Origin of the sequence: Rossellomorea sp. NRS-1567, assembly GCF_050467885.1 — a bacterium.
In the GTDB taxonomy this organism is placed as follows: domain Bacteria; phylum Bacillota; class Bacilli; order Bacillales; family Bacillaceae_B; genus Rossellomorea; species Rossellomorea aquimaris_C.
Window position 1 is genome coordinate 1 of the sequence record NZ_JBITPL010000030.1, and the last position, 114924, is coordinate 114924.

A 114924-nucleotide genomic window follows, 5' to 3' on the forward strand; every position below is an offset into this window, starting at 1 on the left:
ATAAGGACGAACAATAGAAGTGTAGGTTCTTAATACCGCTAATGATTTCCGTGCAAGACTACGCTTTCCGCGGGTAGCTCGTGAGCCTCCTCGGCAAGCCTGCGGGGTCTCACATAAGCTACTTCTCCCGCAGGAGTCTTCGTCTTGCACTCCAATCAACCGCTGGAAAGAGCTGAAATCAAATGTACCGTAAATAAATAAAAAACCCGAACAAATCTGCCTCCTAGAAAGCAGATTTGTTCGGGTTTTACTTAGACTAAAACAATTTTGTCACAGCCTGTTTATTGGGTTATTCAAACTGGTCCGTGATATAGAAGTTTGCTTTCTTCCGGGACGGACTGTTCTATCCTAATGGATACACCAACCCAACAAAGTGGAGGCAATCCTCATTGCATTGATCAATCCTTTTCTCTCTCAAATGATTCCCCGGTCATCACATTCATAAATCTTGCGAAAAACATCTCATACTCGAACGAAAAGGCAATCCGATGCTTTTTTGCTGTTTCTTCAAACTGAATATACGGTCTGATATCAGCAATGCTTTGTCCACGGTGGATGCCAGTGCTGGAAGTCACTACATGAACGGGTAGATTTCGAAACGTGAACATGTCATCATTGACTGCTGACATGAGGGTGATAGCATCATGTACCGGGCTACCTTTAATCAATGGATTTCTCTTCTTATAAAAACCATAGTAATAGTCCAACAGGGGCTTAACAAGCTTCGATCGACCTTTATACTCGATGTAATCAACCATTTCAGGGGTTACAATGGCATGGTCAGTTACGTTTAAAGGGATGATGGTAAGATTTTTCGCATATGTCAAAACAATCTTAACTGCAATCGGATCGGAATGAAAGTTTGCTTCAGATACCGCCGTTACATTTCCGGGTACCCAGAACGCTCCGCCCATAAGATAGATCTTTTTTACTTTGTTCATAAGAGTCTGGTATAAGATGAACATATTCGCAAGGGATGTCAACCTTCCGACATTTACAATGATCAGTTCATCCCCATATTTCTCTATCAATCTTATAATCTCAAAGAAATTTTCAATAATTCCTTCATAAAGACCAGGCTTAATTGGTCCAAGTCCATATTCTCCATGTATTTCAGGATAGAATTTAGGCTGTTCTGCAGTCATCGGAACCTCTGCTCCGCCAATAATCGGAATCTGATCTATAAGGTTCAACTGTTTCATAAGGTAGTGAACACTTGCCACAGCACGGGATCTTGGGACATTTCCATAATCAGCAACAACCCCGACCAGTTCAATCTCTTCGCTCAGATAAGAATAGATCAAGGCGATGGTATCGTCGATTCCTATATCCGCAAATAACAATACCTTCTGCATGATTCATCCACCACCTCTTCAATATGTATTACTAGTATATGGAAAACAGTATTCTGATTATGTGTAAAGGGACCCCTACAAAAGAACCAAAAACATTTATAAAAATAGGTTGAACTTTACGTTAACGTCAATGGTAAACTTAAAATATCAAAATTTTCTAATAAAGAGATGATCACTGTGACATACACGATAACTCAGCTGGCTAAGGAATTTAACGTAACGACACGCACGATAAGGTACTATGAGGAGCTCAATCTATTGCATCCGGCAAGGAGCGAGTCAGGAAGGAGAATCTATTTCAAGAGTGATATCACGAAACTGAAATTGATTTTCAGGGGAAAACGCTTCGGCTTCTCTTTGGATGAAATCAAAGAAATGGTCCTCTTATTTGATCAAGACAGAACCGGAAGGAAGCAGTTAGAACGCACGATTGAATATGGAACCAAACGAATCGAGGAGGTGACAACCTTTATTGAAGAGCTTGAATCCATGAGAACGGAAATGGAAGAACTGAGGAATGAGTTTATCAAAAAATTAAATGAGACAGGGGAGACATCAGATTGAATATTTCACGTTTATTGTCACGAAATGCCCGTAAATATCCAACATATCAAGCCATAGTAACAGAGGGAGAAGTGTTGACCTACCAAGAACTTAATGAAGCAGTTAATCAATTTGCTTCTAGTTTACATCATCGCGGTATCGGTCTTGGAGATAAAGTGGTGTTATTTATGCCAAACACGAAGGAATTTGTGATCAGCTATTTTGCCGTTCTCCGGCTAGGCGCGATCATTGTCCCTGTCAATGCAAAACTGACACTGGAAGAACTGGGGTATATAGTGGATCACAGCGATGCGAAAGCCATTCTCGTTCACGAATGGTTATGGGAGACCTGTAGGGATCTAAAAACCGATGAGCTATTGTGCGTGAAATCAGGAAATGCCCAAGACTCTTGGAAATCCTTTGAAACCTTATTAAAAGAAGGAAGAACAGATGAAATCGATTGTCGATTAACCGAAGATGATGAAGCGACAATCCTTTATACATCCGGCACTACGGGTCAGCCCAAAGGCATCCTGTTCACGTATCGAAACATACTTACTGTATCCACTATGATGTGTGTTGAATTTGAAATGAAGCCAGAGAGTAGAATACTTCATATGATGCCTCTCAGTCACTCTGCACCACTTCACCTTTTCCTAGTTGCAGGCACATATGTGGGAAGTACCCATATCCTATCACCAACCTTCACACCAGAGAGCTTGCTCAAGCTTGTCGATCAAGAGCGGATTACCCACTTCTTCGGAGCACCGGTTGCCTACCTATTCACTGCCAAAATGCCAAACATCAACACCCATAACCTCACTTCAATGAAATACTGGGTCTACGGAGGAGCACCCGTATCAGCCGAAGAGATAAATATTATTAAAGAAAAATTAGGGACGGACCTCCTCCATTGTGTATACGGACTAACAGAAGCTGGCCCAAGCGGGACTTTATTAACCGCGGATGAACACCTTGAAAAAGGGGGAAGCATCGGCAAGAGAGGAGCCCTGGGGACCGACATCATCATCGCCAATGAAGAGGGAGAATCTGTCGGGGTCAATGAGGTAGGTGAAATACTCCTTTATGGAGAAGGAAATATGAAAGAATATTACAAAGACCCGGAAAAGACAAAAGAGACTTACATGAACGGTTGGCTGAAAACGGGCGACCTCGCCAGGGTGGACGAAGACGGATACATCTGGGTGGTCGACCGGAAGAAGGACATGATTATTTCAGGTGGCGTTAATGTCTATCCTAAAGAAATTGAAGAGCAATTGGTTCAGCATCCAGCTATTTCTGAGGTGGCAGTAGTCGGTGTCCCTCATCCAGAGTGGGGGGAGACCGTAAAAGCATATGTTGTAAGTTCCCTGGATGGAGAAAAACTTGTCCAGGAATGTAAAGCTTATCTAGCTGGAAAACTGGCAAGCTACAAAATTCCTAAACTGTATGAAGGAATTACGGCACTACCGCGTAATGCAACAGGTAAGATTTTGAAACAAGTATTGCGCGATGAAATACAGGAGGTGAAATCATGAAAAAAATTGAAAACTTCTATCGTGAAGACCCTCATTTCAACGAACTCATGAAGCAATATCTGGACAAAGATTTTTTCGGCTGGGCTGACCAAGAGCTGGACGCTTTTGGTGAATTGTGTGCAGGGGAAATTGACGATCGAGCCGTACACACTGATCGTGAAGGACAGCCAAGGCTCATCAAATACAACCGATTAGGAGAAGAAATCTCTGAAATCTGGGTGAATGAAGGCTATAAGAAAACGGTTGAACAAACATATAACAGGGGGATTGTCGGATATATCCATAAAGACATTCCTGCACTCGGTCACAAAGGGAACTATGTGTATTCCTATGCACAAGGCTATCTCTTATCTCAAACAGAGCCTGGATTTTATTGTCCGGTCACTTTATCCATGGCTACTGCTTTGCTTCTTGAAAAGTATGGTTCGGATCAGGTAAAAAAAAGATTTCTGCCCCATGTTCTCTCAACAGGAGAAGTGGAATTATATGAGGGAGCTACATTCTTAACGGAAAGGCAAGGAGGATCAGATGTTGGCGCCAATGATACAAAAGCGATTAAAAATGGTGATTCTTATCAGCTTTGGGGTGAAAAGTACTTTGCTTCTAACTCAGGAATGTGCGGAGTGACCATGGTGCTTGCCCGAATAGAAGGGGCTGGCAACGGAACAAAAGGACTCAGCTTATTTGCGGTTCCATGGCGAAAAAATAATGGCTCACTGAACGGAATTCGTATTCGAAGATTGAAAGATAAATTAGGTGTCCGTGCGGTGCCGTCAGCTGAAGTAGAATTTGAAGGAGCAGACGCTTATCTTGTAGGAGAACCGAACCGGGGCATCTACTATATGATGGAAGCCCTCAATTTATCCCGTGTCTGTAATGCGATTGCATCGATTGGCATTATGAGGAGAGCCTACATGGAAGCTCGGAATTATGCCTTCTATCGGGAAGCATTTGGGCAGCCGTTGACTCAATATCCGATGATCAAAGAGACACTGTCTCGTCTCGCAGCCAAGCAAGAGGTAGAAACAAGTGCAGTTTTTCATCTCGTCCACCTGTTCGATCGTGTCGTTTCAGACGATACCCCGACGTCAGAAGAAGAAATGGTCCTAAACAGATTACTCATTGCAATTTTGAAAAAGGAATCAGCAGAACAAGCGATTCATTTCTCCCACGAAGCCATTGAAATGCACGGAGGAAATGGTTATATCGAGGATTTTGTTTTGCCTCGCTTACTTAGGGATGCCCAGGTATTGACGGTGTGGGAAGGAACAGCAAATATTCTAGGACTTGAAGTACTAAGATTAATGAATAAGCATCGGGCTCATGAGTACTTTTTGGTCAAAATGAAAGAAGAGTTATCCAATTTGCCAGAAGAGCTCCTGTTGTTTAGCACCCCAGTTACAGAAGGTATCGTAAAACTAGAACAATTATTGGAAAAAGTAGCAGTAGGGGACATCGACACGCAAACGTATCATTCAAAACGAATCGCTGTGTTAATGGCCAATATTTTCGAAAGTGTCATCGCACTTAAGGATGCCCATACAATGGGTGGAGGTAGGAAGCGAATGATCGCTGAAGTGTTTATCGAGCATACATGGAAACAAACCGAATGGATTGATGAAGAGATGAAATCAATTCAATACTTCGACGATATTGTTAGTGTAAATGTACGAGTGTAAAAATAATTGGCCCCTAAGCTCTGATGGAGTTTAGGGGCTTATATCATTTTTCACAACAGCAGGGACAATCACATTCTTTTTTCGTCTTGCATGTGCAGCGTTCACATGAACACTCTTTTTTCACCAAGAAAAGCACCCCCCAAATATGACTTTTGTTAATAATCATCGTAACCAAAACTTTAACTTTAATACATTCAGGTTGGGGTTAGAGGATGTTTTAATAAATTTTTAGGAAAACAATAAAATCGCGATTTCTTGTTAAATATGAGTATTTAAATATATTTGTGATTTCTGATATGGATTGAATAACACGGAAAGGGTAAAATCGACCATAACCATATTATAATATTGTTATGGTAACTAACCACTCCTACAGAAATTGAGTTATTTACAAATAATACAAAATAATATCCATTTGTTTACATATATAATTCAATAAGGTAATATATGTAATTGCAGGAACTCATTAAAAGGGGAGGAAATGATGATGAAAAAATTATTGGTACCATTTATCTTGTTATCTATGAGTTTATTTATTGCTGCATGCAACATTGAAGGCAGTACCGAAGAAAAAGACACTGAAAAGAACACTGAAGCAACAGAGGAAGAAGCAAAGTCAGATGAGATGGAAATGAAAAGCGCTCTATTAGACTATCAAATGGAGATAATAAACACGGTTAATGCGAATGATTCGGCTATCTATGCATTTGAAGCAGCTAAAACAAAGGAAGAAGACAAACCATCTGATGAAGAAATCGCAAAACTGAAAACTGATGCAGAAGCTGCAGCAAAAACCGTGGCAGAAGATGTTCATGCTCTTGAGGTTCCTGCCGCACTTGATTCTAAAAAAGAGGAAATCCAAGGAGCGTTAGATGACCTTGCAAAATCGTACGAAACTCGAGCTGCCAATCTTTCAGATGAGGCGAACGCCGAATACACAGAATCAGATGAACAATTCGCAGCGTTTGAAGAAAAAATGGCCGCCGTTTATGAAGAAGCAGGCTTGACCAAACCTAGTTTTACAGCGGATATTGTAGATTAATAACGAAAGATTCATAGGGAGCAACAATTCCAAGATAAATAGGACAGCACTCGCTGTCCTATTTTTTATGCCTTCATAAAAGTTTACTCAACAAAACATTTTTAACCTCTTCATAATAAGATAGCTCAACTAAAGAAGGTTGCTATAGACCCACATGAATGCGGATTGATATGATAAACACAATTAAAGTGTGGAGGATTTAACCAGTGGATCAAGAAAAATATAAACAGTTAAAATTAGGTGAACGCGGAGCTATCATCAGTATCCTTGCATACATCGTATTATCAATAATTAAGTTTATCATTGGCACCACGGCCAATTCAGAAGCATTGCAGGCAGACGGCTTGAACAACGCTACAGACATCGTGGCTTCTGTCGCTGTACTCATTGGACTGAAATATTCCAGAAAGCCTGCAGATCAGGATCATCCATATGGTCATTGGAAAGCAGAAAGCGTTGCATCGCTAATTGCCTCTTTCATCATGATGATTGTAGGGCTTCAAGTACTATATAATGCCATACAGTCCGTATTTGATGGAAAAACTCAAAGTCCTGACCTCCTTTCAGCATGGACAGGGGTGGGTGCAGCTGTCGTCATGTACCTGGTTTATCGCTATAACAAAAGTCTGGCTGAAAAAATAAACAGCCAATCCCTTATGGCTGCTGCGAAGGATAATCTTTCTGACGCATGGGTGAGTATCGGAACAGTCGTCGGAATTCTTGGAGCTCAATTCTATCTTCCTTGGTTAGACCCTCTGACGGCCGTTTTTGTAGGCCTCTTAATTTGTAAAACCGCATGGAATATTTTTCGGGAAGCTTCACACTATTTAACAGACGGGTTTGATGAACAATTGATTCAAACTTACGAAGAGACGATCCAAACCATCCCGGGTGTAAAAGGGGTTAAGGATATACGAGCGAGAAACTACGGGAACAACACTGTCGTGGATGTGGTTATTTTAGTAAGATCCACACTTGATATTAAACAGGCACATGATATTTCAAGCGTTGTAGAGAAAGAATTGATGAAGAAGCATGAAGTGTACGATGTGCATGTTCATGTGGAGCCGAATTAAAAGGTAGAAGGATTTATTTTTTCCCAAACAGAAAAAAATTCAATTAATTTGAAAATTAGGTAAAATAACTATTGCATAAAATAACCAATTGATGTTAAAATTCTTTCACACGGTAAAAATAATTTTACCGAGTGAATCCACATAACGGGTGATACAAAATGAAACCAATGTTCATTATTAAAGAATATGATCAACTCAAAGCGCTCAGCGATCCGTTTCGAGTAAAACTTATGATTCGATTAGTTGAAAAGCCCTATACCGGTCAACAGTTATCTGAAATTTTCGATCTATCCAGAGCTCGCATTCATTATCATTTAAAAGAATTAGAGAAACTCGGTTTGATTGAAATTGTTAAAACAGAAGAAAAGAACGGTATCGTCCAAAAATTTTATCAATCTGTTGCCAGTGGTTTTTATCCGGATTCAAGCATGCTTCCCCATAAAGAAGAAATTACCGAAACGAAGAGGCATTTGATGTATGGAATGCTTGACAGGACAATGGCAAGGGTATTATCAGCACCAGCAGAAGCTTTTGAGCAAGCCGGTCCCGAAGATCCGTCTGAATGGAATATTCTTGCTACTTCCTTAGAACTAAAAGTGACAGAAGAACAATTTAAGTCGTTTATTGATGGATATTTAAAGCTAATAAAAGAATATCAAAACATCGCAAAAGATAATAAATCGAATCCGGACGCCAACTACTATTATCTCACAGCCTATGGTTTCCAAGTTGATGAATCTGAGTTTGAAAAAAGAGTAATTAAAGAAGAAAAAGACCGTTAATGGTTTTTTTTGGACTAACGGTAAAATTTATTTTACTGATTAAGAATATTTTTTTAAAAAGACGAAAAAAATTTACAGTCTGAAGGAGAGAATTAGTATGAAAGAATTATTAATGAAAAACCGTAATTTTGCCTCATTGTTCTTTGGTAGATTGGTTACGAATATGGGGGATAGCATCTATTATGTAGCTGCCATGTGGCTTGTATATGAACTGGGAGGAAGTGTCTTTTACACAGGGTTAGCCGGATTCCTTACCTTATTGCCCGGAACATTGCAGTTTCTTGTTGGCCCCCTGGTTGATAAATGGCCGATTCAGAAAATGCTGGTCAGGACCCAAATCATTCAAGCCATCCTGGTAATGTTCATTCCTTTGGCACATTTTATGGGCTTTTTAACTGTCACGTTCATTCTCATCATCATGCCGATCATTTCTGCTCTTAACCAATTCACCTACCCCGGGCAGGCAGCCATCCTTCCAAGAATCGTCAGAAAAGATCAACTTGTCAAAAGTAATTCCCTGTTTTCCTTTGCATTTCAAGGGGTCGATCTCGCTTTCAATGCCCTTGCCGGAATCCTCATCACCTTAGTTGGTGCCATCACCCTCTATATGATTGACGTTGTCACGTTTATTGCAGCAGCAATTTTGTTCAGTCTTCTCAAAATGAAATCCGAAACTAAATCAAAAGAAAAACAAACTGTAGGCGTAGCCTTTGCAGAATACAAGAAAGATCTAATTGAAGGTTTTTCAATCGTATTCAAATCCCATCTCGCTAAATTTTTATTGGGGTCAATCGTAGCAAACTTTGCCATCGGGTCCATCTATGCCATTTTACCGGCTTTTGCCGATGACAGAGGAGGATCAGAATTATATGGGCTTTATTTAGCAGCCATTTCAGGAGGTGCATTAATCGGAGCCATTGGAGCAACGTGGTTTGAGCGGTATCCGTTAGGAAAGCTTACGATTGTATTGTTCTTCTTGGGTGGCACTACTTGGATGATCTCAGGTTTTATCCCTATGAATAGCTTAAGCATATTATTATTCGGCTTATCATGGATTCCGATCGGTGCCACCAATGTCATCATAGGGGCTGCCCTTCAATCCATCGTTCCACAGCATTTGCTGGGAAGAATTTTCTCGGTTACTTCATCTTTAGGGGCTATGGCCATGCCGTTCGGATCCCTTATTGGCGGCTATCTTGCTGAAATATTCAGCAGCACGTCTGTATACGTCGGCAGTGCTGGTGGGATCTTATTTATTTCTCTCGTATGGATCTTCAACAAAACTTTACGTTCCCTTCCTCACACCTCAAAACTTAACCCGGAGGAAGTAGGATTGGCAGATGAGAGTGTAACGGCTTCATCTTAATAAAAGCAACATCCCTTCACAAAGAATTTCCATGAGGAGGGATGTTGCTTTCTGCTAAAATACTTTACTATGACGTGAAAGTATTGGATGATAATGGTAAAATAGAAGAATAGTATATTCTATGCTAATTCCCATGGCAAATAGTTTAATTTTGGCATATTCGTATATTCATTGGATTTCCTGAATGAACCAATTTGGACATTCCAAACATGCGAACATGCGGGTCATCATGCTGAAAGTCAAAAAACAGTAAATAAGGGGATGAACATATTATGAAATTTCGTTCCAAGATTGATCGATTTTTTATTTCTGTGATTTTCATATCATTGCTTCTCATCTCTATTGTATTTTTGATTCCACTTATTTTAACAGGTCGTCCATCCATATTGGACATCATTGTCGTTGTAGGATTATATGCCTTTACAGCAGGCATGATCTTATGGACAGGATTCTTTCAACATTATGAGTTGTGCCAAGATTACCTATATATTAAAGGAGGCCCGTTCAGCAGCCGGATTTTCTATGGTGATCTTACCAGAGTGAGAGCTACCCGGGATATTTCCACTGGATACAGAGTCTTGTCTTCCAGGGATGCCCTTGAGATCTATTACCGAACCGGGTCTTGGGGGAGTGTTAAGATATCACCTCGGGACAAGGAACTTTTTTTATCTGAGCTTGATAAACGCTGTTCCCATTTATTCATTCAAAATTCACCCCAAATCGATTCTAAATAATCTGAAACCTTCTGCAATTCAAAACCGTATACAAATAGCAAGAGGTGATGAACATGACAGGAATATTATTCATTATACTAATCCCAATCGTCTTTACAATAATTGCTTTAAATCTTTCCGATTCATCAAAAAGAGGCTACAGGAGTGGAGATGGGGGCTATTATGGTCCTTATGAAGGAGGGCATGATTCAGCAGGCAGCTGCGACACCGGGTTTGGCGGTGGGGATTGTGGAGGTGGAGGTGGAGGCGAATAACTCGCTTCCTTCTGTTTTATTGCTCGTGACGACATTCGCAACACATAGGAGATGAACACCGTTGAAGCGTTATTTTATTCAGCACCTGATCCTGGACATTCATATTACAGAATGGGGAGCCACTACTGATCCCGTAATCTTTTGCCTGCATGGACTTGGAAGTACCAGTCTCAGTTTTATGGAAGTGGCGGAGGAATTAAAAGAGGATTACAGGATCATTTCAATTGATGCACCTGGCCATGGTAAAACCCCTCCTTTTGATAAAGGTGAAGACTATGAGATGGATAAGATGGCTGATTGGATAAATGAAGTAACTGTTCTTCTTGAAATAGATTCTTTTTACTTCTTATCTCATTCATGGGGGAGCTTTGTCGCTCTTTTCTACGCTGCAAAATACCCCAAAAGGGTGCGCGATAGCATATTAATTGATGGAGGCTACCAGGGGAAACGTCATTCGAACCAATGCGTAGAAGAGGAAGTTGATTTTTATAACAAAGACTTTGAACAGGTTTGGGAATCATGGGAAGACTTCTTGGCCCTCGTCAAAAGTGAAACATTAAACTGGAATTCCATAAAGATGGAAGCTGCGAAGGATCTTTGTCTCTATAAAGATAACCGATATTATTGGCATGCACGTGGTAGTACTGCCGGTCACATCATAAGGGCCATGCACAAGGATGAAACAGAGGATATTTATCACAAGCTGGACGGTTCCATTCTATTATTAAAAGCAACCCTTCCCCGTAGCATGGAGGAAAGCCGTAATAAGACTGCGGGCATTTCCAAGGAGCAAACCAGGGGGGACGTAAAGTCAATACCCGAAACCACTCACCTACTGCATTGAGACCGTCCTGAGACTGTAGTGAGGGAGATCAGAAATCGCTGGAAATAGAAAAAAAGAGGAGGCACTCATTCAATGATTCTATTACAACCAATGAAAGACCACGAATATACTCTTTGGATTCAAGAATCCATTAAAGAGTACGCAGAGGAAAAGACGAAAGCCGGTAACTTCCAAAAGGAAACTTCATTAGAGCAGGCTGAAAACGAATTTAATCAATTACTGCCGGATGGACTTGAGTCAAAGGATCATTATTTGTTTACTTTAATTGATGATGAAAACCAGAAAGACGTAGGGACTTTATGGATTAATGTACAAGAGGACGGTAATGAAGCATTCATTTATGATATTAAGATTCATGAAAGCAAAAGAGGGAGAGGGTATGGAAAAGAAGCCTTAAAGTCCCTGGACTCATTTGCGAGGGAAAAAGATATACCAAAAATATCGTTGCATGTTTTTGGTCATAACAAAGTGGCTCTTTCCTTGTACCAGAATACAGGGTTCGAAGTGACCAATGTCTTGATGTCAAAGACTCTTTAAGTTCGAACAAAGGACACCCCGGTGTCTTTTTCTATGTAAAGGAGGCCATACAACTTGACTGCATCAAGTGAAAAATACAGTAATAATGACAGTTATTTTTTAATAGGAAATACAGGAATACTAATCATTGGAATGGTTGTACTAATCCTGATCATCATATTCCTTTCCATATTTTTAAAGAAAAGAAAGTAGGATCCTTATGAGAATCGTAGGATATGCACTCATAGACGATTTGGAATCTCTTATACAAATTGATTGTCAAGTGATCGGAAACGAAAGCAGATATGATCAAATCCAGGAGGCAATCTTAGAAAAGAGATGTTTAGTCGTTAGAGAGGGAGAGACTAATGCCGGGTTTCTTATATTTAACAACCACTTTTTCGGAAACACTTTCGTCTGTCTCATCATTGTTTCACCAGAGGAAAGAAGGAAGGGCAATGCCTCTTTACTATTGAAACATGTTGAAGAAATATCACCGTCAGATAAAATATTTTCGTCTACTAATCAATCAAACGAGCAAATGCAAAAAACATTTCTAGCGAACGGCTATTCTCAAAGTGGAAAGATCGAAAACCTGGACCCGGGGGATCCGGAGATTGTTTACTATAAACAAAGAAGATAGGAAAGGGAGGTCATGGAGTGGTCATCATTTTAGCCATTTTTCTATTAATCTTTTCATTTGATTTCACCAAATTCAGAAAGCAAAATCAAACCATGATTGAACAAAATGAGAGAATTATTAAGCTTCTCGAGGAAATCAAGAATAAATAATACATAAGGAAGTAGGCTCCCCAATAAGGAGCCTGGCTTCAATCGATTGTAATGTAATCTTCATCCAGGCTTTCTACGCCCTGATCGAACGTCAGCTTCGTTTTAAAGAGGTAGCGAACCCCGTTTTCTTCGGAGTATGGCAGTGATTTAGGAATCCTGTAGGTGAAGGATAATTTGTTTCTTTCTTCAGCTTTAATGCTATCAGATTTTAAAACCGTAGTTGAATCAATGACTTTTTCTTCCTTGCCATTATTATCAAGCATCACCAGGTCACATTCCACCCGCCTCAGCTTTTGTTCGATAATGCCTCCTTCTAAAAAGAAGTATCCTTGTAAAAGTTCTCCTTGCTTGAACGAGTTTTTAGGTAAAACAAGATCTATCTTCGCAGAGCCTATACCAAAGAGAGACATATATTTACGTAAAATCATTAGGCATCCTCCTTTTTTGCTGAAGAATATTTATTATCTATTTTTTCTTCAATTTTGTTCATCTTATTTTTATCGTTTAATATTTCATTTTTGTTTTGTTCTATTAGTTGAGAGAGGTTTGTTTTTAATTTTTTCATTGTCCATTACTTCCTTTCAATATGAAGTGATATAAAAAAAGACCTTTACCGGAATTGGTAAAGGTCTTTTTAGACATATATAAACCTTCACCAACTGGTAAAGGTCTCGCTAACAACATGGTTGTCAATAAAGCCGAGAGTGAAACACTCTGTAATGACGACTTTATTGTTACAGCTACTCCCCTTTAGGAGAATATTAAATTATGAGACTATCATAATCGATGGGTGGAAGGTTGTCAATGAATATGGATGTCGGGGTGAAGTGGCGAGATTTTATGTCCCGTTATTAGTCAATGTTTTTACTCAAATCATCATACCACTCCTTGGTTTCCCCTGGGTTTACACCATTCAAGAAGATATGTTGATCATTCACCCGGATATAAATATACGGAGCTTCCTTGTGTATAAACAGCAAGCTTTTCCCATAACCTTTCACTTTGAATTGTCCTTTAGACATGGTGGAAAGACCGAAGCCGTTGATTTTCCAGGTGACTTCAGGCATATCTTCCATTAACTCGACCTTTTCAACCTCTTCAAGCTTCCACACTTCTCCATACAAACCTATGACCTCAAATTCCTCATCCTCAACAATCAAATCATATTTTTCATACCCGAGATAAGTGAGAACACTAACAAATCCTAAAACAACAACAAACAAAGTAGAACTAATCCAGAAACTTCTTTTCCTTTTGCCTGAAACCTCAAATTTGGATAGATATATGAAACCACCCATTAAAAAGACAAGCATAAAGCCAAATTGAACTTCTATAACAAATGGAAAAGAGGTGAATGCAAGGGGAAGAAGGGTAAGCATTCCGACCGCAGTATAAATCATTAACGATCCGGTCTTTTGAGGATAGCCATTTTTAATCAACTCTTCTTGTTCTGTCATACTCCGCGTCACAAAGCCCGAAATCAGCCAATAATTTTTTTTGGCTCGGATCGCCCAACCTAGGATTGAAAAAAGAACTATAACAACTAGTTGAATACCAATCAGAACACCCATGCACTTTCCTCCACTCAGTTTATAGATAGTATATTTACGATTTTATATTGAAATGGTTTCAATTATTTGGTGTTAACCAATCCCGTGTATATTAAATTCTTAACTTAACGATGGATGCAGGAATCGAGCTGTAAAATAGAGAACTATGTGGGTAGAATAAAATGTGAGAATCAGAAAGGGGCAGTCGGATGTATGAATTGAAAACAAAAGAAAATGACAGCAATGTGATTGAATTTATCGAAGCAGTAGAGAACGAAAAAAAACGCGATGATGCCTATAAACTATTGGATATTTTCACAGAGACGACCGGGTTTGAAGCGAAAATGTGGGGACCGAGCATTATCGGTTTCGGTTCTTATCATTACAAATATAAGACCGGCCACGAAGGGGATGCTCCGTTAGTCGGATTTTCACCGAGAAAAGAGAAAATAAGTCTGTATTTTGCACCAGGGGACCCGGAGAGGGAAAAGGTATTGGATTCATTCGGCAAACACACAACAGGAAAAGCTTGCGTGTACATAAACAAAGTAGCAGATATCGACCAAGACGTTTTGAAACAGTTGATTAATCAATCTATGAGCTTTCTTCAAAAGACATATTCAAATCCATAAACAGGATAATAAGGAGGAATTAGTCTAAATACCATGACTAATTCCTTATTTTATTAGAAAAGAATCTTAAGATTTGAAATCCCAAAGATTATCCTATAATATTAATCTTGAATTAAAACTATTTCAGTTCGAGGTAATAAAGTTGGTTTCATTGAACTGGATGATGAAATTCACAATCAGAAAGGGACGATTCAACATGACAAAGGTTTTATACATTACAGCACATCCGCATGATGATACACAATCCTATAGCATGGCAGTAGGAAATGCATTTATTGACACATATAAAGTGGCAAATCCAACTCACGAAGTGGTGAATGTAGACTTATACAAAGAAAACATTCCACAAATTGACGCTGACGTATTCAGTGGCTGGGGAAAACTACAATCCGGGCAAGGATTTGAAGAGCTTTCACAAGAAGAACAAGCAAAAGTAGGCCGACTTGGTGAATTATCAGATCAATTTGTTGAAGCTGATAAATATATCTTTGTTACTCCATTCTGGAACTTCTCCTTCCCTCCAGTAATGAAGGCATATATTGATTCTGTGTCCGTAGCGGGGAAGGCATTTAAATATACGGAACAGGGACCTGTCGGGCTTTTAACTGACAAAAAAGGTCTTCATATTCAAGCTCGCGGAGGTATTTACTCTGAAGGCCCGGCTGCAGCAATGGAAATGGGTCACCGCTATCTTGACGTCATGATGCAGTTCTACGGAGTTCCTTCGTTCGAAGGTCTATTCGTAGAAGGTCATGCAGCAATGCCTGACAAAGCTGAAGAAATCAAAGCAAATGCGATTGCAAGAGCTAAGGATTTGGCACAAACTTTCTAATAGTGAGAAAGAGTCGACTGCGGTTGGCTCTTTTTTATTTCATCTAAAAATGAAACCATCTTCACTTTAATTTCGTATGAGAACATATAGAAGGAAGTATAGAGGAGGAAAAAGAATGAAAGAACAATTTTTTATCGATATCGAGGTTTCCGATTCATTATCAGAAACATTACAAAATCTTGTTGATACTAAAAGAGCTGAAACAGGATCTCACAACGTTTTTATTCAAAATGTCATTCCATTAGGGGACATACGTTTCACGGTTATTTTAGAAGTCGTTCAGGAAATCTATTAAACTTATCAGAGAGAACTTCATCGTATCAATCTGCTCAAAAGCTGTAAAAAAAGAGAGAGACCCTCATTAACTATCGAGGGTCTCCATACTCTATCTCTTTATAAACATTTGCGTCCAATAATGACCGTACGATCCACCCTTCACATAACCTATTCCGATTTCTGTATATGTCGGAGAGAGGATATTTTTTTTGTGTCCTTCGCTGTTCATCCATGCTTCAACTACTTCGGCAGGTGTTCTTTGCCCAGCCGCAATGTTTTCACCTGCTGCTTGATAGGAAATTCCGAAATCCTTCATCATTTGGAAAGGAGATCCGTATGTCGGGGATGTGTGGCTGAAATAGTTCTTCGCAATCATGTCTTCTGACTTATAACGTGCCACACGTGATAATTCCCAATTTTCCTTCAGTGGTGATAAACCAACTTTTGATCGTACCTGGTTTACCAGCTTCACCACTTCGTATGTATAACTTTCAGCTGTGTGATTTGCTCCTGGTATATTAAGGGTGTGTCCAGGATAAATCATATTCGGGTTGCTGATGTTCGGGTTTGCCGAGATCAACTCGGAAACACCCACCTGATGCTTTACGGCAATCTTCCACATTGTGTCTCCATAACTCACAGTATACGTACCTGCTGCAGAAACCTGAGAAGCTTGACCAAAACCAATGACAAAAGTGACAGACAACAATAAGATAGATAAAAGTTTTAAAGTTTTCATAGTTCTATTGAAATATAATTCTGTTAATTTTGAAACAGGTAGTTGTTACCACTGATCCACTAATCCTATAAAAACAACATCTAGTAAATATTACTAGGATATTTTCAAAGCAAAAGGTGGTGACTCTATATTCAGACCTCGTTAAACACCAAATCACCTTCGTTTTTCTGTATAATGGAAAATAGTTACTATTAGAGGTGCAATCAATCGAAAAAAGATTCTTTGAAGCAAACCAAAATTGTGTCATCCGAAAGAACGAAGTCAAGATTATTGGAAAAATATGAAACTTTATTCTACATATGATCGTAAAATAAAAAAGGGAGAAATCAAAATTCCGATCCTTATTTTTCAACGTTCACTTCAAAGGGGGCCTTCATTATGTGGATCAACTTATTATTCAGCGCTATCTTCATCATCGGAATCGTGTATCTCATACGGTTTCGATTAAACCTAAAATTTTCCGCCGAAAAAGCAGGCAATGCCCTGTATCCAACCAATGAAAAGGATATGAACAGTATTGTGATTCCAAGCGAGTTCAAGGTGATGCAGCCTTTAACAAAGGGAACAAGATCTTACCGGTGGGTGAAATGGGGGACGGTCGGTGTCGTTACCCTGTTAACTGCTCTATTAGCGGTTGTATACTGGACTGATATGCTTCATCAATCTATTTTTAGCATTGTCTACCTCTTTTTCATTTTGATCAGCTCCATTAAACACCGCGGGAATTTTTATTTGTTAGCTGAAGGTCTTATACTGAATGGTCATTATGTCCCATGGGGCAGGGTTAAAGGATATGAAGTCGAAAAGATTATTAAGTGGCACGAGCTGTACGGACTGGATGACAAAATCAATCAAGGCTACAAATTAGGGGTGAAGGTGAAGAACAAATGGATTCAACCACAGTTTGTAGTGATTAGAGATCATGATCAATTGGATCGAATTTTTACACTGCTAGAAAAGCATGGAGTGGAGGACATTACCTCCAGAAAAAATAGAGCCACTTCCTATTAAAAAGTTCTTGTTGGAATCTGTACAGTATATGTTAACAAAATTAATAATTTAGGAGATGACAAGATGAGCTGGTTAAACTGGAATCACTTTTTAGCACCATCCAACCCATACGCTGCAGTGTTCTTTGGTATAATCCTCACCCTCGTGGTTGCATGTAGTATCTGGTATGAAACCAAACAAAAACGAATATTGTTCATTGCCATCGTAACAGGTGGTTTGACAACCGTAATCGGAGTGGGGCTGCTCACAATGATTGGATTCTATTAGAAAGGAAGGCGCATACATATGAAATCACTTTTTTTCGTTATTGTAGGTGCACTTTTAGGATGGGGGATAACCGGCTTTTTCACCAATGGATTTGAAACGGATTATTTATTCATTCTCGTTATTGGTATTGTTATTGGTTACAGTATCGGGCGCAGAAAGGAAAAAGAAGAATTTACAGAATCCGTTAAAGGGAAGTAACTTCAGGGGGATATTATTTATGGATTTGTATTCTTAAGTTTACTGATGATGGCTGGATTTATCTTCTTTGCGATATTTTAAAAAGGAGAATATTTATATGAAACCCTTAAGTCTCGAACACTATGATGTACTTTTATTTGACTTGGATGATACTTTGTTTGGTCACTCGGAAGCTTATGAGGAGGGCGTGTATGATACACTTCAGCATTTTCCTGAATTAAAGGAACTTGATCCGATTATATTTTATAAAACCTTTTTGAAGCATAATCATCTCCTATGGAGCAAGTTTTCATCAAAAGAGTTAAATTTCCATGAATTCTCGTTGAAGAGACTAGATAACACTCTAAAGGAATTTAACATTTCTGTAGAGGAGGAAGTGTCCGACGCCATCGTAAAAGTCTTTCAATGCTCTTATCTTAATCGTATTCATCCTAATAAGGAATTGAATGATTTTTTATTGAAAGTAAGCTGGAGTGTCGGAGTTGGGATTGTTACGAACGGTACCGCATATAACGCTTATGAAAAGGTTCACCGACTTGAACTCTCCACTATCTTTCCAGAAAGCTCAATCATAATCTCAGAAAAAGTCGGCTTCTCGAAACCTGATACTGAGATTTTTCAACATACTCTGAATGCTTTTGAGAGCAGTCCGGGTCGCACACTATTTATAGGAGACAATTATTACACCGATATAGTAGGGGCGAAATCTTTAGGTTTAGATACGTTATGGATAAACAAATTTGGTTATGAGTGTCCCCAAGAACGGCCGGATTTTACGTTAAAGTGCCTTTTAGAAATGAAAGAATTAATATTGAAAGTGTGATATGAATGAAAAGACTGCCTGCAATGGAAGCAGCCAAGAAATTTGTATTAGAAACCTTTCCAACATGTCAAGCTGCACTTCTCGGTGGCAGTGTTGTCAGGGGAGAAGATACAAGTACATCCGATTTAGATATTGTCATCATTGACGAAAGCCTACATTCAGAATACCGGGAATCTTTCAACTTACATGGATGGCCAATTGAAGCCTTCGTCCACAATAGACAAACAATTCAAGTCTATTTCCAAAAAGACTGCCAAAGAGCCCGGCCTTCATTGCCAAGAATGGTCTCAGAAGGAATCCCTATCCTCGATCATCCCATCATTCCACGCCTCAAAGAAGAAGCAAATAAACTTTTGAGGGACGGACCTCCCAAATGGAACAGTCAGACGATTGATATGAAGAGATATTTCCTTACTGATGCATTGGATGATTTTATTGGATCAAAGGAAAGAGGAGAAAGCATCTTTATCGCGAGCTCCCTTGGGGAATCTCTTCATGAGTTTGTACTCAGAACCCAAGGTCATTGGATCGGTGCCTCGAAATGGATAACACGGGCATTGAAGGAATATGATGAAAGCTTTGCAGAAGATTTTGTGGAAGCTTTCGACCAGTTTTATCAAAAAGGGAACAAACAAACCATTGTAAGATTGGTGGACTCTGTATTGGAACCACACGGAGGACGATTGTTCGAAGGATTTTCTTTAGGGAAAAATAAAATATAAAAGCCCTTCATAAAAAAAAAGGGCTTCATTTCAATTCTGACATTATACTACTATCTGAAACTCATCATGATCGACACTGTTTACACCATCGTCGAAGACCAGTCGGGTGACGAACTTATAAGAAACATTGTCACTACTCGGTGGAAAAGAATCTGAAAGTCTGCACGAAAAGTGAATGGTGCGTTGTTCGTTTGCTTTCATCGTTGATGAGCTTAATATAGTATTGTGATGAAGAACAGATGAGCGGTCACTATTTTGATCGTACTGTAAAAGGTCGGTCTCGATCCTTTTTAACTTCTGCTCCACTCGTCCGCCTGTAAGTTCATATTCCCCTTTAATGACGTCTCCTGGGCAAAACTCTTTTTTATTCAAAACCAGATCAATCTTTGTTGCACCAATACCGAACCTGCACATCAATTTACTAAACATAACAGCCATTCAACCTCTCATTCATCTAGTTACCAATTCTACGCAATAAGGAGAGCTTTGGTTTCACTTTTATACACCTTTTCTACGACTATATTCTAAAAGAAAAGAAGCCCTCTTGTCTATAAGCCTTCTTCGACATATTTCGCGAACATTTATTATTCATATGATATTTTCCAATGTCCGACCCCACAGATTTTTCTTTGGATTATGAAACATCCCCCAGATGAGTATATTAATTGGAATTTGTTCCATATAGAGGTAGAAATATAGTCTGAATTTCTATAAAATAGGACTAGAACATTATCATATTTTGGTAAAATACTAGCTTAAGAAGGGGTCATTCAATTGAAGGAAAAGAAGAAAAAGAAAAAAACCCATGTCCCATTGAGAATGAATTTACTTTTTATTTCGGTCTTTTTTCTATTCTCACTTCTGATTCTTCGTCTTGGGATTGTACAAATCGTGCAGGGGAACCATTATGAAGCGGAAGTGGCAAGAACGGAAAATGTCAAATCGCATAATGGAACACCACCTAGGGGAAAAGTCTATGATCGGTATCGGAATGTAATCGTGGACAACGTACCTTTAAACGCAATCACCTATACCAGAACACAAACGACTAAGCCTGAGGATATGCTGAAAGTAGCAAGAAATCTGGCAGAGTTGATCGAAATGAATCCAGACAAAATTACAGATCGGGATCGGCAGGATTTCTGGCTTCTGAGCTATCCTGATAAAGCAGAAAAACTGGTGTCAGAGGATGAATTGAAGGTACTCGAAGATGATGAAGATCTTACAAAAGATGATGTGAACAAAAAGGTTTATGAAATGCAGCTCGAAAGAATCACCGAAAAGGACATCAACTCTTTTAATAAACAAGAAGAGGAAGTTCTGGCGATATTCCGCGAATTTAACACAGGGTACGCCCTTACTCCTCAAATCATCAAAAACAAAGATGTTTCCATGGAAGAAATGGCCAGAGTCAGTGAACGCCTGTCAGAATTGCCTGGTGTGAACGTTACCACGGACTGGGAAAGAAAATATGTGAATGACAGCACGTTGAGAACGATTCTCGGCAGAGTTTCCTCCTCACAGCAAGGTCTGCCAAGTGAGCTTGTCAACGAATTCAAAGCTCAAGGATATGCCCTGAACGACCGCGTTGGAACGAGTTATTTCGAATCCCAGTATGAAAACGTCCTAAAAGGGCAAAAGGAAGAAATCGAATACATCACGAAAAACGGAAGCGTTCTTGATACACAACTCGTCAGCGAGGGTCACAGTGGGAAGGATGTCGTATTAACAATCGACCTACAGCTTCAAAAAGAAATCGAAAAAATCGTTGAAGAAGAGCTAAGCAAACAAGCATCCCAATATTGGGAATCCCCTTTCCTGGATCGTGCTTTTGTTGTCATGATGGATCCCCATACAGGGGAAATACTTTCGATGGTCGGAAAGAAGTATGGGAAGGATGCAGATGGTAAGACGGAGATGCAGGATTATGCTTTAGGGACATTCACTTCTGAGTATGGGGTGGGGTCTGCGGTTAAGGGCGCTACTGTGTTGACGGGGTATATGACTGGGGCGTTGAATGTAGGGGATGTGCTTTATGATGAGCCGATTCGGATAAAGGATACGCCAGTAAAAAAATCTTGGTTTAATGGATCGAGGTATCTTAGCGATATTCAAGCTCTTGAAATATCGTCTAACGTCTATATGTTTAAAACAGCAATAAAAATTGCAGATGGAACTTATCGTCCTAATCAACCTTTGGACATTAACACTGATGCCTTTGATACTATGAGAAATTACTATAGTCAGTTTGGCTTAGGAGTAAAAACAGGAATAGATCTACCAGGAGAAGTAGAAGGGCTTAAAGGGAACGAACGGAAACCAGGTATGTTAATGGATTTTGCCATTGGGCAATATGATTTATACACACCGATGCAACTTGTCCAGTATGCTTCCACCATTGCTAATGGAGGCTATCGCATGAAGCCACATATCATGAAAGAAATTCGTGAACCCAGCCAAGAGAGAGATAAAGTTGGACCTCTCCTATATGAAAACGAATCCCAAGTTTTAAATCGTATTGATGCAACAGAAAGAGAAATACAGCAGGTACAGAGAGGATTTTATCAAGTCGCTCATGGAAGTAATGGTACTGCCAATAACTTTAGAAGTGCACCTTATGATGCTGCAGCAAAATCAGGAACGGCAGAAGCTTTCTATTATAGCCCTGAAGAAAAAAGACAATATGAAACATTCAACACCACTCTAATCGGCTACGCGCCTTACAACAACCCTGAAGTAGCCTTTTCAGTTGTGTTACCATATTCACACCAGAACAAAGATCCTTACATAAACAAAACCATCGCCAAACGTGCAATGGACAAATACTTCGAGTTGAAGAAGCAATACGAAAAAGACGGATACTTTGACTCATCCACAGAAGAAGAGGTCCGTAATGCCGATCAACTTGAAGAGACGGAAGAACAAGGAACTGAAGAGGAATAAACAAATACGCAATCCTTTATATTGAAGGATTGCGTATTTGTTTTGGGTCTTCTTGTACTTACTTTTAATTTTTTGCTAAGTGGATTGAAGTTAACTACCAAGACATTTACTGGAATTCTGAATTTCAAGTAAATGTGAAACTTATCCATTTATTAAACGTACATATATATAGATATCTTCAGTTGATGGGGGTGAATCATATGTTATGGTGGATCATCGGTATTGCCGTCGGATTCGGATTACTAAGTGGGCTTCTAAGAAGAACGTTTTCAAAGAACTCCTTTGAAGCAGGAAATCAAAACCAGAGACAGATCCAGGAAGAAGAACGAGTGAAAGCCGGCAGCTGGTTTACTGGCGGACAGTAAGCAAATGTGTCAGGGGGAGCCTCCTGGCGTTTTTTTATGACTATAAACCCTCAGAAAAGAGAGAGAATAAGACATTTATTTGCTTTTCACTATGGTAAAATTAGTAAGATGCATATCAAAGTTCATAAGAGAGGTCCGTCCCTCTATAAAGAAAGGAGAAATTTCATGTCCATTAAGTATTGGTCTCAGGTGGGTGTTGGTTTTTTGGTCTTTGGATTTACGGCATTGTTTTCCTGGTATGAAGGGAGTGCGTTGTTGGATAATCCCTGGGAATGGAAGTATTCCACTCCGTTCAGTGAGATGATTCACGGCAGCGTCTTAACCCGGGAGCAGATAGTGGAACTTGATTTTTTTGTGTACGCTGCGAAGTATTCACCACTGTTTCCAAGCGTTATGGTGATGAGCGTCAGTTACCTATTAGTTCTACTGGGATACATACTTCTTAAACATCGGGGCTTTCCATTATTTCTAACTCTATTTGGAATGGTATATCTATTGATGAGTGCTTTAATCGCATCATCTCCCACAACTGGTGGGAACATTCTTTTTTGGCTATTTATCTTAATAGGGATTTTTCTAATCATTCTCGCCTCTCTTTTTCACTTTTCTCCATCTCTACGAATGAAGGGGCAATCCAGACAAGCATAATAAAGGTAGGTTCTCTTTATATCTTTTACATAAAACCATAACGTTTAACTGTACGGTTTACCTTAAATAAAGTATACTACTCTAGAGGTGATGTCCTTGGGAAGTTGTATCGAATAGGAGAACTATCGAAGCAAAGTCAAGTGTCCAAAAGGACGATTGATTATTATACAAAAATAGGATTATTGGATTGCGATCGATCACACAATAATTACCGGTACTATCACGAAGATGCGTTAGCTGATTTAAAGATGATCGAACAATGTCAGCAGATGAACATGACGTTACATGAAATCAAAGATCGATTAACAGTAATGAAATCCTTGGAAGTAGATCCCTCGATTTTAGAAAAACAAGTAGACCATATTCGAAATGAAATGGATCATTTGCATAACGAATTACATGAGGTTTTACATGCGATGGAAACGCTCGGGGATGATGAGCGCAAACGAATGTTAAAGCAGGTATCCCCACAGGCTTTGGCCTTATTTCAAACATTAATGGTTTTTTCTGGTTAATCCAGCATAATAGATAAACAACTACAGGAGAGTGACTTTTTTTTGGACGATATACCACTGAATTCATTAGTATTATTAGGAGCATTAATTCTTTTATCTGCCTTTTTTTCATCGGCGGAAACGGCTTACTCAAGCGTGAATAAGATTAGACTTAAGAACTTTGTAAGTGAAGGAAGAAGAGGGAGCATTAAAGCTCATTATATTGCTGAAAACTTCGATAAAGCACTGTCCACGATATTAATTGGAAACAACATTGTGAACATCGCCGCAGCCAGTATTTCAGCAAAGCTTGCGACAGATATTTTCGGAGGAAACACAGGGCTTGTCATCAGTACTTTCGTCATGACATTATTAATTCTGATTTTCGGTGAAATCCTGCCCAAATCATTGGCAAAAGAAAATGCCGAAACCTATTCCTTGACCATATCAGGCGTTCTCTTTGCCTTAATTAAAGTTCTTACACCGATCAACTTCTTTTTTATCAAATTAAAAGAGTTGGTATCGAAGTTCTTCTCGAAAAATCACGAGATGCCGTCTGTCACAGAGGAAGAATTAAAAGTGATGCTTGATATTAGTGAAGAAGAAGGAGTCATTGATAGAGAAGAAAGAGAATTGATTCACCGCTCGATGGACTTTGATGATATCCTTGCAACCGAGGTCCTGACACCACGGATAGATGTCAAGGCAGTTGAGGTGAATCAACCGATTGAAGAAATTAAGGAAATGTTCTTTGAAGAGCGATTTTCACGAATTCCGGTTTACGAGGATTATATTGATAATGTGATTGGAATTCTTTCAGAGAAAGAGTTCTTTACTCATTTGATCAAATTTGGTGAAGTAAACATCCGGGAATTGATTCGTGAACCAATGTTTGTATTTGAATCTGTCAAGATCTCTACTCTTCTTACTAAGCTTCAAAAGAACAATGTGCATATGGCCATTGTAGTGGATGAGTTTGGCGGCACGACCGGAATCATCACCCTTGAAGATATCTTGGAAGAAATTGTAGGGGAAATCTGGGATGAGCAAGATGAAAAAACACATTCCATGAGAAAAATCAGCGATAAAGAATATCGATTCGACTCGCAATATCAATTGGATGAATTTACAGAGTTACTCGATGTACCAGAGCCTGAAAGTTCTTACCATACACTTGGCGGCTGGGTGGTTGAAAGCTTTGAAGATCTTCCATCAGAAGGTGATAGCTTCGACTATGAAAACTTAAAAGTGAGCGTAGAAGAAGTGGATAATCGTCGGGTACGCACGATTAAAGTTGAAATACTAGAAGAAAAAACCGAAGATATTGTTCAATAAGTATGAAATAACAGGCTCTTCATTGCCTGTTATTTTTTTGGTTTATAAATGATGGAAGGAGGGTGCTTTTATATGCACGAATCAGAAACAAGGGAAGCTCTTTTACGGGAACTTGAAGTTGTAAATAAATGGGCAGATGATCAAAAAGGGTTATGGTTTTGGGAGAAGCTCGGCCGTATTCCATTTATGATTCTAGACCGGATCACTCCTCAAATGGTGCATAACAAGATTGGACAAGCACTGGATGAAATAGGGAGCTATATACAAAAGGGTGGAAGCTACCTTACTAGTGAGAAGGAAGTCGTTAAGCGATTTACTAAGAGAACAGACAATCCTCATTTAAATGTAGAGGACATCGCAAAGCTGGCCCTTTCAGATATGGATGAAGTAAGTGAAGGGATCGTGGGTATGAGAAGGAAGGTTGCGATGACCCAGGGGGCGACTACGGGAATCGGTGGGTTCCTGACTCTAAGTATTGATATACCTTTCATTCTGGGCATATCACTTAAGACTCTTCAGGAAATCGCCATAAGTTACGGGTACGATCCAAATGATCAGCAGGAGCGTATTTTCATTATAAAATGTCTACAGTTCGTTTCTTCAGATATTGTCGGGAAGCAAGCAATCCTTCAGGAGCTTTCGGACTTCAACAAAAAGGATATGGAGAAAAGAGAACAAACCCTTTCCCAGCTACAAGGATGGAGGGAAGTGATGGTCAGCTTCCGTGACAACTTCGGCTGGAAAAAACTATTCCAAATGATTCCCATCGCAGGCATCCTGTTCGGCTCCTTCATCAACAAATCCATGATCTCAGACATAGGAGAAACCGGCCGTATGCTCTACCGTAAAAGAAGAATCCTGGAGAAGCTGGAAGAGGGACGGACCTCTGAAATTTAATTTTTCTGGAGAAAAGGCTAAATATCAATCTTTTTAAATGATGAATGCAGATCAGAGGTCCGTCCCTCTGATCTTTTTTATGTAATTAATTTGGAGTATTTAATATCAGATAAGGGGCAAAGTTAATGAAACCAGAACCTGATTTCCTGAAAATCATTAACCAGTAAAACAAAAGGACCTCCAATTGGAAGTCCCTTTCAATTATTCTTCTTCGTTTTTATCTTTATTAAACCAAAGTGGTTCATCATTATCCACTTCGCCATTATAATTAATGAGCAATTCTTCGCCGGCTTGAATGTCTTTATAGGCATAAAAGTCGAAGGTATGGCTATCAAAATTGATTTCATATGTTGTATTAGGAGTATACGAATGGTTAAACAACATTCCATACCCTAATAGAAGTGCTGTATGATTGATTCCGTATTCAAATACATAATCCGCCAGGAACGTTTTTTCAATATGTTCATGTTCCTCATTGGGATAGGGTATGACTGGTGCTTCATGAACCAGCTCTCCTTTGGCTATATCTCTTTTTGCAAAAACGCCGCGATTAAGATCACCGTCACTAAGGGACGATATTTTCACTTCGATCATTATGCCACCTTCTTTCTAAATCCTTAACTTAGTAAGCTTGACACGAACTGGATAGAAAATCAACATCAAATCTTTATTGGAGCCAGCTCAATTAAAACAAATTCCCAAAAAATCCTTGAATGCTTCGTGCACTTCGTACTAGCCAACTGGCCTTCTCTACTGACTCAGCTGCAAAAATATCCACTTTATAGGAAGGTTGTTTTTTATCAAAAATATACTCGTTTTTTTCCGGGGTTTCGATCATCATTTCTCCAATTTTTTCACCCTTTTCAATTGGAGCTTGAAGAGTACCATCGTTGTTAAGCTTATCTTCATCCAATTTGACTGAAGCTTTCACTTTATCCTTCTCTTCTTTTGTTACTCGAATAGATAAAGGCTTGTCTATCTTGATGGCAACCGATTGTTCTTTACCGTCTGGAACGTCTAGCGTGTGTTCCTTTTTCTTTTCAATATCATTTAAGCTGTACTTAACCGTCTCAAACTCATCAAATCCATAATCAAGAAGTTCTGTCGTTTGAATAAAACGCTCTGCACTGCTGGGCTGACCATATTCATCTTTGGCATCTAAAATGACTGAAATATATCGGACTCCATCCCGCTCTGCAGTCCCGGTAAAAGTGGAACCTGCAAAGGGTGTCGTACCTGTCTTTAATCCATCTGCACCTTTATAAAAATAAGATTTATCTTTTAATAGGCCGTTTGTATTCTTCATGAGGAGTTCTTCATCTGTACCCGGTCTGAAAACTTTGGAAGAGAGACCCGAAGTCTCTAATACTTCCGGAAAATCATGAATGAGGTAATATGCTAAAGTAGCCATATCTTCAGCTGATACCATGTTTTCATCATTCACATCGGTTCCTTTTGGAAACATGCCGAGCATATCGTAGTTACTAAGCCCCGAAGAATTAACAAATTGAAAATTCTCAAATCCGAGTTCTTTTGCTTTGGCATTCATCTGCTTTACAAATTCACCTTCAGTACCTGCCACCACTTCTGAAAGAGCAATCGCTGCACCATTTCCTGATTTGATCACCATGGCATCATACAGTTCTCTTACCGTATACTCTTCGTCCGCTCGCAGGGGGACATTGCTCAAGCCGGGAGCATTCGCTAATTGATAGACTTTGTCACTTACTTTATACGTTTGATCCCATTTAATCTTTCCTTCTTCAATGGCTTCTAACACAAGGTATTCAGTCATCATTTTCGTCATGCTGGCAATCCCGAGGAGCTGATCTTCATGTTCTTTATACACAATCTTACCTGTATCTGCTTCCACTAAAATCGCAGCATCTGCTTTTATATCTAATTTCGTCTTACCATGCGCCGTTTGCTGAAAAGGCGTCATGGCCATAAGGGATATCATCAAAACCGACAGGCTTTGCTTCATCACATTCTTATTCAAACCAATACCTCCAAAACCTAGTTTTACACAACCAAATTATTTTACCACACAAACCCCATAAGCGCCCCCAAACCCCAAAACCTTTTCAAATCGTTCATATTATTGTCAAAATGAGGGACGGACCTTACTTTTTTGAGAATCCTTATTTTTATTGGGGGATGTGATAGGATGAGGTCCGTCCCTCTTTTCGTAATTGGAAAATAATTCTTTCTCCAAACCTTCTAATCTGGTAAAATCATTTAAACCGTTTGGAGGGGAAGACTTTGATTACATACCCACTATTAAAAAAAGACTCAACCATAGGTGTGACCGCTCCTTCATCAGGAGTTCCTCAAGAACTACATGATATGGTCAAGCAATCCATTATTAAAATGGAGAGTAAAGGTTACTCCGTAAAATGCGGAGAGACTGTATGGACGCAGCATAAAGCTAAATCTGCCCCTGCCCAAAAGAGGGCCGCAGAATTGAACCAAATGCTGCAGGATGGAAAAATCTCCCTAATCATCCCACCATGGGGCGGTCAATTACTCATAGAAATCCTTGACCTCATTGATTATGAAAATATCAAAACGAAATGGCTGCTGGGTTATTCCGATACGAGTGTGCTATTACTGGCACTAACATTAAAAACCGGAATCGCCACTGCGCATGGAACTAATCTCGTTGATTTAAGAGGTGAGTACTCTGATACAACGACTGCACAGTGGGAAACCGTTCTCTCAACGATAGAAGGATCGTCTGTTACTCAGCATTCTTCCCAACACTATCAAAAATAATGGAATCACGACCAGCCTTCTCCAACAGTCTTTCACTTAACTGAGCCAGCTATTTGGAAAACTGCAGGAAATCATAATGTAAAGATCAATGGCCGTCTGCTCGGAGGCTGCATAGATGTCATCAGGCACTTAATCGGAACGCCTTATGGAAATATAGGAAATTTTAGAGAGAAACATATAAAGAATGAACCCATCCTCTGGTATTTTGAAAACTGTGAATTAAACACCGCTGATCTGCGCCGTTCACTTGTACAGATGAAATTAGCCGGCTGGTTCGACCATTCTTCCGGTATTCTGTTTGGAAGAAGTGCTGGCAACACGCCTGTTGGTGATTATACGATTGAAGATGTCTATCAAGAGCTGTCAGACGAGCTGCAAATTCCGATCGTGTATGATATTGACTGTGGGCATCAGCCTCCTCAAGTTACTTTGATCAATGGAGCACCTCTGCCTACTTCTTCAAAAGTTTATATCGCTTTTCATTCATCATCCACATGATATATCCCCATAGCCATCCACCTGCTACACAGCATACGATCAAAAAGAGAAGGTAGTCTCTAATCACTGCATACAGAATCACTGAAAATAGCAATCCAGTAATCAACGAACCATATACTATGGAAAAGTACCATTTACCCTTTTCTCTAATGGTTTCCCAACGTCTCCAGTAGTCGCCATCCGGCACCCTGCTATTGATAAAGAAAACACAGGCATTCATAAAAAAGATAAGGCTGATGGCTAAATACATGTAGGATGTCGGATCTAACCAAAACACTAGAAAATTAATCACAGATGTGAAGGAGAACATGATATATATTAGTTTATTTTGTTTTATTTTTTCCATTTCAGCGCCCCCAATCTTTTGTATTATATCAAACCATTTCCGACATGGACCAACATAATAAAGGAAAATCCCTCCATCTTCTAGAAGTCTATTGAGGAACAGAATTCAGCTAAGGAGTTTATATTAATGAAAGCAAATGTAATGACCATTCGAAAAAAAGAAATCCATGTCGAAACCCATGGTTCTAAGGAGAATCCCGCCTTACTATACTTGCACGGGGGCCCTGGTGAAAGTTGCTACGATTTCTCGTTTCATCAAAGTGAACGATTAGGGAAACATTTCTTTCTTGTTGCAATCGACCAAAGAGGTGTTTGCCGTTCAGAAGCCATTCAAGAAAATGAAGAGTTTGGTTTTCAATATCTGGTAGAGGATTGTGAAGCACTCAGAAAAGAATTAGGACTCGATAAATGGTCTGTAATAGGGCATTCCTTTGGAGGGTTTCTGGCTCTTGCATACGTCTCCCAGTATCCTGAATCCATCGAGAAAGTCATTTTCGAATGTCCCACCTTCGATTTCACCCTGACATCTAAGGGACTACTAAGAAAAACCGCTCGATTATTCGGAAAATACAATCGGTATGAGTTACAAGGGAAGGCCATGAAATTGGCAGATGAACACCTTTCCCCAAGGGACTTTACAGAAATTTATATGAAGCTTAGTGATGAACTTGGAGAACACCGCATGCAAATTTATACACATAATTTTGATAATCCTACTGACTATTATGCATCTTACACTGAGGAAGAATGGGACACCCTATACGATCGTTCAGATCATCACTATCATCTTCTCCGTGAAGAGGGTGTCATTTTTACCAGTTTGTTAGATAGAATCAAACTAATTGAAACACCGATGCTTCTTCTGACAGGAGAATATGATCCCGTTACATGTGAAAAACATGTAGAAATATTTAAGAGAGATGCAGCAAATGGGGAGATCGTTCATTTTAAACATAGTGGTCATACACCTCATTACGAGGAAGCCGACCACTTTAAACAGGTGATCTTGAATTATCTATTAGTCAAAAGCCATCATTTCTCATGAATACAGCTAAACGAATTCACATCATAGGCTCAGTTGCAAGCGGGAAATCTACATTCGCACGCCAGCTTTCAAACGAAAGAGGGATTCCATGTTATGAACTCGATAACGTGATGTGGAGAAGACATCCCAGTGGAGATATAAGAAATACGGAAGCACAACGAAGAGATATACTTACATCCATACTAAATCGGAAATCATGGATCACTGAAGGCGTGCATTATCAGGAATGGATGCACAGTTGTCTTGAAGAGGCAGAGATTATCATCTTTCTTGATACTCCAAAATGGAAGCGGAACTACCGGATTCTCAAACGCTACATAGAAGAGAAATATGGATTCAAAAAAGGGAACTACAAGCAAACCTTAACGATGCTTAGAAAAATGTATGGATGGAATCGTCACTACGAAAAGAAAGAAAAGCCAATCATCATGCAAATTCTCGAACCATATCAAGACAAAGTCATCATCCAAAAAGGATAAAGGAGCAATCAACATGTTTACCTATAAACTAAACGACGAATTAGAATTAAGACTTCTCGATATACAGGATGCTGAACGAATCCACGAACTGACTGATCAGTCCAGAGCGTATTTGCGTGAGTGGCTCCCATGGGTGGATTACTCAAAAACGGTTGAGGATTCAAAGGAATTTATTAAAAGTACACGTTTAGGCTTCGCGAATAATAAGAGCTTAACTACTGGCATCATTTATCAAAATGAAATAGTAGGGGTAGCGGGATTCAACGTACTTGATTGGTCGAACAAAGTCGCATACATCGGCTATTGGCTAGGTGAAGGCTACCAAGGAAAAGGGATTATGACGACAGTGGCAAAGGGACTCACAACATACGCATTTGAATACTGTAAAATGAATAAAGTCGAAATAACCGCTGCCGAATTCAACCATCGCAGTCGAGCGATACCCGAGCGTCTTGGTTTCAAGGAAGAAGGGAAGCTGAGGCAAAGAGAATGGATTTACGATCATTTTGTGGATCATATTGTATATGGGATGCTCGCAGACGAGTGGAAGAAGTCTTGAAACAGACCGTTCAAGAACCACTAAAGGAATTGATCTCCTGGGTTGAAGACATTAAACATAAAAACGGGAGTTCTGCTGCATCCCTTTATATTATAAAAGATGACCAGGTCGTTTTGGAGCATTATAGCGGCAGGTACTCCCATGAAAAAAATGCAACTCAAATCACAGAAAAGTCTCAATTTAATGTTGCCTCTGCCCGTAAAAGCTATTTAGGCCTTACGGTTGCCTACGCTTTACATGATAAATATATATCGAGTCTGGACGATCCCATCACTCAGTATTTCCCTGAGCTTGATAAGGATTTATTCAAAGGCACAACGATCCGTCATCTTGTAACTCATTCCCACGGACTCGATACCGACGAAAATGGATACATATATCGGGAATTCAAGCCCGGTAGCAGCTGGGCATACCGTAACGTGGGAGTGGACATTATGACAAAATTAATTCACCGACTGTATGGAAAAGGGTTCCCGCAGCTTTTAAACGAGAGGGTTTTTACTCCCCTGGGGTTTAGTGAAACGGGATGGAGAACGGAATCAGATGAAAATCTTGTACCTATCATCGACCACATCGATAAACCTGCGCTACCTGGACTGGGGGCAGCGTCAGATGGAACGGAGAAGAATTTATTTGCATCTCCCAGGGAATTTGCTCTCTGGGGGCAGCTACATGTTCAGAAAGGCATTATGAATGGAAGACAAATCGTTCCCTCTAAAGTAATTGAGACTGCCACTTCCATTCAAAATGTTTCGTATTCTGACTCCACCATTCCTGAGAATGGTCTGTTTTGGTACGTTCAAGACGTTCCAAGGGATAAAAGTGAATTGGGGGAAAGGGTACCTTCAGGATCTTATCAAATATTAGGTGTCACCGGTCCAACGATTCTTGTCATTCCTGCTTATAATGTGGTGGTGTCAAAAATGTATAACAAGCGTTACAACTATGGGGGAGACCAATACCTTTATTATTTACGGGAGTTTAGTAACAAAGTGGCAGATCTATTTTCATGAAGAATGGTGTACCCCAATAGACCCGGGAATGAATTACCAAATATTTGGTAACACTAATGTCTATATTATGAGTCGGGCTATGGGGGGGATCCCATGTTTCATATAGTAGTCATTGTAGTGATTATTCTCAGTTCCTTGAAATGGGGTTCGTGGAATAGATGGAGGGAGTTTCTTCCCACGATCTATTATTTTAGTTTTTTCAATATGTTTTATCAGTATATCAGCTACACCATGAAGGCGGTTTGGGAACTAGATGGCTTTTTCATCAATATGTTTGTGACGGATTCACTTTACACGATGATCGCTTATCCTTGCCTTGTAGTTCTATTTTTGAGCCACTACCCAGAGGAAATCAGAATGAAAATCTTCTATTATTTTAAGTACATAGGTGTTGCCATCTTGATTGAATGGGCAGCGTGGAGAATGGATTCCATTGAATATTTTGAAGGCTGGAATCTTTGGTGGACCCTCCTGTTTTATTTTATTATGTTTCCCATGCTGCGCCTTCACTTCAAAAACCCGTTTCGGGCATTGATGGTTTCAGTCTTTGTCATTGCATTTTTACTTATTAGCTTTGATTATCAGGTACTATAAAAAAAACGGTGAATCCACATCTTGGGACTCACCGTTTTACAATGTGTAAAGAGTTTTATAAGAACAAAACCATCAGTTCTTCATCGAAATATTCATCGTTATATTTCAATGCACGCTTTTCTGTCCCGTATGGCTTGAATCCACAAGAATGATAGAGCCCCTTCGCTGTTTCATTGGTTGTGACAACAGTAATCATGACTTGTTCAATGCCATCCTCCGCTTTTGCTTGAGTGATGGCAGCTTGAAGGAGCCCTCTTGCGAATCCTTTCCCTCGATGGGCAGGGGAAACATACATGGCAAAGATAGAAGCTTTATGCTTCATTTTTAAAGCTCCTTCGCGTACAAGGGTCACCGCTCCGACAAGTTTCCCGTCATCAAAGCAACCAAACGTGTAGCTGCCATTTTGCACAAGTCTATCGGCTGTCACTTCAATTGGGTTGGTACGGGCAATGGCTTCTTCATAGCTGCTGCCGAAACTTGAAGGACTCTGCTGCAGCATTTCCAAACGAAGCTGCCAATAAGCTTCGGCATGTTTTTCATTGAGTAATTGAATTTCCATTATTTTCTGACCTTCTTTCTGTTCCATGATATGATGAGAGGAGCTTTTAATTTAGCTATTCAAACAGAATTCGACATTATTGATGAAATCCCTTTAAATTGGAGGTATATGTATGGAAGATTGTCTCGGCTGCCGCCTTGCAAATGAAAAAGAGAGAGTATTTATCATATACGAAAATGATCACGTGGCCTGCTTTTTGGACCATGTCCCGCATCACCCCGGACATACCTTGATCCTCCCTAAACGACACAAAGTGGAAGTAACGGAATTCAGTGAAGAAGAAAGTCTCTCCATAATGAAGGCTTCACAACTCGTTTCACAAGCCGTTCAGGCTCTATATGAACCCAACGGGATTACCATCTGCCAGAATGGAGGCATCTACAACGAGTTAACGCATTATCATATGCACGTTATTCCGCGAAATGAAGAGGCAGATCGATTCGGCGAACTGTTTTATGGAAAGGCTGAGGTTGAACAACACACTGAATCACTGGAAGAAACTCAAGAAAAGATGATTGCCTACATTAATAGACTACTAGAATAGGAGTTAACAAAATGACAATACATAAAGATTTCGACCAAAAAATAATTCAATACGCAGAGCTCGCGATTAAAGTGGGAGTAAATGTTCAGCCTGATCAGCCCCTGTGGATTTCTGCACCACTCGGAACTGAAAAATTCGTACGCATTGTTGTAAAAGAAGCATATCTTGCTGGTGCAAGAAATGTGCATGTTCAATGGTATGACGAGGAAATCATGAGAACACATTATGAACTGGCCCCGGATGATACTTTCTACGAATTCCCAAGCTGGCTGGCTGCTGCGCATGAATGGGTTGTGGACAATAAAGGAGCCTTTCTTCAAATAGAAGCGAATGATCCGGACCTGTTGAAAGGAATCGACCCAGACCGTATTCTTAATTTTGAAAAAGCAAGTGGAGATGCCCTGGACCGTTTCTATGAAGCGATTGAAAAGGATCAGATCAGCTGGTCTATCGTGGCCATCCCTTCACAAAAATGGGCAGACAAGGTGTTTCCTGACTTACCAGAGAAAGAAAGAATCCCAAGCCTTTGGGACCGTATCTTCACATCCGTCCGTATTAATCATGAAGATCCAGTCCTCGCTTGGCAAACACATATCGAAACCCTGACCAACAAAGCAAGCGAACTCGATCACCTAAAGCTCAAATCCTTGCACTACCAATCGGAAGGGACGGACCTTACCGTTGAACTTCATGTAGATCACTTATGGCTGACAGGAGCAAGTAAAACACCAGATGGAACCCATTTTATTGCCAATATGCCGACAGAAGAAGTGTATACTGTCCCTGTAAAAACCGGAGTCAATGGCACAGTTTCAAGTACCAAACCACTTGCTTATAATGGGAACGTGATCGACGATTTCACCCTTACGTTTGAAGATGGGGAAATTAAGAAAATCTCAGCCAGAGAAGGAGAGGAAATTCTGAAAAAATTGATCCTGACAGACGATGGAGCGGCCTATCTTGGAGAGGTGGCACTTGTCCCGCATCAGTCACCGATCTCTGATTCTGGTGTTCTATTCTTTAACACCTTATTTGATGAAAATGCATCCAACCATTTAGCGATCGGCTCCTCTTATCCCACTTGTATAAAGGATGGAGACATCTTATCCGATGAAGAACGGGAAGAAAAAGGACTCAATGAAAGTGTGGTTCATGAAGATTTTATGATTGGTTCAGAACATATGAATATAGATGGAGTGTGCCGTGATGGAAAAAGGATCCCTATTTTCCGCAATGGCAACTGGGCTATCTGATTTAATAGTTTCAGTCTTGGTCAGATTTCCTGATTAAATAGGGTTGATGTAAAAAATGATTTACAATCCAGACGTCACTTTTGGCATCTCAATATCTAACTGGTATTAAGGATGATGCAAGGTGAGTTAACTGAGAGAATCAAGTCGTTTCATTAGAAAATCCGGCCTAAATCTAGAATAATCCTACTAATAAAAGGAGAGATCCCATGATTTATGAAATGACTGTACAAGTCCGCGTAACTGATATGCAAAAAGGGCAAAAATGGTATGAAACTCTATTGAATCGCACTCCAGATTTCAGTCCCCACGAAGGGTTTGCAGAGTGGGAACTCATTCCCGGCTGTTGGCTCCAGGTAGCAGAAGGCACCCCATCCCTCAATTCCGGTCCTATCCGTTTGAGGGTTGAAGATATTAGCAGAGAAAGGGAAAGACTGTCATCCCTTTTAGGTACAAAGCACTTTGACATCCATGAAAGAGAAGAAGTCCCAGTAAAGTGGGCAACCTTTCAGGATCCATGGGGCAATGGAATCGGATTGTTTCAATATCATAGTAAAACGGAAATGCAAGAGCGTATCCAATCCATCTTCAAAAAAGAGAGATAGGGCCTGCTGAACTGATATTAACTCTCCTTTAACTGAAATCTTAAGGTTGCTAAAATCATCTATCAAAACTAAATCGACCTTCACTCCTGATGAATTTTGTCAGCTACCACAAGATGTAATATTATGGTAAAATTATTGGAATCTCATGAACACTTACAGTAATTTATGATATAATTTCTCCTTGTGAAAAAGGTCTATTAAAAAATAGTAAAGGTGGGGAAAAGAAGGTGAGTTTTGAAGGTCAAAAGATATTGCCTGCCATCCGGTCCATGAAGGACTTTGATAAAATGCTCGAAACCTCTTTTCAGTACGGTGTGTTTCTCGATCTCCATGTTGGAATGCTTAAAAGTGTATTTGATTATGCACGTAAGGAAAATCGGAAAATGTTTCTGCATTTGGACTTAATCCATGGACTATCCAGTGATGAGTACGCGACAGAATATATCTGTCAGGAAATAAAGCCTTATGGCATCATTTCAACCAAAGGGAATGTGATTAAGAAAGCAAGGCAAAAAGGTATTTTTTCCACTCAAAGGATGTTTGTGATCGATTCAAGTGCTATGAATCGCAGCATTGAGCTTATACATAAAACAGATCCTGACTTCATTGAAGTCCTTCCTGGAGTCATCCCTAAAATCATTACCGAAATAAGAGAAAAAACGGGGAAGCCTATTTTTGCAGGAGGGCTTATCGATACTGTTGAAGAGGTGGAATCCGCTCTTGAGGCTGGCGCTACGGCCATCACTACGTCAGATCGTATGCTATGGAAGCATTTTGATCAGAAATAAATCCTGAAAAATGTATTGACAACGTTTTCATAGTGGAGTAACATAGTCCACAAGTTAATACGTTGTGAAAGAGATGAAGAGACTCACGTGAACTGCCTATTTCCAGGAGGCATTCCGTGAGTCTTTTTATTTTATAAAAAATATACGAAATGAGGGAAAAAGCATGACTGCATTTTTAGGAGAAGTGGTTGGAACAGCCTTACTCATCATTTTTGGTGCAGGGGTTTGTGCAAATGTGAATCTTAAGAAATCATTTGCTTATAACGCTGGTTGGATTGTCATCACATTTGGTTGGGGTCTGGGTGTTGCCATGAGTGTATACGCCGTTGGACAGTTTAGTGGGGCTCATTTAAACCCTGCTGTTACCTTGGGACTGGCTTTTAATGGAGACTTCCCGTGGGGTGAGGTTCCTCAGTACATCTTAGCTCAAATGATCGGAGCGATGATTGGGGCAACCATCACCTATCTACACTTTTTACCCCACTGGCATGCAACGAAGGATCCCGGGGTGAAATTGGGGGTATTTGCTACAGGACCTGCCATTCCACACTATTTTTCAAATTTATTAAGTGAAATCATTGGAACTTTTGTGTTAGTAGTAGGATTATTATCTATAGGAGCGAATACATTTACAGATGGCCTGAATCCATTTATCGTTGGTTTCTTGATTATAGCCATCGGAATTTCTCTCGGTGGAACAACAGGCTATGCCATCAATCCTGCCCGTGATTTAGGACCGCGCATTGCTCACTTCCTGCTGCCGATTCCAGGTAAAGGGCCATCCAACTGGGGATATTCCTGGGTTCCTGTCGTCGGGCCTGTCTTGGGAGGATCATTTGGAGGCGTATTTTATAAAGCCATTTTCATTGGACAAGTCACGACAAGCTTTTGGGTAGTCCTACTTGTTACACTGGCAGTACTTGGGCTTGCATATGCGAGTGACAGAAAGATCAGTTTAGCTCAAAAAGTGCATCAATTATCAACCGATAATTAATTTTTTGGAGGGATAACAAAATGGAGAAATACATTTTATCATTAGATCAGGGTACGACAAGTTCAAGAGCGATTTTATTTAATAAAGATGGGGAAATCGTCCATACTGCACAAAAAGAATTTACTCAACATTTTCCGAAGCCGGGTTGGGTTGAACATAGTGCGAACGAAATTTGGGGATCGATTTTAGCCGTTATTGCAAGCGTTTTATCTGAGTCCAATATCAAACCCGATCAGATTGAAGGGATCGGAATCACCAATCAACGTGAAACAACGGTCGTTTGGGATAAAGAAACCGGAGACCCTGTTTACAACGCCATCGTGTGGCAGTCACGTCAAACAGCGGGGATATGTGAAGAACTTAAATCACAGGGACATAACGATACGTTCCGTGACAAAACTGGATTATTGATTGATGCCTACTTCTCTGGTACCAAGGTTAAATGGATTCTTGACAATGTAGAGGGTGCGAGAGAAAAAGCGGAGAATGGCAAGCTTTTATTCGGGACGATCGACACATGGTTGATCTGGAAAATGTCTGGTGGAAAAGCTCACGTAACGGATTATTCCAATGCCTCCCGCACGCTCATGTATAACATTTACGATTTGAAATGGGATCAGGAGCTACTTGACATATTAGGCGTTCCAGAAAGCATGCTTCCAGAGGTCCGTCCCTCCTCGGAAATTTATGCGAAAACGGTGCCTTACCATTTCTTCGGGAAGGAGATTCCGATTGCCGGTGCGGCAGGGGATCAGCAAGCGGCAATGTTTGGACAGGCTTGCTATGAAGAGGGTATGGCTAAGAATACGTATGGAACTGGTTGCTTCATGCTGATGAATACAGGTGATAAAGCTGTAAAGTCTAATAATGGTTTACTCACAACCTTGGCATGGGGAATTGATGGAAAAGTGGAGTATGCATTGGAAGGAAGTATTTTCGTAGCCGGTTCTGCCATTCAGTGGCTTCGCGACGGTCTTCGTATGCTGAAGGACGCGAAGGACAGTCAGGCGTATGCAGAAAAGGTAGACACTACAGACGGCGTTTATGTTGTCCCTGCCTTTGTAGGATTAGGAACTCCTTATTGGGACAGTGATGTTCGCGGAGCTGTGTTCGGTTTAACAAGAGGAACATCTAAAGAGCATTTTGTAAGAGCCACCCTGGAATCCCTTGCTTACCAAACGAAAGATGTGCTTACAGCGATGGAAGCCGACTCCGGAATCTCCCTTAAGAAACTGAGAGTCGATGGCGGTGCTGTTAAAAATGACTTCTTAATGCAATTCCAAAGCGATATTTTATCTGTACCTGTCGAAAGACCAGTGGTAAATGAAACAACGGCATTAGGTGCTGCTTATTTAGCGGGGTTAGCTGTAGGATTCTGGGATAACCGGGATGAAATATCGAAGCAGTGGAATATAGATAAGGAGTTTGAACCGCAAATGCCTGTTGAAACTCAAGGAGAACTATATAACGGATGGAAAAAAGCCGTAAAAGCAGCTATGGCTTTTAAATAAAAGAAACGTATGATATACTGTTTATAAGTTAATAAGTTCGGTTAGAGACCACGAGAGACCAAACCTGCATTATGGAACTATTTCACCATAATGTTCGTTTTGGTCTCTTTTTTTATGGTTAAACAAGAAGAGTGAGAACTTAAACTATTTATATATACCTTAGGAGGAACCCACTATGACCTTTTCAAGTACTGCAAGAAGAGAAGTGAAACAAGTATTAGCCTCAAACCACTTTGATATGATTGTGATCGGGGGGGGAATTACCGGAGCAGGCATTGCCCTTGATGCTTCGAAGCGTGGAATGAAGGTGGCACTAGTCGAGATGCAGGATTTCGCAGCCGGGACTTCCAGTCGTTCTACAAAGCTCGTTCATGGCGGCTTACGCTATTTGAAGCAATTCGAAGTGAAAATGGTAGCGGAAGTTGGAAAAGAACGGGAAATCGTTTATGAAAATGGACCTCATGTAACGACTCCTGAATGGATGTTGCTCCCCCTTCATAAAGGGGGCACATTCGGTAAATTCAGCACGTCGATTGGATTAAAGGTGTATGACTACCTCGCTGGAGTAAAGAGAAGTGAACGACGCTCCATGCTTTCAGTTTCAGAAACATTGAAGAAGGAACCCCTTGTGAAAAAAGATGGCCTTAAAGGCGGCGGTTACTACGTTGAATACCGGACTGATGATGCCAGATTAACGATAGAAGTCATGAAAGAAGCAGTTGCACACGGTGCCTCTGTCATAAACTATATGAAATCCCAGCGATTTCTCTATGAAAATAAGAAAGTAGTCGGAATTGAAGCTGAAGACCTGGTGACGGGGGATACGATTGAAATCCGTGGTTCAAAATTCGTCAATGCCGCAGGTCCTTGGGTAGATGATGTACGCGGAAAAGATTACAGTACGAATAACAAACAGCTTCGCTTAACTAAGGGTGTTCATCTTGTCATTGATCAAAGCAAATTCCCTCTTCAGCAGGCGGTTTACTTTGATACTCCTGATAAAAGAATGGTATTCGCGATTCCTCGAGATGGCAAAGCTTATGTCGGGACAACAGACACATTTTTCGATCAGGAAAAATCATCTCCTCATATGACATCTGAGGACCGGGATTATATCTTGGATGCGATTCATTTTATGTTTCCCGATGTATCTGTAGGGAAAGAGGATGTGGAATCGAGCTGGGCAGGTGTAAGACCATTAATTTTTGAAAAAGGGAAGGACCCTTCTGAAATTTCCCGTAAAGATGAAATTTGGGAAGCAGAAAGTGGACTCATCACCATTGCCGGCGGAAAGCTTACTGGTTACCGTAAAATGGGGGAAACAGTGGTTGACCTTGTATCAAAGAGATTAAAAGAAGAGAATAAGAAGAAGTTCCCCGCTTCTTCTACGAAGCATATGCCGATCTCTGGAGGTCATGTAGGCGGATCGAAAAACTTCCGAGCGTTTATTGATCAAAAAGCAGATGAGGCGCATCAATTTGGATTAACAGAGGAAGAGGGAAGAAAGCTTGCAGCCATGTACGGTTCAAACGTGGATCAGCTCTATAAGCTTGCTCATGCTTATAGTGGAACAAGTGATGAAAGGTCCGTCCCTGCTTATTTATATGCGCAACTGATTTATGCGATTCAGGAGGAGATGGCCGCGACGCCGGTTGATTTCTTTATTAGACGGACTGGTGCTTTATTCTTCGATCGTGAGTGGGTGGAGAAATGGAAGGAGCCTGTAATCGAGATAATGGCGAAGCTTCTGAAGTGGAATTCAGAGCACGAACAGCAATATAGAGCGGAATTAAATAGTGAGCTTAAGAGTGCAGTAGTCCCAGTAGATTTGCAGTCGTAAGCAAGAAACCGGCAGAATGAATTTTCTGCCGGTTTGTTTGTATACACTAGGAATTCCTGTAAGAATCATGATAAAATCAGGATAAATATGTAAATTTCTTCGGAGGGATGCTGGTTGGAAGAAAAAAAGAATACCAGGGGAAGGTTCCTCCTATCACTGTTAGTGTCTTCACTAATTGCCTTTGCAATCACTCTCTATTTTGAAAAAGGTGACTCTATCACAAGAAAAGGTGCATTCAGGCAACACCTTGAACAATTAGAGTTTAAGGGCACTTACCATGATCTGAAAGTTGTTTCAGAAAAAGAAGCCGGGCAGCAATACCTCCTGCTCTATACCTATATGAATAAGGACGGGAAAAATCAGATCGGACTGGCCATTTATAAAAAAATGAATGCCCTTCCCCTTTATGAGCTAAACAGTATTAATGATTCTCCTCAATTATCTGCCGGAACAGACTTTCTTCATACTAATCAGTTTATCGTTTACGGTGACCGCGACAAAATGGGTGCTGACTACATTACATACCGGGAAAATATCCAGTTTAAACGATTAGAGCTTGAAGAGAATGACTATTTCATTCACATCGAACCTTACGAGGGTATGCTCCATGTTCCTCAAGTGAACTTTTATTCTAGTGATGGAAAAATAGTTGGTTCGACGCAGGCAAAATAATGATCCATAAATATGCTTAGAATTATATAAATATATGAATAGTTGATGAAATTGACCATAGATGACTATTCATTTCCCGAGAGAACTGTTCATCCCTTCTTAGAGTTGTTGAATATCATATGGGGTTGCTGTAGATTAAGAATAGAAATTGACACGACTTCCTCGTTAAAAGGGTGGCTTCAATGGGATGAAGCCACCCTTTTTTTGCATTTTTTTGATAAAAAACTCAGTGGATCAGAACCATTATTGCTATACTGATAGAAAGAAAAAATGGGGAGGAAGCTGGGATGAAATATAAAATAGCCGTGGTGACAGGGGCGAATAGCGGGTTTGGTTTTCTCTCGACGCTGGAGCTTGCACAACTTGGATATAAAGTAATCGCCTCCATGAGAGACCCACATAAAGGAAGTGCATTGCTTCAACGGGCTGAGGAACTAAAAGTGAGGGATTTAGTGGAAGTGCATCCATTGGATGTAACGTCTGAAGCATCCATCAAGGAATTCTCTACCGCCCTTAATGATTTGGGCAAGGTGCACATCCTCTTGAATAATGCAGGATATGCCGGTGCGGGATTTGCAGAAGACGTTACAATCGATGAGTTCCGTGAACAATTTGAAACGAATGTTTTTGGTGTCATGAGAATGACTCAAATTGTTCTCCCTTATATGAGAAAGCAAGGAGAAGGGAAGATCATCAATATGAGCAGCATTAGCGGCAGATTCGGCTTTCCTGGACTCAGTCCTTATGTATCTTCCAAGCATGCATTAGAAGGATACACCGAAAGTCTGAGATTGGAGCTTAAACCCTTTGGCATATCCGTGCATCTGATCGAACCCGGTTCTTATCAAACGAATATCTGGACATCAGGTAAGAAAGTCACTCCACTTTCGATGCAAGAAAACTCTCCTTACTTTCGCTACATGGAAGCCATCAACTCTGAAATTCAAGCTGGTGCAGATACACTTGGAGATCCAAGGGAGGTTGCCTGGATCGTACGGGAAATAGCACTAAACAAGAAAAAATCTTTTAGAATTCCCATAGGCAAAGGAGTGCGATTAACCCTATTACTCAAAGCAGTCCTTCCATGAAAACATCATCTTAAAGAAACTCGGAATGAAAGAGACCAAAGAGGGACGGACCTTATAGCAGGATCGGAAAATGTCTGAATATAAAGAATTTTATTATGCAGAAGGAGAATTTTGTCAAAAGAGAGAATATGCTTAAGGAGGAATAACTCATTCATTAAAAAATTGAATGAGTTTGAATTGCACACGAAATGAGGTGATTAATTGAATGAATGGATTGGTGCATCTGCTCTTTGCATGCATGAAGGTCGTTTATTGATGGTATTACAAGGGAAAGAAGAAGAGAAACGGTGGTCTGTTCCTTCAGGGGGGATGGAATCGGGCGAATCTCTTCAGGAATGCTGCAAACGTGAAGTTTGGGAAGAAACAGGCTATGATATTGAAGTAGGAAATCATTTGTATACAAAGTGGGGGAATGAAGGAAGTATTTCTATAAGAATTAATTACTATGAAGTCCAGCTCCTGGGAGGAGAGGCCACCATACAGGACCCTGATCAATTAATACATAATATCGAATGGTTTTCACTTCAAGAGTTAAAGAACCTGCCCCTGGGCTTTACAGAAGATCATTCCATCCTGGAAGCCTACATGAGTAAGAAGCTAAACACGCTATCCTTTTAAAGGAATAGTATCGTTTTAGCACAATATATTATAAAGTATTTATCTATAAAGGAGAGAGTAGAATGGTGAAACGAACAGGAGAAGTAGTGATGGGAGTAATCGGAATTATCTTATCCGCATTATTTTCCATAATCGGAATCGTACTTAATATGGGGATGAGTAATCCTGAGGTCATGTCCCAACTAGAAGAAGGTATGGAGAGTGATCCAAATATACAAAATGCAGAGATGACTGCAGGAGATTTAAGCTCCATTATCAACGCTGCTGAATCAACTGGATCGTACCTTGTTATCTTAGGAATCATTGCGTCCATCCTGGGGATTATTGCTGTACTGACCATTGTGAAAAATAAAAAACCGGTATTGTCCGGAATCATGTTTATCATCGCTGCCCTAGTCATCGGACTTGGCACGATAGGATTTGGTTTCGTACCAGGCCTTCTGTTCCTGATCGCAGGAATCATGGCACTTGTTCGCAAGCCTAAGAAAACAGACCCTGTGTATTAATAAAGCATTTAGAGAATTTCTTCTCCAGGCTATATTTTTTCGTAAAGTTTTGCTTGTACTCATCTTGCTTTCCGACTGGATTTATACTATCTTAAAAGTAGAGCATAATGATAAAACAAGAGACACTGGCGGCAACCAATGTCTCTTGCTACACAGCAAACTGCAAGGAAAGCAGTGGCCCAATAGAGAAAGGAACATAACTCTACCCTTCAAAGTTTAGGCGCTTCATGAGGGTGGGGTTATTTCTTTTTGTCGTTTGAAATAACTACGGCAATGATGGAGACAATTAAAGAGCCAAAGGTAATCATTAGCGTTAACGCCTCATACGTTGTCACTATAAGCACCACCTCCTTCTATAAGGAAGTGGCCACTCCCACCCTACATTCACTGTATGCTTCAAATTATATCACAAACACCCCCCGTACTTTATAGGCAAGAGGTAGGAAAAGCTTACCCCTATCAAAAAAACAAACAACCCCATTGAGTACCTTCCGATTCAATACGATTATTTCAAACTTTCTTCAAAATGTGATAGCATAGATATGCTCATACTAATCGATTACATAACATCACGAAATTCGAGGAGGAACTCACGATGAAACAACGTATAGAAATACTGAAAAATTGGTTAAAAGAAGAAAATATCGATGCCGCATTCATCAATTCAACTGAAAATGTATTTTACTTAACGAATTTCCACACGGATCCACATGAGCGGTTGATGGGACTGTTTGTATTTCCGGATGCCGATCCATTTGTGGTCGTACCTGGCATGGAAGCACGTCAAGTGAAGGATGCCGGTTGGAATAACGAAGTGATCGGCTACTCTGATCACGAAAATCCATGGGAATTCATTCAACAAGCCATTCAAAGACGAGGAATTGATGGCCGCAAAGTGGCTTTCGAAAATGAAGTCGTAACGTATGGCCGCAGTCAGGCATTTATAAACATATTCAACTCACCGAATATAGTGAATGTTGAAGATAAATTAAATGAGATGCGTGTAGTGAAGGATGAGGGTGAAATCGCCATCATGCGCCGTGCAGCTGAAATGGCAGATTTCGGGGTTGAAGTAGGTATAAGTGCACTGCAAGAAGGCATTACGGAGATGGAAGTTCTTGCAAAGATCGAGTATGAATTAAAGAAAAAAGGCATTCGTGAAATGTCTTTCTCTACGATGGTGCTCTTTGGTGAAAAAGCTGGAGATCCGCACGGAAACCCAGGAGACCGGAAGCTGAAGGCAGGAGATTTTGTCTTGTTTGATCTTGGTGTTGTCCTTGAAGGATATACTTCTGACATCACCCGTACATTCGCTTATAAATCGGTTTCAGACAAGCAAAAAGAAATCTACAATACCGTTTTAAAAGCAGAACTGGCATCCCTGGGTGCAAGTAAGCCCGGAAACCGTATTGGTGACCTGGATCAAATCGCAAGGGATATCATTACAGAAGCAGGGTATGGAGACTATTTCCCCCACCGGATCGGTCACGGCCTTGGGATCAACGTACATGAATTCCCATCAATGAGCCATTTAAATAATGGGATATTAAAAGAAGGAATGACCTACACCATCGAGCCAGGGATTTACGTACCGGAAATCGGCGGCGTAAGAATTGAAGATGATGTACTGATAACGAAGGATGGTTACGAAACATTGACCAATTTCCCTAAAGAACTGCAAATCATTAAATAAAACATGGAGAAGGCTAACGGTGTGTTAGCCTTCTTTTTATGAAATGAAATGAAATGAAACCAATACGAAGGTTATTCGTATATATAGGGAGAGAAAGCTAGGGAAGGATGAAATTCAGTGAAAAAATTAATCATATTATTCAGCTTTTTTATGCTGACAGGCTGCGGAATCCTCGAAGAAGCAAATAACAGTTTGACCTATGTTGAGGAAATGACCGATTATTTAAATGAAGCAGAACAATTCGCAAACGATTTTCCTGGATTAGTGGAAAATGCAGCGGCAGATTCATCCAACATACCGGCACTTGAAACAAGATTAAAAGACATGAAAACAGAAATACAAGAGATCAATGATCTGACCCCGCCTCAGCTGGCAGAAAGCATCCACAAAAAAGTGGAAGGATATAATGAACAAGCGCTGGAAGGAATTGATCGTGCCTTAGTCGAAATTGATAAGGGAGAAGTCCACATTTCAGAGTTACAAAACCTTGAGATCGTAAACACCTTTAATCAGCTACAAGAGATTAAAGGGAATCTGGAAAATTTAGGACAATAAGCACTTGGTGTTACAGATATGGCTTCTAATCTGTAACACCATTTCACCATAACATTACATACCCCACGATCACTCTTCGTACATTCATGCCCACCTTTGGTACCACAAAAAAATCAACCCTATTCTATCAAGTAGATTTGTATTAAACTAGTTTCGAATATGACTGATAAAAAAACAAGTATGATTTCTCCACATACATAGAACAAGAGTTCTGAAAAACATGCTATAATGAAGGAATCATAAAGTTGGACAGGAGAATGATATGAAAGTTGTTATTGCCGAAAAACCCGATCAAGGAGCTACCCTCGCTAAACCTTTTCCTCATCGAAAACGCCAAGGATACATTGAAGTACATTCTAATGATGTGTTCCCCACTGGGGCTTATATCACATGGGCTGTAGGTCATCTTTTTCAGCTTCAAGCCCCTGAAAAATATGAAAGCAAATGGAAGAAGTGGACGTTGGAAGACCTCCCCATCATTCCTCAACGATTTCAATATGAGCTTCAACGGGCAAAAGCGAAACAATTCGCAGTCATCAAAGAAATTCTAAAGAAAAGGGAAGTCACAGAAATCATCCATGCAGGGGATGCCGGGCGTGAAGGTGAGTTGATCATCCGGAATATTATTTCAATGTCCCGGGTGCAAAAACCCATGAAAAGATTATGGATATCATCCCTGACAGAGAAAGCCATCATTCAAGGGTTCACCAGTTTAAAAGAAGAAACGGAAATGCGGAGCCTCTATTATGAAGCCTATTCCCGTGCTTGTGCGGACTGGCTTGTGGGAATGAATGCATCGAGAGCGTATAGCATTCTACTACAGCAGCAAGGCATGTCGGATGTTTTCTCTGCAGGCAGGGTACAAACGCCGACTCTTGCTTTGATTGTGAAAAGAGATGAAGAAATAGAGCAATTCAAAAGCGAACCCTTCTGGGAAGTGAAAGCAGCCTTTCAAATGGGAGATCACATGTACGAAGGGGTTTGGCAAAAGGATGGAGAATCTCGAATTCAAACAAGGGATCTGGCAGAGAAGATTGCTTCGTTCTGCCAAGGGAAGCCTGCAACCGTACTAGAGATGAAAACAGAAAGAAAAGAATTTGCTCCTCCATTACTTTTTAATCTCTCAGCTCTTCAGGCAACGATTAACAAAATATATAAATTTTCACCTAAAAAAACATTGGATGTCCTGCAAAAACTTTATCAAAAGGGGATTGTTTCTTACCCAAGGTCAGATTCACAATATGTAACCAAAGGGGAAGCTGAAACCTTCCCGGAAATATTGTCTAAGCTTCAGGAATACAGTCCTTACAATGGCTGGATCCCCACTCCTCATAAGAGCCTGCTGAATAACAAACGTTTTGTAAATGAAGCGAAGGTTTCTGATCACTATGCGATTATTCCAACTGAACAAGTAACCGATCCTCAATCGCTATCAGGGGACGAAAGGAAAATATATGATGTAGTGGTTAAACGTTTTATCGCTGCACATCACGACAAAGCTGTGATCAATTACACTACTATCACTACCGTCGTGGACGAACGGGCTGAATTCATTTCTAAAGGAAAGCAAATTCTCCAAGAAGGATGGAGACAGGTTCTGATGCAGAATGAAAAGGATGACGAACCGCTCCTGCCACCTGTTAAGGAAAGCGACAAGGGCACTGTCAAGAGTGTCCATACCAAGGAAGGAAAAACCCAGCCACCTAAACGTTACACAGAAGGTCAACTGATTACCTTAATGAAGACAGCTGGTAAATACATGGATAATGATGAGCTCGAGAAAGTGTTAAAGCAAACAGAAGGTCTGGGTACCGAGGCAACACGCGCTGGAATCATAACCATGCTTAAAGATCGGAACTACATTGATATCCAAAAGAATATTGTCTATCCAACCGATAAAGCAAAAGTTTTGATTCGGGCAATTGGTGAAAATGTGTTGGCATCAGCTGAAATGACGGCAAAATGGGAGCAGCGACTACAGGAAATAGGAAAAGGGCAAGCGTCCGCACCCGAGTTTATGGAGCAAGTGAAGAAATTAAGCGATAAACTTGTTCAAAACGCTCTTCAAGAGGCAAACACATGGAATTTCGAAGATCTTGATACTGATTCCATCCAACGGTCCAAAGGGAGTAAAGGTAAAAGAACATCGAAAACCAGCGTCGGCACATGCTTGAAGTGTGGCGGAAAAGTGGTTGACAAAGGAAAATTCTACGGATGCTCCAATTATCAAAAAACAAAGTGCAGCTTCACCATTTCAAAGACCATTCTCTCAAAGCGTATGACCCAGGCAATCGTGAAAAAAGTGCTCGCAGATGGGAAATCCGAACGCATCGACGGTTTCAAAAAAGGAGAAAAGGAGTTTTCAGCTTACCTTAGTTGGGATCCTGTTGAAAAGAAAATTCAATTCGTATTTGATATACATTAACCCATCGAAACGACTCTCATAAGGGAGTCGTTTTTTTATACTTACAACCTTGCAAAAGAAAAATAATTGTAATACGGAAGTTTAATTTCAAGATAAGAGGATAAAACAAAAGAGTAGGATAACAGCTATATAAAAATGGAGGGTACACATTGAAAAAGATATTAATGGTTTTAACGAATGAAAGCAAAATTGATGATGAACACGAAACAGGTCTTTGGTTATCTGAGTTCGCTGAACCATATGAAGAATTTAAGAATCAGGGATTCGATGTAGATGTGGCTAGCTTAAAAGGAGGCCGTATTCCTTTAGATCCTAACAGCCTTGATGATGAACAGGTGGAAAAGTGGAAGGGTGTCACCAAAGAATTGGATCAAACGATGGTCCTTTCGCAACTAAACGTTAACGAATACTCAGGGATTTTCTTACCGGGCGGACACGGAACCATGTTTGATCTCCCTGACAGTCCGGAACTTCAACGAGCACTGGCTCACTTTGCTGAAAACAACAAAGCCATTGGATCTGTATGCCACGGTCCTGCTGGATTCGTTGGAACGAAACTGTCAAATGGAAAATGGCTGGTTGAAGGAAAAAGCATGACAGGATTCACTAACGAAGAAGAACAGCAAACGGGCCTCGATTCATTAATGCCTTTCTTATTAGAAACAAAATTAAGAGAGCAAGGAGCTCAATTTGAAAAATCTGAAGCATGGAGTGACCATGTCATCACCGATGGGAAATTCGTGACTGGGCAGAATCCACAATCCAGTCAGTCAACTGCAGAAGCGTTCGTTAAAATAATATAAAATAAATGATTAAATGAAAAGGAGCTCTTTAAGGAGCCAATCCATACTATTCTTTCTAAAAGAGCATGGGGTGAGAACCTCATGCTCTTTTTTTGAGTTCAACACTATTCTCTATTGACCTCCCATTTGTGATAAAATCGTGAGAAGACTATAAAGCGAGGAGAAAATTATGCAGGTTGTTCGGATCATCATTCAAATTGCCATTCTATGCTTATTTTTCGAAATTGGAAAGTGGTGTACAGACTTCTTTCATTTACCCATTCCCGGAAGCATTATCGGGATGCTTTTTTTGTTTCTATTACTATTAACGGGAGTAGTTAAAGAAAGATTATTAATGGACGGCACTGGATTCTTTCTAAGACATTTTTCCTTCTTTTTTCTTCCATTGTCTGTTAGCGCAATGGTTTTGGGGCCATATTTTATAGATTTCGGCTGGAAACTCATTGTCATTCTGGTTATTAGCGGGATAACCGGATTTGTAGCGACCGCCATATCAGCAGAGAGTTTAATAAGATGGAAGGAGAAACGAAACCATGATCCATCTCATTAGTTCACTGGTGGCATTAGCCATTACAGTAATGTATTTTATCTTTGGCGTAAAGATTCACCGACTTTGGCCAAACCCCGTAACCATTCCTATATTTATTAGTACGATAGCTCTCATTGTCACATTATTGATCATCGATATTCCTTATGAACAGTATGCAGACTTCACTTCTTTCATAACGTATTTACTTGGACCTGCTACTGTGGCCCTTGCGTACCCCCTTTATCAGCACCGAAAGTTATTAGTACAGCATGTAGAGCCCATACTTTTCGGTATCCTGTCCGGAAGTGGAATGTCTATGCTTATTTCTTATTTCTTCAGTATGTGGTTGGGGATCCCATCTGAGTGGAGCCGCTCCTTGTTTATTAAAACCATTACAACCCCGGTAGCAGTTGATATAGGGAAGGTGATTGAGGCGAATATAGAAGTCATTCCCACGGTCGTCATTGTGACGGGTATGTTCGGAGCTATGATCATACCATCTATTTTAAAGTGGCTGCATGTAAAGCACCCCATCGCAAAAGGCCTTCCATTTGGAGTGATTTCCCATGGAGTAGGGACGGCACAGGCTATTAAAGAGGGCGAAAGGGAAGGGGCAGTAAGTGGTGCCGCCATGGCATTAACCGCCACGATCATGTCCTTCGTCATCCCCATCCTATTTCTTTTTGTTTGATATAGTAATTGAAGGAAGCGAATCCCATAATAATTAACCACCATACTAAACAACAGCTTTCCCTTTAAAAACAGAGTGTGTTTCGGTATAGTAAGGGAAGGTAAAATTTCAAAAGAGAAGGAAGATAATATGATTGTCAAAACTGATGAAGATTTAAAAGCGTTAAAAGAAATCGGCCGCATTGTGGCAATGATCCGTGATGAATTACGCTCTCTGACAAAGCCTGGTGTAACGACCAAAGAGCTTGATGATATTGCAGGAAGACTGTTTGAAGAAAACGGAGCCATTTCAGGCCCTAAAGGAGAATATGATTTTCCTGGTTTCACATGTATCAGTGTGAATGAAGAAGTGGCTCACGGGATACCCGGTGACCGTGTGATCAAGGAGGGAGACCTTGTCAATATTGACGTATCCGGTTCTAAAGATGGCTACTATGCCGATACTGGAATCTCATTTGTTGTTGGGGAGGGAGACCCGAAGCTTACAGATTTATGCGGGGCGGCATTAAATTCATTCCAAGCAGGACTCCAGAAAGCGAGAGCAGGATCTAAACAAAACGGTATCGGCAAAGCGGTTAATAATGAAGCGCGAAAAAATGGTTATACGGTGATTATGAACTTAACCGGCCACGGTGTAGGACGGTCTCTTCATGAGAAACCTGACCACATCTTAAATTATTTCGATCCATGGGATAATGCACTGTTAAAAGAAGGGATGGTCATCGCATTTGAACCCTTCATCTCAACCAAAGCACAAAACGTAATCGAAAAGGGCGACGGCTGGACCTACATCACACCCGACAACAGCTTCGTTGCCCAAATCGAACACACCATCATCATAACCAAAGACGAACCAATTATTTTAACACAATAAAGCAGTGAGGGACGGACCTTGATTCCTAGGAGTAGCTCCTAGGATCAAAGGTCCGTCCCTCTTTTTGTATATGTTTTGTACAACTAAATTTGACTGCGATACATATGAGGAAAGGGAAGGGGGGAGTGGAAACCTGGACTTTTGGGCATTGTTCGCTTATAGAACCAACAGGGCCATGCTTCATTGAATTATTTAAATTTTACAAACAAAATGATTGTCATAGGAAAAAAGTTGGGGTAAAGTAGATATATTGAAGTTATACAAAAATTATACATATAACACTAAAAATAACATTATTTATCGGAGGGCCCCATGGCTGTTTTGTTTTCAAGAAAACCCAAGACTGAATCTGTAATCGTCCCTACATCTAACGTCATTGTCCTGCAAGACAAGAAACTGAATGAAAGATTGCACTATATGCAATTCCAGGAACACCATTTAATTGAACTTAAAGAAGTTCTCCCCGTCTATGAGCAGTTATCCGATTCCTTGCTTGAAACGGTATTGGATCACCTCTACAAACATCCAAGTTTAGTAGAGATTGCTGTTAATCATTCCAGTCGAGAGCGATTAAAGAAGGTTTTCCATGATTACTTTCGTTCTCTATTCTCTGGTGAATTAAATGAAGAATATTTCTCCATGAGGGAGAGGATGGGGAAGACCCATAACCGGAATGGCGTTACAATTGATTGGTTTATTTCCACATACACAACCATTCAGCATTTATTGATCCCTAAGATTGTAGAACTATATCAAAACGACCCATCTAAACTTGCTTCCGTACTGGTCGCAATTGACCATGGTATTCATTTAGACGCAAGTATTGTATCTGAATACTATATCCAAAGCAGAATGGATGAGCTCGAGAAACTTCATCAGGAAAACCAGGCCCTGCAAGTAGAAATGCTCAACATGAATACAGAACTCGGCTCTTCATTAAGCCAAACAGAAAAAAGTCTAAATGAGACCGCTACGAAAGCGGAACGTATCCGTGCAGAATCTGAAAACACAGAAAAGAGCAGCAAAAATCTCCTTCAGCTTTCCAAAATGAACAAAGATCAAACAGATAATATGATCGACAGCTTTGGCATCATAACTGAGCAAATCAAAACGCTATTAAACGAGATCCAAGGGGTAAAAACAATAGCCGAACAGATTACGCCTCTTTCTAATTCGATTCAGCAAATAGCTGAGCAGACAAATCTTCTTGCACTAAATGCCTCGATTGAAGCAGCTCGGGCCGGTAATGAGGGCAGGGGGTTTGCAGTTGTTGCTTCTGAAGTTCGAAAGCTTGCCGAAGACTCAAAGGAACTGAGCCACTCCATTCATCAGCTCGTGAATGAAAGCAACAAGCAAATCGGAGTTGTTTCAAACCGCGTTCTTAACATGACTGACTTAACGGAGAACTCCCGCAAAGAGATCGGGAATGTACAAAACGGCATTATGACCGTTCAAATGGAAATGGAAAACTATATGGGTATGTTCAAACGAAATCAAACTGAATTAAATCATATTGTGGAAGCCATCAGGCAAATTAATCATACAACTGATGAATTGGTTCAGTTTGCTTCTACGATCATTCATAAAATGAATAAATAGAAATAAGGGAAACCGGCATCAAAATCCGGTTTCCCTTATTTCTATTATACGATTTTCGTTTTACCACACTCTTGACACTTTCGATAAAACTTTCCATCTAATACACGTGATTTAAAAATATTGTTCCCACATTCGCAACGACCACTGTGTTCGTCGGGATCATCTTTATAAAGTACGATATTTTCTTCCTGATTATCCAACCTTGTCATCCTCCAGTTCAACCATTCCTTCTTATAGTATAGTAGGAATCTTCCAGCTTGTTAAGATTAAACTTCCTTCTTTTTTAAGACTAAATCTTGTTTGATTTAAAAATATATAGAGCATTTACTAATTATTCACCTACGAAAAAGACCACTTAATCTCTAAAATCAGAGTCAAAATAGAATAGAACTCTTTAACTATTTTATCCATAAATACCCTTTACACCTATTATTTTCATCTATAATTACCATAGTATTCCTCTACATGATAGTTTATACAGGAAATCGCTTTCTATTACAGTCGTGAAATATTCTTGACGCACGATATTAAAGTTCCTGTTATTGAATTGAGATTTTACTATGTTAGTATTTTCCCTGTTAGCAAAAATAAATAAACCGCTAGCTACATAAGGAGGAATTTTTCTATGAAACTAAAAAAATCGATTATTTCTGTGGCTGCATTTACTACACTTGCAGTGTCTGGTGGAGCTAGCGCTTCAGCACAAGACATCGAAGTTAAAAAAGGTGACACTTTATGGGGAATTGCCCAGGAATACGGTACATCTGTTGATCAACTCATGAAATGGAACAATTTAAATTCACACTTAATCTATCCTGACCAAGAACTCACGGTATCATCCAAAGAGTACTATACAGTTAAAAAAGGTGACACACTCTGGGGAATCTCTTCACAATATGGAGTTTCCGTCGACAGTTTAATAAGCTGGAACGCTCTTGAAAGTGATCTCATTGTCCCTGGACAAGAATTAGTCCTTAATTTAGAAGATAAAAAAGCACCTTCAGCTACTGCAAATACTTCTGAGCAAGCAGCAGCTCCTGCTCAAGAAGAAACAGCAGAAGTAGCTCCAGAAGCTGAAGCGCCTGCAACAGAACCGGCTGAGGCACAGCCTGCAGCAGAAGAACCAGCTGCACAAGAGGAAGCTGTAAAGGAAATCACAGTAGAAGCAACTGCTTACACAGCAAGTTGTGAAGGTTGCTCAGGTACGACAGCCACTGGTGTTAACCTTTTAGAAAATCCAGATGCAAAAGTGATTGCAGTAGACCCGAATGTAATTCCACTGGGATCTAAAGTATATGTTGAAGGATACGGCTATGCAACGGCTGAAGATACAGGTGGGGCGATTAAAGGTAATCGAATCGATGTATTCATCCCATCAAAAGACCAAGCAGTTGATTGGGGCAGAAAATCAGTTAACGTAAAAATTCTTGAAAGTAAATAATAGATTGGAACCACTGGGATGTCATTCTCAGTGGTTTTTTATTCTTCCATACATTTTTAATAGATTAGATACAAATGGAATAATTTTCTTAACAGTCTCTTCATTACCCTTTTATTTTTCATTCAACCAAGCTTTTCCACTAACATTTCCCTCCAAATGAAAGAGTTAGAAACACTTCCAGCAGAATCGACAGAAAACAATAAATATTACACGCTTGTCATCTAATTGTTATCGGTTTATAAACACTTTGTTATGTATCTGAGGTAAGTCTATGTTACTATTTCAACTGTTGGTTTCATAGACCAAACACAAAAGGAGGAATTTCACAAGATGAAAAAAGTATTATTTTCCATTTTTTCCTTCACAGTTTTTCTAACAATCGGACTAACTTCTGCCTCTGCAGAATCAGAAGATACTGCAATGAATGATTATCATAATATAGAACAAGGCGATATTCTTTGGGAGATTGCAAATCGATATCATGTTTCGATAGATGAGGTTGGCACACGCCAACAACTTTTAGAAGAAGGTTATACTGTGAATAACGGACAAGAAGATGAACAAGCTGTTAAATCCGCTGATACGGAAACTTCAGAGGACAACGTTGTGAAAGAGGTTAACGTAACCGCTACTGCGTATACAGCTTATTGTGAGGGCTGTATCGGCATTACAAAGACGGGGGTGGACTTAATCGAGAACCCTGATGCCAGAGTCATTGCCGTCGATCCAAGTGTCATTCCACTGGGATCTAAGGTGTATGTTGAAGGATACGGTTATGCTCGTGCGGAAGATACAGGTGGGGCCATTAAAGGAAAACGCATCGACATTTATATGGAAAAAGAAAAAGATGCCCTTAAATATGGTGTACAAGATGTCAAAGTGAAAATTATTGAAGAGTAACGAATAGTGAGGACGCCAATTTAGGCGTCCTTTTTGTATCAAAAAACTATTTCCCCTGAACTTTTGAACCTTCTCTAGTAGAAGGAGCTACGGATTTTATCTCAATTTCCTCACCCATTTGTTGTTGAGCTAATTTTTCAGCTGTTTCATGTTGCGAATTGTTTTGTTTATTTTTCATGACTCGACCTCCTCCCATACATTCTTTTCTTAACATTCACCAATACATGAAAATTACTACAAGAACTTCACCCAGTATTCCCAGTTAAAGCTTCAAGTAAATTTAGAAGACACCTTTAATTCTATCATCAAAATCCCTGTTCTAAGTCTAATCATGACTGTCAATTTTATTTAACTTATCGGGGTTATAGTGCGTATTCATTTCCAGTTTCTCATGCTGGAAAATCCCTAAATGGACTTTCAGGTCAAAAAAAAGAATAGGAATGAAAACGGTTAAATGACAAACACTATAAAAAAATATAATGGTTATCACTTGCAAAGTTAAACTTTTTTCTGATAGGGTAACAAATGTTGGTTTTATGAGAGTGTGGTGAGGGAATAGGTAATAAGTAATTATTCCTCCACAATCCTCAGAATGCACATATTCCCATCTGCATTAACTGAGACTCTTTCAAGTTGAAGATGATTGCCGCTGGTGTACATACTAAGATAAACACCCTCAATCCGGCTGTCGTTACCTTCATACAGAAAAGAGCAAAAAATACATTGAATTTGGAAAGGAGAATTTTATGAAGAGGATATCAAATGTTTTCTGGATTACCATTGCATTAGTTGCAGCTTGTGTTGCCTACGGTGTCATCGCGCCAAAGTCATTCGAAAGTGTAACAGCTGATATGCAAAGCTTTATTACCTCAACATTCGGTTGGTATTATCTTATTTTAGTCACAGTGATTGTTATTTTCTGCGTATTCTTGATCTTTAGTCCAATCGGAACGATAAGATTAGGAAAGCCAGACGAGAAACCTGAGTACACGAAAGGAACATGGTTCGCCATGTTGTTTAGTGCAGGGATGGGAATCGGTTTAGTATTCTGGGGGGCAGCCGAGCCGCTGTCACACTATTTGACGCCTCCACTTGCTGAAGGTGGAACAAATCAGGCGATTAAAGAATCAATGCGCTATACGTTCTTCCACTGGGGAATACATGCGTGGGCAATCTATGCGATTGTCGCTTTAGCACTTGCTTATTATAAGTTCCGTAAAGATGAGCCCGGCTTAATCTCAGCTACATTGAAACCGATTTTTGGAGATAAAGTGAACGGTCCACTGGGAACGATCATTGATGTACTTGCTGTATTCGCCACTGTTGTCGGTGTTGCCACAACGCTTGGTTTCGGTGCAGCGCAAATTAACGGAGGACTTTCATATCTACTGGGAGTTCCAAATAATTTCACCGTTCAGTTCATTATCATAGCGGTTGTAACCGTCTTATTTATGATATCTGCATGGTCTGGATTAAGTAAGGGAATTAAATATTTATCTAATACGAATATGGTACTGGCAATTGGACTGTTCGTGTTAATGTTCTTTATCGGCCCTACATTGCTCATCCTGAATATGTTCACTGATACAATCGGTGCTTATATTCAAAATATCGCTGCCATGAGTTTCCGGATTGCCCCATTAAATGAAGAGCATCGCGGGTGGATCAATGGCTGGACGATTTTCTATTGGGCATGGTGGATTTCCTGGTCTCCATTCGTCGGAATCTTCATCGCACGTGTATCACGAGGCAGAACCATTCGTGAATTCTTAATCGGTGTACTCCTGCTGCCTGCTTTAGTCAGTTTCATTTGGTTCGCTACTTTTGGTACATCTGCCATTGAAATTCAACAAGCAGGAACAGATTTATCAAGTCTGAATACAGAAGAGGTATTATTTGCTGTATTTAGCGGTTTTGAATGGTCAACGATCCTTTCAGTCATTGCCATCACGTTAATCGGAACCTTCTTTATAACGTCTGCTGACTCCGCTACATTCGTTCTGGGAATGCAAACAACCTATGGATCATTAACTCCACCTAACTATGTGAAGTTAACTTGGGGGCTTGCTCAGTCTACTGTTGCATTAATCCTGCTCTATAGTGGAGGATTACAGGCCTTACAGAATGCATTGATTGTCGCGGCGTTGCCATTCTCGGTCATTATGGCCCTGATGATGGTGTCTCTGTATAAATCACTGAATCAAGAGAAAAAAGAGCTTGGATTATACATCAAACCTAAGCCAAGAAAACCGAAAGAACCTAAAGAACCGAAAGAGCATATGTAAGAATTCGTTTTAGCGCCTGGAATTTTTCCAGGCGTTTTTTTGCATATCGAGCACTTCCTATCTAGACATTTTACTCATTTTTCGCTCATCCATGATATGCAAAACCCACTGTTCATAGGTAATCTGCTCCAGATGTATTTCATAGTCAAAAAGTGAATGCTGATTTTAATTAACCTACAATTTGTCCACTACATACATTAATATCGTAGTAAGATAACTGGAGGTGACTGATGATGTATGGATACCCTGGATATGGATATGGCTGCGGTGGTGGTTACGCTGGTGGCTTTGCGTTAATCGTAGTTTTATTCATCCTATTAATTATCGTTGGAGCAGCGTTTGTTTGTTAAAAATAAATAAATAATGGTTAGATGACCTCAAACCAAAGTCAATGATTTCTCTACCAACATCCGGTGAAGGAAGAACCGACTACAGGGGTCATCTTTTTTTATACATAATGATTGTCACAGAGTGGTTCTCGTATTAGAATACAAGAGGAATCAATATTCTTGTAAAGGATCGAGCCTCGATGACTAAAAAAACCGCAACAAAAAAGCGTCCCAGTAAGAAAAAACGGTCATCACCATTTACGATCGTCCTTATACCCATCATCGTCTTAGCTATTTATTATGCCGTAAATAATGGAGATGCCACTTATAACCTGTCCTCATTCGGTAAAGAAGAGGTACCTCCCGAATATATTCCCATTTATAAAGCAGCTGAAGAGGAATACGGGGTACCATGGTATTTACTGGCTGCCCATCACCGGGTCGAAACGAAGTTCTCCACCATGAAGACTCTTGTGTCTCCTGTGGGAGCTGAGGGACACATGCAATTCATGCCATGTACATTTGTCGGCTGGTCACACCCCAGTTGCTCAGGCTTAGGGAAGGGGAATATCCCACAAAACCAAAAAACAGACCCTGACGTCATTGAAAAGTATGGTGGATATGGTGTCGATGCAAACGGAGATGGAATAGCCGATCCATTTCAAATTGAGGATGCCGTGTATAGTGCTGCAAACTATTTGGAACGAAATGGAGCAGCAGATGGAAAAATCGAACAAGCCGTATTTGCCTACAATCATAGCGACAAATATGTAGAAGATGTTTTGTACTATGCAGAGCGATTTGTAGAAGATGAAGAAGAGTAGTCAAGCAGGGCTATGTGAATTCTTAATATTGTCACTAAATCTCTAAAACACCCATACTCACCAGGGTGTTTTTTTGTTATGGTAGTAAAGTCTTATTACCAAAAAAGGAATTTTTTTCTTAGAAAATAACAAAGAGGGGTAACCATGCTGCTATTAAAGAGGAAATCAAAACAAGAGAACGTTAACAGATTAAACGAAGAATCGAGATTGCCTGAAGTAAGCATAACAGTTTCACCGGGTGTAAAAAAACAACTAGAAATGATCCAATTGTCAGAAGCAGATTTAGCTGTGTTACGTTCAACGAAACGGTATGTAGAGGAGAATATACAAGAAATTATCGATGGTTTCTACCATCCAATCGAAAATAATCCAGTCCTACTAGCGATTATCGAAAGATACAGCTCCATCGACAGATTAAAACAAACACTTGCCGTCCATATTGCTGAAATGACGGACGGAATCATTGATACGCCGTTTATAGAAAAACGAAGAAAAATTGCAAAGATGCATATCCATATAGGCTTACCTACAAAATGGTATATTGCTTCATTCCAAAATCTTCAAACCACCCTTTTTAAAGTAATGTACCGACACGTTACCCATATGGAAGATTATAACAACGTCATCAACGCATTCACTAAGATTCTAAATCTTGAACAGCAATTAGTTTTAGAGGCATATGAAGAAGAAATAGAAGAAATCAGAGCCACCTCACTGCGTTTAAAAGAAAAGATGACGGAAAGGGTTCATGAAGCATCGACAGGTTTATCTGCTATTTCAGAAGAGTCGATGGCTTCTTTAGATTCAATTAATGATCGAATGAGCGAAGTTAGTATTTTAACTACAAAAGGAACTCAATCTATCGAAAAAATCAGTCATTTCTCTACCGAAGGAAAAGATAAGATGAGTGTTCAAAAAGAACATATGAGTAAAATTCTTTCAGATATGAGAGAAATGCTGAAGGAAATCTATCAATTACAACAAATTTCGAATCAGATATTTGATATCGTTGCCATCGTTCAAACCATTGCAGAGCAAACAAATTTACTATCTCTTAACGCAAGTATAGAGGCAGCACGCGCCGGAGAACATGGAAAGGGATTTGCTGTAGTGGCAGAAGAGGTTCGGAAGCTTTCAGATCAAACGAAAAGTTCGGTCACCAATGTATCAAGTCTTATTTCAGGCACGAAACAGCAAGTTGATAAAATTTCCGCTTATATCATTTCAGTTGAAGAACTTGCTAAAAATGGTATGGGCTCAACAAATAAAGCACATATCTTCTTTGAGGAAATAGTAGAATCCATTGGCTCGTCTAAAAGCCAAAGTGAACAAGTTGAAGTAGAAATGAAAGAAATTTCCTTAGCTGTGGATGAGATATCAAACGCCATTTCTCACTTAACGATATCTGCAGAGCAATTAAATCGTTTAACATCTGAACTATAATGCGCTGAAGAACCGATTGCATAGATCGGTTCTTTTTTTCATTTAGTGTGGTTTAATACGTTTTATTGCTTGCTATTCCTTTATTCTAAGATTTTGCCAAACTGGGAACAACATCACCTGATCTCTAACTATCCCCAATAAGTATTTCCCGAAAATCCAATTACCATATACACTCACATAATAAATTGTTATGATAAGGTTCGTGATTTTTTAAGTATGGCAAAGGTGATTCAGATGAAAACGACAGAAATGATAGAAGAGTGGCAAACCGCTCTGGATATGGAAATTCTCCAACTAAAAAAACGGGAAACATCTGGAGTTTTGATAGAAGAAGGCAGATGTATCCGAAAAGAAGAAAATGCCTATATTTATTGGTTCACCCTTAGTTATCCTGCGTCTTTACCAGAAGGAGGAGGCGTAATTTATAAGAGAAAGCAAACAAGGATCACAGGGGTGGTGATCAGTTCAGAGGACCGGGAGTGCATGATTGAGCTCGATCAGTTCATAGGAGATACCATTTCTTATGGTCAAATATTGCATGAACCATGGGAAACATTAGAGAAGTTAATAGAAAGATTAGAGGAAGCAAAAGAGCGCCACGGAAAAACACAGCGTATTCAGCATATGATGAATCCAATGAAAGAAACAAGGCATCCTAAGGCTGCGTTTAAAAACCCTTTACACGAAGCATATGTGCGCAGTAAGTATAATCCTGTTACGTACCTATGGGGACCACCTGGAACAGGAAAAACCTATACGCTTGCCAGAGTTGCCGCTTATCATTATTCAGAAGGAAAAAAAGTGCTGCTTCTTTCCCACAGTAATGCTGCAGTCGATGTCTTAATAGAAGAAATGCATCACTTTCTCAGCAGCCACAATCGGTGGAAGAGAGGGGAAGTCATCCGCTATGGTACCAGCCGGAAAGCGTATAGTGAAGGTGTCACAGATTTAAGCGTGCTTCAATTATTAGAACAACTTGATCCCAGCCTTGCAGAGGAAAAAGGAAAGGTCGAAACCTACCGGAGAAGGTTAAAAAATAAACTGACTAAAACGTATTCAAGTTACGATTCAGATCGGTTGTCTCAACTGGAGGTTCATTATCAAAAAATCAAAGAAAAGTTTAAACGAAGAGAAGGTGAACTTGTCACAGACGCAAGGGTCATCGGTACGACTCTCTCTAAAGCTGCCATTGACGGTATTCTTTATGAAGAAGAGTTTGACCTTGTTATCGTGGATGAGGCAAGTATGGCGTATATACCTCAGGTAGCATTTGCTGCATCTCTTGGAAAAAAGATCATTATTTGTGGTGATTTCAAACAGCTCCCGCCTATTTCTACGTCCTTTCATCCAATGGTAACCAAGTGGCTGAAGGAAGACATCTTTCATTCGGCTCAGGTATCAAACGCCGTAGATAAAGGCAAGGACCACCCTCAATTATTATTACTTCCAGAACAGCGGCGAATGCATCCAAGTATTTCGGCATTTACCAATCACTATATTTACCATTCGAAGGTGGGCGATCACCATTCGGTACGACAGATGAGAGCGGATATTACGAATAAAATGCCTTTCCCTTCTCATGGAGCGGTATTATTTTCACTCAAAGAAGGTACGGAATGGGCAGAGACGCAAAAAGGCTCCCGTTGGAATGTCCTATCCAGCTTAGTGACGATCAACCTTATTTCCGAAGCAATCGAGGATGGTATTCAATCTATTGGGATCGTGACCCCCTACCGTGTGCAAGCGAAATGGTATAACCTTTTACTGGACGAATTGGTAAAGACCACACATCCTCAAAAGAATTTATATGCAGCTACGGTTCATGGCTTTCAAGGCTCGGAAAATGACATGATCCTATTTGATCTTGTTGATGGAGCTTCCCATGGGAAACCGGGGGCACTACTTACTCGGAAAGGAAGCGACAGGCTACTGAATGTAGCGATTACGCGAGCGAGGGGCAAGTTCGTTCTTATTGCAAACGATCAATTTATTCAGGAGAAGACCCATTCCTCCCAACCCATTCATCAATTCATACGTCATCTTCAACAGGAAGGGCATAAGGAAGCAAGTTCATCACTCACCCCTTCCTCGACCAAGAAAATGAAGTGGATGGATGTGAGTGAACTAAACAGATTGGTGAAAGATTTTAAGGCAGCTAAACAAAAAATCATAGTGAACGTGGGACTTGTGACAGATATCCCTGAAGAGATATTGAGCATATTACACACAGTATCCAGTGAGAAAAACGTCATAATCCAATGTAAAAACAGCAGCGCTTCGCAACCGGGAAACAGCATCAAAATAAAAAAAGCAACAACGGGTATTCCATTCATCGCGTTAGATGAAAAAGTCATCTGGTTCAATTCTTTTGCCAAAGAAAGAAACCGATTCCCTTATCATGTGAGGATTTTATCAAAGAGGATCACTGGCCAATTCCTCAAAATGATCGAAGAAAAATAAGAGGGGGTCCTTCTGAAAGTTAGTAGCTTTCTTAAATAGGATAGGCTTAATAACATGAGAAAAAAGAGACTCGATTTATTTTGCATGATGTGAAACGATACACCTTAAGTCGTGAGTTTCTTGTAACATCGATTGACCCCCTCTAAACATGTTTAAAGGTCTGAGTTTTCACTTCAGACCTTTTCATCTATTTAGAGAGGATGATTACTCATTAGATAACCCCTGGACCCGGATGACGAAGGAAGTGGGGGAGGGACATTCCTTTTTAGGGACATTGATTTCGATGGTATGATGCTCGATTGAATAGGTGATTGCCCGTTGCTTTAAACAAAAGGGAAAACGAATGGTCCGGTTTCTCACCTTGATTTCGTCCTTCATCAGTATCGATACTACCAATTGTGTGTCATTTTTCTTAATGATTAATTCCTCTGGATGAATATTTTCTGTTTCAATTTCTACGATGAACGCTTCCGTTGTATCGAGGAAGTCGACTCTAAATTCTTGTTCATCCAATTGAACCGTAGCAGGATCCAATAGCCAATCCTTCATATTCTCCTCCCAGTTCTCTAAATAGAAATCCTCCCTTTCCTTGCTCATTTACACCTGACCCCCAACTTATTCTTTTACACATTGTATTCTTTCTAATTTAATTGGTGAGGGTGTTATAATCAGCATAAAGAATAAATGGGTTTCATTCTGAAAAAACTTGTCAGACAAATAAGAGGGAGTGGGGGAATTGTGTTAACACAATTCCCCCACTCCCATATTGTTTGCTTACATATCGTGATGGCTATGTTGTTTTTGTCGGGTGTGATTGCGATTCTTCACTTTATGTGATCCACTTAAAGGCTCCGGCTGCCCAGACTGCTTCGGAGCATTTTTACGCATATCTTTGCTATCATTTTTGTTCATATGGCATCCCTCCTGTTCTTAGAATGCTTTGCTCTGAAACAGTTTATTCATGGGTATAATTTTCAGCCGATCTGACCATACTAAAAAAGCGAATTTCAGAATAAGGAGAGATCATCCATGCCTTACCATAAGAACAAACAACAAGCGTACCAAGCTGCTGAGCAAAGTGTTACTGAAATACAGAATACAATCAATGAACTTGTTTTAGATGGAGCGAGTTACGGTTCACAACTGGCTCACTTGAAGAATGAAGTGAACGAAGCGTATCAACAAATTGAAAATGCACTTGAAGTGGCATCTGAGACACAAAGGGCGCAGCTCCAACAATTCAAGTCAGACCTTTCTTCGATCGTCAGTGAAGTAAATGGGCAATCGTAAGAAATAAGAAGAAATAAAACCCGTTCTGCTAAACATTCGCAGAGCGGGTTTTATTTTTGATCAAACAGGGTAGGGGAAAAGAGATGAAGATATTTTACATAAATGAAGGTGACTAAACCAAACTGAGAATGTTCATAAGCCTCGATTGGTCAATCACCGATCATTTGAATTACTGATTGGTTTTGCGTTTTTTATTATACTGACGTTGAGCTTCAGTTAACGGTTCATTTGAATACTCTTCATTGTAACCGGCACCTTTTCCTTGTGCCTTCGCTGCATTCATCCCGTTAATTACATGGTTTGCTTTACGTTTAGCCATTGTAGAACACCTCCATATGGATAGAATGCCACCATCATCAATCCTTTATAAGAGGGAAAGGCTAGCAGATTTGTTTTCTCACTATAATAATTTCATGCAACTGACACGTTTTGACATGGGGGAAAATGTTGTTATACCAATATTTTTCTAGAAACCTAAAGGAGTTTATTATTTTAGATAAGAAAAACTTATCAAAAACAATAACTTTATTGTTATTTACTTATGTAATCGCTTGTATTAAGATGTAAATGTGAGAAAAGTTCGTTAGTTTTTAGAACGAAAACTTTTCGACTTATTGTGTGATGTAGTTTAGAGGGGGAATCGAAATGGCAAAGAACGATGTATTTAATGCACGATCTTCTTTCGAACTAGAAGGAAAACGTTATCATTACTATCGTTTAAAAGCGCTTGAAGAAGCAGGAGTAACAAAAATTAATCGCTTACCTTACAGTGTAAAGGTATTGCTGGAGTCTGTACTTCGTCAGTTTGACGGACGCGTGATCAACAAAGACCACGTTGAAAATTTAGCAAACTGGGGCTCAACTGAAGTGAAAGATGCGGAAGTTCCATTCAAACCTTCCCGTGTCATCCTTCAAGATTTTACTGGAGTACCAGCAGTAGTTGACTTAGCGTCTTTACGTAAAGCAATGGCTGATATTGGTGGAGATCCACAAAAGATCAATCCTGAAATTCCAGTTGATCTTGTTATTGACCACTCCGTACAAGTAGATAAATATGGTACAGTTGGGGCTTTACAAGCAAACATGGATCTTGAATTCGAACGAAACGCTGAGCGTTATCAGTTCCTTAGCTGGGCTCAAAAAGCATTTGAAAACTATCGTGCTGTACCACCAGCAACGGGTATCGTACACCAAGTTAACTTAGAGTATTTAGCGAATGTCGTTCACGCTGTTGAAACAACAGATGGCGATTTTGAAACATATCCAGATACACTGGTCGGAACTGACTCTCATACTACTATGATCAACGGTATCGGCGTGTTAGGTTGGGGCGTAGGTGGAATCGAAGCAGAAGCAGGAATGCTTGGTCAACCTTCATACTTCCCAATTCCTGAAGTTATCGGGGTAAAAATGACAGGTGAACTTCCTAATGGAGCAACAGCTACTGACTTAGCTCTTAAAGTTACACAAGTATTGCGTCAAAAAGGTGTAGTTGGGAAATTTGTTGAGTACTTCGGAACAGGAGTAGCAACATTACCACTTGCCGACCGTGCAACAATTGCCAATATGGCTCCTGAATACGGCGCTACTTGTGGTTTCTTCCCGGTTGATTCAGAGTCTTTAGACTACCTTCGTTTAACTGGTCGTGACGAAGACCATATCAAAATGGTTGAGGAATATTTAAAGAAAAATGATATGTTCTTCACACCTGAAAAGGAAGAACCAACGTATACAGATGTAGTAGAAATTGACCTTTCTGTAGTGGAACCTAACCTTTCTGGACCTAAACGTCCACAGGATTTAATTCCGCTTTCTGATATGAAAGAATCTTTCAATAAGTCAATTACAGCTAAAGAAGGCGTTCAAGGCTTCGGTTTAGATGCGTCTGAAATTAATAAAACGGCAAAGTATTCAACGGAAGATGGTAAAGATGTGGTTATGCCTACTGGAGCGATTGGTATCGCTGCCATTACATCTTGTACAAATACATCTAACCCATATGTTATGTTAGGTGCTGGTTTAGTAGCGAAAAAAGCAGTGGAGCTCGGAATGAACGTTCCTGATTACGTCAAAACTTCCCTGGCTCCAGGATCAAAAGTTGTAACTGGTTACCTTAGAGATTCAGGCTTACTATCTTACCTTGAAGATATCGGCTTTAACCTTGTAGGGTATGGTTGTACGACTTGTATCGGTAACTCTGGTCCACTACGTCCGGAGATTGAGAAGGCTGTATCAGATGCTGACTTACTCTTAACATCTGTGCTTTCAGGAAATCGTAATTTCGAAGGTCGTATTCATCCATTAGTGAAAGCAAACTATCTTGCTTCACCACCACTAGTTGTTGCATATGCATTAGCTGGTACAGTAGACATTGATCTTCAAAAAGATTCTCTAGGAAAAGATAAAGATGGAAATGATGTATTCTTCAGAGACATCTGGCCTTCTCAAGATGAAGTCAAAGATGCTGTGAAATCTACTGTTACTCCAGAGTTATTCCGTAGAGAATACGAGCATGTTTTCTCTGAAAACGAGCGTTGGAACCAAATCAAAACAAGTAATGAGCCACTTTATAGCTTTGATGATCAATCAACATATATCCAAAATCCATCTTTCTTCACTGGATTAGCAACTACTCCAGAAGATATCCAAGGATTAAATGGACTGCGTGTTGTAGGTAAATTTGGTGACTCAGTTACAACTGACCATATTTCTCCTGCAGGTGCTATCGGTAAGGATACGCCAGCTGGTAAATACCTGCGTGCTAACAATGTTGAGCCACGTGATTTCAATTCATACGGTTCTCGTCGTGGTAACCATGAAGTGATGATGCGCGGTACGTTTGCAAACATTCGTATTCGTAACCAAATTGCTCCAGGCACAGAAGGTGGTTTCACCACGTACTGGCCTGACAATGAAGTTATGCCTATGTATGATGCGTGTATGAAATATCAACAAGATGGTACCGGATTAGTTGTTCTGGCAGGAAAAGATTACGGTATGGGATCTTCACGTGACTGGGCAGCAAAAGGTACAAACCTTCTTGGTATCAAAACGGTCATCGCAGAAAGCTATGAGCGTATTCACCGTTCGAACCTTGTAATGATGGGAGTACTTCCACTTCAATTCAAAAAGGGTGACAGCGCTGAATCTTTAGGTTTAACAGGTAGAGAATCGATTTCTGTCAATGTGACAAACGATGTTAAACCTCGTGATATCTTAACGGTTACAGCTGTAGCTGAAGATGGAACCAAAACAGAGTTCGAAGTACTGGCTCGATTTGATTCAGATGTAGAAGTAGACTACTACCGTCATGGTGGAATTCTACAAATGGTTCTACGTAATAAATTAAAGGCATAATGCATGCTGCTAGCCTCGGGTCCTCCCGGGGCTTTTTTTATTTTCCTTTAGCAACTATTAAGGGCGAAAGTTCACTTGAAAATCCATGACTAAATAGAGACAAGCTAACATAAGATGATAGTAATATCATTCCTATGAGAGGAGCACACTCCTTTGAAATCTATCTTTGGCATTTTGCTTGTGGCTTTATTAGTCTTCACGTTCTATATGGAGAATAAGTCAGAGCCCACTTCTTTATCTGAAAGCACGTTCAGGCAAGCTGAGGAGTATGACCAATTAATCGATATAGAAGAAGGAGAGGTGTCGGAAACTACTCCTGTAGAGAACTACCCTGGTCCGAATGTCGGGGACAAGGCCATCGACTTCAAATTGGATACTTTATCCGGGGAATCCGTCACTTTATCTGAATTGAAGGGAAAGAAAGTAATTCTCAATTTCTGGGCTACCTGGTGTCCGCCGTGTAAAGAAGAAATGCCGATCATGCAGGAGTTCTACACGAAATACGGTAAGGACATTGAAATACTGGCAATCAATATCGATCCCCAATACAACGTAAAAGAATACCAAAAAGCAATGGGACTCACATTCCCGATCCTATTAGACAAAGACGACAAAATCAACAACGCCTACGACATCCTAACAGTCCCAACCACCTATATCATCAACGAACAAGGAACCATCACCAACAAACAAATCGGCGCCATCACCAGCCTTGAATCCTTCACCGCGCTAATCAAGTGAGGGACGGACCTTCAACCGTATTAAAACGACGATTTATCGTTGGGGAGGGACGGACCTCTACATTTCAGAGCTTTCGATATTCAATCGTCCAAATCCCATAATCCGTCCAAAAAACAGCTCTACTATTGTGACCTTTGTTTAAAATATCTGACATTTGGATATACTACTTATAACAAACCACAATTGAGAGTGAGGGGATTGGATTGCGAAGACCGCGAAAAAAATCATTTGCAGATCTTGTGAAAGAAAACAAAAAGCAGCTTCTTCTTGATCAGGATGCCATTGATGCCATTGAAGAACGAATCGATGCCAGACTGGAAATAAAGCGCCCAATAGGCAAAGCCGAGTAAGGAATTACGAGGCTTATTTTTTTTGCCCCAGAAATAATACTGCCAATTATTACGCCTTTTCTTCCTTCCCATTTTGGTAATCATACTAGTAAGGAGGGGAAGTTAATGAGCAATTCAAAGGGAAGTCCGAACCATTTTGCACCAAACCATATTGGTACTCAATCAAGAGCAGCAGGCGGAAACAAGGGAAAACAAATGCAAGATAAGTCAGGTAAGCATGCGCAAGTCATCCAAACAAAGGGTGAATAACGCTTGTGACAAAAAATGAAAAGGGAACGGCTTAAGGTCCGTCCCTCATCACAAATAGCAGGAGGAATGAAGGATGGCATGGGATAAACCGAATCCGGATGATCGCAGTGATAATGTAGAGAAGCTTCAAGGTATGGTTCAGCATACGATTGAGAATATGGATAAGGCTGAGGAGTCGATGGCTTTCACAGACAGTGAAGAGCAGCTTCAGTCTATTAAAGCGAAGAATGAGCGTCGCAGAGAAAGCCTTGAAGCTTTCCGTAATGAAATTAAAGACGAAGCTCATCAAACAGAACAATAACAACCGCAACCCGAACGGACAAGGCTCTTTAGAGTACCTGGCTGTTCGGGTTCTTTCGTCAATATAAGGTTAGCAGGCTCCACACTCTTAAGCCTATTTATTCAATGCCTTCTCCATCTATGTTAAAATGAGGAAGGATACTGACTAGATGAAGAGGGTGTAGAGGATGCATATTGCTGAAAAAACCATAGAGGTACGATACGCAGAAACCGATCAAATGGGTGTTGTGTATCATGCGAATTATCTTGTATGGATGGAAATAGGAAGAACGCAGCTTATTGAAGATCTCGGCTTTAAGTACGCTGATATTGAAAAAGAAGGGATTCTTTCTCCAGTTATCGATCTGAATGTCAGCTATAAATCACCGGTTCGTTACGGGGAAAAAGCGTTTATTAAAACGTGGGTTGAAGAATATGATGGTCTCCGCATTACATATGCTTATGAAATTTATAATGGTCAAAACCAGCTGGCCATCACGGGACAATCGAAACATGTTTGCGTGAAGCAAGAAAACTTCCGTCCGATTTCTATACGTAAAATGTTTCCTCATTGGCATGAAGCATACGAGAAGGTAAAAAAGTAATTTCTACATATTGAATTATCTCTTGAAAACTACTTTACAGAAGCATGACAGAAAGGAAAATCTCCATGGCATTCGGGTTAACCAAACGTGAATTACTTGCATGGAAGCAGTGTGTAAAACGGGGAGAAATTGCATTTCTCACTCATTATTGGCTTGATGACCGATTCCCCCATGCACGATCTGTCACGAAAGTGGGCTGTTGTGATCTTGATACATTAACACAGTGGGGAGATAAATACGGGTTGAAAAAAGAATGGATTCATGAGAGGGAAGACGGTTTTCCTCATTTCGATCTATTGGGAGATATTCAATATGACATTCTTCTTAAAGAGGGGCTCCACGACCATATCTCACGCTTTATAAACCGAAAATGAAAAGGCTGGCGAATGCCAGCCGCTTTCCATGCTACCTTACTTTTTGTACTCATATGAAGGTTCTTGAAGTTTATCGTCAAACTCGACGTATAAATCATGACCATCAAAAAACCATAAATCTCTCTCTTCAATAAAAAATTCCATGTTCTCGATTTCAATTCGTTCGCCGAGATCAACCGGTTCGGCTTTGTTCACTCCTAATGAAAAACTATCATGCAGAGGACTGGAACCTCCATAGCGTACATAAAAACGAACTTGATCGCCTTCCTCTACAAGCATTTCGTTCTTAAACCACGTTAGAGCTTCTTTTGAAATATGTATCTTCATTGATGAGACTCCTTTCTCTACAGGTATTCCTTCAGAGTGTTTCATGTTTCTTTACAAAGAAGGTTTCATTTCATATTATATACATAGAAAAGAAGGAACATCTACTAATACGCATAAAGGATGAGATGGATGAATACACAAGCATTATTATACTACATAGGTGCATTTATATTTGCCGGTTTGAGTGTATTGACGTTCCTGCAATTACACGATGCGAAATATCAGATGGAAGCAGGCACCTTTATTATCGTTGCTGCACTCATTTATTATGGGATGGTCACTCTATTCTTTAAGGGCAGCCGCAAAACTTTCTTGGTGGCCAATGCCTTATTGGCTGTATTGGCCCTTGGAGGCATATTCTTTAATTCATTGCTATTCGGTGGACATTAAAAAAAACGAGCTTCCCGTAGTGGAGGCTCGTTTTTGTATACCTTAGAAAATTCAGGTCAGCACATGGGCATATGGATGGCTTTAGGAAGTCACCTTCAGCCGGCTTTTTATTATTCAGGCAGGCCATTCACCATATGGGAAACCATTTCTTCTTCTGAATAACCAATCAACCCATTCTTCTTAGCAAATTCAAGAGGGTAGATTCGGTAATTATTGTAATGATTTTCTGAAACAAAGGTTGGCTGGAATTCAATGGAAGGGAACGTAATTTTAGAACCGCCCGGATTCATCCTTTTTTCTACTTGAACCGTAACCATTCCTCCAATATCTTTGAAATCATCTTTTTGTCCTGAAAGAAAATTCCCTAATGAATAGATTACTACAGCATCCCTGCCATCGCTCGTTTTGTATGTTTGGATTGGCTGCAGAACGTGTGGATGATGGCCAAAAATGATATCAACACCATTTTCCGTTAACACATTGGCCAGTCTTTCCTGTTCCTCAGTAGGGAAGCGTTGATACTCATTTCCCCAATGCAAACTCAATACGACTAAATCAATGTTCATACTTTTAGCTTTCTTGATTTCTTGTATCATGTTTTGCTCGTCAATCAGATTGACTAAGTAGTCCTTCCCCTTTGGCACAGGGATTCCATTTGTTCCATATGTGTATGAAAGCAGGGCAAACTTGATACCGTTTACATTGAATGTGCGAATTCGCTCCTTGTCTTCCTGACTTTTAAAGGCACCCACATATGGCATGGATATCTTCTCATAATAGTCGATTGCACTCAGAAGACCTTTTTCTCCTTGATCCAATGAATGATTATTGGCAGTCGTGACTGCATCCACTCCCACGTCCTGTAAGGATTTCACAATTTCTTTCGGACTATTGAAAAGCGGGTAACTGGAAACGCCAAGTTCCTCACCAGCCGGGGTTGATTCCTGATTGGCAATAAGGAAATCAGGGGCAGCCAGCATGTCCTTGATCGGTGAAAACATAGGGGTGAAGTTATACCCATTTTCATCTTTGGCATCATTATATACGGTATCATGGAGAAGAATATCTCCGATGGCGGCAAGTGTTGCATTCGACTTTATCGATTTCCCCGAAGCTTGAACTTCTTTCGTCGTATGGAGCAAAGGGTAGAGCTTCTCATTCTGTTTTCCTTCAGCAGAGGTGTTCCAGTCTGAGTATTGCTTATTTACAAGAAACCCGATCACTAAGAGTAAAGGAACACAAAGGAATACTCCTGTCATTAATCGCTTTTGATTCATATTCATCATCCTTTATATTTACACTACCTCTATTTTACAAAATAAAAGGGGAAAGCGGGGCATATTTAGGAAAATACTGAAGTATATTATCATATTTTTGTGAATTTTAAACTATTTTGTTTAATCATGATGTTGTTAACCTTTTGATATCCATCATCTTTCTCAAACGACTGGAAAGGTATACCTATTTGATTGAACTAAAACCATAAAAAAAGCCACCTCTGCAGCAGAAACTCTCCTATAGAATAAGGAGGAGCCTGTTGCTTAGGTCGCTTTTTTACTACAGCCATTTGATTTTAGGTTCCGTTTTATTTTTGATTCGGACAATATTCGCACGATGCCTGTAAACAACGAAAATGGTCAGGATTCCAACGACTATAATGAGTGGAATATCTCCCGTGAAGATGGAGTACGTAAAGGCGAGCACTGCTGCTATCATTGAAGAGAGTGATACATACTTGGTTGCATACAAACAGATGAAAAAGACAGCCAATAAAATTAAAAATAAGATGTAATTATAGCCTAGAAGAACACCCGCAGAGGTTGCTACTGCTTTTCCTCCTCTAAAGTTTGCAAACACGGGATACATATGACCAATCACAGCAAATACGCCAGCCAATAACATATGTACATCACTTTCAAATAGTAATGGTAAGAGAGTGGCTACCGTTCCTTTTAAAATATCCATGATTGTGACAATCATCCCGGCCTTCACACCCAAGGTTCTGAACGTATTGGTTCCGCCAAGGTTTCCACTTCCATGCTCACGGATGTCTTTACCGTAGAACGTCTTCCCAATCAGTAATCCTGAAGGGATGGAGCCTAATAAATAAGCTAATACAAGTATAAGGGCAAAAATCATCATCACTGCTCCTTTTAAAATAACTAATCCGTTCTTATTTTAACATGTTTTCCATAGGATGGGGAGAAAATAAGTGAAAAAATTAGTACCTGTTCATAAAAGTAGATAATATCTTTTATTCCTCATAAATCTGATTCACAAGGAGGGAAGTATGTTAAAATAGACTCACTTTACATAGTTGAAATGAAGGTGTACACATATGCAATTATTTTTATCGGGCTTTCAATGGGTGGCCTTTATGGTCGCAGGCTCAATCGCCGCTCCTATTGCCATAGCTGACCTGTTTCAATTGTCTCCGGCAGATACGGCAGGGTTCATTCAGCGGACCATCTTTGTGTTAGGGGCTGCCAGTCTTATCCAAGCATTGGTTGGTCATAAACTTCCCATTAATGAAGGCCCCGCCGGATTGTGGTGGGGGGTTTTCGCCATCTATGCGGGCTTTTCAGGAACCCTGTACAGCAGTCACGAAGAAGTGCTGACCGTTTTACAGGGGGGGATGATTGTTAGTGGTGTGATTTTCTTTATTCTGTCTGCAACAGGACTATTAAAGAAGTTATCAACCTTATTTACACCAGCGATTACATTTATTTACTTAATGCTATTGATTCTTCAATTAAGCGGATCTTTTATCAAAGGGATGTTCGGGATACAACATGAAGGACAATCTCTTCAACCGTTTGTCTTATTAGGAAGTATCATAACCATCCTTTTGGCATTATACTTTTCAGGTCATAAACGAAAGTGGATCCAACAATACTCCATTATTCTTGCCCTACTATCGGGATGGCTAGTCTTCATTCTCATGGGATTGGGTGAAAGCGTGACTGTTTCTGACAGCTGGTTTTCACTACCGGATGTGTTCGTCTTTGGAGCACCTGTATTCGATACGGGAGTCATTGTGACATCCATTTTCATTACATTCTTGTTAACGACCAATATGATTGCTTCCATTCGAGTGATGGAAGAGGTTATGAAGGCAAAGGGACAGCCCACATATGAAAGATTTACGAAGAGCGGCTTTGCTTCGGGATTGAATCAGCTGTTCGGTGGAGTATTCTCAGCCATTGGTTCTGTACCCATTTCCGGGTCTGCCGGTTTTGTTGCCGCTACAGGGATGTATTCCATTATTCCCTTTTTCCTTGGAAGTGCGCTCATTATGATCATCAGTCTGATCCCGAAAGTGATGAATCTATTCGCAAGTCTTCCAGCTCCAGTTGGCTATGCCGTTACCACGGTCATCTTCATCAAAATGGTCGGGCTTGCTCTCGGAGAGTACAGAAAAGAAGAGAACGTCGAAAGAATCCATTTTGTCGCCGGCATTTCTCTCATTGTAGGGGTAGGAGCCATGTTTGTGCCCCCGTCCGCTTTTAAAGACATGCCTGTAGTGGTCGCCTCCATTTTAAACAACGGTTTGATTCTCGGAACCATCACAGGAATCATCGTAGAACAATCTATTCTGTTAAAGAACAAACAACACCCTGAAGCCGGCAGACAATAGTTTGCCGGCTTTTTATTGTCTTGTACAGCCAGGAAGTATCTTGTATGAGGAATCCACATTATTCATAAACTAAGGCCACAAAGGCAATTCCTTGGACAACATGTTTACCTTTTGTATAATGAGGGTATCCCTTCTATGTTTAGAAAAATTTCTCAGTTCATAAAGCAGGTGGAAAAATGATTGAATTTAAGAATGTCACGAAAGTCTACGAAGATGGTACAGAAGCCATAAAGGGTATTAACCTGACGATTCCAAAAGGAAAGCTTGTTGCCTTGATCGGGCCTAGCGGATGTGGGAAGACGACCACGATGAAAATGATCAATAAGCTCATTTCACCTTCCAGTGGAACGATTCTGATTAATGGTAAAGATACTTCAAAAACCGATGAAGTGGAGCTCAGGCGTAATATCGGCTATGTCATACAGCGTATCGGATTGCTTCCGCACATGACAATTGAAGAGAATATCAGTCTGATTCCACGTTTAAAAGGATGGAAGAAGGAACAATATGAAGGCCGTGTAGATGAGCTTCTAAATCTTGTCGGACTTGATCCTGAAGTGTATCGTAAACGTTACCCGCTTGAGCTTAGCGGAGGACAACAACAACGGGTGGGCGTCATTCGTGCCCTGGCAGCTGAACCGCCTATCATTCTAATGGATGAACCCTTCAGTGCACTTGACCCGATCAGCCGGGAGCAGCTTCAGGATGAATTGAAAAGCATCCAAAATGCGATACATAAGACGATTGTGTTTGTCACACATGATATTGACGAAGCGTTAAAGATCGCTGATGAAATTGCAGTGATGCGTGATGGAGAAATTGAACAGATCGCTACGCCATCAGAGCTTTTGTCCCAACCTGCAAATGAATTCGTTCGGGCATTTATCGGTGAGGACCGCCTGAACGCTCGACAAACTCAACTGCAAGTAATCGACATGATGGAAGACAACACAAATTACGTGCACTATGAAGAATTGGAATATACTTCAATACCTTATGACGCAACGGTCCAAGAAGCGGCAAGAGTACTACTTGAGGCTGGAAAAACCTATCTCATGGTGACTAAAGACGGCCAAAAGCTAGGAAGCGTCACGGCCAGCGGGATTCTTCGTGCAGTAGCCTCAGAAGGGAAAAAGGAGGCACGCTCGGTATGAATACATTCTCACTACTGTTTATCAACACCATTTCAAATCGCTCGGATGCCATCGTAAACGGATTATTTGAGCATCTGTACTTATCATTCGTATCCATTTTTATAGCGATTGCCATCTCTTTGCCGCTGGGTATATACATATCACGAAAAAAACAAACAGCTGAATTTTACATCGGGATTACAGCCATTTTCCAAACCATCCCCAGCTTAGCACTATTTGGCTTTCTCATTCCCCTATTAGGTACAGGTAGTATCACAGCGATTATTGCCCTGACCGTGTATGCACTCTTACCGATTCTCAGGAACACGTACACGGGGATCATCGGGGTTGATGAGGGAGTCATAGAAGCGGGCAGAGGAATGGGGATGACAAACTCACAGCTTTTGTTTAAAGTGGAGCTCCCTCTCGCCCTGCCGTTCATTATGGCGGGTATAAGAACCGCAACTGTCTTAACGGTGGGAGTCGCGACGCTTGCAACCTTTGTAGGCGCGGGTGGACTGGGTGACCTCATTTACCGGGGACTATCCACTTGGAATAATTCTTTAGTTCTTGCAGGGGCCATTCCTGCCGCTTTACTTGCACTTTCTTTCGACTTTTTATTAAAGCTTCTTGAAAGAATGACAACACCTAAAGGATTAAAAGCACGTAAATAAATCACATTCAAAGGAGAGTAAGAATGAAAAAGAAATTAAAACCAGTTATTTTATTAATAGTCCTATCCTTCATCATCGCAGGTTGCGGAAATGGAGGGGGTAAAGACACGATTACGGTTTCAGGTAAGATGTGGACAGAGCAGTTTATTTTAACACAAATGATGGCTGAGCTTCTCAAAGAGAAAACAGACCTGGATGTTAAAGTGGAAGAAGGACTGGGAGAAGTATCGATTTTGACACCCGCTCTTGAAAAAGGCGACATCGACGTATATATCGAGTACACAGGAACCGGACTCGAAGCGGTGTTAAAAGAGCAAGCAAAGGAAGGGGCTTCAGCTGAAGAAATTCTATCTCAAGTCCGTAAAGGATACGAAGAAAAGTTCAATGTGACATGGTTAAAGCCACTTGGATTCGAGAATACGTATACCCTTGCTTATACTCAAAATCAGGACTTTGATGCCAAAACGTTCTCTGACCTTGTTCCCCTATCGAAGGATTTAAGCTTTGGAGCGCCGCATCAATTCTATGAGCGTGAAGGTGATGGGTACGATGCATTTGCCGAAGCCTACGGTTACGAATTCAAAGCGAAAGAAAGCTTTGACCCGAACATTATGTATGAAGCAGTTAAGAACGGAGATGTAGATATTATTCCGGCCTTTACAACCGATGGAAGAATACAACGTTACAATCTGAAAACGACTACGGACGACAAAGGATTCTTCCCACCATATGATGCCGCTCCTATCATCCGTCAAGAAGTTCTGGAAGAGCATCCTGAAGTAGAAGAAGTCCTGAATGAATTAGCAGGACAAATCTCTGAGGAAGAGATGAGTGAGATGAATGCCAAGGTGGATATGGATAAACAAGATCCTAAAGACGTAGCGCGTGAATTTCTCCTATCCAAGGGATTAATTGAAGAGTAAAATGTTAGAAGTGTCAGAAAGGATAGAGGAATGGCAACATCCTTTGTCCATCTGACACTTCATTCTGTTTAGGTATATTTATAAAATTTTGATAAATTAGAGGGAAATATGGTATAAAAGAAGAATAGGACTTAAGGAACAGTTAAAGAATGAATGGATAAGGAACGATGAAGGAGTTGTAATCATCTATGGAAAACCCATCCCGACAAGAAATTGGAAACATCCTTAAACAATCAAAACGCATTGCCGTGATTGGATTAAGTGACAATCCTGCACGAACATCTTATATGGTATCGAAAGCGATGCAGGATCAAGGTTATGAGATAATTCCTGTAAATCCAACCATTGACACCGCATTGGGCGTTAAAGCGGTATCTTCTCTGAAGGAGATTGAAGGACCGATTGACATTGTCAATGTATTTCGCCGCTCAGAATTTTTGCCACAGATCGCGGAGGAATTTGATGAAATCGATTCTAACGTGTTTTGGGCGCAACAAGGTGTAATGAATGAAGAGGCTTATCGCTTTTTGAAAGAACGTGGGTATACAGTCATTATGGATCGCTGTATTAAGGTTGAACATGCTTTAACCAAATAACTCTCACTCGTAACAAGCGGCTCTTACCGCTTGTTTTTTTTTCGGATGGGCTTTTCTACTTTCATTACTAAAAAATCCGGTCCATACACAAGAAAACAGTCCGATATCAGAGCCGTTCTAGGAAATTACATTTGCGAAAATCAAATAAAACGCTACAATATAGCATAGTGGTTTACCTGAGAAATGATCAAAACAGGTAAACGAACAAACGTTCTTGTGTTATAGTTAACATATACATAACCAATACTACCGTACAAGCACTATTTACGGTTAGAGAAGTTTTGAAAGGGGAATGTTCGTGGCCAACCAGAATAAGACCATGGATTACAATGATGATGCCATTCAAGTATTAGAAGGTTTAGAAGCCGTCCGTAAGAGGCCTGGAATGTATATAGGCTCTACAGATTCAAGAGGATTGCATCATTTAGTATACGAAATTGTCGATAATTCGGTGGATGAAGCATTAGCAGGCTTCGGAAATGAGATTATTGTTACGATACATAAGGATAATAGCATCTCTGTCCAGGATAAAGGACGCGGGATGCCTACTGGAATGCATAAGCTTGGCAAGCCCACTCCTGAAGTCATTTTGACTGTGCTGCACGCAGGAGGGAAATTCGGACAAGGCGGGTACAAGACCAGTGGCGGATTGCATGGTGTAGGTGCATCAGTCGTAAATGCCCTATCTGAATGGCTTGTGGTGACGATTGAAAGAGATGGAACGAAGTATGAACAGCGTTTCACAAAAGGTGGAAAACCGGAAACCACTCTTGAGAAAATCGGAAAAACGAAAAAATCCGGAACGTGTATCCATTTCAAACCTGATCCGGAGATTTTCAGTAATATCACCTATAATTATGAAACGATTTGTGAGCGTCTAAGAGAATCTGCATTCCTTCTTAAAGGATTAAAAATTGAAATCATTGATGAGCGTCATGATCTGAAGGAAGTCTTTCACTTCGAGAGCGGGATCCAGGCCTTTGTTCAATACTTAAACGAAGAAAAAGATGTGCTTCATAATGTAGCTTTCTTTGAAGGAGAAAATCATACGATCGAAGTGGAGTTCGCCTTTCAATTTAATGACGGGTTCTCTGAAAACATACTGTCATTTGTAAACAATGTTCGTACAAAAGACGGAGGTACCCACGAAGCCGGAGCAAAGACAGCCATGACCCGTGTCTTTAATGAGTACGCCCGGAAAGTTGGAATTCTAAAAGATCGGGACAAAAATCTTGAAGGGACCGACATTCGTGAAGGGCTGGCCAGTATCGTTTCTGTACGTATACCAGAACATCTCCTTCAATTTGAGGGGCAGACGAAAGGAAAGCTTGGTACGAGTGAAGCACGTTCCGCTGTGGATGCAGTTGTTTCGGAGCACCTTCTATATTTCTTAGAAGAAAATCCCGATACAAGCTCCCTTCTTATTAAAAAATCCATTAAAGCCGCCCAAGCCCGTGAAGCAGCACGTAAGGCAAGGGAAGATGCGCGTAACGGAAAGAAACGAAAGCGATCTGAAACCGTTCTATCTGGTAAATTAACACCTGCTCAATCGAGAAATCCTCAGCGCAACGAGCTCTATCTCGTGGAGGGGGATTCTGCGGGAGGTTCAGCGAAACAAGGTCGTGATCGTAAATTCCAAGCGATTCTTCCACTTCGGGGGAAAGTCATCAATACGGAAAAAGCCAAGCTTCAGGATATCTTCAAAAACGAAGAAATCAATACCATCATACATGCGATCGGTGGCGGAGTCGGTCCGGAATTTAACGTCGGCGACATCAATTATGACAAAATTGTCATCATGACCGATGCCGATACGGATGGAGCCCATATACAGGTTCTGCTATTAACCTTCTTCTATCGCTACATGAAACCATTATTAGAAGCAGGGAAAGTTTATATTGCACTTCCTCCTCTCTACAAAGTAAGCAAAGGAGCAGGAAAGAAACAAAAGCTTGAATACGCATGGACGGATGAAGAGCTTCAAGGAGCCATTTCTAAAGTTGGTAAAGGCTATATGATCCAGCGCTATAAAGGTCTTGGAGAAATGAACGCCGATCAGCTGTGGGAAACAACGATGGATCCTGAAACACGTGCACTGATCCGTGTCCGCATTGATGATGCTGCCCGGGCTGAGCGTCGCGTGACGACTCTTATGGGAGATAAAGTAGAGCCGCGCCGTAAATGGATTGAAAGCAATGTAGCTTTTGGGTTAGAAGAAGAAGGAAGTATTCTTGAAAATGAAAACATTACGGTCGCAGAGGAGGGGTAATACATGACAACTGTAGAAAGATATCAAGACTTACCTCTGGAAGAGGTACTTGGCGACCGATTTGGACGTTATAGTAAATACATTATCCAAGAGCGTGCATTACCTGATGCACGTGACGGGTTAAAGCCCGTACAAAGACGTATCCTTTATGCCATGTACGTGGATGGCAACACCCAGGAAAAAGGATTCCGGAAATCAGCGAAAACCGTTGGTAATGTTATTGGTAACTATCATCCACATGGTGATACATCTGTGTATGACGCCATGGTGCGTATGAGTCAAACGTGGAAAGTGCGTAAATATTTAGTCGAGATGCACGGAAATAACGGAAGCATCGACGGAGATCCGCCTGCTGCCATGCGTTATACAGAGGCTCGTCTTTCTGCCATCTCCATGGAGCTCTTGCGTGATATCGATAAAAAAACCGTGGACTTTATCCCAAATTTTGATGATACATCCAGTGAACCAACTGTTTTGCCTTCACGTTTTCCGAACCTTTTAGTCAACGGATCCACTGGTATCTCAGCAGGATATGCAACTGACATTCCACCTCATCACCTTGATGAAGTCATTGATGCGACAATCATGCGTATGGAAAAGCCACAAAGCACGGTGGATGAATTAATGACGGTCATAAAAGGACCTGATTTTCCAACAGGTGGCATCATTCAAGGGGTAGACGGCATCAAAAAAGCCTATGAAACCGGAAAAGGAAAAGTGGTTGTTCGTGGAAAAGCTGATATCGAAAACATCCGCGGAAGCAAACAGCAGATTGTCATAACGGAGATTCCTTATGAGGTAAACAAAGCGAATCTCGTCAAGAAAATGGATGAATTCCGTGTAGATCGCAAAGTGGAAGGAATAGCAGAAGTTCGTGATGAAACAGACCGCGATGGAATGCGCATTGTCATTGAGTTAAAGAAAGATGCAGATGCTACTGGCGTCTTACACTACCTCTATAAAAACAGTGATCTTCAAATCGCCTATAACTTTAATATGGTTGCGATACATAACCGTCGTCCTAAACTAATGGGACTGCGTGAACTATTGGATGCTTATATTCACCATCAAAAAGAAGTAGTGACAAATCGTACCAGACATGATCTAAATAAGGCGAAGGATCGCCAGCATATTGTCGAAGGTTTAATGAAAGCTCTGTCAATATTAGATCAAGTGATAGCAACGATTCGTGCTTCGAAAGACAAACGTGATGCGAAGGATAATTTAATTCAGCAATTTCAATTTACTGAAGCACAGTCAGAAGCAATCGTCAGCCTCCAACTATACCGCTTAACGAATACAGACATTACCGCACTGCAGGCAGAAGCTGAAGAATTAGCGAAAACGATTGCTGAGTTAACGGCTATCCTGGAAAGTGAAAACAAACTTTACAGTGTAATCAAAAAAGAATTAAAAGGCATCAAAAAGCAGTTCGCTGATGCTCGCCGCACTAAAATTGAGGATGAGATTGAAGAAATTAAAATCAACCTTGAAGTACTGATCGCCAGTGAGGATGTCATGGTTACCGTTACCCGTGATGGTTACATGAAACGAACGAGTCTACGTTCGTATTCTGCTTCAAACGGGCAGGATCTCGCCATGAAAGAAACAGACAGGCTCCTTGGTCAGTATGAGATGAATACGACGGATGTACTGTTAGTCTTTACGAACAAAGGGAATTACATTTATTGCCCTGTACATGAACTTCCGGATATTCGCTGGAAAGACCTTGGTCAGCACGTTGGGAACATCGTGCCGATTGATCGCGATGAACAGGTTCTAAAAGCGATACCGATTAGAGAATTTGATCCATCCCATTATTTATTATTTGTAACGAAGAATGGAATGATCAAGAGATCTGAGCTTCCCCAGTACAAAGCACAGCGCTACTCCCGTCCTCTTGTAGGAATTAATTTAAAAGGAGACGATCAGCTGGTAGATGTACACTTAACCGATGGTTCCTATGACATTTTCATCGCTACACATCTAAGCTATGGTCTTTGGTTTACCGAGGAAGACGTGAACATCGTCGGACCACGGGCAGCTGGTGTAAAAGGGATTAACCTTAAAGATGAAGATTATGTTGTGTCCGGTAAGATCATTAAAGACCCAGTGAAGGATTATATTTTCTTAGCAACCCAGCGGGGGGCAGTAAAGAAAATGAAATTAGCCGAATTTGAAAAGACATCCCGTGCCAAACGTGGAGTCATCATGCTGCGGGAATTGAAATCAAACCCACATCGTGTGGTAAGAATAGAAGTGGTTAAAGATACAGATAAGGTAGGCCTGATCACGAAAAAGGGAAAAACAGAAGAAGTGCTCCTTTCAGATCTTAGACCAAATGACCGTTACTCGAATGGATCATTTGTGATTGATGAAGGGGTTAGCGGATCTGTTTGTGAAACGTGGGCAGAATCACTACTACCTGGAACAAAAGAATAGCAACTCAGAGAAACGATCAGAAATATTTCTGGTCGTTTTTATTTACGGAAGACGAATAATATATGTATATTCATTCAAGATTGTTGTACAATACCCGTAAAAAATTGTACAACAATTAATATTCTTTCAAAAAGATGAATTTATCAGTTGAATAGGCATTTATTTTTTGATAGATTAAGAAAGTGTCTGAATGGGTATACATACATAGATTCATACATTATTTGTCATAAATACAAACATCTAGGGGGAACAATTATGGATTTATTCACAAGTATAATAGGCAGCTTGAATGATTTTATGTGGTCATACATACTGATTGTGGCGCTTATCGGTCTCGGTTTATACTTCTCATTACGAACTAAATTCGCACAATTCCGTTACTTAGGAGAAATGGGAAGATTATTAACAGATAAAACCACAATTTCAGCAGAAGGAAAACGAGGCATTTCTTCCTTCCAGGCTTTCACGATCAGTACCGCATCCCGTGTCGGCACAGGTAACCTGGCAGGGGTTGCAACAGCGATTGCCGGTGGTGGACCAGGGGCTGTATTCTGGATGTGGCTGATTGCCCTTCTAGGAGGAGCGACAAGCTTCGTGGAGAGTACACTTGCTCAAATCTATAAAGTGAAAGACGGAAAAGACGGCTACCGAGGTGGCCCTGCTTACTATATGGAAAAGGGATTGAATGCCCGTTGGATGGGAATCCTGTTTGCCATTATCATTACATTCTGTTTCGGTCTTGTATTTAACTCAGTCCAATCCAATACGATTTCTCTTGCAATGGAAGAAGCGTATTCATTTGATCGTATGACAGTAGGAATCATTCTAGCGGTTCTAACAGCACTTGTTATTTTCGGTGGGGTAAAAAGAATCGCCAGTGTAACTCAAATTGTCGTTCCAGTAATGGCCGTTCTTTATTTGATTTTAGCCTTCTTTATTCTAATTACGAACATTACCATGCTGCCAAATATGTTTGTGATCATTTTTGAAAATGCATTTGGTATTCGTGAAGTGGCAAGTGGCGGAGTAGGGGCAGCCATCATGATGGGTATCAAACGCGGTTTATTCTCAAATGAAGCCGGTATGGGTAGTGCGCCAAACGCAGCGGCATCTGCGGGTGTCACTCACCCCGTTAAACAAGGACTTATTCAAACTCTTGGTGTGTTCACTGATACACTGCTTATCTGTACAGCAACAGCCTTCATGATCATCCTGTCTGATCAATACACCACAGGGATCGATGGCATTCAGCTGACGCAGGCAGCCTTAAGTTTCCATGTAGGGGAATGGGCAGATACATTTGTCGCTGTCGCTATATTCTTATTCGCCTTCAGTTCAATTATCGGAAACTACTACTACGGGGAAACCAATATCGAGTTTATCAAATACAGCCCGATCACTCTATTTATCTACCGAATGGCCGTTCTTGCTATGGTGATTTTCGGAGCGGTTGTCAAACTGGATATTGTGTGGAGCCTGGCAGATTTATTTATGGGTCTAATGGCAATCATCAACTTAATCGCCATCACGTTATTAGCTAAGATCGCGATATCTGCACTAAAAGATTACCGAGAACAAAAGAGACAAGGTAAGGATCCTGTTTTCTACTCCAACTCTATTAAAGGGTTAAAAGGAATTGAGAGCTGGGAAGCAAAACCTGAGACAACAACAGAACCAAAATAATAGGAGAATGGACCAACCTTTTTGATGGGTTGGTCTTTTTTTGACTTGTTTGATGCGAAGAAAGATGAAAAAAAAGAAACGATAATCATTACATAGATTTTCCTTCTTTGGTGAAAATAATAGTGAATCATTTTCTATCGAGGAGAGAGAATCATGAGAAAAGAATTACTATTTGCTTTCGGTGCTTTCTTTGTTATGTCCCTCCATGCCATTGCAGGAAACTTTTCCAGTGAACCACTGGAAAAACAGCCTGTGAATGAAATGACTGTCAATGTGTATAAAAAAGATGTAACCGGCGATGGTAAAAAGGATACGATTACGCTTAAGGCGGTTCCATTTTCTCCTGATGCCCTGTTTCTGAAACAAATTTGGGCGGATATTAAAACGTCTGAAAGCAGTGAGATTCGAATTGATTATGAAGGTGGCTATGAGCCAAAAATCCAATTCGTTGATTTAAATCATGATGGAATAAAGGATATGCTGTACTCTTCAGCTACAGGTGGAAGCGGTGGACTCTATAATGTTGCACTCCATACGTTAGCAGATAATAAATTGGTTGATATTGGATTACCTGAGCCCTTAACGATTCAAGCTCAGTTTGAAGATGACTACCAAGCTTCTATTTCATTTGTAGATACAAATCAATCCTACACAGTCGATTTACGTGACCGAAAAGAAGACTACGATCGATTGGGGATATATACGGACGGAACCTTAAATGAACCTATGGAATTAATGGTTTTACCGTATGCATTTTTTGAGCCAACGAAAATCATGGGCAAACCTGGTAAGGGATTAAAAGGTTATCAGCAAATAAGCGGTGCCTATAAGGCAGATGGCATCGGAACGGCCACGTCTTATTGGTATTACGAAAATGATCAATGGAACCTGATTAAGATCAAGTGGAAAGCAAATAACTAGCGGAACCGTTTCTAGGCTTTTATCATACTCTGTTGTAAGCCCATTTTTATAAAGGAGGCTTACACATGAGTGAATTCAAGCCTGAAAAGCTAACTGTCACGTATTTACCACCAGCTTCAATCTTCAATCCCATTGATAATCGAAAATACACATTAACTCATTCTGACACGACGGGTGAGCTATTTTTGAGCGTTGGTTGTCACTTTGATTTGGAGAAGATCAATCCCTCTATGAGGGACGAAGTGTTAGGAGAATGGAGAAGAGACCTTGGTCAATACACTCTTGCAGGAACCGTGTATGTGAGTGGGGGAGAATTTGATCAACAGCTTTCCAACGTACGGTTTATGATTTTCAAAAAGGAGCTGCCATTGGCATTAGCAGCAATGGTGAACGGTGATAAAGGATTCTACACGTACTATCCCTGGCTTTTGGATGCGCCCATCATCGTCTGCTTTGAATCTGTATTCCCGGAATATCAGCAAACGCTTTATTTCGGGACACCAAGACAATATTTATTGAAATAGTGCTTAAGCATAAAGAGGTTTAATCTGAACTTTTTATGCTTTTTCTTTATGTATCCTCAAGTCATTTATAAAGAAGAGGGGCAGTGATATGTATGATTTGATCGGGGTTAAGTAAGTTGGGTTGAATAATTTAGTAAAGTAGAAAAAAGACGGCTGACAAAAAGACTCATCAGGAAATATTATGTAAACTAATAAACAACTATGAACGCAGCAGCTAACAATGGGCATGAGAAGATAATTATAAGAATTAAGGAACAAAACCGTGTTAAAATCAACTAAATAAATTATCAGATAAAAAGATGGAAATTCGTAAAAATCTACAAATCCAAATCAAATTTAATATCTGGATACACAAAAATAATGATGCATGACCAGACTGAATGTATCATGAGCAAATTAAATTTCAGAATCTGATTAATTAACCCATAATTAAGTTATGATGTAAAGTGTCTCATTTTTTTCTTCTGTCTCATTGTTAACAGTATACTTGTGATACGAGACTGAAATTAGTTATTTTATTCAGGTGCCGATAATAAATATTATGTAAACTGTAAACTAGAAACGATCGTTGAGTAAACAATCACTTTATCCCCCCTCCACTTCTGATGCTATGCTACACAGATTCGATTCTTCTTTGTCTTTTAGTTCATATGGCGTTTTACCGTTTCAACTTCATTCCCTCGATATTGTTGAAGGACAAAAACAAATTTCCCTGCATATTTTACTCACACGATAATAAATTCTTATCATAGGATATGGATAAGATCTAATCTCTTCATTCACAAATTGGTTAAGAAAGCTGTGATCTGACAAGATGAAAAACTGTAATGATGATTACTTCTCATTTCAAAATCTACAGGAAATTGGGATGTCATTTGACAAGGTCTTTGAACATATTTTGAAGTTCATGCGATCGCAGCCAAATGGTAACTATCGATTAATGGTAGGGACTGATTCTCAAGTTCATCACTCACATACCACCTTCATAACAGGAATTGTGATATTAAATGAAGGAAATGGTGTGTGGGCATGCATAAGAAAAGTGTTAGTCCCTAGGAGAATGCTGCAATTGCATGAGCGGATTTCTTATGAATTGTCTTTATCCGAGGAAATTGTTTCGTTATTTACTGAGGAAAGAAAAAATCAGTTAATTGATATAATCCTTCCATATCTTTATGAAGGAGCTACATTTTCAATGGAGGGACATATTGATATTGGGGCTGGAAAACATAATAAAACAAGCAAGTTTGTTAAGGAAATGGTCACAAGGATGGAAGCAATGGGTGTGGAACCAAAAATTAAACCTGATGCCTTCGTCGCTTCCAGTTATGCCAACCGTTACACAAAATAAAAGACATACTATTACATTTGAGTTAGGTGATGCCCCATCTCCCTTCTCCCTATTTCCTCCAAAAAATCACCAAATACGTTCTTTTGCTCCTTGGAGTACATCCTTACATATCCCTCCAAAATTTCAGTAAACAAATGAACATCTGCTCTCACCTTATCTGATTAAAACACATAGAAATTATGACTTCTGCCCAAGCACAGCGGACAAAGTTGCATAGTATAGAGTAAGTCGAGGTCTACCTTGACAATTTTATAGAAGATAGGGGGATTTATAATGTGGTTCCCATTTTTCAATCAGTGTGATAGAAACAGAAGAGATGATTTTCCTTGTTGCCGTTTTTGGGACAACTTAATGTTCATCCACTGTTCATGCGATGATGACTATGACGTTTGCGAAAAGCCAAGAAGAAGAGAATTCGAAGAACATGATGTGAAATGTTTTAAAATAAAGGACAAACATGACTGTAAATGTCATAAAAAAGATCACCACCGCGATTGCAGATGTAAAAAGCATGAACATCATTGTGGATGCCATAAAAAGAATGATCACCATAAATGTAATTGTCCTAAATGCAACCGCAATTTCTAAGTAAAAAAACCTATACCACTGGTAGTTTTATCTGATAAAGAGGTTATATACTCTCTATGAGCACGGGGCTCCCCATGCTCAATTTTTTTTACGTAGTATTAGTTATATATTTTTAAGTTAACTCTTTTTAATATCTTTGTTTTTCTCGATTTTACGGCCATTTTCGCACCAACTTGATTAATTCCGCCAAAAAGAACAAGTGTTCCCTTTGTGGTATCTGCTTTGAAAATCGACTGTACTCTTTAAAAGTGAAAAACTTTACTATACATTGTCAACGCTTCGATCTGCTCGAAGTCCGGCTCGTATCCGATACCTGGCGCTTCAGGTACAACTATATATCCATCCTTCATTTCCACCTCAGGTTGAATGATATCCCGCTTCCAGTAATGAGAAGATGGTGCCGTATCGCCAGGCAAGGTGAAATTCCCCAATGACGTGATGGCAATGTTATGAGCCCTTCCTATCCCTGCTTCCAACATCCCCCCGCACCACATAGGTATGTTGTGCTCCACACATAGATCATGGATTCTCTTTGATTCTGTGAGCCCTCCAACACGTCCAATTTTCAAATTAATGATTTTACAGCTTCCGAGTTCAATCGCCTTTCTCGCATCTTCATAGCTGTGGATGCTTTCGTCCAAGCAGATAGGCGTTTTAAGTTGAGACTGCAGCTTTGCATGATCAATGATATCATCATGATCCAACGGCTGTTCAATCATCATTAAATCGAATTCATCCAGAGCTTTGAGGGTCTCAATGTCTTTTAGAGAATAAGCACAGTTGGCATCGGCCATGAGTGGAATCTTCGGAAATTCCTGTCGAATCGACCTGATGATCCCAATATCCCATCCTGGTTGAATTTTCACCTTGATCCGCTTATAGCCTTCTTTCAGATAATCTTCAATTTGTTTTAACATAAGTGTCTCGGATTGCTGAATACCCACACTTACTCCTACTTCGATTCTGTCTTTCGTCCCCCCTAGTGCTTTTGCTAACGGGAGATTGTTTTCCTTTGCATATAGGTCCCAAACCGCACCTTCGATGGCCGCTTTCGCATTGTAATTGCCTCTGATTTTTTTAAATCTTCCGGCCACCTTATCAGGATGTTGAACCGCTTCCCCCTGAAGAAGAGGAATCAAGTGTTCGCTCATCATATGCCAGTTGGTTTCCACCGTTTCTTCGTTATAGATCGGCTGGGTGATCGCGACGGACTCCCCCCATCCTGAGATCCCTGATGCAGATTTCACTTCGACGAGAATAATCGTTTTATCCGTCTCCGTCCCTACACTCGTCGTAAAAGGATGCAGTAAATCCATCTTGATCTGTCTAAGAATGATTCGTTTTATATCCATAATGATGATCACCTTTCTCCATGAGGTATAGGTATTGCCCTTGGTGTTCTTTATCTTTAACAAGGTCTGTCACAATCCAGCCATGATTTAAGTAGTGAGAAAAGACGTCTCTTGTTTTTCTCCGCCAATCTATAGCAAGTGTAAGGTCTGCCCTTTTGATCTCTTGGAAATCGCCCGGAACCGAAACGGAAATGTGATTTTGGTTGAGGGTTAAATTTACCTTATCTATAAGCCAACCATGTTCACACTCTTTTAAATCAATTGCAGAATGATGGTTATTCCCTGTCACACTATTAATATTGGATTGACTTACCCACCACTCTACAAGAAACCGGTCCGTCGCTATTCCTGCATTCAATTGATCGGACATTTCTCCATATATATTGGGGATATACGTACACACAACAGCTCCAAGTTTATGTAAGTTCAGGTTACCGTTCACTGTTTCCAAAGGATCATATGTCCAGGTGATGACATCATACCCCATCTCGCCAGCCGTATTTTTTTGAGCTCGTTTCAGCATTTCTCCAATCCCAAATTTCCTGAAATCGGGATGGATCCCTAAACTGTGGGAAACAAGATACACCTTTTTCCCATCAAAACCGGGAAAACTATATTGAAAGCCAATAAGCTTCTCCTGATAATAGGCTCCAAGAATGAACCCGCCGTTCTTTACCACAGCTACACTCTGATTAACAGGTACAGAATCTTCAAAACTCCACACAAGTGACTCTAATCTTCTGACATTCTCTAAATCCTCTACAGAGTGCAGCTTCCGGATCTTCAATGATGTTTGTATTTCATGTTTCACGATCTCTGCCTCCTCATTACCAGTCTTGCTGATCTGCTATTAATAACATCTGTATTAATATCTTTGTTCCATAAACCAGTGATTCTTGATTAAATTCCATGGAAGGATGATGCAATCCTGGTGAGAGACCACAACCAAGCCCAATCATAGTAGAAGATAAACCAGGATGATTTATTGAATAAAAATGAAAGTCTTCTGCTCCAGGAGAAATACATTCTAATACCACATTTTTCTCTCCAAGAACCGAACAAATTGCTTCACGAGCTAGCTCGATTGCCCGTGGATCCTTTATAGCCGCTGGTAGATATTCTTCCACTTGATAGGTGATGCCTGTATCCGACTCCTGTTGTATACCTGAAATCACTTGTTCTGCCTTTTCCAATAATGCTGTCATGGTGTCATTCAATTCAGCTCTTAAATCGAAGGTGAAATGGGCATTTTCCGGTATGGAGTTGGATGATTCGCCTCCGTGCAGTTCCGTGATCTTTATGGAATAATGATTGTTGACATTCAGCCTGATCCGCTTGACCGCTTGAATCAATAAAGAGGCTGCCTCCAGGGGATTGTTCCCTTGTTCCGGCCTTGCTGCATGTGCAGGTATTCCTTTAATGGCGCCCTTTAGCGTTGCAGTAGAGCTATGAACGATAACAGGAGCAGCCATCTCATAGGGGACCTCCATTTCAGGTCGAAGATGAATCCCCCCAAGAAACTTTACATCATCCAATACATTCTCTTCTAACATTTTCAGTGCCCCCGCTGCCTTTTCTTCAGCGGGTTGAAAGATGAAGCGAACCGTATGCTTCAGAGGTTTCTTCGCTAGAGCAAGCGCTGTATACAATACCATTGTACTATGGGCATCATGACCACAAGAATGATTCGGTTTAACCACTCCATCCACTTCTTGAAGCAATGCATCCATATCGGCACGAAGAGCAATTACCTCTAACTGCTCACCCTTTAATTCTGCAATAAATCCGTAATGCCCTTCGTACGTTTTAACAGAATAGCCAGCCTCTAAAAGTTTTGTTCTTAAGTAGCTGGATGTCTTTTCTTCCATCCAGCTCGGTTCAGCCAGCTGATGCAGCTCCTGATAGGTTTTTAGAATCTCATCATGATGTTCATCTACAAATTTCATTGTGTTTCTTCCTCCTATCAAAAAATCATATGTGCAATCACTACGACAATAGGTAGAGTAATGCATGTCCGGATTAGAAAGATCAAAATCAAATCTACGATACTGACAGGTAGCTTCGAACCGAGAAGCAACCCACCCATTTCAGACATATAGATTAATTGTGTAACAGATACACATGCAATGACAAAACGGGTAAGTTCACTTTCAATTCCACTACCGATGACAGCAGGAAGAAACATATCGGCGAACCCGACGACCATGGTCTGGGCCGCTTCACTTGCTTCAGGAACCTGCATGATGGTGAGAATTGGTTCGAAAGGTTTCCCAAGATAGGTGAAGAAAGGTGTATACTCTGCTATCACTAGTGCGACTGTCCCTATCGCCATAACGATCGGTAAGACCCCAAGCCACATATCCAATACGTTCTGAACGCCTTCTTTTACGACAGAAACAGGTCCATTATTCTTTTTAGCCTTCGTTACAGCTTGATGAAAGCCCCATTTAACAACGGAGAAATCGGATGGAATCCCTGTTTCGTTCTTTAACTCAGTTCTTTCATAACCAGTATTCGGTTTTCTTGATAATGGTGGTATACGTGGCATGATTAATGCCGCTACAAGCCCGGCAAAGATAATCGTTCCGTAATAGTGAAGGAAATATTGCTCTAAGTTCAAATAAGAAATGACCACAATTGTAAACGTAATGGAAACAACTGAAAAAGTAGTGGCTATCACAGCCGCTTCACGCTTGGTGTAGTACCCTTCTTCATATTGCTTGGTCGTCAGAAGAACACCTATCGTGCCGTCTCCCACCCATGATGCCAAGCAGTCGAGTGAAGAACGGCCAGGTAATGTAAAAACTGGTCTCATCACTTTCAGCAATAAGGCACCAAAGAACTCTAATAATCCGAAGTTAAGAAGGAGCGGAAGCAGTAAACCAGCCAGTAAAAAAGTAGAAAATAGAATAGGAATCAGATCATAGATTAAGAGTCCACCCGTATTTTCTGAGAAAACCATCCCAGGTCCTAATTGATAAATCGTCATCACAGCAAACAGCGTGCCAAGGACACGTGCAACAAGCCAAAACGGACTAATGATTAAAAGAGTGCTCAAATATCGACTATTTGTAATAAAGGCTGGTTTGATTGTTATCGCTATGAGTGACCCTATGACAGAGAGCGCCATAATCAGTACTGTCATAGCAGGGATAACTTCACCTAAATACACATTAATTTGTCCAGCAAAATAAGCGACAGGAATCGTGATGCCATCTTCTGTTGTAATTGGTACAATAAATAATAGGATTCCAATTAAAGATGGAATCAGGAATTTCCATATGTCACTGGTAGTAAATGCTTTCGCTTCTATTTTTTGATTCGTTTGTGATACCCCGTTCATAAATTCTCCACCCCTCTGTTTTATTCAATAAATAACCCCTGATTTGTATATAATTGCTCTAGCTTCCTTTGCCGAATACTTATGTTATCTTGATCTCGATGTTGAAGACCTATTAAAATGAGTTCAACTAAACTAACGACAGATGCAATCGAATGATGTCCTGAATTCATCCCTTCTTCGGTTGTGAGTGTAAGGTCAGAAATCTGTCCGATGGGTGATAATTGTCTATTGGTGATCGCAATGACATAAGAACCTTGTATTTTTGCCTTCTCCACAAGCTCAATGGATTCAGTGCGGAACCGGGGAAACGAAAACATAACTACAGTAGAACGTTGATCCAAATCACATATATCTTCAGGGGAAAATCCTGCTGGACTAGAGAGAAATACGTCTGCCCTGTATTGTTTTAACGTATAGTACATCCAATAAGCCGCTCCATAAGAACTCCCAAACCCACCAACATAAACTCGCTCTGATTGTATTAAGCGATCTATGGTTTTCCATATGTCTTTCACGTCTAGTTGACTCATTAGCTGCTCTAGTACGGATTTTTCTTTCTCAATGACCTTACTGAATACACTCTCCTCATCACCTTCTATTGAGGATGAAGGAATTGATTCATTTTCATTAACCTGCTTCTTCTCTAACCAATCCCTTCGCACCACTTCCTGCATTTCAGAATATCCTTTAAAGCCTAATGCATACCCTAATCGAATCACAGTTGTTTCACTTACACCAACTTTCCTCCCCATCTGAAAAGCCGTGAGGATCGCTGCTTCACCTTGATGTTGAAGAATCAACTCAGCCACTTTTTTTTGCCCTGCAGATAAAGAAGAATAGTTTTCTTTAATGATTCGTGCAATTGATTTTTGAACCATGACTACTCCTTTCTGTACACTGAAGGAATTCCTTCGTTTTTTATAGTATAGTGCATTATATACTTCATATTCAATGAGAAGTTTTATAATTCTGATATTTACAAAAAGAATGCTGTTGATGTTACCTGCATTCTTATAATAAAAATTTCATAATCTCTAAATGGCTACCTATATATAGTTGAAAAAGGGGTAGCAGAACAGAGAAAAAAAACAAAAAAACACTTGAAGATTTCAAATGTTTTTTTGTCTCATATTTTAAAAATCAATATAAAGATCCTTTCTATCCTTGCAAACCGGATTGAAATACAGTTGGACAATCAGTACGGGTAGGCTGATAAAAGCAATGACTTTTAAATCGGCCTGAATTTGCTTGATTATACCATTTACTTGGACAATTACCCGATGGCTTAAAAAACCACATGCTAAAACTTGCAGGATGTATTCGTCGACCATTGATTACTTTTCTGGCCATGTCGAGTTCGTTACTTCTTGCCCTTTGATAAAAGTATCCTTTTTGCGTGGCTTCGAATCCCCCAGGGCTTTGGAAAACCATTTGTTTAATGCTTCTGATATTCTTAAAATCCAAACAATCACCTAATACCCGATTTACACCTACATTCCCGACCATCATCATCCCTTGATTTCCTTCACCTTCAGCTTCTGCTCTCATTAACCTGGCAAGTAGTTTAACTTCCTCTTCATTATGCTTTATTAACGGCACTACATCACCCTCCCCCATATCCTCATATCAAATATATGGGCAGTCGGACTGTCCTATACTCGGTGCCCAATTGACATCATCAGAAAATGTAAAGAAGGTCCCGCTAAAGGACCTTCGCTTTATCGTGTATTTTCTTTCCGGACAAGATTATCTCTAAGTAAAAACTTTTGAATCTTACCACTTGCATTCCGAGGAAGTTCTTCTACGAAAATATATTCACGGGGCCGCTTATAATCCGCCAACAAATCCCCATTTTTCAAAAAGAGATCGAGATCTTGCGAAGACAATGAAGGATTTTTGGAAACAACAACGGCAATCACCTGTTCTCCCCATTTTTCATGAGGCTGACCCAGGACGGCTACATCTACAATATCTTCATGGGCGTGCAGTGCATCCTCTACCTCACGGGGATACACATTTTCTCCCCCTGAAATCACCATATCATCCACCCGATCAGCGACGTATAGATACCCATCCTCATCCATATAGCCCAGATCACTGGAGTGATACCAGCCTTTATACAATGCTCTTTCCGTCGCTTCCTTGCGGTTGAAATATTCAAGCATTGTACAGGAACCGCGAACAATGATTTCCCCGACTTCCCCAGGCTTGCAAAGGTCATCGGGTTCAGAAGGACCGTTTTCATTCGGTTTGACTACCCTTATTTCATGATTATAGGCAGCCCTTCCTGCCGAGCCAGTCTTAGTTAACTGCTCATCCTGAAGGAGGAAGGTAACCGCCGGACCCATCTCAGTCTGACCATAGGCTTGTATCAAGTCAATCTTCATTTTCTCATGGAGAGCCCTCACAAGAACTGGCGCCATTGGGGCTGCCCCGTAAAGACCAATCCGCAAAGATGAAGTATCATAATCATCCACCCCGTGTTGCAGAAGCATGTTCCACATCGTTGGCGCAGCGAAAAAGGAAGTGACCTTTTCCCGTTCAATCACTTCCAATACGGTTTGCGGTTGAAACTGATGAACAATAATATTCTTTGCTCCCGCTTGAACGCGCGGAAGGAAGCAGCAATGAAGCTCGGCACAATGAAACATAGGTGCTGTAACAAGTCCAATGTCATTGGGTGTCAGCCCCATTACAGATGTACAAATCAAGCTTTGCTCAGCCATATCCCTGTGCCTGTGCAAGACACCCTTTGGCCTCCCGGTAGTCCCGCTGGTATACATAATCGCATATGCGTCTGTTTCTTCTACAGGAATGCTTATTAAGTCATTCGAACATGGATTCACAACATCTTTATAACTATGAGAAAAGGGAGGGGCATCTTCTCCAACATACCAAAACAGGGTCTGTGGAAAGTCTTGTGAAATCTGCTCAATCGGAAGAGTAAGGGCCTCTTCAAAAATCACTACCTTTGGTTCGGCATCCTCTAAAATGTAGTGTATTTCTTGAGACTTCAACCGGAAATTAATTGGGTTAATCACCGCACCGATCTTTCCACACGCAAAGTACACAGTTGCTAACTCCAGCGTATTAAATAGATACGTCGAAACCCGATCTCCCTTTTTCACACCTGCCTTTAGCAACGCATTGGCAGCACGATGAACTTCATCCTGCCACTGTGCAAAAGTTAACCGGGTACCTGTTTTCTCTTCTACAATCGCCTCCTTGTTCCGATATTTTTCTACCGTTTGATCAAAAATGGATCCTGTCGTTGCGTACATATTTCTCCCCCTTTAATTTAAGGTATATCCCCATATTGCAATATTCCCTAATCCATTATGTTCGAGATTGTTGTATGTATACCCTTCTTTAAAATCTGATAATTCTGAAATATATTCATAAAGAAAAACGTCACCTTCTACTTGAGAAATGGTGACGTTCTTTCTGCAACAATGATTACGAAGCTTTCTGCTCATTCAACACGACATTGAGCTTACGTTTAGAAAACACGTTAAAAAACATATTCAGTCCAATGGCTGTTATACTTCCTGCAACAATCCCGTTATCCGTCAAGATTCGGATGCTCGATGGCATCTGAGCAAACAATTCAGGAACAGCGGTTACTCCTAATCCCATTCCAACTGAACAGGCGATAATCAATAGATTTTCTTGAGATGCGAAATTTACATGGCTAAGCATTTTAATCCCATAAGCTACGACCATCCCGAACATGGCCACCATCGCCCCTCCCAATACTGAAGCAGGAATCACTGTCGTTAAAGCACCAATCTTTGGTACCAATCCAAGGATCACGAGAAATGTTCCTGTTGCATAAATCACACTGTTTCTCTTCACACCCGAAAGCTGGATCAATCCTACATTTTGTGAATAAGCGGTATAGGGGAATGCATTGAATAATCCACCCAGTACGATTGCCAGCCCTTCAGCACGGTAGCCCCTTGATAAATCCTCTTCTGAAACCTCTTTATCGCTGATATCAGCGAGAGCAAAATAAACACCTGTTGATTCCACTAAACTCACCAACGCTACTAGGATCATGGTTAGAATGGCTGTTATCTCAAATGTCGGCATTCCAAAGTAGAAAGGTTTTGCCATATGAAACCAGGATGCATCCCCAACCGCACTAAAATCCACTTTTCCCAAAACAAATGCAACGGCTGTTCCTGCCATCAACCCCAGTAAAATGGAAACAGAGCGAACAAAACCGGTAAAGAATTTATAGAGGATTAAAATAAAAAATAACGTACCAAAAGCAAGAGACAAATTTTCCAATGAACCGAAATCAGCACTCCCTTGTCCCCCTGCCATATTGTTCATGGCTACTGGAATCAAGGTAATCCCTATGATTGTTACTACAGAACCAGTGACTACAGGAGGGAAGAAACGAACCAGTTTCCCAAAGTACTTACTGATTAGAACGACGAATAAACCTGAAACCAGAATGGAACCATAGATCGCTGAAATACCATACTGGCCACCAATCGCGATCATTGGCCCTACTGCCGTAAACGTACATCCGAGTACGACTGGAAGTCCTATCCCAAAGAAACGATTCTTCCATACTTGCAATAAGGTGGCAATCCCGCACATGAAGATATCGATGGATACGAGATAAGTAAGCTGTTCTCCCGTTAATCCTAATGCTCCTCCTACGATCAGCGGAACGATGACCGCTCCCGCATACATAGCGAGTACGTGCTGAATCCCGAGTGACGCCAGTTTAATAGGCTGATTTTTCATTATACCCGCGCCTCCTCTTGCTTGAATGCCACTTTGCCATTTTCAAGGGATTGGATTTCCGCTAATGATTCAACTCTGTATCCTGTTTCACGAACGAGCTTGCCTCCGTTTTGGAAGGACTTTTCAATAACAATCCCGATTCCGGCAACATGGGCGCCTGCTTGCTTAACTAAATCGATTAATCCCAGGGCCGCTTGTCCATTTGCTAAGAAATCGTCAACCAATAGGACACGATCATTTTCTCCTATGTATTTACTGGAAATAGAGATTGTGTTTTCTTCCTGCTTCGTGAAGGAGTAAACCTTCGATGTAATAATCCCTTCTGAAAGGGTCAAAGATTTACGCTTACGTGCAAATACAAGTGGAACATTCAATTGAAGAGCAGCCATCACGCCAGGAGCAATTCCGGACGACTCAATGGTTAACACCTTCGTAATTCCCAGATCTTTAAAACGGTGTGCAAATTCTTTCCCGATCTCCATCATCAATTCAGGGTCCACTTGATGATTCAGGAATGAATCTACCTTTAATACAGTATCTGAAAGGACGACACCTTCACCTTCAATTTTATTTTTTAATAAATTCATATTCAAAACGCTCCTTTACTGTAATAAAACCTGGAAGTCTACAAAAAAACCCAAAGGCTATTGTTCTCAGGATAGAGTGAGACAATGACCTTTGGGTTAGGCAAAGAGCGTCCGTATTGACGGACAATCCATTGCTCACTCATAGTCGAATCATTTACGGTAATCCGGTAGAAACTCGCGAGCCATATCCCCGCTATTATATGAGTGAAAACGAATATTGATTTGATATTGGATAGTATAACGGGAACTTGACAGTTTGTAAAGGTTCATTTCTTAACAATATGTGCATTTTTTTTAAAAACGTTCGTATAATGAGTAAACGAGAATAAAGTTTTATCCACTTTACACCCGTTCAGAAAGTTCCTTTAATAGTTTCCTTTTCTCCCCATCAGATAAGTCTGATGCCTTGATTTCTTTTCTCTTTGAGGCAATGAAACCAAGCTTTTCTATATAGGAATCATCAAATGGTTGGAAGATTTGATTGGTAAGCTGTTTAGCTAAGAATGGACTTGCTCCGCCGGTTGAAACGGCAATCGTTAAATTCCCTTTCTGCCTATAGGAGACCATCTGCATATTTCCGCAATCACCGTCATCCACCACGCATAAAAGTTGGTTTTCCTCAGAGTGTATTTTCACCTGTTCATTCACCCATCGTTCATTCGTGGCAGCGATGACGATAAAAGCATCTCGTAAATCATCTCGTTCCACTTCTCTTTTGATCCATAGAATCCTTTTTTCTTCATGTAATGCTTGAATTCCATCAACAGCTTCAGGACTGATGACTTTTATCATCGCTCCTTGCTCTAGAAATACAAAGAGCTTCCGATAGGCCACCTTCCCTCCGCCTACAATCGTAACTTGTTTTCCGTTTACATCAATCATGACTGGCAACATAGGATTCTCCTTTAACGCTGAGGGTTTCATTCACACGGTCCAGGAATGCTTCTTCCACAAGGGGGTCATACCCTAAATAATCACCCAGAATGATATGCGCATTTTCCGTTTGGCTGATCTCCCTTTCAATTCCTTTCATGAGTAAACCGGTAAACAGCAAGTAGGGAATGAAAATGACGTTTCCATCTGTATTCTTTACAGATTCCAACGTGTCCGAAAAGCTTGGTGAGGCTGCTGTTAAGTAACAGGTCCTTACATCTGCTAACTTAGTCTTGGCTTGCACAAGTTCAGCAAGGGCTCCTAAATCCTTTGTAACATCTGGGTCTGAACTTCCTCTCCCTATCAATACGGCAACGGTCGAAGAGTCAATTGAAGCAGCATCGCGTATTTTTTTTATAACACTTTCAGCCATTTTATCGTGAACCCCAATGGGCTTTCCATACGTTACCGTAATCCAGGGATAGGCTTCTTGACAGTTTTGAATTTCATCTGGAATGTCTTTTTTTGCATGAACCGCAGTCAAAAGGAGAAGGGGAACGACGGAAACATGTGAAGCTCCTTTTTCCACGCATGCTTTAAACCCTTCTTCAATGGAAGGTGATGCAAGTTCAAGAAAGCTTATTTCCTGGATTTCCACTTCCACTTGGTTCTGGCACCTTTTAATAAAATCTATGGCTTCTTCACGGGCTTTCCTAATACGACTTCCATGACAAACGTATAAGACCGCGCGTGTCATTTACAGTGCCTCACTCATGATCGATTTCTTATCAAAGCATTCTTCAAACCATTGAATCTTCTCCCGGAAACGGACCACTTCCCCGACGATAATCATGCTCGGGTTTTCAATTTTTTCTTCTTTTACAATATCGATAATCGTATCCAGAGTGCCTGTTACGGTTCTTTGCACTTCAGTTGTTCCCCAATGGACCAGTGCCACTGGTGTATCCTTGCACTTCCCATATTGAATGAGCTTTTCTGTAATGTAAGGGAGATTCCCCACCCCCATATAAATGGCCAGGGTATCGATTCCTTTGGCCAGGCTTTCCCACTTTTCATCTTCTTGTTGATTATTTTGTTTATGCCCGGTAACAAAGGCAACACTTGAACTGGCTTCCCGGTGTGTAACGGGAATTCCTGCGTAGGCAGCCGCTGCTATACCCGAAGTGATACCAGGGACGATTTCAAAGGGAATCCCTTTTTTTGCAAGGGCTTCCGCTTCTTCACCCCCCCTTCCAAATACGAAGGGGTCCCCTCCTTTCAATCTCACCACTACCTTGCCGCTGGTAGCATAACGAACGAGAAAATGATTGATCGTATCTTGTTTCATCGTATGATAGTTTGGCAGTTTCCCGCAGTATATCAAGTCGGCTCCTTTTTTCGCATAGGATAGAAGCTCTTTATTCACCAGCCGGTCATATAATATGACATCTGCTTTTTGTATGGATTTCAATGCTTTTATTGTGATTAATTCAGGATCTCCAGGACCCGCTCCCACCAGGTAAACTTTCCCCATCCTTTATTCCTCCTTAAGATTTGATGATTGTTTCCTGTTCATGCAGAACAAACCCTGCACCATTTCCACGGATTCTACGTTTCTCGTAAAGAGAGATGTCTACCACATCAGGCTTTTTCAAAAAATACTTCTCAAGTTCAATTTCTACTAGATCAAAGGCTTTCTCATCTGATTCAGCCGCTACTACGACAATTGTGACGAACTCGTGAGTAGTGACTTCAAATCGATACAAGTTCATCCCATGAGCCTCCTTATGCTTCCTGAAGTAATTGGTCTAACGATTCTTGAAGGGGATCGGTACCAACCCGGTTTATATAGTCAAAAAAGGCTTCTCCCGGTTCTTTTGTTTGTTTAAAATGAAGGAGCAATTGCTTTACCACCCCTGTCAGATTGCCTGCCTCCACTTTCCCTTTTAACTTTTCATTCAGTTTTCCACCGTCCTGAAGAGTTCCTCCGACGTATATTTCAAATGCTTCGATCATCTTCTTATCTTTCGTTCTCATTTTAATTCCTTGAAGCCCGATATCTGCGATTTGTCGTTGACCGCATGAATTCGGGCACCCGACCATGTGAATCCTGACAGGGACATCCAATGAGAGTTCCTGGTCCAATTGATTGGCGATTTGTCTCATCCGTTCCTTCGTTTCCACTAAAGCTAGATTACAATATTCGATCCCTGTGCATGATACGGAATACCCGATGAAGGATAGGGGACTTGTCGAAATACGATCAAAGATTTTCTCAGAAAGCAAAGCATCAACATGTTCATCTGGTATGTTGGGGATGATGAGATTTTGAGAATTACAGTTTCTCAGTTCTCCATTCCCGTATTTCTTGGAAATCCTCGCAAGCTCATACACCTCATCAGAATTCAAGCGCCCAACCGGAACATTCAGCCCCACATAATTGAGTCCTTCCTGTTTCTGTGGATGTACTCCGTAGAAATACCCTGCATTCCAACCTTCCACGGCTTCAACTCCCGCAGGTAAAAGCTCAACATACTGTAATAGTGTTTCTTTGAATTTCTCAGGACCCCACTCGGCCATTAGAAATTTCAACCTGGCCAGATGTCTTTTCTCCCGATAACCGAAATCGCGAAATATCGTGGTGACCGCTATCGCAACTTCCTTCACTTGGTGAGGAAGGATGAATACATCCAACTCCTGGGCGAGGAATGGTCTTGCGGCCAATCCTCCACCAATCTTCAGATGGAAGCCGACTTCTTCTTTACCGTCTATCAGCTTTTTTGCGGGAACAAAGGAAACACAATTGATTTCAGCATTCGACGCATTATTGATATTTGCAGAGATTGCTACTTTATATTTTCGCGGTAAGTTCGAAAAATCTTCGTTGTGCTGGAAGAAATCATATACGTCTTTCACAATGCTCCGTGTATCGAAAAGTTCATCTGGATCGATCCCTGCCAGGGGATTCCCAACGATATTACGTGTGATATCACCGCATGCACCGGCAGAAGACAATCCGACCCTTTCCAGACGATTAAAGATGTCGGGAATCTGTTCAATCTTCAACCAGTGAAATTGGATCGCCTGGCGGGTGGTGATGTCGTAGACGTCTCTTCCATACTCTTTACAGATGGCAGCAAGTTCCCGTGCCTGTTCATAGGTCAAGATGCCCGACGGGACGTTCACTCTCATCATGAAATAGCCGTCTTCCTTTGGTCTTTGCAGATACAAACCTGCCCATTTAAACTTATCCCACTCTTCTTTTGGAATGGAAGAGAAGCCGTTTTCCGCATAGTACGGAATATCTGCAAAGATAGACAACCCGTCTTTCTCCAGTTTCCATTGTTCCGTTTTGTTCAATTTCTCATTTGACTCCCATGATTTTGAATATGCCATGATTTTCTCCCCCTTATATAAGTTGTTTTTGCTTCAGTACAGTCAATAAGTACTCAACGCATTCTTCCGTTGAATGTTTCTCCGTATCCAGTACCACTTCCGGCCTTTCAGGTGCTTCATAAGGAGCACTGATTCCCGTGAAATGAGTGATTTCCTTGTTACGAGCTTTTTTGTACAAACCTTTTGGATCGCGCTTTTCACATTCTTCTAATGAACAATGCACATATACTTCGATAAATTCATCAGTCTCCACTAAATTTCGTACGAGAGCACGGTCTTCCCTGTATGGGGAAATAAAGGCCGTTAGCACAATTTGTCCGCTATCAATGAAAAGTTTGGACACCTCTCCAATTCTCCTGATATTCTCCTTACGATCTTCTTCCTTAAATCCCAAATCATGATTTAATCCATGACGGACATTATCTCCGTCCAGAACATAAACCTGATTTCCCAGTTCGAAAAGGGAGTGAGACAATGCATTGGCGACAGTGGATTTCCCTGAAGCGGATAAGCCCGTGAACCATAAAATAAAGCTTTTATGTCCATTTTTTTTACTTCTCTCCTGTTTCGTTATTGCGGTTTCATGCCATACGATGTTTTCTGTTTTTTTACTCAACCCGGGAGCCTCCTCAAGACGTATGTCCAGCTTCTTGTTTTAGACCTTTAATTAACACTTCGATCACTTCAGGGCGACTGAACGTTGAAGGGGGAACTTCCCCGTTACGGAGCATTCCTCTCACTTTTGTCCCTGATAAAATAACGTGATCACTCTTATCATGAGGACATGTCTTCGTAGTCGCCATCCCTTCGCATCTCTCACAGTAAAAACTATGCTCGAAGCGGAGAGGGGTAATCCCTATCTCTTCTTCACTGAACTGATCAAATATTTTCTGCGCATCATAGGTTCCATAATAATCGCCAACACCTGCATGATCTCTTCCGACAATAAAATGCGTGCATCCATAATTTTTCCTTACCAGTGCATGAAAGATGGCTTCCCTTGGACCCGCGTACCTCATGGCAGCAGGGAAGACTCCTAAAAACACACGATTTTTAGGGTAATAGTTCTGTAACAGAACTTCATAACTCTCCATTCTGATGCCCGCTGAGATATCATCCGCCTTTGTTTCGCCAACCAAGGGATTTAAGAAGAGTGCATCCACGGTCTCCAATGCCGTTTTCTGAATATACTCATGGGCCCTGTGAACAGGATTTCTCGTTTGAAATCCGACAATCGTTTTCCATCCCTTTTCCTTAAACAACTTTCTGGTTTCTCTTGGGTCAAATGTATACTCGGTGAAAGGTTTGGAAAGACGTTTAATAAGACTGATTTTCCCACCTACGTACACATCTCCCCGTTGGAATAATTTCTTGACACCTGGATGATCCGCGTCGGTCGTTCCGTATACGAGAAGAGCTTCTTTCTGTTTATCCGGTTCATAAATATCCTCTACTTCAATGAGTCCATAGGTTTCTCCCTTATAAACAAGACGGATCTTTAAGCCTTTCTTTACGTCTCCTGCTTTTTCTTTTGCTATGGGCAGGGTAATCGGGATACTCCATACATTGCCGTTTCGCAATCGTAATGTTTCCACCACCCGTTGATAATCTACTTCGGTTAAGAATCCATTAATAGGGCTGTAAGCACCTATTCCAATGAGTTCCAAATCACTTAACGCGGTTTCGTCTAAAGGGATTTCATGGAGAATATCCTCATAAGATTCTTCTGGTAAATATGATTGAACAAGTGTTCCTCCGTGGGGCTGTAAACTCATCATTTATCCTCCTTAACATATGGTTTTAATCGGAATTAAGATTAAATTCCGCCTCCGTCTTCGTGAACGGATCGCCTTTCTTCATTGATCACTCTCATAAGGGATAATCCACCCACAGTAGCGATAATGACGCTTATTGGAACCACAATTGAATACATATCGCTATCGATCACGAGCTTTACTAAAAAATATGAAATACTGAGTGAAATCAGGGGAGAGACCACCCATATTTTGACGATTTTTTTTACAATTTTCTTTTGCAGCATTTGTTTACCGTTCTTTGCCATCCCCAGGCCGATGATGGACGATGAAGTAACCTGAGTCAGCGGGATCGGTAATCCATATAGTGAGCTCACCATCACAAGGATCGCTCCTGTAGAGGAAATGACGATTCCTTCGGCTTTTGTATAGTGTGTAATTTTTTTCCCGTTTGTTTCCACTACTTTTTTCCCCAGTAAGACAGCTCCGAGGGCAACGAATAAACCACCCAGCCAAATCCCCCGGGAAGGAGACAATAAACCCGCACCCACTAATGGACCGACGGCGTTGGCTACATTATTCATCCCTGCCGAAAAGGCTTCAAAGAACCCGGCGATAATCAATAGGTACGCAAGCCACCTTTTTTCAAAATGGAAACCTCGCTTTTCAAGTTTTGCTAAACCTATACCGAATACCCATGTCACTCCGAAGGCAATGACCGGGACAATCACCCAGAATGACATGATCGTTAAGAGTGACTTCACATAAAGAACTTGATATGCGACTCCGACACCTACAACCGCTCCGACCGTTACTTCACTTGTAGACAGCGGTATTCCAATCACATTTGCCAGAAACAAGGAAATGGTGGCGGATAACAAAATGATGACCACGATTTTGATGGAGAGTACATGTTGAGGGATAATCCCTGAACTTATGGTTTTAACTACTTCTCCACCACCTAAAACCGCCCCGCTCAGGACACCGGCTGCGCAGATCCATAATGAAACCCTGATGTTTTTTATGGCACCTGCACCATACGCAACCCCCATCGATGCTGCCGCTCCACTGGCACCGATGTTCATAGCGAAAAACATACTTATGATCAGGGCGATTATTTCAATCAAAGAATGTCACCCCTTTTAATGGAGACCGCATTCGGTCTTCCCTTTTCCTTGCCATCTTCCGGAGCGGAGATCATTGATGTCTAAAGCTTGCGTTGTACAATGGAAGCATCCGATACTTGGATACCCCTGATCATGAAGTGGATTATAGGAAAGGTTATGCTTATGGACATACCTCCAAATCTCCTTCCAGGTCCAGTGAATCAAAGGACAAATCTTAACTGATTGGAACTTGTCATCCTTATTGATGAATTCAACCTGACTTCTTGTAGGTGATTGTTCTCTTCTTAATCCTGAAATCCACGCATCCCCTTTGGATAAGGAATCTTTTAAAGGGTCAAGCTTTCGAATTTGACAGCATTGGTTCGGGTTTCGCTCCCACAACTTATCTCCATATGTTTCTGCTTGCTCTTGGAGCGTTAATTCAGGCTTTTTCATATGAATGGTGATACCAGGATACTTCTCCTTCACCTTTTCAATCGTTTCGTAGGTTTCCTTGAAATGAACACCTGTATCAAGAAATACTATGGTTGCTTTCGGTTGTACTTTGGTTAGGAGATCGATTAATACGATCCCTTCTATGCCAAAACTGCATGCATATACGACATTTTCACCATAATGATCATACGTCCACTCAAGTACGTTTACCGCTCCTTTATAGACCGGATCAATTTCAAATTGGATGGATGGATTATTCCAAGTTTGATAGGTTAACATGATACACCCCTTTCCCGCTCATCCAAACAAAAAGAGGCGAATAACAAGATATAGGGATTTCCTTTATCAGTGTTATGCGCCTCTAGTTTGTCTAGTCAGCTTATTTAATTCGCACTTTCTCGTTTTTCTCCAATTGAATGACTTTACCGTCCTGAACCACAATGGTAATCGATCCAAAACTCATCGTCTTCAACATCGATGTGATCTTCTCGACTACTACATCATACTCTGCTTCTTGATTTTTTTCTTTAGTCACATGATTCCCCCAATTTTCATCTTATCCAGAAAAATCATGAATGAAAAAAACAACTCTCCATTTTGGAAAGTTGTTCAGGTAAGGATACCTTATCTTCCAAAATGACTTCACATTTTGCTGGAATTAGCACCTTACATTACGTAGGTTGCTGGGCTTCGCGGGGCCAGATCCCTCCACCACTCTGGATAAGAGTTATTAATTTTAATATTCTAAATAATATCATATTCCACCGGGAAGTCAACCCGAGTTTTTCGATCGGTTTTATGTCTTTTGACTTATTTTTCTTTCAGAACCTTCATTCTCTTTATTTCTATTCGTTTTATGAACGCTATAGGACACTATTTTCACCAGAGTGATCAAAATAATTGAAACTTCAATTTACCTTCGATTACTTTCTTCTGGTTCTGATTGACGGCAAAGACTTTAAAATGTAAGAGATCATCCTGTTTTTCTGATACTTCTGCAATCAATTTAATGACATCATTCAGGAAAACCATCCCTTTAAAGCGGATCGTGTACTCTTTGATAAATCCTTCTTCATAATGATCACTAAAAAACTTGGAGACATTTCCCATTGTCCACATGCCATGAGCAATGACACCTGGAAGACCCAATTTATGTGCCTCCTCATCAATCGTATGAATAGGGTTATAATCTCCAGAAGCTCCTGCATATTTAATTAAATCGATTCTCGAGACTGGAGCTAATTCAACAAGGGGAAGCGTTTCACCTATTTTAAGGGATGATAGTTTAGTCATTTTCCTAACCTCTCTCTAACCGCTTCAGTGATAATGACAATCGCTTCGGAGGTGAAGATCCTATTCCCTCCTGAGTCTTCACCGATATCTTCTATTACAAGAAAGCCAAGTGTTCCACCCGACCCTTTCCGCTCATAGTAATCTTTTATCTCTGTATAACACTGAATACATTCCCCAACCTTTAGTGGTCTTTCATAATGAAAAGATTGTTCTCCATGAATTAACCCGATGTTCGGTAAATGAAAACCCTCAATCGTTCCATAGTCAAGCACTCTGGGAAAAGTGGGGGGAGCAATATTCCCCCTGTATCTAGACCTCTTTCCTGCTTCTTCATCCACATAAATCGGATGTGGATCACCGATGGCTTCGGCAAACTTACGAACCGCCCCTTTCTCCACACAATTTTCTACGGACGTTGAGCGTTTACCGATATAAGCTTGAAACATATCCTTCACCTCTTTCTCCCATTAGGCTTTCGGCCCTCCAGCTACGTAGAGGATTTGTCCATTAACGAATGACGAGCTTTCATCTGCAAAAAACGCCACTGCATTCGCTATATCTTCCGGCTGCCCGCTTCTTCCGACAGGAATTCCTTGAAGACTCGCTTCCACCAGTTGTTCAAAGGTAATTCCGATTCGCTTCGCCGTTTCCCTGGTCATTTCCGTTTCGATGAATCCGGGGGCAACTGCATTGGTCGTTATACCCAGAGGACCAAGCTCTATAGCCAAAGTTTTCGTTAAGCCTTGGAGACCCGCTTTAGCCGTAGCGTAATTTGCCTGTCCTCGGTTACCGAGTGCAGAGGTAGACGAAATATTAATCATACGGCCATACCTCTTTTTCACCATATAACCTTGCGCGGCTTTCGCTACGTTAAATGATCCTTTCAAATGCACATCCATGACCGTTTGCCAATCTGTATCGGTCATTTTAAATAGCAGGTTATCTCTGATGACTCCTGCATTGTTGACGACTATATCAACGGAGCCGAAAGTTTCATAGACTTCTTTTATGGCATCTTCTACTTCCTCGGATTCTACTACATTCGCAACTTTTGTATATATTTCATATTCTCTCAATTCCTCACTGACTTCCAAAAGTGCCTCTTCATTTACATCAATGACGGCAACCTTTGCCCCTTCTTCTGCAAAGAGCTTGGCAATCGCTCTACCGATCCCCCGGCTCCCGCCTGTTACTAATGCTACTTTTCCTCTGAATCTTTCACCCATTTCCATTACCTCCCTATCGCTTTAAACAAACTGGCCCACTTTCACATGCCCTTTTAAGAGATTCCTTGAAATGATCAGTTTTTGAATTTCATCCGTACCATCATAAATCCGCCACAATCTTGCTTCACGATACCAGCGTTCAATGGGAAGCTCTCTTGTGTAGCCCATCCCACCGTGAATTTGAAGGACCCGATCCACTACCCTATTGCCCATGTTCGATCCATACAGCTTGGCAATCGATGCAACATGGCGATTATCTTCTCCTTGATCCAACGTGAATGCTGCATTTAACACAAGCCACCTGGCTGCTTCAATTTCCACGGCAGAATCAGCGATCTGCCACTGAATCGCCTGTCGATCCGCGATTGGCTTTCCAAATGTCTCTCTTTCCTTTGAATAATCAATCGCCATTTGAAGTAAGCGTTCCGCTGCCCCTACTGCTTGTGCCCCTACGATCCAACGTGCGAACCCGATCCATTCCAGACCCAGATTGTAACCACCATCGATTTCACCCAGAATATTTTCTTCAGGCACCCGCACATCATCAAAAAACAGACTGGCCGGTCCCCATTCCCCCATGGTATGAATGTATTCAGATGTCCAACCCATGCTTCGATCGGCAATAAAACAGGTTACTCCGTCCCGACCCGTTCGCCGATGCTTTTCCTTATCGGTCACCGCCATGACCATGACAAAATCTGCTTCATTTCCGCCCGTAATAAAGGTTTTTTCCCCATTCAACACCCACTCATTTCCATCCTTCACTGCGGTCATCCGAATGTTTTGAGTATCGGATCCGGCTCCCGGTTCCGTCATGGCGAAGCAGGACTTTTTCTCTCCGTTTATCGTGGGGATCAAATAGTTCTTTTTCTGTTCTTCGTTGGCATAGTATAGGATGTTATCTGCATAACCACCGAAACTGAAAGGCACAAAGGTTTTGGAGATTTCCATATAAACAATGGCCATCATCATTTGCCCGAGGTCCGCTCCACCGTATTCTTCTGGTGTATTGATACCCCAGAACCCTGCTTCCTTTGCTTTTACCTTCAGCTCATTTCTTTTTTCCAGGGAAAGACTTGGTTTTCCTTCCCGTTCATTTCTTAGCACTTCATTTTCTAAAGGTATTAGTTCTTTCTCAACAAATTTACGGATGGTTTTTTGGATCATCCTTTGTTCATCTGATAACCGTAAGTTCATCCCGTTTCCCCCTATTAGTTGGATCGTATACTAACTACTCAGTATTATGGCTGCAGGATTACTTTTCCTACCGTTTTTCTTGCCTGCATGAGTGTATGGACCTTAGCTGCTTCCTCTAAAGGAAATACATGACCAACCGTCACTTTCAATTCCCCGGACGCGACGTAATGAAAGATTTCATGAAGGGTTTTCTGGTTTAGTTCAGCATCTCCCATGAGAGGAGGGAGGAAGAACCCGATAACAGACTGATTCTTTGCCATCAAAGAAGAAGGATAAAATCTGCTCTGTTCCCCGCTTGCGACTCCGTATATGACCATTCTCCCGAAATAGTCGAGACATTTTAACGTCTTATAGAAAACATCACCACCTGCCATCTCCAATGCCAGGTTAACACCCTTACCATTTGTAGCTTCCAGAACTTCTGCTTCCCAGCCATCCTGAGTGTAGTTGACTAATACGTCTGCCCCCATGGCCCCTGCAAGACTTAATTTTTCTTCTGTACTGGCCGTGGCGATGATCTTACCTGCACCAAAACGTTTTGCCAGTTGGACGGCAAGCAGGCCAACGCCACCAGCCGCTGCATGAATGAGGACGATTTCCCCCTGCTGCAACCTTCCCAAGGTTTTTAATATATGATAGGCACTTAATCCTTGAACAGGGATGGCGGCCGCTTCTTTGAAATCCAATCCATACGGCAGGGGGATCACCGAACGCTCATCTGTCAGGGCAAATTCTGCATAACCTCCGGAGTCCATCATGGCTACAACACGGTCTCCCTTTCTTACTCTCGTCACATCTTCTCCCACTTCCGTGACGATTCCCGCCACTTCAGAACCCGGGATATATGGTAGTGGAGTTTTTACCACATATTGCCCTTCACGTCTTGCTGTATCAGCATAATTGACTGCTGATGCTTGAACTTCAATAAGGACTTCTCTCCCTCGTGGTGCAGGAACATCTATATCCACATTTTCTAATACATTAGGGCTTCCAAACTCTCTGAACTGAATGGCTTTCATTCTGATCCCTCCTATTTTCCCGTAAAAGTTGGCATTCTTTTGTCTTTAAATGCTGAAACTCCCTCAGCATGATCTTCAGTTGAAATCAACAATGCTTGTGTGATACGTTCTTGTTCGAGTATCTCATCCAATGATAAGGTGAATGAACGATCAATCATTTTCTTCATCATTCCATATGCTTTACTTGGCCCCGAGGCTAACCCTCTAGCCCAATCAGTTGTTACCTCTTCAAGTCTTTCAGAAGGGACAATACGATTTACCACACCTAAGTCATACATTCTACCAGCAGTCACAGGTTCTCCTGAAAAGAAGAATTCTTTCGCTAAATGAGAGCCGATGATGCGGGGAAGAAAATACGACCCTCCTCCATCGGAAATAAGACCTACTTTAGAGAAGCTTAAAGCAAATTGACTATCTTCTGAAGCGATGATCAAATCGCAGGCCAGGGCTAGATTAAATCCGGCACCTGCTGCAAAACCGTGTACCGAGGCGATGACCGGTTTTTCTATTTCTTTTATCGCTTTAATGCATGTATTTAATATCCCGATATGTTCATAGACTTCGGTTGATGTGGCGCTCCCCATCGTTTTCACGTCGCCGCCTGCAGAAAAGGCCCTCCCGGCACCGCGAATCACAATGGCTCTGATTTCCTGATTATGTTCTGCCTGCTGGAGCGCTTCAACGATTCCCGCAAGCATGCTCTCATCAAAGGAATTCAAGCTATCCGGTCTGTTTAATGTCAATGTAAGCACCCGGTCAGTGGTTTCTATTAATAAAGAGGATTTCATCGTTTTCGTTCATCTCCTTGTCTTTATTCCTGGCGATCGAATGCAGCTTGATTTCCCAGGGTGATCAAAGATTCCGCAAACCGATCAAATTGAGAAAATCGTGAATCTCTGGTTTGCCCCATCTTAAAGCGGTAATAGATTTGTTGCACAATGACTGCGAGCTTAAAGTAAGCAAAAGATAAATAAAAATGAATATGGTTCACATCCCTGCCGCTTTTCCTGGCATACTCTTCGATAAATTGCCTTCTGCTGTAAAAACCGTCCATGATCGTTACTGGAGGCTTCCCAAGACCGAATTTTAATAACTCGGGATCATCATTTTGTATCCAATACCCCATAGCGACACCTAAATCAGCAAGAGGATCACCAACGGTCGCCATCTCCCAGTCAAATAATCCCACCATGGATTTCAGGTCAGAAGAAAACATGGCATTGTTTAATTTAAAATCATAATGAATTATGGTCGATTCAGTATTTCCTGGAACATTCTTTACCAACCAGTGTGTCAGCTGATCCACTTCACGAATCTCACTTGTTTTTGCACGCTCGTAACGATTGATCCACCCGTGTACTTGTCTTTCCATAAAATGTTCGGGCTTACTGATTTCATGAAGAGTTGTTTTTCGGTGATCAATGGAATGAAGTTCAACAAGTTTAGAAACCATTTCCTCCGATATTTTCCTGCAGACATCTGGTTTCACATGGAGGTGCGGGGGAAAGGAAGTATCAAACACTTCACCCCTTTTTCGCTCCATGATAAAAAATGAGCTGCCTACGATCCTTTCATCATCAGAGAATACATACGGCTCCGGTGCAACCCCGAACAATGGTTGAATTTCTGTAAGGATCCTGAATTCTCTTTTCATATCATGAGCCTTCGGGGCGACGGGACCTAAAGGAGGGCGCCTCAGTACACCTTCCCATTCACCCACTTTTAATAGATACGTAAGATTTGAGTGTCCTGCAGAAAATTGTTTAATAGATAGCTCTTCATGAAGGAGGTTGGGGAAATGCTCTTTCAAGAAGTGTTTTAAATTGGTTACATTCAGTTCTTCTCCTTGTCGCACCGATACCGTTTCATACCCTGTTTTTTCAGACATCTTATACCTCCAACATTAAGAATATTCAGTTTTTTCTGAGCGCAAATGAGTGTTTAACTGATCCTTTAACAACTCAGGGATCATTTTGCTTTGCTGCTCAAGAAAATCAAAATAAACGATCACCGCATTTCCCTTTGCAATCAATTGATGGGTGTCCGCACATAAAATATCATGCTCTAACTGAAAGCTCTTTGATCCAATTCTTGATAGATAGGTGGTGATCTTCAGCTCTTGATTAAAATACCCTTGTGATACAAAGTCACATTTGGTTGAAGCCAGAATAAAACGCCAGTCTTTCACATCCATATCAAATCCGAGTGATTGAAAAAATTTAATTCTTGCTTCTTCTAAATAAACAAAATAAGTAGTATTGTTGATATGGCCCAATGCATCCGTTTCGCAAAATCTACTCGTTACCGTAATGGTTTCCATTAGCACACCTTCTCCCTCTATAAATACTAACCAGTCGGTATGTTGATTGGAAAGGAAATCCTGTACATGATTTCCCCTTTACTCTGACTCAATCCCTTTTAATACCATATTGACAAAAGTCCGGGCAATTTCCTGATCGGATTTCGCACCATCAGGTTTATACCATTGATAGCTCCAATTCATCATACCCAGAATTCCAAAGGCTACAATCGATACGTCAAAGTCTTCATGAAAGTCTCCGTTCTTCCTACCTTCTTTCAGGAGAGTTTCTATATTATAGCGATACATATCCCGCTTAGGCTCAATTGCATCCAGACTTTCCTGACTCAAGTGCCTCATTTCTCTAAAAAATACTTTGGCACTGGACCCTTGCTCTTTAATATCCAAAATGGAAAGATGGACAATATCATATAGCTTTTCCATGTAGCACTTCCGATCATCCACAAGTACTCTTTCCTGTTTAGATAATAAGCCATCAATATAGCACATATGAATTTCCCTTAACAGCTCTTCCTTACTGGAAAAATAGTAATAGAATGTTCCTTTCGTTACACCAATGGATTCTACGATGTCCTGGATGGAAGTAACGGTAAACCCTTTTTCATCAAATAAGCGTACAGCATGTTCTGTAAGTTTTTCTTTCATCTGAAATCCTCTCAATCTGCAAATATCACCTGAATTATATCATATTACCTCACGCTTTCACGCAGAGCTCTTCGCAATATTTTCCCAACACTCGTCTTTGGAAGCTCATCACGAAACTCAATGATTTTTGGAACTTTGAATGATGACATGTTCTCCTCGCAGAAATGAACCAATTCTTTTTCAGTTGCCTGTTCTCCTGTCTTTAAGACGATCACTGCCTTAACGGTTTCACCTCTATAAGAGTCCGGGACACCTATTACGACCGCTTCCTGTACGCTTGGATGCTCGTAAATGATTTCCTCGACTTCCCGGGGATACACATTGTATCCTGATGCAATGATCAGATCTTTCTTTCGGTCCACAATCGATAAATAGCCTTCTTCATCCATTCGGGCGATGTCTCCCGTGTATAGCCAGCCATCTCGAAGGGCGTGAGCAGTCTCTTCAGGTAAATTCCAGTAGCCTTTCATGACTTGAGGGCCTTTAATAATGAGTTCACCCACATCGCCTAAAGGGACCTCCTTAGTGCCGGTTGCTAAATCGACTACCTTATAGTCTGTGGATGGAAATCCGATTCCGACGGTTCCCGGCTTTCTTTCTGCAAAAGCTGGGTTGCAATGAGTCGTCGGTGAAGCCTCTGATAATCCGTATCCCTCTAATATTTTTGCTCCTGTTTTCTTTTCGAATTGATTCAATAACTCAACTGGCATCGGGGCGCTTCCACTATTACAAATCTTTATTGAATCAATGCCGTACTCTTCTGCGTGGGGATGATTGGTGATCGCCACGTACATAGTCGGCACACCTGGAAACAGGGTGGGCTGTTCATTCTTAATCGTTGTTAACACTTCTGTCAATTCAAATCTTGGAAGCAAGATCATTTCATTTGCTGAATAGACCGCAAAATTCATACAGGAATTCATCCCAAATACGTGAAAGAACGGAATCACACTCAGGCTTCTTTCTTTTCCTGTCTCAATACTGTCTTTAAAGAAGAGCTGACTTTGAATGACATTTGAAAGAATGTTTTTATGAGTGAGCATGACTCCCTTGGATGCACCGGTAGTTCCACCCGTATATTGAAGCACTGCCACATCTTCTTCAGGATTGATCGACACTTGGGATACTTCACCATCCCCCACCCTTAAAAATTCATCAAAGGAGTAGTCCGAAGCGCTGTTTTCCCCCTGGAGGCTGACTACGATAATCGTCTTGATCTCTGTTTCCTGTTGTATGGATTTGACCATAGGATAAAAACGGTCCAATACGACGATTGTCTCTGCCCCCGAGTCGTTAAGCAGATGGATTAATTCCCTCTCAACCGACATCGGATTCACCTGTGTGACAATTCCCCCGGAGGTAAGGATCCCATAATAAGAGATCACATATTGGGGACAGTTCGGGAGCATGATCGCCACCCTGTCTCCTTTCTTCACTCCACTATGTTGAAAGGATGAAGCAAGCATGGTGACGGTACCCTGAAGTTCACCATACGTGATCCGTTTTT

Annotated in this window: 127 protein-coding genes, 1 pseudogene and 2 riboswitches (1 of these 130 only partly in view); of the genes and pseudogenes, 80 read left to right on the forward strand and 48 right to left on the reverse strand. The window is 40.7% G+C overall.

Annotated features, from left to right (window positions below; all coding sequences use genetic code 11):
* Nucleotides 1-398: 398 nt before the first annotated feature.
* A complete protein-coding gene (locus ACIFOD_RS20335; protein WP_430316203.1) occupies nucleotides 399-1358 on the reverse strand; it encodes a nucleoside hydrolase in 960 nt (319 codons plus the stop codon).
* Between the two features lie 165 nt (nucleotides 1359-1523).
* Here ACIFOD_RS20335 and ACIFOD_RS20340 point away from each other — a divergent pair, with 165 nt between their 5' ends.
* From ACIFOD_RS20340 to ACIFOD_RS20400, 13 genes are all read left to right on the forward strand, one after another.
* Nucleotides 1524-1919, forward strand: a complete 396-nt coding sequence (locus ACIFOD_RS20340; RefSeq protein WP_430316021.1) for a MerR family transcriptional regulator — start codon at nucleotides 1524-1526, stop codon at nucleotides 1917-1919.
* Nucleotides 1916-3436 carry a class I adenylate-forming enzyme family protein gene (locus tag ACIFOD_RS20345; protein ID WP_430316022.1) on the forward strand — a complete coding sequence of 507 codons (1521 nt, stop codon included), beginning with the start codon at nucleotides 1916-1918 and terminating at the stop codon, nucleotides 3434-3436. Before ACIFOD_RS20340 ends, ACIFOD_RS20345 begins: the two co-directional genes overlap by 4 nt.
* Entirely contained in the window at nucleotides 3433-5115 is a 1683-nt protein-coding gene (locus ACIFOD_RS20350) for an acyl-CoA dehydrogenase family protein (RefSeq protein ID WP_430316023.1), read from the forward strand. Before ACIFOD_RS20345 ends, ACIFOD_RS20350 begins: the two co-directional genes overlap by 4 nt.
* A 514-nt stretch (nucleotides 5116-5629) precedes the next feature.
* Nucleotides 5630-6157 (forward strand): hypothetical protein, encoded by a 528-nt coding sequence (locus ACIFOD_RS20355; RefSeq protein WP_430316024.1) that lies wholly within the window; start codon nucleotides 5630-5632, stop codon nucleotides 6155-6157.
* Nucleotides 6158-6363: 206 nt separating this feature from the next.
* Complete coding sequence (locus ACIFOD_RS20360; RefSeq protein WP_430316025.1) at nucleotides 6364-7233, forward strand: cation diffusion facilitator family transporter; 870 nt, start codon at nucleotides 6364-6366, stop codon at nucleotides 7231-7233.
* Nucleotides 7234-7391: 158 nt separating this feature from the next.
* Nucleotides 7392-8015 carry an ArsR/SmtB family transcription factor gene (locus ACIFOD_RS20365; RefSeq protein ID WP_430316026.1) on the forward strand — a complete coding sequence of 208 codons (624 nt, stop codon included), beginning with the start codon at nucleotides 7392-7394 and terminating at the stop codon, nucleotides 8013-8015.
* 97 nt (nucleotides 8016-8112) lie between these two features.
* Complete coding sequence (locus ACIFOD_RS20370) at nucleotides 8113-9381, forward strand: MFS transporter (protein ID WP_430316027.1); 1269 nt, start codon at nucleotides 8113-8115, stop codon at nucleotides 9379-9381.
* 272 nt (nucleotides 9382-9653) lie between these two features.
* Complete coding sequence (locus ACIFOD_RS20375; RefSeq protein ID WP_430316028.1) at nucleotides 9654-10115, forward strand: PH domain-containing protein; 462 nt, start codon at nucleotides 9654-9656, stop codon at nucleotides 10113-10115.
* 53 nt (nucleotides 10116-10168) lie between these two features.
* Nucleotides 10169-10369, forward strand: a complete 201-nt coding sequence (locus ACIFOD_RS20380) for a hypothetical protein (protein WP_430316029.1) — start codon at nucleotides 10169-10171, stop codon at nucleotides 10367-10369.
* Nucleotides 10370-10430: 61 nt separating this feature from the next.
* The gene (locus ACIFOD_RS20385) at nucleotides 10431-11213 is read left to right on the forward strand and encodes an alpha/beta fold hydrolase (RefSeq protein WP_430316030.1); all 783 of its coding nucleotides are present in this window, start codon (nucleotides 10431-10433) and stop codon (nucleotides 11211-11213) included.
* A 72-nt stretch (nucleotides 11214-11285) separates the two neighbouring features.
* Entirely contained in the window at nucleotides 11286-11750 is a 465-nt protein-coding gene (locus tag ACIFOD_RS20390) for a GNAT family N-acetyltransferase (RefSeq protein ID WP_430316031.1), read from the forward strand.
* A 199-nt stretch (nucleotides 11751-11949) separates the two neighbouring features.
* Nucleotides 11950-12372, forward strand: a complete 423-nt coding sequence (locus tag ACIFOD_RS20395) for a GNAT family N-acetyltransferase (RefSeq protein WP_430316032.1) — start codon at nucleotides 11950-11952, stop codon at nucleotides 12370-12372.
* A 17-nt stretch (nucleotides 12373-12389) separates the two neighbouring features.
* The gene (locus tag ACIFOD_RS20400; protein ID WP_262371695.1) at nucleotides 12390-12521 is read left to right on the forward strand and encodes a hypothetical protein; all 132 of its coding nucleotides are present in this window, start codon (nucleotides 12390-12392) and stop codon (nucleotides 12519-12521) included.
* Nucleotides 12522-12559: 38 nt separating this feature from the next.
* On the opposite strand, the gene ACIFOD_RS20405 is transcribed toward ACIFOD_RS20400, so the two are convergent.
* The 3 genes from ACIFOD_RS20405 to ACIFOD_RS20415 all read right to left on the reverse strand — a co-directional run bounded on the left by ACIFOD_RS20405 (nucleotide 12560) and on the right by ACIFOD_RS20415 (nucleotide 14092).
* A complete protein-coding gene (locus ACIFOD_RS20405) occupies nucleotides 12560-12949 on the reverse strand; it encodes a sporulation protein (RefSeq protein ID WP_430316033.1) in 390 nt (129 codons plus the stop codon).
* Nucleotides 12949-13086 carry an FbpB family small basic protein gene (locus tag ACIFOD_RS20410; RefSeq protein WP_430316034.1) on the reverse strand — a complete coding sequence of 46 codons (138 nt, stop codon included), beginning with the start codon at nucleotides 13084-13086 and terminating at the stop codon, nucleotides 12949-12951. The genes ACIFOD_RS20405 and ACIFOD_RS20410 overlap by 1 nt, the downstream gene beginning before the upstream one ends.
* A gap of 286 nt (nucleotides 13087-13372) precedes the next feature.
* The gene (locus tag ACIFOD_RS20415; protein ID WP_430316035.1) at nucleotides 13373-14092 is read right to left on the reverse strand and encodes a DUF3784 domain-containing protein; all 720 of its coding nucleotides are present in this window, start codon (nucleotides 14090-14092) and stop codon (nucleotides 13373-13375) included.
* A 188-nt stretch (nucleotides 14093-14280) separates the two neighbouring features.
* On the opposite strand from ACIFOD_RS20415, the gene ACIFOD_RS20420 reads away from it, so the two are divergent.
* The 3 genes from ACIFOD_RS20420 (at nucleotide 14281) to ACIFOD_RS20430 (ending at nucleotide 15830) form a co-directional block, all read left to right on the forward strand.
* Nucleotides 14281-14703 carry a DUF1801 domain-containing protein gene (locus tag ACIFOD_RS20420; protein WP_430316036.1) on the forward strand — a complete coding sequence of 141 codons (423 nt, stop codon included), beginning with the start codon at nucleotides 14281-14283 and terminating at the stop codon, nucleotides 14701-14703.
* A 196-nt stretch (nucleotides 14704-14899) separates the two neighbouring features.
* A complete protein-coding gene (locus ACIFOD_RS20425) occupies nucleotides 14900-15535 on the forward strand; it encodes an FMN-dependent NADH-azoreductase (RefSeq protein ID WP_430316037.1) in 636 nt (211 codons plus the stop codon).
* A 115-nt stretch (nucleotides 15536-15650) separates the two neighbouring features.
* Nucleotides 15651-15830 carry a hypothetical protein gene (locus ACIFOD_RS20430; protein ID WP_430316038.1) on the forward strand — a complete coding sequence of 60 codons (180 nt, stop codon included), beginning with the start codon at nucleotides 15651-15653 and terminating at the stop codon, nucleotides 15828-15830.
* Between the two features lie 90 nt (nucleotides 15831-15920).
* Here ACIFOD_RS20430 and safA read toward each other — a convergent pair whose 3' ends face one another.
* Nucleotides 15921-16550 (reverse strand): SafA/ExsA family spore coat assembly protein, encoded by a 630-nt coding sequence (gene safA / locus ACIFOD_RS20435; protein WP_430316039.1) that lies wholly within the window; start codon nucleotides 16548-16550, stop codon nucleotides 15921-15923.
* Between the two features lie 378 nt (nucleotides 16551-16928).
* Between safA and ACIFOD_RS20440 the strand changes: the two genes are divergently transcribed.
* The 5 genes from ACIFOD_RS20440 to ACIFOD_RS20460 all read left to right on the forward strand — a co-directional run bounded on the left by ACIFOD_RS20440 (nucleotide 16929) and on the right by ACIFOD_RS20460 (nucleotide 19571).
* Nucleotides 16929-17561, forward strand: a complete 633-nt coding sequence (locus tag ACIFOD_RS20440) for a hypothetical protein (RefSeq protein WP_430316040.1) — start codon at nucleotides 16929-16931, stop codon at nucleotides 17559-17561.
* A gap of 63 nt (nucleotides 17562-17624) precedes the next feature.
* On the forward strand, nucleotides 17625-17828 hold the full coding sequence (locus ACIFOD_RS20445) for a hypothetical protein (RefSeq protein ID WP_430316041.1): 204 nt from the start codon (nucleotides 17625-17627) through the stop codon (nucleotides 17826-17828).
* Between the two features lie 18 nt (nucleotides 17829-17846).
* Nucleotides 17847-18026, forward strand: a complete 180-nt coding sequence (locus tag ACIFOD_RS20450) for a tRNA U-34 5-methylaminomethyl-2-thiouridine biosynthesis protein (RefSeq protein ID WP_430316042.1) — start codon at nucleotides 17847-17849, stop codon at nucleotides 18024-18026.
* 97 nt (nucleotides 18027-18123) lie between these two features.
* Complete coding sequence (locus tag ACIFOD_RS20455) at nucleotides 18124-18849, forward strand: HAD family hydrolase (RefSeq protein WP_430316043.1); 726 nt, start codon at nucleotides 18124-18126, stop codon at nucleotides 18847-18849.
* Nucleotides 18850-18854: 5 nt separating this feature from the next.
* The gene (locus tag ACIFOD_RS20460; protein ID WP_430316044.1) at nucleotides 18855-19571 is read left to right on the forward strand and encodes a nucleotidyltransferase domain-containing protein; all 717 of its coding nucleotides are present in this window, start codon (nucleotides 18855-18857) and stop codon (nucleotides 19569-19571) included.
* Nucleotides 19572-19613: 42 nt separating this feature from the next.
* Here ACIFOD_RS20460 and ACIFOD_RS20465 read toward each other — a convergent pair whose 3' ends face one another.
* Nucleotides 19614-20000, reverse strand: a complete 387-nt coding sequence (locus ACIFOD_RS20465; protein WP_222928930.1) for a sporulation protein — start codon at nucleotides 19998-20000, stop codon at nucleotides 19614-19616.
* A gap of 390 nt (nucleotides 20001-20390) precedes the next feature.
* Here ACIFOD_RS20465 and ACIFOD_RS20470 point away from each other — a divergent pair, with 390 nt between their 5' ends.
* From ACIFOD_RS20470 to ACIFOD_RS20495, 6 genes are all read left to right on the forward strand, one after another.
* Nucleotides 20391-22514 carry a peptidoglycan D,D-transpeptidase FtsI family protein gene (locus ACIFOD_RS20470; protein ID WP_430316045.1) on the forward strand — a complete coding sequence of 708 codons (2124 nt, stop codon included), beginning with the start codon at nucleotides 20391-20393 and terminating at the stop codon, nucleotides 22512-22514.
* 200 nt (nucleotides 22515-22714) lie between these two features.
* Nucleotides 22715-22879, forward strand: coding sequence for a hypothetical protein (locus tag ACIFOD_RS20475; RefSeq protein ID WP_187443357.1), 165 nt, complete (start codon nucleotides 22715-22717; stop codon nucleotides 22877-22879).
* Between the two features lie 165 nt (nucleotides 22880-23044).
* Nucleotides 23045-23527, forward strand: a complete 483-nt coding sequence (locus ACIFOD_RS20480; RefSeq protein WP_430316046.1) for a YjdJ family protein — start codon at nucleotides 23045-23047, stop codon at nucleotides 23525-23527.
* Nucleotides 23528-23631: 104 nt separating this feature from the next.
* On the forward strand, nucleotides 23632-24042 hold the full coding sequence (locus ACIFOD_RS20485) for a MerR family transcriptional regulator (protein WP_430316047.1): 411 nt from the start codon (nucleotides 23632-23634) through the stop codon (nucleotides 24040-24042).
* Nucleotides 24043-24084: 42 nt separating this feature from the next.
* Nucleotides 24085-25356 (forward strand): hemolysin family protein, encoded by a 1272-nt coding sequence (locus tag ACIFOD_RS20490; RefSeq protein WP_430316048.1) that lies wholly within the window; start codon nucleotides 24085-24087, stop codon nucleotides 25354-25356.
* A 72-nt stretch (nucleotides 25357-25428) separates the two neighbouring features.
* Nucleotides 25429-26253: an EcsC family protein gene (locus ACIFOD_RS20495; protein WP_430316049.1), complete on the forward strand. Its 825-nt coding sequence runs from the start codon at nucleotides 25429-25431 to the stop codon at nucleotides 26251-26253.
* Nucleotides 26254-26454: 201 nt separating this feature from the next.
* Here the strand turns inward: ACIFOD_RS20495 and ACIFOD_RS20500 are convergent, their stop codons facing one another.
* Together ACIFOD_RS20500 and ACIFOD_RS20505 are read right to left on the reverse strand one after the other, a co-directional pair.
* Nucleotides 26455-26847, reverse strand: a complete 393-nt coding sequence (locus tag ACIFOD_RS20500) for an SET domain-containing protein (RefSeq protein WP_430316050.1) — start codon at nucleotides 26845-26847, stop codon at nucleotides 26455-26457.
* Nucleotides 26848-26938: 91 nt separating this feature from the next.
* On the reverse strand, nucleotides 26939-28252 hold the full coding sequence (locus ACIFOD_RS20505) for a D-alanyl-D-alanine carboxypeptidase family protein (RefSeq protein ID WP_430316051.1): 1314 nt from the start codon (nucleotides 28250-28252) through the stop codon (nucleotides 26939-26941).
* Nucleotides 28253-28515: 263 nt separating this feature from the next.
* On the opposite strand from ACIFOD_RS20505, the pseudogene ACIFOD_RS20510 reads away from it, so the two are divergent.
* Nucleotides 28516-29526, forward strand: a pseudogene (locus ACIFOD_RS20510) (S66 family peptidase).
* Here ACIFOD_RS20510 and ACIFOD_RS20515 read toward each other — a convergent pair.
* Entirely contained in the window at nucleotides 29480-29872 is a 393-nt protein-coding gene (locus ACIFOD_RS20515; RefSeq protein WP_430316052.1) for a hypothetical protein, read from the reverse strand. The pseudogene ACIFOD_RS20510 and the gene ACIFOD_RS20515 overlap by 47 nt on opposite strands.
* A 126-nt stretch (nucleotides 29873-29998) precedes the next feature.
* Between ACIFOD_RS20515 and ACIFOD_RS20520 the strand changes: the two genes are divergently transcribed.
* The 5 genes from ACIFOD_RS20520 (at nucleotide 29999) to ACIFOD_RS20540 (ending at nucleotide 33561) form a co-directional block, all read left to right on the forward strand.
* Nucleotides 29999-30916: an alpha/beta fold hydrolase gene (locus ACIFOD_RS20520; protein WP_430316053.1), complete on the forward strand. Its 918-nt coding sequence runs from the start codon at nucleotides 29999-30001 to the stop codon at nucleotides 30914-30916.
* Nucleotides 30913-31395, forward strand: coding sequence for a DNA topology modulation protein FlaR (locus ACIFOD_RS20525; RefSeq protein ID WP_430316054.1), 483 nt, complete (start codon nucleotides 30913-30915; stop codon nucleotides 31393-31395). Before ACIFOD_RS20520 ends, ACIFOD_RS20525 begins: the two co-directional genes overlap by 4 nt.
* Before the next feature lie 13 nt (nucleotides 31396-31408).
* A complete protein-coding gene (locus tag ACIFOD_RS20530) occupies nucleotides 31409-31954 on the forward strand; it encodes a GNAT family N-acetyltransferase (protein ID WP_430316055.1) in 546 nt (181 codons plus the stop codon).
* Between the two features lie 29 nt (nucleotides 31955-31983).
* Nucleotides 31984-32967 carry a serine hydrolase domain-containing protein gene (locus tag ACIFOD_RS20535; RefSeq protein ID WP_430316204.1) on the forward strand — a complete coding sequence of 328 codons (984 nt, stop codon included), beginning with the start codon at nucleotides 31984-31986 and terminating at the stop codon, nucleotides 32965-32967.
* Nucleotides 32968-33060: 93 nt separating this feature from the next.
* Nucleotides 33061-33561: a CBO0543 family protein gene (locus tag ACIFOD_RS20540; RefSeq protein ID WP_430316056.1), complete on the forward strand. Its 501-nt coding sequence runs from the start codon at nucleotides 33061-33063 to the stop codon at nucleotides 33559-33561.
* 55 nt (nucleotides 33562-33616) lie between these two features.
* On the opposite strand, the gene ACIFOD_RS20545 is transcribed toward ACIFOD_RS20540, so the two are convergent.
* A complete protein-coding gene (locus ACIFOD_RS20545) occupies nucleotides 33617-34147 on the reverse strand; it encodes a GNAT family N-acetyltransferase (RefSeq protein WP_430316057.1) in 531 nt (176 codons plus the stop codon).
* Between the two features lie 85 nt (nucleotides 34148-34232).
* On the opposite strand from ACIFOD_RS20545, the gene ACIFOD_RS20550 reads away from it, so the two are divergent.
* From ACIFOD_RS20550 to ACIFOD_RS20600, 11 genes are all read left to right on the forward strand, one after another.
* Nucleotides 34233-34664 (forward strand): HIT family protein, encoded by a 432-nt coding sequence (locus ACIFOD_RS20550; RefSeq protein WP_430316058.1) that lies wholly within the window; start codon nucleotides 34233-34235, stop codon nucleotides 34662-34664.
* An 11-nt stretch (nucleotides 34665-34675) separates the two neighbouring features.
* Nucleotides 34676-35917: an aminopeptidase gene (locus ACIFOD_RS20555; RefSeq protein ID WP_430316059.1), complete on the forward strand. Its 1242-nt coding sequence runs from the start codon at nucleotides 34676-34678 to the stop codon at nucleotides 35915-35917.
* Nucleotides 35918-36123: 206 nt separating this feature from the next.
* Nucleotides 36124-36519, forward strand: coding sequence for a VOC family protein (locus ACIFOD_RS20560; protein ID WP_430316060.1), 396 nt, complete (start codon nucleotides 36124-36126; stop codon nucleotides 36517-36519).
* Nucleotides 36520-36746: 227 nt separating this feature from the next.
* Complete coding sequence (locus tag ACIFOD_RS20565; RefSeq protein WP_430316061.1) at nucleotides 36747-37307, forward strand: glycerol-3-phosphate responsive antiterminator; 561 nt, start codon at nucleotides 36747-36749, stop codon at nucleotides 37305-37307.
* Nucleotides 37308-37470: 163 nt separating this feature from the next.
* The gene (locus tag ACIFOD_RS20570; RefSeq protein ID WP_397551373.1) at nucleotides 37471-38301 is read left to right on the forward strand and encodes an MIP/aquaporin family protein; all 831 of its coding nucleotides are present in this window, start codon (nucleotides 37471-37473) and stop codon (nucleotides 38299-38301) included.
* A gap of 20 nt (nucleotides 38302-38321) precedes the next feature.
* Nucleotides 38322-39812: a glycerol kinase GlpK gene (gene glpK / locus ACIFOD_RS20575; RefSeq protein ID WP_430316062.1), complete on the forward strand. Its 1491-nt coding sequence runs from the start codon at nucleotides 38322-38324 to the stop codon at nucleotides 39810-39812.
* A gap of 175 nt (nucleotides 39813-39987) precedes the next feature.
* The gene (locus ACIFOD_RS20580) at nucleotides 39988-41652 is read left to right on the forward strand and encodes a glycerol-3-phosphate dehydrogenase/oxidase (RefSeq protein ID WP_430316063.1); all 1665 of its coding nucleotides are present in this window, start codon (nucleotides 39988-39990) and stop codon (nucleotides 41650-41652) included.
* A gap of 114 nt (nucleotides 41653-41766) precedes the next feature.
* Nucleotides 41767-42324 carry a hypothetical protein gene (locus ACIFOD_RS20585; RefSeq protein WP_430316064.1) on the forward strand — a complete coding sequence of 186 codons (558 nt, stop codon included), beginning with the start codon at nucleotides 41767-41769 and terminating at the stop codon, nucleotides 42322-42324.
* Between the two features lie 287 nt (nucleotides 42325-42611).
* Entirely contained in the window at nucleotides 42612-43412 is an 801-nt protein-coding gene (locus tag ACIFOD_RS20590) for an SDR family oxidoreductase (protein ID WP_430316065.1), read from the forward strand.
* 201 nt (nucleotides 43413-43613) lie between these two features.
* Nucleotides 43614-44030 carry an NUDIX domain-containing protein gene (locus ACIFOD_RS20595; RefSeq protein WP_430316066.1) on the forward strand — a complete coding sequence of 139 codons (417 nt, stop codon included), beginning with the start codon at nucleotides 43614-43616 and terminating at the stop codon, nucleotides 44028-44030.
* A 62-nt stretch (nucleotides 44031-44092) separates the two neighbouring features.
* On the forward strand, nucleotides 44093-44536 hold the full coding sequence (locus tag ACIFOD_RS20600; protein WP_113967839.1) for a DUF4064 domain-containing protein: 444 nt from the start codon (nucleotides 44093-44095) through the stop codon (nucleotides 44534-44536).
* Nucleotides 44537-44775: 239 nt separating this feature from the next.
* Here the strand turns inward: ACIFOD_RS20600 and ACIFOD_RS20605 are convergent, their stop codons facing one another.
* A complete protein-coding gene (locus tag ACIFOD_RS20605; protein ID WP_253275457.1) occupies nucleotides 44776-44871 on the reverse strand; it encodes a putative holin-like toxin in 96 nt (31 codons plus the stop codon).
* 260 nt (nucleotides 44872-45131) lie between these two features.
* Between ACIFOD_RS20605 and ACIFOD_RS20610 the strand changes: the two genes are divergently transcribed.
* The 8 genes from ACIFOD_RS20610 (at nucleotide 45132) to ACIFOD_RS20645 (ending at nucleotide 53704) form a co-directional block, all read left to right on the forward strand.
* The gene (locus tag ACIFOD_RS20610) at nucleotides 45132-46229 is read left to right on the forward strand and encodes a M24 family metallopeptidase (protein WP_430316067.1); all 1098 of its coding nucleotides are present in this window, start codon (nucleotides 45132-45134) and stop codon (nucleotides 46227-46229) included.
* A gap of 117 nt (nucleotides 46230-46346) precedes the next feature.
* Nucleotides 46347-46784: a DUF6376 family protein gene (locus ACIFOD_RS20615; protein WP_430316068.1), complete on the forward strand. Its 438-nt coding sequence runs from the start codon at nucleotides 46347-46349 to the stop codon at nucleotides 46782-46784.
* A 262-nt stretch (nucleotides 46785-47046) separates the two neighbouring features.
* On the forward strand, nucleotides 47047-49209 hold the full coding sequence (locus tag ACIFOD_RS20620) for a DNA topoisomerase III (RefSeq protein ID WP_430316069.1): 2163 nt from the start codon (nucleotides 47047-47049) through the stop codon (nucleotides 49207-49209).
* 149 nt (nucleotides 49210-49358) lie between these two features.
* Nucleotides 49359-50012 carry a type 1 glutamine amidotransferase domain-containing protein gene (locus tag ACIFOD_RS20625; RefSeq protein WP_430316070.1) on the forward strand — a complete coding sequence of 218 codons (654 nt, stop codon included), beginning with the start codon at nucleotides 49359-49361 and terminating at the stop codon, nucleotides 50010-50012.
* A gap of 169 nt (nucleotides 50013-50181) precedes the next feature.
* Entirely contained in the window at nucleotides 50182-50562 is a 381-nt protein-coding gene (locus ACIFOD_RS20630; RefSeq protein ID WP_397551362.1) for a CidA/LrgA family protein, read from the forward strand.
* Nucleotides 50546-51232 (forward strand): LrgB family protein, encoded by a 687-nt coding sequence (locus ACIFOD_RS20635; RefSeq protein WP_430316071.1) that lies wholly within the window; start codon nucleotides 50546-50548, stop codon nucleotides 51230-51232. Before ACIFOD_RS20630 ends, ACIFOD_RS20635 begins: the two co-directional genes overlap by 17 nt.
* A gap of 129 nt (nucleotides 51233-51361) precedes the next feature.
* Nucleotides 51362-52105, forward strand: a complete 744-nt coding sequence (map, locus tag ACIFOD_RS20640) for a type I methionyl aminopeptidase (protein WP_430316072.1) — start codon at nucleotides 51362-51364, stop codon at nucleotides 52103-52105.
* A 312-nt stretch (nucleotides 52106-52417) separates the two neighbouring features.
* Entirely contained in the window at nucleotides 52418-53704 is a 1287-nt protein-coding gene (locus tag ACIFOD_RS20645) for a protoglobin domain-containing protein (protein ID WP_397551359.1), read from the forward strand.
* Nucleotides 53705-53748: 44 nt separating this feature from the next.
* Here the strand turns inward: ACIFOD_RS20645 and ACIFOD_RS20650 are convergent, their stop codons facing one another.
* The gene (locus ACIFOD_RS20650; RefSeq protein ID WP_181778024.1) at nucleotides 53749-53913 is read right to left on the reverse strand and encodes a hypothetical protein; all 165 of its coding nucleotides are present in this window, start codon (nucleotides 53911-53913) and stop codon (nucleotides 53749-53751) included.
* Nucleotides 53914-54329: 416 nt separating this feature from the next.
* Here ACIFOD_RS20650 and ACIFOD_RS20655 point away from each other — a divergent pair, with 416 nt between their 5' ends.
* On the forward strand, nucleotides 54330-55145 hold the full coding sequence (locus ACIFOD_RS20655; protein ID WP_397551357.1) for a 3D domain-containing protein: 816 nt from the start codon (nucleotides 54330-54332) through the stop codon (nucleotides 55143-55145).
* A 330-nt stretch (nucleotides 55146-55475) separates the two neighbouring features.
* Nucleotides 55476-56045 (forward strand): 3D domain-containing protein, encoded by a 570-nt coding sequence (locus tag ACIFOD_RS20660; RefSeq protein ID WP_430316073.1) that lies wholly within the window; start codon nucleotides 55476-55478, stop codon nucleotides 56043-56045.
* 46 nt (nucleotides 56046-56091) lie between these two features.
* Here the strand turns inward: ACIFOD_RS20660 and ACIFOD_RS20665 are convergent, their stop codons facing one another.
* The gene (locus tag ACIFOD_RS20665; protein WP_430316074.1) at nucleotides 56092-56223 is read right to left on the reverse strand and encodes a hypothetical protein; all 132 of its coding nucleotides are present in this window, start codon (nucleotides 56221-56223) and stop codon (nucleotides 56092-56094) included.
* 568 nt (nucleotides 56224-56791) lie between these two features.
* Here ACIFOD_RS20665 and ACIFOD_RS20670 point away from each other — a divergent pair.
* The 5 genes from ACIFOD_RS20670 (at nucleotide 56792) to ACIFOD_RS20690 (ending at nucleotide 63386) form a co-directional block, all read left to right on the forward strand.
* On the forward strand, nucleotides 56792-58330 hold the full coding sequence (locus tag ACIFOD_RS20670; protein ID WP_430316075.1) for a glycine betaine uptake BCCT transporter: 1539 nt from the start codon (nucleotides 56792-56794) through the stop codon (nucleotides 58328-58330).
* 233 nt (nucleotides 58331-58563) lie between these two features.
* Nucleotides 58564-58680 carry a YjcZ family sporulation protein gene (locus ACIFOD_RS20675; RefSeq protein WP_220154053.1) on the forward strand — a complete coding sequence of 39 codons (117 nt, stop codon included), beginning with the start codon at nucleotides 58564-58566 and terminating at the stop codon, nucleotides 58678-58680.
* Between the two features lie 179 nt (nucleotides 58681-58859).
* Nucleotides 58860-59483 (forward strand): lytic transglycosylase domain-containing protein, encoded by a 624-nt coding sequence (locus ACIFOD_RS20680; protein WP_430316076.1) that lies wholly within the window; start codon nucleotides 58860-58862, stop codon nucleotides 59481-59483.
* A 144-nt stretch (nucleotides 59484-59627) separates the two neighbouring features.
* Nucleotides 59628-60926: a protoglobin domain-containing protein gene (locus ACIFOD_RS20685; protein ID WP_430316077.1), complete on the forward strand. Its 1299-nt coding sequence runs from the start codon at nucleotides 59628-59630 to the stop codon at nucleotides 60924-60926.
* 234 nt (nucleotides 60927-61160) lie between these two features.
* Entirely contained in the window at nucleotides 61161-63386 is a 2226-nt protein-coding gene (locus ACIFOD_RS20690; protein ID WP_430316078.1) for a DEAD/DEAH box helicase, read from the forward strand.
* 204 nt (nucleotides 63387-63590) lie between these two features.
* Here ACIFOD_RS20690 and ACIFOD_RS20695 read toward each other — a convergent pair whose 3' ends face one another.
* A complete protein-coding gene (locus ACIFOD_RS20695) occupies nucleotides 63591-63983 on the reverse strand; it encodes an Hsp20/alpha crystallin family protein (RefSeq protein WP_397551351.1) in 393 nt (130 codons plus the stop codon).
* Between the two features lie 177 nt (nucleotides 63984-64160).
* Entirely contained in the window at nucleotides 64161-64298 is a 138-nt protein-coding gene (locus ACIFOD_RS20700; RefSeq protein ID WP_113967854.1) for a small acid-soluble spore protein P, read from the reverse strand.
* Between the two features lie 117 nt (nucleotides 64299-64415).
* Here ACIFOD_RS20700 and ACIFOD_RS20705 point away from each other — a divergent pair, with 117 nt between their 5' ends.
* Nucleotides 64416-64676: a hypothetical protein gene (locus ACIFOD_RS20705; protein WP_113967855.1), complete on the forward strand. Its 261-nt coding sequence runs from the start codon at nucleotides 64416-64418 to the stop codon at nucleotides 64674-64676.
* 169 nt (nucleotides 64677-64845) lie between these two features.
* Here ACIFOD_RS20705 and sspO read toward each other — a convergent pair whose 3' ends face one another.
* The gene (gene sspO, locus ACIFOD_RS20710; RefSeq protein ID WP_430316079.1) at nucleotides 64846-64995 is read right to left on the reverse strand and encodes a small acid-soluble spore protein O; all 150 of its coding nucleotides are present in this window, start codon (nucleotides 64993-64995) and stop codon (nucleotides 64846-64848) included.
* A gap of 326 nt (nucleotides 64996-65321) precedes the next feature.
* Here sspO and acnA point away from each other — a divergent pair, with 326 nt between their 5' ends.
* From acnA to ACIFOD_RS20745, 7 genes are all read left to right on the forward strand, one after another.
* A complete protein-coding gene (gene acnA / locus ACIFOD_RS20715) occupies nucleotides 65322-68033 on the forward strand; it encodes an aconitate hydratase AcnA (RefSeq protein WP_397551347.1) in 2712 nt (903 codons plus the stop codon).
* A 153-nt stretch (nucleotides 68034-68186) separates the two neighbouring features.
* Complete coding sequence (locus ACIFOD_RS20720) at nucleotides 68187-68774, forward strand: peroxiredoxin family protein (protein WP_430316080.1); 588 nt, start codon at nucleotides 68187-68189, stop codon at nucleotides 68772-68774.
* A 203-nt stretch (nucleotides 68775-68977) separates the two neighbouring features.
* Nucleotides 68978-69124, forward strand: coding sequence for an FbpB family small basic protein (locus ACIFOD_RS20725; protein WP_113967859.1), 147 nt, complete (start codon nucleotides 68978-68980; stop codon nucleotides 69122-69124).
* 105 nt (nucleotides 69125-69229) lie between these two features.
* Entirely contained in the window at nucleotides 69230-69373 is a 144-nt protein-coding gene (locus ACIFOD_RS20730; protein ID WP_044336998.1) for an acid-soluble spore protein N, read from the forward strand.
* Between the two features lie 73 nt (nucleotides 69374-69446).
* The gene (gene tlp, locus ACIFOD_RS20735; RefSeq protein ID WP_113967860.1) at nucleotides 69447-69674 is read left to right on the forward strand and encodes a small acid-soluble spore protein Tlp; all 228 of its coding nucleotides are present in this window, start codon (nucleotides 69447-69449) and stop codon (nucleotides 69672-69674) included.
* 166 nt (nucleotides 69675-69840) lie between these two features.
* Nucleotides 69841-70257: an acyl-CoA thioesterase gene (locus ACIFOD_RS20740; protein ID WP_397551344.1), complete on the forward strand. Its 417-nt coding sequence runs from the start codon at nucleotides 69841-69843 to the stop codon at nucleotides 70255-70257.
* A 65-nt stretch (nucleotides 70258-70322) separates the two neighbouring features.
* On the forward strand, nucleotides 70323-70631 hold the full coding sequence (locus tag ACIFOD_RS20745) for a hypothetical protein (RefSeq protein ID WP_397551343.1): 309 nt from the start codon (nucleotides 70323-70325) through the stop codon (nucleotides 70629-70631).
* A gap of 36 nt (nucleotides 70632-70667) precedes the next feature.
* Here the strand turns inward: ACIFOD_RS20745 and ACIFOD_RS20750 are convergent, their stop codons facing one another.
* A complete protein-coding gene (locus ACIFOD_RS20750; protein ID WP_430316081.1) occupies nucleotides 70668-70958 on the reverse strand; it encodes a HesB/YadR/YfhF family protein in 291 nt (96 codons plus the stop codon).
* 129 nt (nucleotides 70959-71087) lie between these two features.
* On the opposite strand from ACIFOD_RS20750, the gene ACIFOD_RS20755 reads away from it, so the two are divergent.
* Nucleotides 71088-71348, forward strand: a complete 261-nt coding sequence (locus ACIFOD_RS20755) for a hypothetical protein (protein ID WP_430316082.1) — start codon at nucleotides 71088-71090, stop codon at nucleotides 71346-71348.
* Between the two features lie 110 nt (nucleotides 71349-71458).
* Here the strand turns inward: ACIFOD_RS20755 and ACIFOD_RS20760 are convergent, their stop codons facing one another.
* Entirely contained in the window at nucleotides 71459-72625 is a 1167-nt protein-coding gene (locus tag ACIFOD_RS20760) for a CapA family protein (protein ID WP_430316083.1), read from the reverse strand.
* A 280-nt stretch (nucleotides 72626-72905) separates the two neighbouring features.
* Nucleotides 72906-73487 (reverse strand): glycerol-3-phosphate 1-O-acyltransferase PlsY, encoded by a 582-nt coding sequence (plsY, locus tag ACIFOD_RS20765; RefSeq protein WP_148969316.1) that lies wholly within the window; start codon nucleotides 73485-73487, stop codon nucleotides 72906-72908.
* A gap of 199 nt (nucleotides 73488-73686) precedes the next feature.
* On the opposite strand from plsY, the gene ACIFOD_RS20770 reads away from it, so the two are divergent.
* The 12 genes from ACIFOD_RS20770 to ACIFOD_RS20825 all read left to right on the forward strand — a co-directional run bounded on the left by ACIFOD_RS20770 (nucleotide 73687) and on the right by ACIFOD_RS20825 (nucleotide 88093).
* Nucleotides 73687-74985, forward strand: a complete 1299-nt coding sequence (locus ACIFOD_RS20770; protein WP_430316084.1) for a purine/pyrimidine permease — start codon at nucleotides 73687-73689, stop codon at nucleotides 74983-74985.
* Nucleotides 74986-75161: 176 nt separating this feature from the next.
* Nucleotides 75162-76139, forward strand: a complete 978-nt coding sequence (locus ACIFOD_RS20775; protein ID WP_430316085.1) for an ABC transporter ATP-binding protein — start codon at nucleotides 75162-75164, stop codon at nucleotides 76137-76139.
* The gene (locus ACIFOD_RS20780; protein WP_430316086.1) at nucleotides 76136-76792 is read left to right on the forward strand and encodes an ABC transporter permease; all 657 of its coding nucleotides are present in this window, start codon (nucleotides 76136-76138) and stop codon (nucleotides 76790-76792) included. Before ACIFOD_RS20775 ends, ACIFOD_RS20780 begins: the two co-directional genes overlap by 4 nt.
* Nucleotides 76793-76815: 23 nt before the next feature.
* Nucleotides 76816-77715 (forward strand): glycine betaine ABC transporter substrate-binding protein, encoded by a 900-nt coding sequence (locus ACIFOD_RS20785; protein ID WP_430316087.1) that lies wholly within the window; start codon nucleotides 76816-76818, stop codon nucleotides 77713-77715.
* Nucleotides 77716-77903: 188 nt separating this feature from the next.
* On the forward strand, nucleotides 77904-78311 hold the full coding sequence (locus ACIFOD_RS20790) for a CoA-binding protein (protein ID WP_430316088.1): 408 nt from the start codon (nucleotides 77904-77906) through the stop codon (nucleotides 78309-78311).
* A gap of 298 nt (nucleotides 78312-78609) precedes the next feature.
* Nucleotides 78610-80580 carry a DNA topoisomerase IV subunit B gene (gene parE, locus ACIFOD_RS20795; protein ID WP_430316089.1) on the forward strand — a complete coding sequence of 657 codons (1971 nt, stop codon included), beginning with the start codon at nucleotides 78610-78612 and terminating at the stop codon, nucleotides 80578-80580.
* 3 nt (nucleotides 80581-80583) lie between these two features.
* Nucleotides 80584-83022: a DNA topoisomerase IV subunit A gene (gene parC / locus ACIFOD_RS20800; RefSeq protein ID WP_430316090.1), complete on the forward strand. Its 2439-nt coding sequence runs from the start codon at nucleotides 80584-80586 to the stop codon at nucleotides 83020-83022.
* Between the two features lie 255 nt (nucleotides 83023-83277).
* Nucleotides 83278-84705: an alanine/glycine:cation symporter family protein gene (locus ACIFOD_RS20805; RefSeq protein ID WP_430316091.1), complete on the forward strand. Its 1428-nt coding sequence runs from the start codon at nucleotides 83278-83280 to the stop codon at nucleotides 84703-84705.
* Nucleotides 84706-84858: 153 nt separating this feature from the next.
* Nucleotides 84859-85626 carry a hypothetical protein gene (locus ACIFOD_RS20810; RefSeq protein WP_430316092.1) on the forward strand — a complete coding sequence of 256 codons (768 nt, stop codon included), beginning with the start codon at nucleotides 84859-84861 and terminating at the stop codon, nucleotides 85624-85626.
* A 65-nt stretch (nucleotides 85627-85691) separates the two neighbouring features.
* A complete protein-coding gene (locus ACIFOD_RS20815; protein ID WP_430316093.1) occupies nucleotides 85692-86150 on the forward strand; it encodes a staygreen family protein in 459 nt (152 codons plus the stop codon).
* Nucleotides 86151-86964: 814 nt separating this feature from the next.
* Nucleotides 86965-87501, forward strand: a complete 537-nt coding sequence (locus ACIFOD_RS20820) for a ribonuclease H-like YkuK family protein (protein ID WP_430316094.1) — start codon at nucleotides 86965-86967, stop codon at nucleotides 87499-87501.
* Nucleotides 87502-87958: 457 nt separating this feature from the next.
* Nucleotides 87959-88093: a hypothetical protein gene (locus tag ACIFOD_RS20825; protein WP_430316095.1), complete on the forward strand. Its 135-nt coding sequence runs from the start codon at nucleotides 87959-87961 to the stop codon at nucleotides 88091-88093.
* Between the two features lie 238 nt (nucleotides 88094-88331).
* Here the strand turns inward: ACIFOD_RS20825 and menC are convergent, their stop codons facing one another.
* The 29 genes from menC to ACIFOD_RS20970 form a co-directional block, all read right to left on the reverse strand.
* Nucleotides 88332-89441: an o-succinylbenzoate synthase gene (gene menC / locus ACIFOD_RS20830; protein ID WP_430316096.1), complete on the reverse strand. Its 1110-nt coding sequence runs from the start codon at nucleotides 89439-89441 to the stop codon at nucleotides 88332-88334.
* On the reverse strand, nucleotides 89416-90252 hold the full coding sequence (locus ACIFOD_RS20835) for a GNAT family N-acetyltransferase (RefSeq protein WP_430316097.1): 837 nt from the start codon (nucleotides 90250-90252) through the stop codon (nucleotides 89416-89418). Before ACIFOD_RS20835 ends, menC begins: the two co-directional genes overlap by 26 nt.
* Before the next feature lie 16 nt (nucleotides 90253-90268).
* The gene (locus tag ACIFOD_RS20840; RefSeq protein ID WP_430316098.1) at nucleotides 90269-91387 is read right to left on the reverse strand and encodes an amidohydrolase; all 1119 of its coding nucleotides are present in this window, start codon (nucleotides 91385-91387) and stop codon (nucleotides 90269-90271) included.
* Between the two features lie 17 nt (nucleotides 91388-91404).
* Nucleotides 91405-92784 (reverse strand): YjiH family protein, encoded by a 1380-nt coding sequence (locus ACIFOD_RS20845; protein WP_430316099.1) that lies wholly within the window; start codon nucleotides 92782-92784, stop codon nucleotides 91405-91407.
* A 20-nt stretch (nucleotides 92785-92804) separates the two neighbouring features.
* Nucleotides 92805-93662: a MurR/RpiR family transcriptional regulator gene (locus tag ACIFOD_RS20850; RefSeq protein WP_430316100.1), complete on the reverse strand. Its 858-nt coding sequence runs from the start codon at nucleotides 93660-93662 to the stop codon at nucleotides 92805-92807.
* A 280-nt stretch (nucleotides 93663-93942) separates the two neighbouring features.
* Nucleotides 93943-94332, reverse strand: coding sequence for a cell wall hydrolase (locus ACIFOD_RS20855; protein WP_430316205.1), 390 nt, complete (start codon nucleotides 94330-94332; stop codon nucleotides 93943-93945).
* A gap of 170 nt (nucleotides 94333-94502) precedes the next feature.
* Nucleotides 94503-96065 carry a fatty acid--CoA ligase gene (locus ACIFOD_RS20860; RefSeq protein WP_430316101.1) on the reverse strand — a complete coding sequence of 521 codons (1563 nt, stop codon included), beginning with the start codon at nucleotides 96063-96065 and terminating at the stop codon, nucleotides 94503-94505.
* A gap of 175 nt (nucleotides 96066-96240) precedes the next feature.
* Nucleotides 96241-97545, reverse strand: coding sequence for a nucleobase:cation symporter-2 family protein (locus ACIFOD_RS20865; protein ID WP_430316102.1), 1305 nt, complete (start codon nucleotides 97543-97545; stop codon nucleotides 96241-96243).
* Nucleotides 97545-98132 carry a xanthine phosphoribosyltransferase gene (locus ACIFOD_RS20870; RefSeq protein ID WP_430316103.1) on the reverse strand — a complete coding sequence of 196 codons (588 nt, stop codon included), beginning with the start codon at nucleotides 98130-98132 and terminating at the stop codon, nucleotides 97545-97547. Before ACIFOD_RS20870 ends, ACIFOD_RS20865 begins: the two co-directional genes overlap by 1 nt.
* Before the next feature lie 122 nt (nucleotides 98133-98254).
* Nucleotides 98255-98356: riboswitch (purine riboswitch) on the reverse strand.
* 118 nt (nucleotides 98357-98474) lie between these two features.
* Nucleotides 98475-99014 (reverse strand): NAD(P)-dependent oxidoreductase, encoded by a 540-nt coding sequence (locus tag ACIFOD_RS20875; protein ID WP_430316206.1) that lies wholly within the window; start codon nucleotides 99012-99014, stop codon nucleotides 98475-98477.
* Nucleotides 99007-99762 carry a sirohydrochlorin chelatase gene (locus ACIFOD_RS20880; protein WP_430316104.1) on the reverse strand — a complete coding sequence of 252 codons (756 nt, stop codon included), beginning with the start codon at nucleotides 99760-99762 and terminating at the stop codon, nucleotides 99007-99009. Before ACIFOD_RS20880 ends, ACIFOD_RS20875 begins: the two co-directional genes overlap by 8 nt.
* The gene (gene cobA / locus ACIFOD_RS20885; RefSeq protein WP_430316105.1) at nucleotides 99763-100539 is read right to left on the reverse strand and encodes a uroporphyrinogen-III C-methyltransferase; all 777 of its coding nucleotides are present in this window, start codon (nucleotides 100537-100539) and stop codon (nucleotides 99763-99765) included. It abuts the gene before it with no gap.
* A gap of 13 nt (nucleotides 100540-100552) precedes the next feature.
* Nucleotides 100553-100777, reverse strand: a complete 225-nt coding sequence (locus ACIFOD_RS20890; RefSeq protein ID WP_113967886.1) for a DUF3906 family protein — start codon at nucleotides 100775-100777, stop codon at nucleotides 100553-100555.
* Between the two features lie 13 nt (nucleotides 100778-100790).
* Nucleotides 100791-102401, reverse strand: coding sequence for a nitrite/sulfite reductase (locus tag ACIFOD_RS20895; RefSeq protein ID WP_430316106.1), 1611 nt, complete (start codon nucleotides 102399-102401; stop codon nucleotides 100791-100793).
* Nucleotides 102402-102414: 13 nt separating this feature from the next.
* Complete coding sequence (gene cysC, locus ACIFOD_RS20900) at nucleotides 102415-103017, reverse strand: adenylyl-sulfate kinase (protein ID WP_430316107.1); 603 nt, start codon at nucleotides 103015-103017, stop codon at nucleotides 102415-102417.
* A gap of 13 nt (nucleotides 103018-103030) precedes the next feature.
* Complete coding sequence (gene sat / locus ACIFOD_RS20905) at nucleotides 103031-104176, reverse strand: sulfate adenylyltransferase (protein ID WP_430316108.1); 1146 nt, start codon at nucleotides 104174-104176, stop codon at nucleotides 103031-103033.
* A gap of 41 nt (nucleotides 104177-104217) precedes the next feature.
* On the reverse strand, nucleotides 104218-105279 hold the full coding sequence (locus tag ACIFOD_RS20910; protein WP_430316207.1) for an inorganic phosphate transporter: 1062 nt from the start codon (nucleotides 105277-105279) through the stop codon (nucleotides 104218-104220).
* Nucleotides 105280-105297: 18 nt separating this feature from the next.
* Nucleotides 105298-105996, reverse strand: coding sequence for a phosphoadenylyl-sulfate reductase (locus ACIFOD_RS20915; RefSeq protein ID WP_430316109.1), 699 nt, complete (start codon nucleotides 105994-105996; stop codon nucleotides 105298-105300).
* Nucleotides 105997-106096: 100 nt separating this feature from the next.
* Nucleotides 106097-106252, reverse strand: a complete 156-nt coding sequence (locus ACIFOD_RS20920) for a YezD family protein (protein ID WP_113967891.1) — start codon at nucleotides 106250-106252, stop codon at nucleotides 106097-106099.
* Between the two features lie 86 nt (nucleotides 106253-106338).
* Nucleotides 106339-106444, reverse strand: a riboswitch (SAM riboswitch).
* 164 nt (nucleotides 106445-106608) lie between these two features.
* Complete coding sequence (locus tag ACIFOD_RS20925) at nucleotides 106609-107010, reverse strand: MaoC/PaaZ C-terminal domain-containing protein (RefSeq protein ID WP_430316110.1); 402 nt, start codon at nucleotides 107008-107010, stop codon at nucleotides 106609-106611.
* On the reverse strand, nucleotides 107007-107456 hold the full coding sequence (locus tag ACIFOD_RS20930) for a MaoC family dehydratase N-terminal domain-containing protein (RefSeq protein WP_430316111.1): 450 nt from the start codon (nucleotides 107454-107456) through the stop codon (nucleotides 107007-107009). Before ACIFOD_RS20930 ends, ACIFOD_RS20925 begins: the two co-directional genes overlap by 4 nt.
* Nucleotides 107457-107477: 21 nt before the next feature.
* Nucleotides 107478-108236 carry a 3-oxoacyl-ACP reductase FabG gene (fabG, locus tag ACIFOD_RS20935; RefSeq protein WP_430316112.1) on the reverse strand — a complete coding sequence of 253 codons (759 nt, stop codon included), beginning with the start codon at nucleotides 108234-108236 and terminating at the stop codon, nucleotides 107478-107480.
* Between the two features lie 21 nt (nucleotides 108237-108257).
* Entirely contained in the window at nucleotides 108258-109433 is a 1176-nt protein-coding gene (locus ACIFOD_RS20940) for an acyl-CoA dehydrogenase family protein (RefSeq protein ID WP_430316113.1), read from the reverse strand.
* 44 nt (nucleotides 109434-109477) lie between these two features.
* Nucleotides 109478-110452 (reverse strand): quinone oxidoreductase family protein, encoded by a 975-nt coding sequence (locus ACIFOD_RS20945; RefSeq protein WP_430316114.1) that lies wholly within the window; start codon nucleotides 110450-110452, stop codon nucleotides 109478-109480.
* 11 nt (nucleotides 110453-110463) lie between these two features.
* Nucleotides 110464-111240, reverse strand: a complete 777-nt coding sequence (locus ACIFOD_RS20950; protein ID WP_430316115.1) for an enoyl-CoA hydratase/isomerase family protein — start codon at nucleotides 111238-111240, stop codon at nucleotides 110464-110466.
* 23 nt (nucleotides 111241-111263) lie between these two features.
* A complete protein-coding gene (locus tag ACIFOD_RS20955; protein WP_430316116.1) occupies nucleotides 111264-112340 on the reverse strand; it encodes a phosphotransferase family protein in 1077 nt (358 codons plus the stop codon).
* A gap of 15 nt (nucleotides 112341-112355) precedes the next feature.
* Entirely contained in the window at nucleotides 112356-112772 is a 417-nt protein-coding gene (locus tag ACIFOD_RS20960; RefSeq protein ID WP_430316117.1) for an acyl-CoA thioesterase, read from the reverse strand.
* Between the two features lie 78 nt (nucleotides 112773-112850).
* Complete coding sequence (locus tag ACIFOD_RS20965; protein ID WP_430316118.1) at nucleotides 112851-113417, reverse strand: TetR/AcrR family transcriptional regulator; 567 nt, start codon at nucleotides 113415-113417, stop codon at nucleotides 112851-112853.
* Between the two features lie 44 nt (nucleotides 113418-113461).
* Nucleotides 113462-114924 carry the 3' portion of a long-chain-fatty-acid--CoA ligase gene (locus ACIFOD_RS20970; RefSeq protein ID WP_430316119.1) on the reverse strand. It continues 136 nt past the right edge of the window, so 1463 of the gene's 1599 nt are visible here — the last part of the coding sequence; its start codon lies beyond the right edge, outside the window; its stop codon occupies nucleotides 113462-113464.

Excerpts from the sequence above, each read along its gene's own strand:
- ACIFOD_RS20670 (WP_430316075.1), top strand. The coding sequence starts at position 56,792 with ATGAAGAGGATATCAAATGTTTTCTGGATTACCATTGCATTAGTTGCA.
- ACIFOD_RS20370 (WP_430316027.1), top strand. The coding sequence starts at position 8,113 with ATGAAAGAATTATTAATGAAAAACCGTAATTTTGCCTCATTGTTCTTT.
- ACIFOD_RS20845 (WP_430316099.1), bottom strand. The coding sequence starts at position 92,784 with ATGAACGGGGTATCACAAACGAATCAAAAAATAGAAGCGAAAGCATTT.
- glpK (WP_430316062.1), top strand. The coding sequence starts at position 38,322 with ATGGAGAAATACATTTTATCATTAGATCAGGGTACGACAAGTTCAAGA.
- ACIFOD_RS20705 (WP_113967855.1), top strand. The coding sequence starts at position 64,416 with ATGCCTTACCATAAGAACAAACAACAAGCGTACCAAGCTGCTGAGCAA.
- ACIFOD_RS20755 (WP_430316082.1), top strand. The coding sequence starts at position 71,088 with ATGAATACACAAGCATTATTATACTACATAGGTGCATTTATATTTGCC.
- ACIFOD_RS20600 (WP_113967839.1), top strand. The coding sequence starts at position 44,093 with ATGGTGAAACGAACAGGAGAAGTAGTGATGGGAGTAATCGGAATTATC.
- ACIFOD_RS20340 (WP_430316021.1), top strand. The coding sequence starts at position 1,524 with ATGATCACTGTGACATACACGATAACTCAGCTGGCTAAGGAATTTAAC.
- ACIFOD_RS20555 (WP_430316059.1), top strand. The coding sequence starts at position 34,676 with ATGACAATACATAAAGATTTCGACCAAAAAATAATTCAATACGCAGAG.
- ACIFOD_RS20815 (WP_430316093.1), top strand. The coding sequence starts at position 85,692 with ATGAGTGAATTCAAGCCTGAAAAGCTAACTGTCACGTATTTACCACCA.
- ACIFOD_RS20515 (WP_430316052.1), bottom strand. The coding sequence starts at position 29,872 with ATGGAAAAAATAAAACAAAATAAACTAATATATATCATGTTCTCCTTC.
- ACIFOD_RS20875 (WP_430316206.1), bottom strand. The coding sequence starts at position 99,014 with ATGATTGATGTAAACGGAAAACAAGTTACGATTGTAGGCGGAGGGAAG.
- ACIFOD_RS20895 (WP_430316106.1), bottom strand. The coding sequence starts at position 102,401 with ATGGCATATTCAAAATCATGGGAGTCAAATGAGAAATTGAACAAAACG.
- ACIFOD_RS20865 (WP_430316102.1), bottom strand. The coding sequence starts at position 97,545 with ATGAAAAATCAGCCTATTAAACTGGCGTCACTCGGGATTCAGCACGTA.
- ACIFOD_RS20470 (WP_430316045.1), top strand. The coding sequence starts at position 20,391 with ATGAATTTACTTTTTATTTCGGTCTTTTTTCTATTCTCACTTCTGATT.
- acnA (WP_397551347.1), top strand. The coding sequence starts at position 65,322 with ATGGCAAAGAACGATGTATTTAATGCACGATCTTCTTTCGAACTAGAA.
- ACIFOD_RS20580 (WP_430316063.1), top strand. The coding sequence starts at position 39,988 with ATGACCTTTTCAAGTACTGCAAGAAGAGAAGTGAAACAAGTATTAGCC.
- ACIFOD_RS20375 (WP_430316028.1), top strand. The coding sequence starts at position 9,654 with ATGAAATTTCGTTCCAAGATTGATCGATTTTTTATTTCTGTGATTTTC.
- ACIFOD_RS20635 (WP_430316071.1), top strand. The coding sequence starts at position 50,546 with ATGATCCATCTCATTAGTTCACTGGTGGCATTAGCCATTACAGTAATG.
- ACIFOD_RS20365 (WP_430316026.1), top strand. The coding sequence starts at position 7,392 with ATGAAACCAATGTTCATTATTAAAGAATATGATCAACTCAAAGCGCTC.
- ACIFOD_RS20860 (WP_430316101.1), bottom strand. The coding sequence starts at position 96,065 with ATGTACGCAACGACAGGATCCATTTTTGATCAAACGGTAGAAAAATAT.
- ACIFOD_RS20965 (WP_430316118.1), bottom strand. The coding sequence starts at position 113,417 with ATGAAAGAAAAACTTACAGAACATGCTGTACGCTTATTTGATGAAAAA.
- ACIFOD_RS20955 (WP_430316116.1), bottom strand. The coding sequence starts at position 112,340 with ATGTCTGAAAAAACAGGGTATGAAACGGTATCGGTGCGACAAGGAGAA.
- ACIFOD_RS20785 (WP_430316087.1), top strand. The coding sequence starts at position 76,816 with ATGAAAAAGAAATTAAAACCAGTTATTTTATTAATAGTCCTATCCTTC.
- ACIFOD_RS20465 (WP_222928930.1), bottom strand. The coding sequence starts at position 20,000 with ATGTTTAGTAAATTGATGTGCAGGTTCGGTATTGGTGCAACAAAGATT.
- fabG (WP_430316112.1), bottom strand. The coding sequence starts at position 108,236 with ATGGGTGAAAGATTCAGAGGAAAAGTAGCATTAGTAACAGGCGGGAGC.
- ACIFOD_RS20525 (WP_430316054.1), top strand. The coding sequence starts at position 30,913 with ATGAATACAGCTAAACGAATTCACATCATAGGCTCAGTTGCAAGCGGG.
- ACIFOD_RS20530 (WP_430316055.1), top strand. The coding sequence starts at position 31,409 with ATGTTTACCTATAAACTAAACGACGAATTAGAATTAAGACTTCTCGAT.
- ACIFOD_RS20430 (WP_430316038.1), top strand. The coding sequence starts at position 15,651 with ATGAAAGAACAATTTTTTATCGATATCGAGGTTTCCGATTCATTATCA.
- ACIFOD_RS20350 (WP_430316023.1), top strand. The coding sequence starts at position 3,433 with ATGAAAAAAATTGAAAACTTCTATCGTGAAGACCCTCATTTCAACGAA.
- plsY (WP_148969316.1), bottom strand. The coding sequence starts at position 73,487 with ATGATTTTTGCCCTTATACTTGTATTAGCTTATTTATTAGGCTCCATC.
- ACIFOD_RS20690 (WP_430316078.1), top strand. The coding sequence starts at position 61,161 with ATGAAAACGACAGAAATGATAGAAGAGTGGCAAACCGCTCTGGATATG.
- ACIFOD_RS20675 (WP_220154053.1), top strand. The coding sequence starts at position 58,564 with ATGTATGGATACCCTGGATATGGATATGGCTGCGGTGGTGGTTACGCT.
- ACIFOD_RS20945 (WP_430316114.1), bottom strand. The coding sequence starts at position 110,452 with ATGAAAGCCATTCAGTTCAGAGAGTTTGGAAGCCCTAATGTATTAGAA.
- ACIFOD_RS20520 (WP_430316053.1), top strand. The coding sequence starts at position 29,999 with ATGAAAGCAAATGTAATGACCATTCGAAAAAAAGAAATCCATGTCGAA.
- ACIFOD_RS20915 (WP_430316109.1), bottom strand. The coding sequence starts at position 105,996 with ATGTTAACCTATCAAACTTGGAATAATCCATCCATCCAATTTGAAATT.
- ACIFOD_RS20950 (WP_430316115.1), bottom strand. The coding sequence starts at position 111,240 with ATGAAATCCTCTTTATTAATAGAAACCACTGACCGGGTGCTTACATTG.
- ACIFOD_RS20620 (WP_430316069.1), top strand. The coding sequence starts at position 47,047 with ATGAAAGTTGTTATTGCCGAAAAACCCGATCAAGGAGCTACCCTCGCT.
- ACIFOD_RS20390 (WP_430316031.1), top strand. The coding sequence starts at position 11,286 with ATGATTCTATTACAACCAATGAAAGACCACGAATATACTCTTTGGATT.
- ACIFOD_RS20480 (WP_430316046.1), top strand. The coding sequence starts at position 23,045 with ATGTCCATTAAGTATTGGTCTCAGGTGGGTGTTGGTTTTTTGGTCTTT.
- ACIFOD_RS20460 (WP_430316044.1), top strand. The coding sequence starts at position 18,855 with ATGAAAAGACTGCCTGCAATGGAAGCAGCCAAGAAATTTGTATTAGAA.
- ACIFOD_RS20700 (WP_113967854.1), bottom strand. The coding sequence starts at position 64,298 with ATGAACAAAAATGATAGCAAAGATATGCGTAAAAATGCTCCGAAGCAG.
- ACIFOD_RS20930 (WP_430316111.1), bottom strand. The coding sequence starts at position 107,456 with ATGTTTCAAGCTTATATCGGTAAACGCTCAACGTCCGTAGAAAATTGT.
- ACIFOD_RS20825 (WP_430316095.1), top strand. The coding sequence starts at position 87,959 with ATGACTGTAAATGTCATAAAAAAGATCACCACCGCGATTGCAGATGTA.
- ACIFOD_RS20405 (WP_430316033.1), bottom strand. The coding sequence starts at position 12,949 with ATGATTTTACGTAAATATATGTCTCTCTTTGGTATAGGCTCTGCGAAG.
- ACIFOD_RS20655 (WP_397551357.1), top strand. The coding sequence starts at position 54,330 with ATGAAACTAAAAAAATCGATTATTTCTGTGGCTGCATTTACTACACTT.
- ACIFOD_RS20730 (WP_044336998.1), top strand. The coding sequence starts at position 69,230 with ATGAGCAATTCAAAGGGAAGTCCGAACCATTTTGCACCAAACCATATT.
- ACIFOD_RS20960 (WP_430316117.1), bottom strand. The coding sequence starts at position 112,772 with ATGGAAACCATTACGGTAACGAGTAGATTTTGCGAAACGGATGCATTG.
- ACIFOD_RS20475 (WP_187443357.1), top strand. The coding sequence starts at position 22,715 with ATGTTATGGTGGATCATCGGTATTGCCGTCGGATTCGGATTACTAAGT.
- ACIFOD_RS20450 (WP_430316042.1), top strand. The coding sequence starts at position 17,847 with ATGAAATCACTTTTTTTCGTTATTGTAGGTGCACTTTTAGGATGGGGG.
- ACIFOD_RS20540 (WP_430316056.1), top strand. The coding sequence starts at position 33,061 with ATGTTTCATATAGTAGTCATTGTAGTGATTATTCTCAGTTCCTTGAAA.
- cobA (WP_430316105.1), bottom strand. The coding sequence starts at position 100,539 with ATGGGGAAAGTTTACCTGGTGGGAGCGGGTCCTGGAGATCCTGAATTA.
- ACIFOD_RS20590 (WP_430316065.1), top strand. The coding sequence starts at position 42,612 with ATGAAATATAAAATAGCCGTGGTGACAGGGGCGAATAGCGGGTTTGGT.
- ACIFOD_RS20855 (WP_430316205.1), bottom strand. The coding sequence starts at position 94,332 with ATGAGAGCAGAAGCTGAAGGTGAAGGAAATCAAGGGATGATGATGGTC.
- ACIFOD_RS20940 (WP_430316113.1), bottom strand. The coding sequence starts at position 109,433 with ATGAACTTACGGTTATCAGATGAACAAAGGATGATCCAAAAAACCATC.
- ACIFOD_RS20870 (WP_430316103.1), bottom strand. The coding sequence starts at position 98,132 with ATGAATTTATTAAAAAATAAAATTGAAGGTGAAGGTGTCGTCCTTTCA.
- ACIFOD_RS20570 (WP_397551373.1), top strand. The coding sequence starts at position 37,471 with ATGACTGCATTTTTAGGAGAAGTGGTTGGAACAGCCTTACTCATCATT.
- ACIFOD_RS20420 (WP_430316036.1), top strand. The coding sequence starts at position 14,281 with ATGTATGAATTGAAAACAAAAGAAAATGACAGCAATGTGATTGAATTT.
- ACIFOD_RS20440 (WP_430316040.1), top strand. The coding sequence starts at position 16,929 with ATGTGGATCAACTTATTATTCAGCGCTATCTTCATCATCGGAATCGTG.
- ACIFOD_RS20740 (WP_397551344.1), top strand. The coding sequence starts at position 69,841 with ATGCATATTGCTGAAAAAACCATAGAGGTACGATACGCAGAAACCGAT.
- ACIFOD_RS20545 (WP_430316057.1), bottom strand. The coding sequence starts at position 34,147 with ATGGAACAGAAAGAAGGTCAGAAAATAATGGAAATTCAATTACTCAAT.
- map (WP_430316072.1), top strand. The coding sequence starts at position 51,362 with ATGATTGTCAAAACTGATGAAGATTTAAAAGCGTTAAAAGAAATCGGC.
- ACIFOD_RS20775 (WP_430316085.1), top strand. The coding sequence starts at position 75,162 with ATGATTGAATTTAAGAATGTCACGAAAGTCTACGAAGATGGTACAGAA.
- menC (WP_430316096.1), bottom strand. The coding sequence starts at position 89,441 with ATGGATATAAAACGAATCATTCTTAGACAGATCAAGATGGATTTACTG.
- sspO (WP_430316079.1), bottom strand. The coding sequence starts at position 64,995 with ATGGCTAAACGTAAAGCAAACCATGTAATTAACGGGATGAATGCAGCG.
- ACIFOD_RS20695 (WP_397551351.1), bottom strand. The coding sequence starts at position 63,983 with ATGAGCAAGGAAAGGGAGGATTTCTATTTAGAGAACTGGGAGGAGAAT.
- ACIFOD_RS20805 (WP_430316091.1), top strand. The coding sequence starts at position 83,278 with ATGGATTTATTCACAAGTATAATAGGCAGCTTGAATGATTTTATGTGG.
- ACIFOD_RS20770 (WP_430316084.1), top strand. The coding sequence starts at position 73,687 with ATGCAATTATTTTTATCGGGCTTTCAATGGGTGGCCTTTATGGTCGCA.
- ACIFOD_RS20610 (WP_430316067.1), top strand. The coding sequence starts at position 45,132 with ATGAAACAACGTATAGAAATACTGAAAAATTGGTTAAAAGAAGAAAAT.
- ACIFOD_RS20410 (WP_430316034.1), bottom strand. The coding sequence starts at position 13,086 with ATGAAAAAATTAAAAACAAACCTCTCTCAACTAATAGAACAAAACAAA.
- ACIFOD_RS20630 (WP_397551362.1), top strand. The coding sequence starts at position 50,182 with ATGCAGGTTGTTCGGATCATCATTCAAATTGCCATTCTATGCTTATTT.
- ACIFOD_RS20810 (WP_430316092.1), top strand. The coding sequence starts at position 84,859 with ATGAGAAAAGAATTACTATTTGCTTTCGGTGCTTTCTTTGTTATGTCC.
- ACIFOD_RS20850 (WP_430316100.1), bottom strand. The coding sequence starts at position 93,662 with ATGGTTCAAAAATCAATTGCACGAATCATTAAAGAAAACTATTCTTCT.
- ACIFOD_RS20415 (WP_430316035.1), bottom strand. The coding sequence starts at position 14,092 with ATGGGTGTTCTGATTGGTATTCAACTAGTTGTTATAGTTCTTTTTTCA.
- ACIFOD_RS20840 (WP_430316098.1), bottom strand. The coding sequence starts at position 91,387 with ATGAAATTTGTAGATGAACATCATGATGAGATTCTAAAAACCTATCAG.
- ACIFOD_RS20780 (WP_430316086.1), top strand. The coding sequence starts at position 76,136 with ATGAATACATTCTCACTACTGTTTATCAACACCATTTCAAATCGCTCG.
- parC (WP_430316090.1), top strand. The coding sequence starts at position 80,584 with ATGACAACTGTAGAAAGATATCAAGACTTACCTCTGGAAGAGGTACTT.
- tlp (WP_113967860.1), top strand. The coding sequence starts at position 69,447 with ATGGCATGGGATAAACCGAATCCGGATGATCGCAGTGATAATGTAGAG.
- ACIFOD_RS20550 (WP_430316058.1), top strand. The coding sequence starts at position 34,233 with ATGGAAGATTGTCTCGGCTGCCGCCTTGCAAATGAAAAAGAGAGAGTA.
- ACIFOD_RS20750 (WP_430316081.1), bottom strand. The coding sequence starts at position 70,958 with ATGAAGATACATATTTCAAAAGAAGCTCTAACGTGGTTTAAGAACGAA.
- ACIFOD_RS20425 (WP_430316037.1), top strand. The coding sequence starts at position 14,900 with ATGACAAAGGTTTTATACATTACAGCACATCCGCATGATGATACACAA.
- ACIFOD_RS20455 (WP_430316043.1), top strand. The coding sequence starts at position 18,124 with ATGAAACCCTTAAGTCTCGAACACTATGATGTACTTTTATTTGACTTG.
- safA (WP_430316039.1), bottom strand. The coding sequence starts at position 16,550 with ATGAAAACTTTAAAACTTTTATCTATCTTATTGTTGTCTGTCACTTTT.
- ACIFOD_RS20680 (WP_430316076.1), top strand. The coding sequence starts at position 58,860 with ATGACTAAAAAAACCGCAACAAAAAAGCGTCCCAGTAAGAAAAAACGG.
- ACIFOD_RS20660 (WP_430316073.1), top strand. The coding sequence starts at position 55,476 with ATGAAAAAAGTATTATTTTCCATTTTTTCCTTCACAGTTTTTCTAACA.
- ACIFOD_RS20685 (WP_430316077.1), top strand. The coding sequence starts at position 59,628 with ATGCTGCTATTAAAGAGGAAATCAAAACAAGAGAACGTTAACAGATTA.
- ACIFOD_RS20880 (WP_430316104.1), bottom strand. The coding sequence starts at position 99,762 with ATGACACGCGCGGTCTTATACGTTTGTCATGGAAGTCGTATTAGGAAA.
- ACIFOD_RS20890 (WP_113967886.1), bottom strand. The coding sequence starts at position 100,777 with ATGAACTTGTATCGATTTGAAGTCACTACTCACGAGTTCGTCACAATT.
- sat (WP_430316108.1), bottom strand. The coding sequence starts at position 104,176 with ATGAGTTTACAGCCCCACGGAGGAACACTTGTTCAATCATATTTACCA.
- ACIFOD_RS20650 (WP_181778024.1), bottom strand. The coding sequence starts at position 53,913 with ATGACAAGGTTGGATAATCAGGAAGAAAATATCGTACTTTATAAAGAT.
- ACIFOD_RS20560 (WP_430316060.1), top strand. The coding sequence starts at position 36,124 with ATGATTTATGAAATGACTGTACAAGTCCGCGTAACTGATATGCAAAAA.
- ACIFOD_RS20645 (WP_397551359.1), top strand. The coding sequence starts at position 52,418 with ATGGCTGTTTTGTTTTCAAGAAAACCCAAGACTGAATCTGTAATCGTC.
- ACIFOD_RS20495 (WP_430316049.1), top strand. The coding sequence starts at position 25,429 with ATGCACGAATCAGAAACAAGGGAAGCTCTTTTACGGGAACTTGAAGTT.
- ACIFOD_RS20820 (WP_430316094.1), top strand. The coding sequence starts at position 86,965 with ATGAAAAACTGTAATGATGATTACTTCTCATTTCAAAATCTACAGGAA.
- ACIFOD_RS20665 (WP_430316074.1), bottom strand. The coding sequence starts at position 56,223 with ATGAAAAATAAACAAAACAATTCGCAACATGAAACAGCTGAAAAATTA.
- ACIFOD_RS20790 (WP_430316088.1), top strand. The coding sequence starts at position 77,904 with ATGGAAAACCCATCCCGACAAGAAATTGGAAACATCCTTAAACAATCA.
- ACIFOD_RS20395 (WP_430316032.1), top strand. The coding sequence starts at position 11,950 with ATGAGAATCGTAGGATATGCACTCATAGACGATTTGGAATCTCTTATA.
- ACIFOD_RS20745 (WP_397551343.1), top strand. The coding sequence starts at position 70,323 with ATGGCATTCGGGTTAACCAAACGTGAATTACTTGCATGGAAGCAGTGT.
- ACIFOD_RS20380 (WP_430316029.1), top strand. The coding sequence starts at position 10,169 with ATGACAGGAATATTATTCATTATACTAATCCCAATCGTCTTTACAATA.
- ACIFOD_RS20925 (WP_430316110.1), bottom strand. The coding sequence starts at position 107,010 with ATGACTAAACTATCATCCCTTAAAATAGGTGAAACGCTTCCCCTTGTT.
- ACIFOD_RS20760 (WP_430316083.1), bottom strand. The coding sequence starts at position 72,625 with ATGAATCAAAAGCGATTAATGACAGGAGTATTCCTTTGTGTTCCTTTA.
- ACIFOD_RS20445 (WP_430316041.1), top strand. The coding sequence starts at position 17,625 with ATGAGCTGGTTAAACTGGAATCACTTTTTAGCACCATCCAACCCATAC.
- ACIFOD_RS20500 (WP_430316050.1), bottom strand. The coding sequence starts at position 26,847 with ATGATCGAAGTGAAAATATCGTCCCTTAGTGACGGTGATCTTAATCGC.